We start from the raw sequence: 112,375 nt of genomic DNA, 5'->3' as shown, positions 1-112,375 counted from the left end.
CCGGTCGTCGCTCGCGCTGGGAGTCCTCGGGGCCTCCTGGCTCGCGTTCGGGGTCCTCCTCTGGATGATTCTCGTGGTGGAACCGGTCCCCGTCCCGCTCTGGCTGTTCCTCGTCGGACTCGCCCTCTCGGTCCTCTTCGGGGCCGGACTGCTCGCGTCCCGGCGGTGGCACACAGTCTGGCGATACACGTTCGTGCCCGCGGTTCGCGTCCCGGTGTGGGTCCTGCTCGGCGGCCTCTCGGCCACCGTCGGCGTGGTCGTCGTCTCGCTGCTGCGACCGGTGTCACCCGAGAGCGTCGGCTGGCTGTTCGTCCTCTGTACCGGGGCGAGCTACGCCGTCGTCACCGTGACTCGATGGGACGAGTTCTTCGAGGACGTCTCGTGGCCGTCGTGGGTCCTCACGGCCATCGCAGCGGTGCTCGTGACGATGGTCGTCCTCAGCCTCGTCATCGGGACGAGAACGTTCCTGGCGGCCGTCTTCCTGTTCTCGTTGCTCCTGTTCACGTTCCACGTCACGTTCATCCTCCCGCTGGCGCTCTACCAGTACGTCCGCGGGGAACGGGCGCAGGAACTGTCGACGTACCCGGAGGTGAGCGTCCTGATTCCGGCCTACGACGAGGTCGAGGTCATCGGGGACTGCATCGAGTCGGTCCTCACGTCGACGTACCCGTCGGAGAAACTCGAGGTCGTGGTCGTCGACGACGGGAGTACGGACGGGACGTACGAGGCTGCGGCGGCGTACCGGGACCAGGGGGTGAAAGTGTTCCACCGGGACAACGGTGGCAAACACGCGGCGCTGAACTTCGGGTTGCAGTGTTCCTCGAGTCCGGTCGTCGCCACCATCGACGCCGACAGCCGTCCCGACCCGACCGCGCTGACGAAGATGGTCGAGCAACTCTGGGCGGACCCGACCATCGGTGCCCTCAGCCCGGTCGTGCTCGCCTCGAACGACGACTCGTTCCTCACCGCCCTCCAGCGAATCGAGTACGGCATCTCGAACACGAACCGGCGGGCATACTCGCTGTTCGAGGCCGTCCCGGTCGTCCCGGGGTGTCTCGGCGTCTACCGACGGGAGGCGCTCGAAGACATCTGGGGGTACGACCCGGACACGGTCACCGAGGACTTCGACCTGACCGTGAAACTGCTCAAGAACGGCTGGTCCGTCAGACACGGCCGTGGCGTCGTCCGGACCATCGTCCCGGACGGCTGGCGGCCGCTGTGGCGACAGCGACTGCGCTGGTACTGCGGTGGACTCGAGACCTTCCGGAAGCACCGCGACGTCCTGCTCTCGCCGCAGTACCGGTACCTCCACGCGCTCAGCCTGCCCGCCTACCTCGTCTCGCACCTGTTCGGGCCCGTCGGGAGTTTCGTGATACTCGGGGCGGTGGTGTGGGGACTCCTGTTCAACCCGACGACGTACCTGCTGGCGCTCGTCCTCCTGTTCGCCGTCATGACGGGACTCGTCACGCTGTTCTCCATCGCCCTGGAGGACGAACCCCTGCGAATGCTGGCGTACGCGCCGCTGTTCTTCGTCGGCTACAAGCACTTCATCGACTACACCGTCTGTGCGGGGACCTATCGGGCGTTCTTCCGCGAGAAGCAGTGGTGAGGGCGCTGCAGGCCGACGGTCAGTCGGCTGCCGGACGGAACGTGAGGAGGGCCGTCCCGTCGCCGTGGGGTTCCGTCTCCAGAACGAGTTCGTCGCCGATGCTGACGTCGGCGGCGGTCGCGTCCCTGAGCTGGCCGGTGAGGACGACCCCGTCGTCGAGTTCGACGAGGACCACCGTGTAGGGCGTCTCGCCGTGGAACTTCGGAATCGTCACCGATATCTCGGTGAACGACAGGAGCGCTCCCCGGTCCGAGAGCGCCTCGGGGGTCAACTCGGTCGACCCACACTCCGGGCAGAACTCGCGGGGTGGCAGGGACGGTTCCCCGCAGGTCCCACAGGCGAGGTACTGCTGGTCGCCCGACGCGACCGCGTCCGTGAAGGAGTCGAACCAGGCCGGCACGGTCAGTCACCCCCGAGGATGGTCACCGTCGTGCTCGCGCCGCTGCCACCGACGTTGTGCGCGAGCGCGATGTCGGGGTCGTCGACCTGGTTCGGGTGGCGCCCATCGAGTTGCTTCGTCAGTTCCACGACCTGACCGATGCCGGTCACCCCGACGGGGTGGCCCTTGCCGAGGAGGCCGCCGGACGTGTTCACCGGCGTGTCGCCGTCCACGGCCGTCTCCCCCTCGACCGCACCTCGGGTCCCCTCGCCCTGTTCGTAGAAGTCGAGCGCCTCCAGCGCCAGTATCTCGGCGATGGTGAAGCAGTCGTGGACCTCCGCCACGTCGACGTCGCTGGCCCAGACGTCGGCGTCCTCGTAGGCCTGCTCGGCCGCCCGTTCTGCCGCCGCCGTCCAGGTGATGGAGTCGCGGTCCTGGAGTGCGACGGCGTCGCTCGACTGCCCGGTGCCGAGGACGGTCGCTGCCGTGTCGAGTCCTCGCTCGTCCGCGTACTCGTCGCTCACCAGCAGGACGACGCTCGCCCCGTCGGAGACCGGGCACGCGTCGTAGAGCGTCAGTGGCGTCGCGATCTGCTTCGATTCGAGGACCTCCTCGACGGTGAGTTCCGTCTGGAACTGCGCGACCGGGTTCGCGACCGCGTTGTTGTGGTTCTTGACCGACACTGCTGCCAGGTCCTCGCGCGACGCGCCGAACTCGTGCATGTACCGCCGCGCCATGAGCGCGTAGATGCCGGGGAACGTCAGCCCCTGCTCGTTCTCGAACACGTCGTCGGCCGCGTTGGCGAGGGCGTCGGTCAGGTGCTCGATGTCCGCGATGGACATCTGCTCGACGCCGCCCGCCAGCACCGCGTCCGCCGCCCCTGCCTCGATGGCCAGCACCGCCTGTCGGAACGTCGCACCGCCGGACGCGCAGGCGCTCTCGAGCCGGACCGAGGCGGCCTCTCGACACCCGACGTAGTCGGCGAGGAGCGCGCCCATGTGCCCCTGGTCCTCGATGAGGTCACCCATGAAGTTCCCGACGTAGACCGCGTCGAGTTCGGCCGGTTCGACCGCCGTGGCGTCGAACGCCTTCGCGGCGGCCTCGCTGAACAGTTCCCGCGAGGACGACTCGGGGTACTTGTCGTACCTGGTACTCGCTGCGCTCGCGATGCTCGCTCCCATGTGTGCGATAAAATACCACGACGCCGGGATTAACTCCACCGGTCAGTCCACGGCGCCGTCCCCCTTCACGGAGAGAACCGGGACGTCGCTGAGTCGGACGACGCGTTCGGTGACGCTCCCCACGAGCACGCGGCTGACGCCGCCCCGACCGTGGGTCCCCATGACGATGCAGTCGACGTCGTTCTCGTCGGCGTAGTCGACGATGGCGCGGTGTGGTCTCCCGGACAGTGCCGAGGCCTGCACCGACGAGACGCCTGCCGCCTCGGCCCGTTCGATGACAGATTCGAGCGCCTCCTTCCCGGCCCGTTCGAGCGCCTTCAGGACGCTCCCCGAGGGAGTGTCCTCCCAGACCATCGTCCGGTCGACGACGTTCACCACGTGGAGCGTCGCGTCGGTCTCCAGCGCCAGTTCGATTGCCTCGTCGGCCGCAGCATCGGCCATCTCGCTGCCGTCGGTCGGGACCAGCAGTTCGTCCAGCGACGGGTCGACGACGGTGTCGCTGTGGACCGTCAGCACGGGGATGGGCGACTCCCGAAGCGTCTGTTCGGTGACGCTCCCGAGGACGAACCGGCCGACGCCGCTCCGACCGTGGGTCCCCATGACGATACAGTCGACGTCGTGGTCGTCGGCGTAGGTGAGGATGGCCCGGTGGGCCTCGTTGTCCTCGACGACGGTCGTCGTGGCCTCGACGCCGGCCTCGGCCGCCATCTCGGTTACCGCCGTCGTCGCTGCTTCGGCCTGCTGTTCGAGATAGTCGGTCTCTGCGTCCTCCAGTCCGATCGGGAAGCTGGCGCGCTGGATGATGTGAAGCACGTGCAGGTCCGCGTCGAACCGGCCTGCGAGCGCGACCGCCGCCTCGGCGGCTGCCTCTGCGACCTCACTGCCGTCCGTCGGAACGAGTAATCGTTGGTACATCGTTAGTCCCGTGTCGTACGTTCGTGCTCGAACGACCTATCTCCGACCCCCTGTTCCCACCGGGTGAGAACCCCACGTCCGGTCCCGCCGTCGGTACCGTGGAATCGCGGACACCGGGCACAGGCCCTCCGGCCCACTGCCTACGACCCCGCTTCGACGACGACCACCTCCCGGTCGGCCGTGTCGGCGACCTTCCGCCCGACGCCGGAGAAGTGCTCCTCGTGTTCGCCGTGTTCGCCGACGACGATGACGTCCGCGTCCACCTCGTCGGCGTAGTCGAGGATGACCTCGTGTGGCACCCCGTGCCGGATGTCGCCGTCGACGGCGACGGCGGTGTCCGCTGCCATCTTCGTCACTTCCTCGACGCAGACAGCAGCGTGCTCGTCGGCGAAGATGGTCGCCAGTTCGGCCGAACTGAGCGCAGGGTCGTCGAACCGGCGCTGGTCGACCACGCAGATGACGTGCAGCGTCGCCCCGTCCTCGTCAGCGAGTTCGATGGCATGTCGGGCCGCCTGGCGTGCGTACTCGCTCCCGTCCGTGGCCAACAGGATGTGCTCCATACGCATACTACTCCACGGACCGAATTAACCGTTGGTCCTCCACCACCGAACCGCAACGGTCGCCGGGACGAACCCTCCCGACGAGAGATACTTTTTACTCGACACGGGTCGTCTCTCCAGTGCCCGATGCTCCTCGAAGTCGGTGGCTTCCTGGCCGGACTCGCCGTGCTCCTGTTCGGGGCCGACCGAACCGTCCGGACCGGCGCCGAACTCGCGCTCTACTACGGCGTCTCGAACTTCTTCATCGGCGTCACCGTCATCTCCATCGGGACGTCCATCCCCGAGATGACGACCTCAGTCTACGCCGCCCTCTACGGCGCTGGCGACCTCCTGGTCGGGAACATCGTCGGCTCCGAGACCGCACAGATAACCCTCGCCATCGGCATCGTCGCGCTCATCTCGCCCATCGAGGCGGAGCGCCGGAACGTCGTCATCTACGGCGGGGCCATGCTCCTCGCGATGATAATCATGATTCTCACGCTGGAGGGCGGTATCATCCGTTCCGAGGGCTTCCTCATGATGCTCGCGTACGTCGTGTTCGTCCACGACCTCTACACGAGCGAGGGAGGCGAGGAGATAACCGAGGAGGTCGTCGAGGAGCGCGAGTCCCCGCGGCGTGCCGTCCCGATGATACTCCTCGGCATCGCGCTCGTGGTGGTCGGCGGCCACCTCATGGTGACCAACGGCGTCGCCATCGCCCGCCTCGTCGGCGTGCCCGAGTACCTCGTCGGCCTGTTGACCGGTCTCGGCACCACCGCACCGGAGATCGCCGTCGCCAGCCTCGCCGCCAGGCGGGGCGACCCGGGCATCTCGGTCGGGGCGCTCCTCGGAAGCAACATCACCGACCCGGTGTTCTCGCTCGGGGTGGGCGCACTCTTCGCCGACGTGGTGGTCACCGACCCGTCGTCGGTGTTCACCTCGACTGCCTACATGCTCCTCGTCTCGCTCACCGTGCTGGCGCTCATGTACTGGGGACGCGGCATCGGTCGCAGGGGAGCGGTGGGCTGTCTGCTCCTCTACCTCCCCTCGTTCGTGGTCCTGTGACTCACCCCTTGCTCTCGGTCAGTCGAACGACCTGTTCGTCGGTGAGCGAGACGTCGCTCGCCTGCAGGTCTGCCGTCAACTGGTCGACGGTCCGGGCGCCGACGATGGGGGCGGTGACGTCGTCGCGGTGCAACAACCACGCCAGCGCCACCCGCGCGGGTTCTTCGCCCACCTCGGCGGCGACGTCCTCGAGTTCGTCGAGGACGTCGAAGTTCGCGTCCGTCAGGTAGCGGTCGGCGAACCGCCGTTCCCGCGCCGCCCGCGAGTCGGCGGGCGGTTCGGCGTCGCGCTGGTACTTCCCGGTGAGGAAGCCGCCGGCCAGGGGACTCCAGGGGACGACGCCGATGCCGTACGCCTCGCACATCTCGGCGTAGTTGCCCTCTATCTCGCGGTCGACGAGGTTGTACCGCGGCTGGGCGACGGTGAACGGTTCGTACCCCTCGCGTCGTGCGATCTCGTTCGCCTTCACCACCTTCCAGGCGTTCGGGTCCTCGGTCGAGGTGCCGAGGTAGTTGACGCGCCCGTCGTCGACGAAGCCGTCGAGCGTGCGCATGAACTCCTCGGCGGGCGTGTCGTCGTCCCACCGGTGGACGTAGAGCAAGTCCAGGTAGTCGGTCTCGAGTCGGTCGAGGATGCGAGCCATCTGTCGCCGGAGGTGTTTCCGGTTCAGGCCGCGCCCGTTCGGGTCGCCCTCGCGGGTCGGCCAGTATATCTTCGACGCGATGACGTAGTCCTCCCGGTCCCGGTTCTGCAACCAGTCGCCGATGATGTCCTCGGCGAAGCCGTCGCCGTACGAGTCCGCTGTGTCGATGAACCGCCCGCCGTAGTCGGCGTACGCGTCGAGCAGGTCGTACGCCCGTCCACGCTTGATCTCGACCTCGCCCTCGTCGTCCTCACGACCGAACCGCCACGTGCCGAAGGCGATCTCGCTCACTTTCAGACCTGTCTCTCCGAGTGGGACGGTATCGAGCGCCATGCTACAACTACCCAATCGTCAGTAATAAGCGTGCGTCCGACCCGACCGGGGTCGACACGCCCGGCGCGTGAGAATAGGGAGTCGGTTACAAGGACGTCTCCACCGTCCTCCTAGACATGGCATACGACCTGGACGGCAAGACTGCCATCGTAACGGGAGCGGCCTCCGGTATCGGACGGAAGACGGCGGAGCGGTTCGCGGCCGAGGGGGCGAACGTCGTCGTCGCCGACGTCGTGGCCGAGGGCGCACGCGAGACCGTCGAGCGAATCGAGTCGGCGGGCGGGACGGCGACGTTCGTCCGGACGGACGTCAGCGACCCGTCGGACGTCGAAGCGATGGTGCAGGAGACGGTCGACACGTACGGCGGACTCGACGTCGCCCACAACAACGCGGGCATCGAGGGCGAGGACGACCCCGTCGCCGAGCAGACGGAAGAGAACTGGGACCGGGTCATCGACATCAACCTGAAGGGGGTCTGGCTGTGCATGAAGTACGAACTGGAGGCGATGGTCGACGACGGTGGCGGTGCCATCGTCAACACCTCGTCGATAGCCGGCCTCGCCGCCGCCGGAGGGACGCCCTACGTCGCCAGCAAACACGGCGTCGTCGGCCTGTCGCGCGTGGCCGCGACGGAGTACGCACAGCAGGGGGTTCGCGTCAACGCGGTCTGTCCCGGGGTCATCGACACCCCGATGGTCCAGCGGGCCGCCGAGGAGTCACCGGAGGACATCGACCACTTCGTCGAGATGCAACCGCTCGGTCGGATGGGAACGCCCGAGGAGGTAGCGAACGCCGTGGTCTGGCTCAGTTCCGACGAGGCCTCGTTCGTCACCGGGAACGCCTATCCGGTCGACGGCGGCTTCATGGCACGATAGCGGGTCTCAGGGTTCCTCGCCGGACTCGACGTCGTCCTCCGGTTCCAGGGCGGGCAGGCGCCGGACGACGAGGATGGGCGCGAGCGTGCTCTCTGCGATGCGTTCCGACGGTTCGCCGAAGACGAGTTCGCGGACCGACGGCCGACTCTCGCCGAGGAGGACGAGGTCCGTGTCCACCGACCCGACGTCGATGATGGCCTCGATAGGCGTCTCGCTGACTACCACCTCCCTGTCGATGGTGGCGGCAGGCACGCCCTTCTCGACGAGCAGGTCGGTCGCCTCGTCGAGGAGGTCCGACCCACGTTCGTGCTCCTCCTCCGACGCCGCCGCGTGGAAGAGCGTCACCGTGACGTCCGAGTCGGCCACGAGCGTGGCCGCGAGCGCGGTGATGCGTTCCGTGTTGATGCCCTCGCTGAGTGCGACGAGGATACGGTCGACCGCGGGGGCGGGGTTGAGCAGGAGGATGGCGTCCGCCTGCTCGTCGACCGCGACGCGTTCGAAGGTCTGTGTCGGGTCGCGGGTGAACACGAGGCGGGTCTCGACGGTCCCGCCAGCGTCGCGGAACACCGTCGCCACGTCGTCGAGTTCGGCGCGGGCCTGCTCGCCGAACTGGGTTCGTGCCTGTTCGGGCGCGGTCTGTTCTGGGATGACATGGTAGCCGAGCAGGACCACCGGCAGGGAGGCGAGCACGTCGATGAGCGCCGCCGGTACCTGCTCGCCCTCGAGAATCCGTATCGGGACGAGGACGGTCATGTCGTCGGAGCGTGGGTGTGGGTCGGTCATCGTTACAGGTCCCCCTTTAGTTCGACGTCGGGCGCGTAGAACCGTTGCCACAGGAAGGCGGCGAGCATCACTGCGACGCCGACGGCCTGCGACAGCGGTTGCATGAACACGAGCAGACTGAAACTGGCGACCGCACCGAGTACCGGCAACAGGGGGAAGGCCGGAATCCGGTAGTCCGGGTCGTACCAGTCCGGGTCGCGTCGGCGGAGCACGACGAGCGTGACGCACATCAACCCGTACATCAGGAGGTGGAGGAACGAGGCGACCTCCGCCAGGAGTCCGACCTGGCCGACCGCGACGAGGAACACGATGGGACCGCCGGCGAGCAACAGCGCGACGTGTGGCGTGTTGTACCGTCGGTTCAGCGTCCCCGCCCGGGACGGCACGAGTGCGTCCCGACTGAGCGCGTACAGCGCCCGCGAGGAACTCAGGATGGAGGCGTTCGCGCTGGAGACGGTCGCGAGCAACCCCGCGAGGAGGATGACGACCGCACCGGCGTTCCCGACGAAACTCCGTGCGACTTCGACCAGCGCGGTCTCGCCGAACCTGGCCAGGTTCGAACTCCCGAAGGCGCTGGTCGCGACGAGCACCGTCGCGACGTTGAAGACGGCGACCAGCAGGACCGACCCGACCATGGCGAGGGGCAGGTTCCGACTCGGCCGCTTGATGTCGCCGGCGACCGTCGCGACCTGGGCGAACCCGAGGTAGGCGGTGAACACGAACGCCGTCGTCGTCAGTATCGGCAGGTATCCGTAGGGGACGAACCGTTCGGGCACCGTCTGCCGACCGAAGAACCCGAGCGCGTCGAGGCCGCCGTAGACGAGAAACAGCGTCAGGATGCCGAGCAGGAGGCCGACGATGACGTTCTGTAGCTTCGCGGCGTTCTCCGTCCCGACGATGCTGGCACCGGTCAGCGCCATCCCGACCAGTATCGCCAGGGCGGGTGCGAGGAACCCGCCCCCGAGAGAGAGTCCGACCTCCGCCAGTATCTCGGCGGCGTACTGCCCGAAGCCGACGAGGTAGAACGCCGAAGCGAAGACGAGTCCGAGCCACAGGCTCAGTCCGACGACTGCCCCGTACGGGTTGCCCATCCCCCGGGAGATGAAGTAGTAGCCGCCGCCGCTCTGGGGCATCGCAGTCGCCAGTTCGGACGTCGGCAGTGCGACGAGCAGCGCCACGACGGCGCCGAGTGCGAACGAGACGGCGGCGGCAGGACCGGCACGGCCGGCCGCGAGACCGGGGAAGACGAAGATGCCGGCACCGATCATCGTCCCGACGCCGATGGCGACGCCGCCGGTCAGGTCGATGGTCCGCTCCAGTTCCAGGTTCTCCTCGTAGAACGTCGCCTCGTCCGTCGTCTCGACCACCTCGGACTGTGGTTCTCCGTCAGGCGACGCGCCCCCGGCGGGAGTCGACCCGTCGTTTCGCTTGCTCATTCAGTACGCAGACATGACGACCGCCCCTCCCCTAAACCTTCGCGTCCCGACTGCGTCACGTCCCCCCAGCGTGCGAGACTGTTCGGTTCGATGGCTGGATACAAAGCTATACTTTGCTCACGTACCTAGGTGGTCGTGAGAATGAGCCCCGTGCGACCTCCGAACAGAGCGCCGTCTGAATCTCCCAGCAGGTCCCCGTCATGGTAGACCCGGTCCTCGCCAGTCGGTTGCAGTTCGCCATCACGACCATCGTCCACATCGTCTTCCCGGTGATGAGCATGGGCCTCGCACCCTTCCTCATCTACTTCACCTGGAAGGACATCCGGACCGGCAGGCCGATATACGAGCAGTTGCGCCGGTTCTGGACGAAGATCTTCGCGGTGTCGTTCGTGGTGGGGACGGTGACGGGAATCGTCCTGGAGTTCGAGTTCGGGACGAACTTCGCGGCGTTCTCGACGACGGCGGGTGAGCTTTTCGGTGGACCGCTGGCCATCGAGGGGATGATGGCGTTCATGCTGGAGGCGACGTTCCTCGGTATCTTCGTCTTCGGTCGGAAGCGGGTCGGCGACGCGCTGTACATGGTCTCGGCTCTGGCGGTCGGCGTCGGCACGTGGCTGTCGGCGGTGTGGATTCTCATCGCCAACTCCTGGATGCAGACGCCTCGTGGGTACGAACTCGTCACCGAGAACGGCCAGACCGTCGTCCGACTCGTCGACCCCCTCGCGGCGTACTTCAACCCCCGCTTCATCTGGATGTACGTCCACATGCAGAACGCTGCCATCGAGTCGGTCGCCCTGGTCATGGCCGGCCTCGGTGCGTACTACGTCTTCAGGCACCACGTCTGGGGCTACCAGATTCAGAACGTCGACTTCTGGGAGACGACGCTCAAGTTCGGTCTCGTCGCCCTGCTCGTCACGGCACCGTTGCAGGTGTTCCACGGCGACCTGTACGCACGGCACGTCTTCGAGACCCAGCCCCAGAAGTTCGCCGCCATGGAGGCGGTCTGGGAGACGGACACCTACGTCCCCGAGTACATCATCGCCGTCCCCACGAGCGTCCAGGACCTGCTGGACCCGCGGGCGAAAGACATCTTCGGCATCGGCATCCCCGGCGGCGCCTCGTGGCTCGCCAGCGGCGGTGACCCACAGGCGACGATTCGAGGGCTCGAGGAGTTCGAGGGGCCACAGCCACCCGTCGCACTCGTGTTCTGGTCGTTCCGTCTCATGGTCGCCCTCGGCTTCTGGTTCATCGTCCTGGCCATCTGGGGCGGCTACCGCTGGTGGCGCGGGGAGTTGCTCGAAGACGACCTGCTCCACAAGGCGTTGATGGTGTCGACGCCGCTCGGCGTCGTCGCCGTCGAACTGGGCTGGATCGTGACGGAGGTGGGTCGCCAGCCGTGGGTCATCCAGGGCGTCCTGAAGACGAGCGACGCCGTCTCGACCGGACTCACGAGCGCAGAGGCGACGACGACGCTCGTCGGCTTCGTCCTCGTCTACGTGGCGCTCCTCGCGCTGTACCTCTACGTCGTCGTCAGACTCGTCCGGGAGGGCCCACCCTCCCTGTCGGACCTCGACACCGAGGTTCCCGAGAGCACTGGAACCCCGGCGTCCGAGGTGGGCGTGGATGACTGAACTCCAGCTGGCGAGCGAACCCCTGTTCGGACTCCCGCTCCCGGACATCTGGTTCGGACTGGTGTTCTTCATCCTCGCGATGTTCCTGTTCCTCGACGGGTTCGACTTCGGCGTGGGCGCGCTCTTTGCGACCCGCGAGGACGAACACGAGCGCGAGCAGTTCCTCGCCGCCATCGGGCCGTTCTGGGACGGGAACGAGGTGTGGCTCGTCGTCTTCGGTGGGGCCCTGTTCGCGGCGTTCCCGGCCGTCTACGCCAACCTGTTCAGCCGGCACTACCTGCTGATGTTCGCCATCCTCGCCGCGCTCATCGTGCGTGGGCTAGCGCCGGAGATGTACGAGCAGCGTCACGACGAGCAGTGGCAGCGGTGGTGGGGCCGGGCGTTCGTCGTCGGCAGCATCGCCACCCCCTTCTTCCTCGGGATGTTCGCGGCGAACTGGTTGCTCGGTGCGACGACCATCGTCACGCTCCCCGGCATCGTCGTGGGCCTGGCGCTCGTCGCGTTGACCGTCGTCGACGGCGTCGCCTACCTGCGACTGAAGCTCCGGGGGGACGTCCGGGACGAACTCAAGCCGGCGGGCTACCGGGCCCTCGCGGCCTACGTCCTGCTCGTCGTGGTGACGCTCGTCTACGTCTACGTCGCGGAACCGTCGCTTCGGTCGGCGCTGTTCTCGCCCCTCGTGCTGGCACTCGTTGTGGGAACGGTCGTCCTCGCCGGCGTCTACGCGGTGGCGACGAACCGGGACCGGTACTACCTGGCGTTCGCCGCCGCTGCAGGGCTCGTCTTCGCGCTCGTGGGCGTCGTCGCCGGCCTGATGTACCCGAACATCGACCGTGCGGGCGACCTGACCGTCGAGTCGGCCATCGTCTCGACGCTCCCGCTCAACCTCATGACCATCGGCGCAGCCATCCTCCTCCCGCTGGTGTTCGTCTACTTCATCGTCCTCTACTCCGCGTTCAGCGGCCCCATCGAACCGGGTGAGTCGTACTGATGAGTACGGACGACAGCGGGCCTGCTCGCGACGAGGGGGACGAGGCACCGGAGCGCGAGGAACCGGAGGAGGGCGACGGAGCGCCCTCGCCCGGGGCGGCGACGCCGACGCTCGACGTCCAGTCCCCGCCACGACTCGCGTCGCGGGTGCTGGTCACCTGGCTCGAACTGCTCCTGGTCGGCATCGTCGGCGGGTTGCTGGCGACGACCACCGAGGGTCCGGTCGGCTTCGTCGTCTTCCTCGCGACGTCGCTCGCGTCCCTGAGCGTCGTCTTCTACAACGTCAACGAACTCGTCAAGAACTGGCTCCGGGCGACGAGTGCGTGACCGGGGCGCTCCGGTCACTCCCGGAGCGACGATTCGCCGCTCCACTGCCAGTAGAGCGCGAGGCTGAACACGAGCAGCACCAGGCCGATGCCGAAGTTCCGGACCAGTGCACCCGTGTCCCCGCTCAGGTACACGCGCAGCACGCCGACGCCGACGAGGAGGCCGACGACGAGCAACGCGAGGAGCAACATCAGGGTCTCCGTCTCGAAGCGTCGCTCGTCGCTCACGCCGAACCACCACCCGTCGACGCCGTGTCGGGTGGACCCGTCATGGTCGACACTACGGCCTCCACCGTAACGACGGTACCGGTCGGGACAGGGGCCGTGCCCGCCGGAGCATCGTTGTTCGTATTCCACAATACTTTTGCTGGTGAGAGCCGAACGCCGGGCGAAGTTTCCTCCCAGTCGGCCGACTATCGTGGACCCGGAAAGGCATCGCAAGAACGTTCTCCATGGTCGCTACGACGGCAATTCGAGGTCGGTTCGACGTCGTTCTCGAGAGGAGCGAGTCTTGTTCAATCTTTGCAAAAGCGTTAAGCACCGTCGGAACGAAACGTATGCAATGACAGAGACAGCCCAGGAGGAACCGACGACAGGGACGGAGGCACCAGCGAAGCCCATCCGACTCGACTCGATGGACGACTACGAGGAACTACGTGCGGAGCACGACCTCGTCCTCCTCGAGTTCTTCACGTCGGGCTGTGGAATCTGCGGCTCGATGGTGCCGGTACTCGGCACGGTCGCTCGCACCGCACCGGGCGTCGTGGCGACGGTGAACGCCGGTCTCGTCCCCGACCTCTCGACAGAGTTCGACGTCCGGAGCGTCCCGACGCTCGTCGTCCTGCAGGAGGGCGAGGAGGTCGCCCGACTCGACGACGGCTTCCAGGGCGCAGAGCCACTCGTCGAACTCCTCGAGACGCACGCGAACCCGTAAAGCCGGACTCGTCCCCGGCGGGGCGAAATTTTTTCCGCAAACCCGGTCCCCAGGCCCGGAACGGCCAGTAATCTCCCGCAGTGGTGCGTTTTTGAGTGACCATCCCGTATCGAACGACGTGAACCGATGATGTCCCCGATACGTGGACCCGTCAACCGGTCGCTGCTGGTCGCTGGCGTGACGTTCGTCGTCGTGAGCATCGCCGCCGCTGCGTGGCTGTTCAGCCTCGGCGACGTGGTCACGGCGCTAGGAATGGGCCTGCTCGTCCTCGCCGGACTGTTACTGACGGGTATCGGACTCTCGCCCGAGACGACGAAGCGCTGACCGACGGCGCTGTCCGGTCCCGACCCGCCAGTGAGACGTACCGTTCGACGACCGAACCGGCTCGTTCGTGGACGAACCGTCGGCAGGAGGTCTCGGTCGCGTCAGTCGGACTCGTCGAACTCGACGCTCCCGAGACCACGGAGTGCGGCGAGGAGTCGACCGAGCGCGCGCCGGACGTCCGCGTCGAACAGCGCCGCGACCAGTCCGAAGAAGCCGACCGGCTTCGGGTCGTCGGTGGCCAGGCCGTCGACGGTGGCGTCCAGCGCTTCGGTGACGGTCGGGTCGCCCAGTTTCTCGACGAGCAGGACCATGTTGCCGGCGTTCCGACCGAGTTCGTACATGTCGACGTCGTTCTCGGCGTGGGCGTCCGCGAATCCCGACGCGGCCATCCGGAACTCGCGGATGAGGTCCCGGTTGTCCTGTGCGACGTGTCGGAGTTCGGGCGTGAGGTCACGCGCGAGGTCGTGGGTCGCGTCGAGCAGGTCGAGCAGTTCCGCCAGCGTGTCCGCGTTCTCGCCGAGTCGCTCGACGAGGACGAGCAACTCCTCCCGTTCCAGCGAGAGACGGAGGCGTTCGAGCACCTCGCGGTTCTCACGGATGGTGGCCGTGAGTTCCGGGACGAGGTCGTCGGTGAGGTCCTTCGAGACGGCGAGGACGTCGAGCAGTTCGACGAGCGTGTCGGACTCCTCGCCGACCTTCTGAAGGAGGACGAGGGTCTCCTCGCGCTCGAACGCCACTCGAAGGTCCCGGATGGGCTCTCGGTTCTCGCGGACGGTCTCGCGGAGTTCGGGCGCGAGGTCCTCGGCCAGTTCCTCCGTGACCGCGAGCAACCGAAGGAGTTCGGCGAGTTCCTCGGCGTTGTCGTCGATGGCCCGGGCCAGTTCGTCCGCGTCGTCGACGGTCGCGTCGGCGGTGAGTTCGTCGCTGGCCATGGTCAGGGGAGTGGGTCGTAGCCGCGCAGCCAGGTGTTCCAGTAGACGCTGGGCAGGATGTTGATGTCCATGATCCAGTTCATCCGGCTCTCGACGGGGGCCGAGATGCTGTTCTCGTAGTCGAACTCGGCCATCATCGCCTTGCCCTTCCGCGTGAGCAGCGGACAGGCGGCGTACCCCTCGTACTCGGCGGTCATCCGCCCGCCGGACATGTGGTCGAGGAGGTTGTCGACGACGACGTGTGCCTGCTTCCGGGCGGCGGCGGCCGTCTTGGCGTTCGGCGTGTCACCCGCGTCACCGAGCGCGAAGACGTCCTCGTACTCGGTGTGCTGGAGCGTGTTCTCGTCGACGGTGACGTACTCGCCGTCGTGTTCCTCGTCGCCCTCGGTCAGCGGCGAGTGCTCCGTGAGTGCGGGCTGGCCGTACTGTGGCGGGACGGGCGCGTAGAGGTCGTACTCCTGAGTCCGGCCGTCCTCGGCGTGGATGACCTGCGACTCGTGGTCGACCTCGCTGACGGAGAACTCGTCCACGAACTCGATGTCGCGGTCGGCCCATATCTCTTCGAGTTTCTCGCGGTAGGGCGACACGCCGAAGACGGCGTCGCTGGGCTTGGTCATCACGACGTCGACGTCGTCGCGGATGCCTCGCCGCTGGAAGTAGTCTTCGGCGAGCATCGTCATCTTCAGCGGTGCGCCCCCGCACTTGATGGGCGTGTCGGGGACGGAGACGACGAAGGTCCCGCCGTCGAAGTCCTCGAGGGCGTCCCGGAGCCCCATCGCCGCCTCGAAGTAGTAGTACGGGAAGACCGAGTCGGTCTCCTCCCAGCCCTCCGCCATGCCCGGAGTGGCCTCGGCTGCGAGTCGGTGACCCAGCGAGACGACGAGGTAGTCGTAGGACAGGTCGTCCTCCTCGTCGGCGAGGTGTACGGTCTTCTCGTCCGGGTCTACCCCGGTCACTTCACCCGTTACGAACTCGACGCCGGACTGCATGAGTCCCCGGACGTCACGGAACTGGTCGTCCGCCTCCATGTACCCGAACGGGAGCAGGTAGAACGACGGCTGGTACGCGTGTTCCGTGCTCTTGTCCACGATGGTTATCTCTGCGTCGTTACGGTCGAGACGTCGCCGGAGCATGTTGGCTGACATCGCCCCGCCGACGCCGGCACCGAGCACCACGATGTGGTCCATAGACAGCTGAATTTGGCAGCACCGCTACCTGAACGCAGAGGTACCAGAGACAATGTCGGTAAGTTCGGCGGCTGCGAGTCGTTGCAGAAATTATTGTGGGAACCTGGCGCCATCGCGGTCCCCCGGAACGAATCCTGCCGGTACCTATCGGTGACGGGAGCGGCCCGGTCGTCACGAGAGACCGGTGCTCCCGTTCGACGGTCCGGGCTCACTCCAGGTCCGATTCGCAGGTCTCGACGGGCACGCCGACGAGGTTGCCCCACTCGGTCCAGGAACCGTCGTAGTTCGTCACGTCGGAGTACCCGAGCAGTTCCGAGAGCGCGAACCAGACCAGGGCAGAGCGCTCCCCGATGTTGCAGTAGACGATGACGTCGTCGGTCTCCTCGATGTCGGCCTCGACGAACGGCCGTTCGAGTGCCCGCCGGTGTTCGAACCGGCCACACTCCCGGACGACGCTCGTCCACTCGATGTTCACCGTCCGCGGGATGTGACCGGAGGCGCGCGCCGGGACGTCAGCGTCGCCGCAGTACTCCTCGGGGGACCGCACGTCGACGATGGACACGTCCTCGGAGAGGGCGTCCTGTACGTCCCGGCGGTACGCCCGGACGTGGTCGTTCGGTGGCTGTGACTGGTACTCGACGGGCGTCACGTCCGGCGTCGACTCGGTCGTCGGGAACCCGTTCTCGGTCCAGTAGTACTTGCCACCGTTGAGCAGGCGAACGTCCGGGTGCCGGTAGTACTTCAGCGCCCAGTAGACGAACGCCGCGAACTCGTTGTACCCGTCGCTGTAGAGGACGACCGTGGTGTCGGGGGTGATGCCCCGCTCCCCGAGGAGGGTTTCGAGGCGGTCCGCGTCGGGAATCGTGCGCGTGCCAGCGTCGGTGAAGTCCGTCTTGGGGTCGAGTTCGACGGCACCCGGGATGTGACCCTCGTCGTACTCGCTGGAGACCTCGACGAGTCGCAGTTCGGGGTCGTCCGTCTCGAAGTCCGACAGCTCCCGGTGGAGGTCTTTCGGCCTGACGAGCACCGACGCCGGGTAGCCCGTCTGACCCTTCCCGATGGACCGCTGTTCGATGCTGTAACAGGTCTGTCGACCGTCGTGGAGTGCTGGCGCGGCCTCGACCAGGTCCGCGTCCTCCAGCTTCGTGAGCCCGTACCGTGCCGTCCGGGAGCACAGCAGTGTCTCCTCCGTGAGTTGCTTCAACGTCATCGACCCTTCCCGCGAGAGGACGTTGTAGATGAACTTCGAACTCGGTGGGAGATCCACGAGGGCTTCCTCGACCTCTGAATCTTGCATGGTTATTACAATACTGGCTACGGACCGACGCATCATGACGTTGTTGGTCGTGGATGGCCGATTCTACCGGTTTCGACGCTCGAACCGCCGGTGGAACCCTCCCGGGCCGGGACCGAAGTTTCCGAAATCTTTTCCGGTACTTCAGGGTTCGACGCCGAACCGGCGGATCTAGGCGACATAATTCTCCCTGCTCGAATCGCTTTAAATGTGCAAACAGTACAATACAGCGACGATGGTCGAGTCAATCACCGCAGCCGAGCTGAGAGACATGATCGACGCCGACGAGGACTTCGTCCTCTACGACAGCAGGGACCCGGACTCCTTCGGGGACTGGCACATCGACGGCGCGGAGAACGTCGAGTACAGCGGCGACGACGACGAACTCGTCGGCGACTTCGACGCCGACGAACTGGATGCGGGAACCACCGTCGTCACCATCTGTGCGACGGGGAGCTCCGCGAGCAGTTTCGCCGAGTACCTCGAGCGCGAGGGCCACGCCCACGACGTCAAGACCGTCGAGGGCGGGATGGAGGCCTGGAGCATGGTCTACGACGTCGTCCCCATCGCCACGGAGAACGACGACCTCGTAATCGTGCAGTTGCAACGGCGCTCGAAGGGCTGTCTGGGCTACGTGGTCGGCTCGAAGCGCGCCGGCGAGGCCGCGCTCGTCGACGTCACCCGTGCGACCGACGAGTTCGTCGACGTGGCGACCGAACGCGGGCTGAAGGTCACTCGCATCCTCGACACCCACGTACACGCCGACCACATCTCGGGCGGCCGCCGCCTGGCGGACAGACTCGACGTGCCGTATCACCTCGGCGCACCGGTCGAGACGCGGGACCCGCAGTTCGAGTACGACCCCATCGAACCGAACGACGTGGTCGAACTCGGTGACGTCGAGATAAAGGCCGTCCACACGCCCGGCCACACGACGGGCATGACGTCCTACCTCGTCGACGACGAGGCACTGCTCACCGGCGATACGCTGTTCGTCGAGTCCATCGGCCGGACCGAACTCCAGTTCGCCGACAAGGACGCCCGAGACGGTGCTCGCGTCCAGTACGAGACCCTCCAGAAAGTCATCATGACCGAGCCGAACGACGTGAAGATCCTGCCGGGGCACTTCTCGGTCACGGACGACGGCCAGTACGTCGACGTGACGCCCGGTCAGCCGATGTTCTCCACCGTCGGCTACATCTGGGAGAACAACGAACTCGTCCGCCAGTCCGAGGACGAGTTCGTCGAGCACATGTTCGAGAACCTGCCGTCCAAGCCGCCGAACTACGAGCGCGTCATCGCGACGAACGCCGGCGAGTACGAACCCGAGGACGAGGACGAGGAGACCGAACTCGAACTTGGCCCGAACCGCTGTGCGGCCACCGCCGAGAGCACCGTCGCCGACGACTGAATCCCGACGACCGTCTTTCCTCCTTCGAACCTGTTCCCGGCACCGGCCCCGCCGTTCTCGGAGTGTAGGACCGACGCCGTGCCTCGCCCGACTGAAGACGTTCACGTAGACACGTCGCCGGGTCGATACGTCGAACCCGGTGGAAAGCGGTTCGGTTCGCGTGGGCGGCCGAGAGGTGGACACCGCCGGAAATCGCTCGGAGCTCAGAACAGGAACTGCATGACGAGCGCGCCGACCCCGACCAGCAGTGCTGGTCCTATCGTCTCGTCGACAGTGCAGTCGTGGGTGCCGGCGATGCCTTTGGCGAGGATGTAGACGCTCCACGCGACGATGAGCAGGTGCAACACCATCGAGACGGCGGTGAACTGACTCTGGACGGCTTCGAACTGGCGCGCGAGAACGGCAGGGTCCGACCCGTCGAACGACAGTTGCCGAATCTGGTTGCGTGCGTAGCCGTACTGCAGGGGGATGAAGATGGCGTTCGGGGCGTACGCCCACCCAGCGACGGCGACCGCGTCGCTGAACGCGCCGAACTGGCCGGACCCGCTCAGATAGTGCATGATGGCGGCGACGACCAGCAGCGCGACGATGGCGATGATGACCGACATGAAGACGACCGTCCCCATCACCTGGTTCAGGGCAGCGTCGAGGCCTGCGGGCGGACGCTCGATCTGCGCGACGAGGGTGTTCACGAGCGCGTTCATGAGGAGAACCCCACCGACCACGTACACCGCGAACACGCCCATCGCGGGCATCAGGACGTCTCTACGGCCTTCGAAGTACTCCTTCGGGCGGACGAGCGGCGTGTACGGGACCATACAGGGTGCGTCAAATCGGTGCACAATAAGTCTTCCACGTCGGGCCGGTCGGGGACCGTCGCTATTGTCGAGACAGGCGACAGGTGCTGGCTAGCACGACTCGTCGCGCTGGCCTGTCAACTCCGTGCGCGACCGCCCGTGGAACGCCGCCGACAGTACGTCAGCCACACCGCCGCACCGACGCTCAACGCGATGGGAAGTCCGAACGTCGCCTGGACGCTGAAGTAGCTCACGAGCAGACCACCGATGACGAGTGACTCAAACCCCGAAAAGGGCAAAATAGCCTCCGGGCCGAACGCGAACTCGACGAGCCAGGACCACACGAGCCAGACGTATCCGATGGCAAGGTGTGACACGATGCCGATGGCGACCCCGGCCGCCAGTCCACGACGATAGCTCCAGGATTCCACCGGGAAGAGCCACCGCCAGACAGCGTACGGGACGACGTACGCGTTGGCGACCGTCAGGAGGTACAGGCCCATCACGTCGACGATGTCGACGATGTCGACGACGTAGGCCGCCGGAATCCAGACCAGCAGGAACCAGAGCCCGCTGAACACGACCGCAGTCGTCGCGACGACGGCGGCGGCCGTGGACGGGCGGTCGGCCCGCCGCCCGAACCGAACGAGCAGGTCCTTCGTATCGTGAGCTGACGTGTCAGCCATGTCTAAGTCGAAACCCGCGGTGGAGATAGCCTTTTCTACGACTGGTTGCCCGTCTCGGTCGTTCGTGGGGGCGGAACCTGTCGGCACCGGGGACGGTCGCCAGTACCGGGGTGGACGTTATCCCGTTCGACGGAGAAGTTCCATCCATGGCGTTCACCACGACCTGGCGACGGCTTCGCGACGGTTGCGAATCGGTCGCCCCGGAGGACGTGCTCGTCACGCCGTCGACCGAGCGCGCGTTCACCGTCGACGCGGTCGGGGACGACCGGGTCGTCGTCGAGTTCGTCGAGAGCGGAGACGAACGGACGCTCTGGCGGAACCAGTTCGAGGTCCTGCACGAGCAACTCGAGACGACCCCCGACGGACTGTCCGTCGTGGACCTGCCGGAGGGCGTCGAACCGTACGTGTCCGTCCTGACGCTCTCGCCGCAGTACGTCGTCGACGAATCGGCGAACCAGCTCCGGTACTCCGAGGCTGGCGAGGGGACCGAGAGTCCGTTCCTCCGACCCGGCTGGACGGCACGGACCCGGCCCGAACGGGTCCACGACGACTCGCTCCTGCTCGCGGACATGCTCGAACGGACCGACGTCGACGAACTGGACGCGCTCTCGCCCGACGTGCTCGTCGACCTGTACGTGCTCCTCTCGGACGTCCAGCACGGGGCGAACCGCGTCCGGAAGCAGGTCGGCGACGAGGTCATCGGGCACATCGGACCGGAGGGGTCCCTCAACGGCCAGTTCGGGACCGTCCACCGGACGACGCGGGAACGTCGGCGACTCAGGGACGAGGAGACGGTCTTCGAGGCGCTCGACGAGGCCGGGATTCCCCACGAGTGGGTCGTCGGCGTCGACCCGTCGAAACTCGACGTGGTCCTCGCGGTGACCGACCTGGCGGAACGGGACGTCTACGACGTGACGGAACAGGTCTACGCCCAGAAGACGGCTGTCGAGGAGGGCGCGAAGCAGACCCGGTTGCAGGGCCTGAAGGACCGACTCGCCGCCCTCGAATCGCCCGAGGCCGAGGAACTCCGCGAGGACATCGAGGACCTCGAAGACCGCATCGACACGATGCTCACAGCGTGAGGCCGTCGACGGCGGCCCGGAACGGCCACCGGTCGCTCCTTCGGTCACTCTCGCCGGGTCGAACCGGGAGACGCACCCACGAAGACGTCGTTCCGGGAGCGTGCTGCTGTTCCACCCGAACGAACCGGGTCGGCAGACCTGCCCCCGGAAGGTGCTGGAACGGGCAGTCTTCGGGACTGCGGACTCGTCGTCGGATGGCGAACGAGTCGGGGAAGAAGGGAGCGTCGGAATCGAGAAGACGGTTACGCGGAGGCTTCGAGTTCTGGCCGATTCGCCGCGAGGGCTTCGAGGTAGCTCTCCGCGTCGAGTGCGGCCATGCTACCCGTCCCGGCCGCGGTGATGGCCTGCCGGTACCGGGAGTCGGCGACGTCGCCGGCGGCGAAGACGCCCTCGACGGCCGTCTCGGTCGTCGCGCGGCCCTCGTCGTCCGTGCGGGTCAGGACGTAGCCTTCGTCGTCGCGTTCGACGCCGGTGTCCGCGAGGAACTCCGTGTTGGGGGTGTGGCCGATGCCGTAGAACACGCCGCCGACGTCGACCGTCTCGCGTTCGACGTCGACGCCGGACTCGGCCCTCTCGATGGGATGGCCGTCCGGGTGCGAGACGAGCGTCGCGCCGGTGACGCCCTCCGCCTGCGACCCGTGGATGACCTCGAGTTCCGTGTTCCACCGGAACTCGATGTCATCGTTGTCACGGGCGCGTTCGGCCATGATCCCTGACGCACGGAGTTCGTCGCGCCGGTGGACGATGGTCACGGAGTCAGCGAACTTCGAGAGGAAGAGCGCTTCCTCCATGGCGCTGTCGCCGCCACCGACGACGAGCACGTCGTCGCCGCGGTGGAAGGCACCGTCACAGGTCGCACACGTGGAGAGACCGTACCCCATCAGTTCGTCCTCGTTCTCGGCACCGACCCACCGGGCGCTGGCACCCGTCGCGACGACGAGGGCACGGGTCCGGAGGGTGTCGCCGGTCGAGAGCGAGAGTTCGATGGGCTGGCCGTCGAGGTCGGCCCGTTCGATGCTCGCGTGCTGGAACTCGGCACCGAACTGCTGGGCCTGGTCTTTCCCGCGCTGTACCAGTTCCATGCCGCCGACGCCGTCGGGGAACCCGAGGAAGTTCTCCACGTCGGTCGTCAGCGTCAACTGGCCGCCCGGTTCGTCGCCCTCGAGGACCAGGGGTTCGAGGTCCGCACGTGCGGCGTACACCGCCGCCGAGAGGCCGGCGACGCCCGAACCCGCGACGACGACGTCTCGAATCTCCCTGCTCATCTATTCGAGGTGACTCTCGACGAGCGAGCGGAGTCGTTCCTCGGGCTGGAGACCGACGATCTCCTGGACCTGCTCACCGTCGGCGAACAGGGCCAGCATCGGGACGCCGCGGACGCCGTAGGTCGCGGCGAGTGCCTGGTTGGCGTCGACGTCGATCTTCGCGACCGTGGCGTCGGTCTCGGCGGCGATGCGCTCGACGATGGGGGCCAGCATCTGGCACGGACCACACCAGTCGGCGTAGAAGTCCGCGAGGACGACGTCGTTCGATTCGACGAGGTCGTCGAGTTCGGACTCGCTGCCGACGGCCACTGGCTGGTCTGTGCTCGGTCCGCTGGAATCAGGTGCAGTATCAGTTGTCATCGGCAGGACGTAGGGACCGGCAGTAATTAAGAGTTTTGGATGCACTGTGCAAGACTGTCGTGTCCGGTCCCGTCCGTCTCACCTCGTCACGGTCGACGGTCACGTGCGTGCGAGAACCCACTCCGGGACACCCGGTGGTTCCGGAACGCCGGCCGGTACCCTGGGAGGAGTGGAACGCTGAGAGAAAGAACCGAGAGGTCTCGACGGCCGGAGTCAGCCCTCGATGGGGGCGCTCGCTTCCGTTCGCTCGTACTTGTTCTCGAACTCCTGGATGAGCTGGCCCATCTTGGCGTACCAGTCGTTGAGCATCCGCTGCATGTTGTCCGCTATCTTCGACGGGTCCGTCGGCGAGTACACGTGGTAGTAGCCGCCCTGTTCGTAGTTCACCTGTTCCTTCTGGATGAACCCGGTCTGGAGCAGGCGCTGGATGGACCGGTACGCGGTGGACCGTTCACGGTCGACGACGGCTGCGATCTCGTCGACGGTGAGCGGTTCGGCTGCGTCCACCAGCGCACGGAAGCACTCCTTGTCGAGTTGCTTCAGGCCGTGGAAACACTCGAGGAGGCCCTCGCACTCCATGTCTTGCTGGAGTTGTTCAGACATCGAATCTGGCATCGTTATCACTGTTGGATAGATGCTACGCCGTTAAAAGACTTGTGTAGGGATTATACAATCCCGTGGGACGCTAGTCCGCGACGGTCGACGCGGAACTCGCCTCCTCGCGGAGTGCGGTCACGCTGCTGTAGATGACAGCACCGCTCACGAGCAGCGCGGAACCGACTATCAGCACCAGGCTGACGAGGTTGAGTACCTCCATCCCGTAGGTGTTCCCGATCTGACGGACGGCGACCGCGACGGCGCCACCGAGCAGCATCACACCGAAGTACACCTTGATGTCTTCTTCGTCGACGATGCTGGTCGCGGCAGACCCGACCCGTGCGCCGAGTGCGCTACCCGCCAGGAGCGGGATGACGATGGAGAGGTTGACGCCACCGTCCAGCGCGTACAGGAAGCTCCCGAGACCGCCCGAGAAGACGATCTCGAAGAGGTCCGTCCCGACGGCGATGGGGACCGGCACGCCGATGAGGTAGAACAGCGCGGGCATGCGGATGAATCCGCCACCCACGCCGAGCAGCCCCGAGAGCAGGCCGGTCGCGAACGCCACGGCGAGTATCATCCACAGCGACACCGAGACGCCGCCCCGGAGGCTGATCATGGGCGGAATCCGGTACGACTGGATGGTCTTCGCGATGTCGGGGATGTCGTCGGCGTCGATGTCGGCGTCTTCGTCGACGTCGTGGTCGATGCCGCCACCACCGCCGCCCTTCAGGGCCTCGTAGGTGACGAAGAGGCCGATGCCGCCGAGCAACACGACGTACGTGACGCTGATGATGTTGCCGGCCATGCCGAGTTCTTCGAGGTGGAGGACGATCTCCTTCCCCACCTCGATACCGAGTGTCGTCCCGGCGATCATCAGTAGCCCTAGCTTGTAGTCGACCTGTCCGAGGTCACGATGTTTCAACGTCGCGATGACGGAGGTCCCGAACACGAACGCGAGACCGCTACCGACTGCGACGCGCGTGGGGTAGCCCATTACGAGCAGGGCCGGTGTAACGAGGAACGACCCACCCATCCCGAAGAATCCGAACAGGATCCCGATGAGGAGGCCGAACCCGACGAACAGTACCAGCAGTGCGAGGCTGATTCCTAGTATCTCCATGTCAGTCGTTCTTGATCCGCTCGATCAGTGTTTCTCCGAGTATCTGTTCCGCCGCACCGTACCCGACGTAGAGGATGACGGCCTCCACGAGTACGATACCGATGAGGGCGCCTGCCTCCGCGAGCGGGGGAAGGCTGCCGAGGTCAATCATCGGACTCACCCAGGTTCTTGCGCAGTCGTGTGCATATCATGACTTTCTCTTCAGCCCACCCTAATCGGAGGACGGTAATAACGGTTTTGGATACAGCGCACAATATTACTGCGACGGATTACACGGCTATCCAATGGGAATATCTCTATAACTTATGGGGATATAGCGTGTCCCGAGCGCGCCGCCTGCGCGGTCGGACAGCCGCGAGAATCGCGGGTGCGCGCACCGCACGACTCCCTGGTTCCCCAACACGTGTGTGACGCCTGGCGTGTGGCCGTGAGGCCCACGGTCCCGCGTACGAGCGTCACGCTGGTCGTCCGTGGCAACGAACTGTTCGGGCGGTTGATATTGTGGAGTACAAACAATATAGTATCTGGCGTGAGACGTACGAAAGTATGAGGGCCATCTACGCGACGGACCTGTCGGCGGCGAGCGAGGCGGCTATCGAGAACGAGACGTGCCTCGAGTGCCTCGGCCGAATCGGCGTCGACACCATCCACCTCGTCACCGTCGTCCCGTCGAACGTCCACGTCGGGATGCCGGGCATCGACTTCGACGACCGGCGACGGCGCGACCTGGACCGCTACCGGTCGGTGATGGAGGACGCCGGGTTCTCCGTCGAGACCCACGTCGTCCGTGGGACCCCCCATCGACGCATCAACGGTCTCGCCGAGACCGTCCGGGCGGACCTGACCATCGTCGGGTCCCGTGGAACCAGTCCACTCGAGAATCGCGTCATCGGTTCGACCGCCCGGAACCTGGCCCGGACGACCGTGGTTCCACTGCTCGTCAACCGTATCGAACGCGCGACGGACGCCCCGACCGTCGTCCGGGACCACCTCTTCCGCCGGGTCCTGTACGCGACCGACTTCTCGGAGAACGCCGAGATGGCCTTCGCCGAGTTCACCAGACTCCGGCACGCGACCGAGGAGGCGACGCTCGTCCACGTCCGGTCGCCGAAGGACCCGGGCGCGACCGGCGAGGACGACCCGGAGGACCTCCTCGACGAACTCGCGAGCACGCTCCAGACCTGGGACATCGAGACGCACGTCGAGGTCCGACGCGGCGACCCAGCAGACGAGATACTCGCGGCCGAAGCGGCGGTGGAGCCGACGGCCATCCTGGTCGGGTCACGTGGGCAGAGCAGGCTCAGGCGCCTCCTGCTCGGTAGCGTCTCGGAGGAGGTCGTCACGAGGGCGAACTGCAACGTCTACCTCGTCCCGCCGGCGCGGACGGCCTGACCGGCGCGGTCAGGCCAGTTGCACGACCGCGAGCGTCCCGTAGCCGAGGACGAACGCCAGCACGAACGAGCCGACCCAGGCCCCGACGGTGTAGAGTATCTTCCTGGCGCTGATGGCGCCGCCACCGCCGACCGCGGCACCGCTGCCGATGATCGCGCTGACGACGATCTCGTTGAACGAGACGGGAACGCCCAGCAGGACGGCGACCTGTGCGATGAGGAACGACGGGACGAGCGCCGCGATGGAGCGTCTCGGCCCGAGCGAGGAGTAGTCCTGTGACAGCGACTTTATCATCCGCGGGGCGCCCGTCCAGGACCCGACGAGCATGCCGAGTCCACCGCCCAGGAGGACGACGACCGGCGAGACGGCACCGACCTCGTCGAGCAGGGGCAAGAGCGGACCGACGGCGAGGCCGACCTGGCTGCCACCTGCCGAGAAGGCGACGAGTGACCCGAGTGCGAGCAGTACCCGTCGCAGGGCACCCGTCTCGTCCCGACCGACGTCCCAGCGGACGATGCCCGCGACGAAGAGCGCCACGGCGAGCGAGAGGCCGAGACCGGCGGTCGTCCCGTCGATTCCGAGCGTTCGCTGGCCGAGAGCGACGAGCGACCCCGGTCCACCGTCTGGCCCGAGGAACGTGAACTCGACGTTGGCGAGGACGCCGCCGACGAGTCCCGCGAGGAGCGGAACGCTCGAACGCTCCGGGACGTCGGACCGGGGCAGGAGGCGCGCGATGCCGTACGCGATGCCACCGCCGACGAACGGCGTGAGCGCCCACACGGCGCCGATCTGCTGGTACTTCGGCCAGACGGGAGTCCCGCCGAGCGCCAGGCCCACCCCGATGACGGCACCGGTCACGGTGAACGCGGTCGCGATGGGGTAGCCGGTACGGATACCGACGGCCATGAGGGTGGCACCGATGAGCAACGCGACGATGACGCCCACCGCGGGGAGGCTGACGCCGCCGACGAGGCCACGGCCCACGGCCTCGGAGACGTTCGAACCCTGTGTGACGGCACCCGCGAATCCGAAGAGACCGACGACGAACGCGGCGCGCATGGTCGGGATGGCGTTGGCACCGACGGCCGGTGCGAACGGCGTCGCGCCGCTCGACCCGGCACCGATGACCCACGCCATGAAGAGACTCGCGAAACCGGCGACCAGAAACAGGGCGACAGTTGCCAGCTCCATCTATCGAAGCGGGAGCGCGTGGCGGGAGCGGTCAGTCCGCATCTGCGGGAGTGGGGTCGGTGCTGGCCGTACGACTCCGCCAGTACCCCTGGAGGTACGCACCGGCGAACATGCCGGCCAGCGCCCAGAGGATCGTGACGTTGCCGACGCCGAGGCTGGCGTAGGCCGCACCGGGACAGATGCCCGAGAGTCCCCAGCCGACGCCGAATATCGAGCCGCCGATGAGGACGTTCTTGTCGAAGGACTTCAGTCGGCGTTCGTACCGGTCGCCGGTCAGCGGCGCGCTGTCGCGCAACCGGGGCATCACCGCGAAGGCGATCCCGGAGACGATGGCCGCACCGAACAATACGAACAGCAGTCCGAAGTCCTCGAACTGGAGGAAGTTCAGCACGACCTCCGGACGCGCCATGTGGCTGAATCCGAGTCCGAACCCGAAGATCAGGCCGCCGACGAAAATCAACGGCTTGAACAGGGGATGTCGGCCCCCCATTACGGGCTCACCCCCATCGCCGCGACCAGTTGTGCGGTCGCGATGGCGACGAGCAGGAAGGTGACGACGCCAGTGATGGACGTCTTCGAACCGGACCCGACGCCACAGACGCCGTGTCCGGACGTACAGCCCTTCCCGAGGCGCGTTCCGATGCCGACGAAGAGGCCGCCGACGAGCAGCCGCCACGGCTGGACGTCGGTCGACCAGAGCGTCAGGCCACCGACCTCGTACAGCTGGCCGGTCGTCCCGGGCTCGTAGAGCGACGTCGTGACGACTCCGGACTGGACCGTCGCCGCGAACGTCAGCGCACCGAGGACGATTCCGAGCGTGAACACGACGCGCCAGTCGCGCGACGAGACGTACCGCTGGAACCGTGACTGGTCCGAGACGTACGACAGCGTCGACTCGAGGAACGTACTCGCGCCGGCGGGGATACCTGTCCCGACGTAGATCACGACCGCACCGATGCCGACGAGTAACCCGCCGACAGCGTAGCGACTGATCCCGTTCGGGAACAGTTCGGCCGCCGTCAGCAGCGGTACTATGTCAGTCACGAGTGACACCCTGGTCGTTAGTCACCGGCGAGCGATTCCTGGCTCGCGGCGCAGTTGTTCGGGCCGAGTTCGAGGGTGAACGCTTCCTCGTCGTCGACGACGTTCTGGCCGAGGTTGGTCGCGATGATGCTCTCGTAGTTCGCCGGGCGGGGCGGCATGTCCGAGAGGATGAGGTCGACGAAGTCGTCCTCGTCCATGGTCAGCGCGTCCATCCGCTCGACGAGGTCACCGACGGGGGCGGTGTAGGTGCCGTCGTCGGCGGGGACGGCCGCGTCGCTGAAGTGCGCGCCGCCGATGAGGGTCTCGTCGGGGAGCGTCAGGACGCGTTCCTGGAGCGACTCGTAGAGCATGCGGGCGGCGTCGGGAGCGCCGTCGTCGCCCTCTTCGAGGTCGGGGCGGGCGACGCTCTCGATGAACAGGCCGTCACCGGTGGCGAGCAGGCTGTCGTCGATGAGGTAGGACGTCATGCCCGTCGTGTGGCCGGGCGTGAAGACCGTCTCGATGGTGGCGTCGCCGACCTGGAACTCGTCGCCGTCGGCGGCGAGGGTCACGTCGTCGGCGTAGGTGACGCCACGGTCGACTGCGGCCTCGGGGATGACGCCTTCGACGCCCTCCTCGTCCAGTGCGCGGACGCCCGAGATGTGGTCCGCGTGGATGTGCGTGTCGATGGCGTAGACGAGGTCCACGCCGAGTTCCTCGGCGTCGTCGAGGTACCGCTGGGTGAACGCGCGAAGCGGGTCGACGATGGCGGCCTCGTCACCGTCGTAGACGAGGTAGCCGAGACAACCCGAGGACGGGCGCTGGTACTGGAGCAGGGTGCCGGCGCCGTCGTAGTCGGTGACCTCGACGGCCTCGTAGATGCGTGCCCAGCCGTTCATGCCGTCTTCGAGGTGGTTGACGTCGTACCCGCGCTCTGCGAGCGCGCCCGCGACGTACTCGCTGGCACCGCCCTTCGCACACAGGACGGTGACCTTGCGGTCGTCCGGGATGCGGTCGAGCACGTCGTCCTCGATCTCGTCCTCGAGGAACTCGAAGTAGGGAACGTTGATGGACTCGACGTTCTCGCCGTCGATGTGCCACTCCTCGTAGTCTGATTCCATGCGAGCGTCGAGGATGGTGACGTCCTCGCCCGCGTCGATCTGTCCTTTCAGCGTCTCCGGGTCGACTGTTTCGACTTCGACATCCGGGGTCGGAAAGTCTTCGGCGTTCATGTTGTGCACTCCAACGTACCGGGTGGACCCACATAAGGGTTTGCATAGTAATTCAGCAAATACGCAATACCCTGCGATTGCCGTGTGCAGCGCTTTTCCAGCCGAGACCGACGATTCGGCGCGTCAGAACGGTATCACGCCGCTGTGAGGGGGCCACGGTTGTTTGTAGTCAGTGCAAGAATCAATACGTTTTTACTCTCGGACGCAGTATTGGGTGCTACCTCCAATATAGTGGAACGGAGTAACCGAACCATGAGCTACGACACGCGTACTCACCTACTCCCCTCGAACAGACAATGATACATACAGAACTGGTGGAAGACCCCTCGAGTTGTGCTGCAGAACGAATCGTGACCGCCGTCGCCGAAGCCGAGAACGCAGACCCCGTCGAGATGACCCCGCCGCTGAACGACGTCGTCGACACGGACGCCCTGAACAGACTGGTCGACCCGGAATCGAACGCGGACCCGGACGGCCTCGAACTGCGGTTCACGTATCGCGGACACGACGTCGTCGTCAGCGGTGACGGCGAGGTCGAGGTCCGGTAACACAGCTACGCTGGCTGCGTCCGTTCTGATTTTTTCGAGTAGTCACCACTGAAGGTCGGCCCGGTGCCTTCCGGGGACTGTCGGCAGTCCGTCCGACGACGCGCACGCGATTCGACCTGCGGTTCCGCCTCGAACTACGACACCGCCTCGACCCGGCGACCCCACTCCACGGGCAGTCGTGCGTAGACGTTCGCGTTCGCGACCAGCGCCTCGACGGTCGTGTACTCGTCGACGGCGTGGACGGTGTCCGTGCCGAGGGCGAACTCGACCGTGGGAATCCCGGCGTTCCGGAGTTTCTTCGCGTCCCCGCCGCCGGTCGCGCTGCGACGATACACGTGGTCGCCGACGACGTCCTCGGCGGTCGACGCCACCGCGTCGACGAGCGGGCTGTCGACCGGTTCCGCGGTCCCGACGGTCCAGGAGACGTCGGTCACCGTGATTCCCTCGCACTCGGAGATGCACTCGCGCACCTCCGAGAGCACCTCGGGCGTCTGCACGCCCGCGGTCAGTCTGATGTCGACTCTCGCACGCGCCGTCTGGGGGACGGTGTTTATCGCCTCGCCGCCCTCCAGCGTGCCGAGGTTGATGGACGGGTAGGTGAACAGGTCCCGGGCGGCCGCCGCCCCCATCGTCGGTTCGTAGAAGGCCACCGACTCGTCGACGATGGCCGCCATCGCGTCGTCGAACGAGAGTCGGCGCCGCCCGAAGCGCTCACGAAGTCTCGTCACGGCGTCGTACAGTCGGTCGATGGCGTTCTCGCCCAGGATGGGGCGCGACCCGTGGGCGGCGTCGCCGGTCGCGTCGAGCGTCAGCCAGATGCTCCCCCGGTCCGCGACGGTGACCGAGTGCTGGCCGCGTTCACACGTCGGTTCGCCGATGACGCAGGCGTCGGCGTCCAGGCGGTCGGCCGAGAGCAGTGCCGGCAACCCCGCGTCGCCGCCGACCTCCTCGTCGCTGACGAACGCGAACGCGAGCGTCACCGGCGGTTCCGTGTCGGTCTCGACGTACGCTCGCAGGACGAACAGCATGGCGGCGAGGGGACCCTTCATGTCCGTCGCGCCGCGTCCGTATATCCGGTCACCGTCGCGTTCGCCGAGGGGGTCGTGGGTCCACTCCTCGGCGTCGTACGGGACCGTATCGAGGTGGCCGTTGAACAGCAACGTCTCGTCTCGACGGCCGGGGACCGTCACGAGGAGGTTCGGTTTCGCCGGGTCGACGGCGAACCGCTCCACCTCGAGCGACCCCGACGGGAGGGAGGATTCGACGTAGTCGACCAGTTTGCTGGTCGCACCCGGCGGGTTCGCGGTGTCTATCGCCAGCAGGTCGAGGGTCAGGTCCAGCAGGTCGGCCCGGTGCTCCGAGACGTACTCGGACGGCGTGGCCGCCTGCATGGTCACTCCAGTTTCCCGCCGAGGACCTTCGCCGCCGTCAGGACCGGGTCCCAGACGGGGCTGAACGGGGGTGCGTACGCCAGGTCCGCGTTCTGCAGTTCCTCGACCGTCATGCCCCCGTACAGCGCCATCACGATGGAGTCGATGCGCTTTGCACCCTCACCGCCGACGACGCTCCCGCCCAGCAGGGTGCCTGACCCGCGGTCGGCCAGGAGGGTGACCTGCAACTCGGACCCGCCGGGGTAGTAGTGTGCGCGCGTGTTCGCCGTGATCGTCACCGAGACGGGGTCGAAGCCGGCCTCGCGTGCCGCCTCCTCGTCGACGATGCCGGTCCTCGCGGCCCCGAGGTCGAACGCCTTCACGATGGCCGTCCCGGCGATGTCGCCCGTCGGGGTCGGCGTCCCGGTGACGGTCTGTCCGATGGCTCTGCCGGCCCGGTTGGCCGTCAGCGCGAGGGGGACGTGGTCGGGCTCGCCGGTGACGACGTTGCGCGCCTCGGCGCAGTCCCCGGCCGCGTAGACGTTCTCGTAGTTCGTACGGCCGTACTCGTCGGTCGCGATGGCGCCGGTCGGGCCGAGTTCGATGCCGGCCGACTCGGCGAGGGAGACGTTCGGCGCGACGCCGACGCCGACGATGGCGACGTCGGCCGGAACGGTCTCCTCGTCGAGCTGGACGCCGTCGACCCGTCCGTCACCGGTGAACCCCGAGACGGCCGTGTCGAGGTGTAACTCGACGCCCTGCTCCCGGAGGTGTTCCTCGACGACCTCGGCGACCGGTTCGCCGAACGGCTGGAGGACGTGGGGCAACATCTCGTAGAGGTGGACGGTGAGCCCCCGTTCCGCCATCGCCTCGGCCATCTCGATGCCGACGTAGCCGCCGCCGACGATAGCCGCGGTCTCGAGGTCGTTCTCGGTGACGAACCGCTCGATCGCGTCGGCCTCGTCCATGTTGTGGATGGTGAACACGCCGTCGAGGCCCATCCCGTCGAACGGCGGCCGAATCGCGTGTGCACCGGTGCTGACGAGGAGGTGGTCGTAGGACTGCTCGAACGTCTCGGCGTCGGCCTGGACCGTGACGGTCTCGGCCTCCGGGTCGACGTCGACGACCTCGTGTCCCGTCCGCAGGTCGATGTCCCGTTCCTCGACGAACTCCCTGGGCGTCACGGTCACCAGGTCGTCCAGTCCCGGGACGTCGCCCTTGATGTAGTAGGGCATCCCACAGGCGGCGTAGGAGACCCACTCGCCCTTCTCGAAGACGACGACGTCCAGGTCCGGGTCGTCGCGTTTCGCCTTGCTGGCAGCGCTCATCCCGGCGGCGTCACCACCGACGACGACGAATGTATCGACCATGTGTGAGTATCGGTTCGCCACCCTCTAAAGTATTCCGCGTTTAACCCAATATTACGAACGACTACCCGTTCGATAGCTGGCTATCCATCGGTATGCAGTCGGGTACCTTCTCGAGAAGAATCCTCGATGAGTAACGCCGGGTTACGCCGCCTGCAGTGAGGAAAGCGAGCAATACCATCCGGTCCCACAGGGGTACCAGAGCGTCGACGGGTCCAACGAATCCGCCCACGGCCGACGCTGCGCGCCGCCGGGGACGCAGGTCGGACTCCCACCGGGGACGGACACCGGCGTGTTCGGGCGAGTCCGCCGTCTCGTCGTTCACACCGGGCGAGCACGTCGCCCGACGCGAGCGGTTCGAGAGCAGCCATGCTACCTCGTGGTACGTCGGCCGGCCAGAAGAACGTCCGTACCAGTTGGTGACGGTTACGTCCGTCCATTTACCTGATACTTCGACCCGGCCGGGTGCTGACGTCGACGGAGCGTCAGCGTCGGTCGACTTGCGATGGCCGGCACTGCGGCTAACCGACTCGGTGGTCAAGGTCCGGTGTCACAGCGTGATTCGACCGAACGCGAGCGGACGACCGGCGGCGGGGCGAACCGGCGGGTCGAACCCAGCGAAGCCGACCCTACCCGGCCCGGCGCCGCCGACCAGCGACTCACGGGGGACCGGACGGTGAACGCGTCGAGAGCGACGCCACGGACGGAGGACGCCGACGACGCCGCCGCGGAGGCAGCGGACGTCGCGACACCGATCACGAACTCCACGCTCGACATGCTGGCCGACCGTATCGGCGACTCCGACCACGTGTTGCTCGGCGAGGCGACGCACGGGACGTCGCAGTTCTACCAGTTGCGCGCCCAGCTGTCGGCCAAACTGGTCCAGGACCACGGCTTCTCGTTCGTCGCCGTCGAGGGCGACTGGACGGACTGCTACCAGGTGAACCGCTACGTCACCGGAGAGCGGGACGGCCTCGACGCGGTCCTCGAATCGTTCGACCGCTGGCCACGGTGGATGTGGGCCAACTGGGAGGTGCGCAGGTTCGCGGACTGGCTCCGGGACTACAACGCCGACCGCTACGACCCCATCGGCTTCTACGGGATGGACGTCTACAGCCTGTTCGAGTCCATGGCGGCGGTCGTCGACTACCTCGAGTCGGTCGACCCGGAGGCGGCAGCGCGCGCACGGGATGCGTACCACTGCTTCTCCCCCTACGGCGAGAACGCACGGGAGTACGCCCGTTCGACGCGGTTCACGCCCGACTCCTGTCGGGACGAGGTCCTCCAGATTCTGACCGACCTCAGGGCGCGGGCGACCGACTACGGCGCGGTCGACGGGGAGTCGTTCTTCGCGGCCGAGATAAACGCACTCGTCGCCAAGAACGCTGAAGAGTACTACCGTGCCATGGTCGACGCCGACGTCGAGTCCTGGAACGTCCGGGACGAGCACATGACCGAGACCATCGACCTACTCGCCGAGCACCACGATGGCGGGAAGGCCATCGTGTGGGCGCACAACAGCCACGTCGGCGACGCCCGCGCGACGGACATGGTCGACCACGGTCGCGTGAACCTCGGCCAGCTCCTCCGCGAGCGCCACGACGACGTCTCCATCGTCGGGTTCGGAACCCACCACGGCAGCGTCGTGGCCGGGAGCGAGTGGGGCGCACCCCACGAGTCGATGCGCGTCCCGCCGGCCCGCGAGGGAAGTTACGGCGACGTGTTCCACCGGGCGGACCTCGGTGACTCGCTCCTCTTCGCCGACGACGTGCCGGCGGACGGCCCCCTCGCCGGGCCACGCGGGCAGCGGGCCATCGGCGTCGTGTACCACCCGGACCGTGACTGGGGGAACTACGTCCCGACGACCCTCCCGTCGCGGTACGACGCCTTCCTGCACGTGGACGAGTCGAGTTCCCTGCACCCCCTCGGTGACTCGGACGGGAGCGCAGTGTCGCCGGAGGCGTACCCCTGGGGCCTCTGACTGGCCGAGACGCGCGTCGCCATCCTACGTGTCCAGCACGCCGTTCCCGACTGTATCCGGGCAGGTCACAGCACCCCATTCAGGCCCCAGCACAGTGGCCATCCGGGGTCGCTCCACCCGCCACCCACCTGGAGTTATGCTAACAGTCCACGTACGACCAGGTATGTCGTCGAAACGGCACGTGAAGCGCGTCTGGACCATCGGTTCGTACCCGGACGTCGGACCGAACTTCCTCCCGATGGCTGCCCATCTGGTCGAGGCGACCGACGTCGATTCTAACGAACGCGTCCTCGACGTCGGTTGCGGGACGGGGAACGTCGCCATCACCGCCGCCCGACGCGGCGCGCAGGTGACCGGTCTCGACATCACCCCGGCCATGTTGGAGGACGCACGGGAGAACGCGGCCATCGCTGGCGTCGAAGATATCGAGTGGCAGGAGGGGGACGCGACAGCCCTGCCGTTCGAGGACGGCGCGTTCGACGTCACCCTCTCGTGCGTCGGTCACATGTTCGCGAATCCACCCGACGCCGCAGCAGCGGAGTTGCTTCGTGTAACCAGGTCGGGAGGCCGAATCGCGTTCACGTCGTGGACACCTCGGAGCGTCGTCCCGGCGATGGCGAAGGTACTCAAGGAGTATCTCTCACCCGACCCCGAGGCGCCTGCACCCCCGTTCCTGTGGGGCGATGCGGACGTCGTGCGGGACCGCCTGGACGACGGTACCGCTGCGCTCTCGTTCGAAACGGGGGTCGTCGAGCAGGTCGCCCTCTCGCCGGCACACTACTGGGAGGGGGCACGGACCCAGTCCGGACTGTTCATCGCCGCCCTCGAGAACGTGGACGAGGAAGCGCATCCGGCACTCAGCGACGACATGGTCGAGACGATAGCACGGTACTTCGACGACAGCCAGAACGCTGTCTCGATGGAGTATCGGCTGACGACCGCGACCCTCGAGTGAGTTCGACTCGCGTCGAGAACCGGTGGCGGTTCACTGTTCGCTGACCGGGGCATCGCCAACTGCCCCTCGACACGCTGGACGCGACCCCTCTCAGGTTCCTCGGGGTCCGACGGCGTCAAACGATCGGGTTTGGCGACCAGTCCACTTCGGTTCACCGCACTTCGAGAGCCATCGCGTCGAGATGCGTATCGACCGGTGACGGGACGGAGACCACGGAGACTCCTTCGGCGGAGGATTCTTACGTCCCACCGCCGATACAGTCGGCCAATGAGTTCTCGACAGTTGACCCAGAGTCTGAGCGAGACGCTCGCAGTGTTCGACGGCTCCGGCGAACCGCGGACCACCAGAGAGGTCGCGTCGGGGCTGGACATCGGCCGCCGGAGCACCTACGAGCGCCTCGACCGGCTCGTCGAGAGCGGGTTCATCGAGACCAAGAAGGTCGGGGCCAACGCACGCGTGTGGTGGCGCGATAGCGACCAGACCGGGACGTCGAGGGCCGAGGGGCCACCACCCGACGGCGGCGACACCATGTTCTCCCGACTCGTCCAGAACATCCCCGGGATGGTGTATCGGTGCGATGCGTCCTCGGGATGGCCGATGTCGTTCGTCAGCGACGGCTGTACCGAACTCACGGGCTACGAGCCATCGCGCGTCGAGTCCGACGAGGTCAGCTGGGGACGGGACGTCATCCACCCCGCGGACCAGTCACGCGTCCGGGCCGAGATTCAGGCACAGTTGCGTGACGGGGAGCAGTTCACCGTCCAGTACCGGATTCGGACGGCGACCGACGAGACCCGCTGGGTCTCGGAACAGGGCTGTCGGGTCCCCGGCGTTGAACGGGGCGACGAGGTGCTCGAAGGCGTCGTCGTCGACGTCACGGAACGGGAACGAGCCCAGCAGGACCTCGTCGAACAGGGCCAGCAGTTGCGCTCGCTGGTCGAGGCGACCGACGAGTACGCCATCTTCACCCTCGATACGACGGGACACGTCAGGTCCTGGAATCCGGGTGCCGAGCGCATCACGGGGTACGAACGGGAGACGGTACTCGGCGAACCCGTCTCGACCTTCTACACCGGGGCGGACGTGGACGTCGGGGTACCCGAGGCGGACCTCGCTGCCGCCGCGGACGACGGGTCGACAGTAGGGGAACGGTGGCACGTCCGGCCCGACGGGGAGCGCTTCTGGGCGGACGTCACCATCACGTCGATGCGCGACGACGACGGGACCCCCGAGGGATTCGTCGTGGTCGTCCGGGACATGACCGACCGACGCCAGCGCGAGCGCGAACTCCGGCGCGAACGCGACCTGACCAACCGCCTGTTCGAGACGGCGCCGGTTCGACTCGCCATCTTCGGGCCTGACGGGTCGGTCGAGCGGTTGAACTCGCGCGCCAGACGCGGACTCGGAATCGACGAGGACGACGTCGGTTCGGTCACCGTCGACGACCTGACCTTCTACGATTCGGACGGGAACCGACTCTCCGACGAGGAGTCACCGGTCAGGAAGGTGCTCGCGACCGGCGAACCCGTCGTGGACCAGTTCCTCCAGCACGACGACGCCGACGGGAACCGCCGGTGGGTCGCGGTCACCGCGACGCCGATGTTCGATGACGGGACGCTGGAGCGCGTCGTGGTCGCCTGCAACGACGTCACCGACCTCAAGCGGACCGAGCGACAACTCGAGCGACAGCGCGACGACCTGGAGCACGAACTCTACGAGGTATTCGACCGCGTCGACGACGCGTTCTTCGCGGTCGACGACGAGTGGCGATTCACCCACGTCAACAGGCAGGCGGCGGACGTCCTCGACAGTTCGGTCGGAGAACTCATCGGGCGGCACATCTGGGAGGCGTTCCCCGGGGCCGTCGACACGCGGTTCCAGGCGGAGTACGAACGGGCGAAGGAGGTCCAGGAGTCCGTCTCGTTCGAGGAGTACTTCCCACCGCTCGACACCTGGTTCGACGTCACCGCGTACCCCTCCGAGAGTGGCCTGTCGGTGTACTTCCAGGACGTGACGGACCGGAAGGCACGCGAACGCGAACTCGAACGCTACCGGACCATCGTCGAGACGGTCGACGACGGCATCTACGCGGTCGACGAGGACGCACGGTTCGTCATGGTCAACGAGGGGTTCTGCGAACTGACGGGGTACAGCCGCGAGGAGTTGCTCGGCGCACACGCGACGAAGATTCACGCCGATCACGTGACCGAGAAGGCCGAGTCCCTGTCGAAAGACATCGTGGCCGGCGAACGCGCCGTGGGGAGTATCGAACTCGACGTCGAGACGAAGTCCGGGGACGCCATCCCCTGCGAGTCCCGAATAGCCCCGTTCCGGGTCGGCGACGGCTACGGTCGCTGTGGCGTGGTCCGCGACCTCTCCGACCGCCTCGAACGGGAACGAGAGCTCAGGACCCGCGTCCGTCAGCAGGAGGTGGTCACGGAACTGGGCCAGCGCGCGCTGGAGGACCCCGACCTGGACGAACTGATTGCGGAGGCCGCCGAAGCGGTCGCGGAGACGCTCGACAACCGCTACAGCAAGGTGCTCGAACTCGACGAGGACGGCGAGGAACTCCTGCTCCGGCAGGGGGTCGGCTGGGACGACGGCGTCGTCGGCGAGACGGCCGTCTCGAGCGTCGACGCCGACTCGCAGGCCGCCCACACGCTCTCGACGACCGCCCCCGTCAGGGTCGAGGACCTCGACGCCGAGTCGCGGTTCGACGGGCCCGACCTGCTCACCGACCACGACGTCCGGAGCGGAATCAGCACCATCGTCGGGTCGTACGACGACCCGTGGGGCATCCTCGGGACGCACGACACCGAGCGGAAGTCGTTCACCGACCAGGACGTCAACTTCGTCCAGTCGGTCGCGAACATCCTCGCGGGTGCGATACAGCGCCATCGCCACGAGCAGGAACTGGTGCGCCAGCGCGAGCACCTCGCCGCACTGGACAACCTCAACGCCGTCGTCCGCGACATCACCGAGGCGGTCATCGAGCAGTCCACCCGGGAGGAGATAGAGGAGACCGTCTGTACCCGCCTCGCCGAGTCGGACTCCTACGAGTTCGCGTGGATCGGCGAGATCGAGTCGGGGTCGCAACTGGTGACCCTCCGGACCGAGGCGGGCATCGAGGGGTACCTCGACGACATCGACATCTCCGTCGACCCGGACGACGAACTGGGACGGGGCCCGACCGGACGCGCCTTCCGGACGGGCGAGGTGCAGGTGACCCACGACACGCTGAACGAACCCCGCCACGACCCCTGGCGCGACCGCGTCGACGCGGTCGGGTTCCGCTCGTCGGCAGCCATCCCCATCGTCCACGACGACGCACTCTACGGGGTCCTCAACGTGTACGCCCGCCGGCCCCACGCGTTCGACGGGCAGGAACGCGCCGTCGTCTCCCAGCTCGGCGAGGTCATCGGGCACGCCATCGCCTCCGTCGAGCGCAAGCGCGCCCTCATGAGCGACGAGGTCGTCGAGGTGGCGTTCAGGATCCAGGACTTCTTCGACACCGTCGACGTCCCAGCGACGACGGACGGGACCATCACACTGGACCAGGCGGTCCCGGTCGGTGACGACGAGTTCCTCGTCTACGGCACGGCGACGCCCGACGCCGTCGAGACGGTGGAGCACCTCGCGGAGGCGCTTTCGAACTGGGAACTGGTCGAGTTCCAGACGGACGCCGACACGCCGAGGTTCCAGGTGCGGATGACCGACCCGCCGGTGCTCTCGATGGTCGCCTCCGTCGGTGGATACGTCGACAGGACGGTCATCGACGGCGGCGACTGCTGGGTGACGGTCCACCTCGCACCGACGACCGACGTCCGTCGCGTCGTCGACTCCATCCAGGAGGTCTATCCGTCGGTCGAGATGCTACGACGCCAGCAGGTCAGCCGGACGGGCGACGGCCCCCAGCGCTTCCAGCGATTCCTCACCGGTGAACTCACCGACCGCCAGCGTCACATCCTCGAGGCGGCCTACCACTCCGGGTTCTTCGAGTGGCCGCGCGAGGTCACCGGCGAGGACCTGGCGGCGTCGCTGGACATCTCTGCACCGACGTTGCACCAGCACCTCCGGAAGGCCGAGAAGAAGGTGTTCGAATCGCTGCTGTCGACGTCGACCGACGCCCCGGCACCGGCCGGTAGCGGGTAGCACCGACCGGTTACCGTTCGTTCAGTCGTCGGCCGCCAGCTGCATCCTCGTGAGGTCGTCGGGGACGACGTCGAGTTCCTGGAGCAGGCTCAACGCGTCCCACGTCGCCCACCCCTCGACGATCTGGCCGTCCTCGATGCGGGACGTGATGTGGCCGGGGATGGGACGCCCCGTCGCCGGTTTCCCGCTCGGTTCGATACCCATGTACGTCCCCTCGTGCGTTCCGGCCCCGGTGAAGCCCACGGTGACGAGGTCGTCCTCCGCGAGGACGAACTCGACGTCCATGTGGTAGTCCGGGAACCCCTCGTGGACCTCCCGGACGAACGCCTCGAGGGCGTCCCTGTCGGCGTCTCCACCGCCGACCCGGAACCAGTGGCCGACGTAGTCCTGGCTGTACAGTTCGTCGATCGCGTCGAGGTTCTGTTCGTTCCACATCTCCTCGACGGAGCGAAGCGCGATCTCTTTGTTCTCTTCGATGGTCATACTGGTGTCACCAGGTAGAAAATACCACTCGAGACACCTTCGTTATAGGCCTGTGAGAACCGGACAGAGGCGTCCTACCCGAAGATTCCTGTCAGGTTCGTCTCGGAGCGGTGGTCGGTCCGACGACCCCGTGCTGCGTTCGTCTCGCGCTCACCCGGGCGAGTTCGACGGGTCCGTGCTACGACCCGTCTGCTTCGACCTCCCCCCGGAAGTACCGCCGGGTCGAGGGACGCGTCGCCAGCGCGACCAGCACCGCCCCGAGGCCACCGTAGACGACGTGCAAGGCGCCGACCATCCGGAGCAGCGCGACCTGGACGAGAATCCACGCTACCTGTGCTCCCCCGAGGCCGATGGCGGCGACCCGGGCCCACGGGCGTCGACGGAGGACGCCGAGGACGACGGCGAACGACCCGACTCCGAAGACGCCGAACAGCGTCGCGCCCGGAACGAGGTAGTCGTCGAACGGGGTGTCGTCGAGCCATTCGAGTGGCAACCCGAGCGGGTCGTCGTCGCGATGGAGCATCAACGCCGCTCCGCCGTAGAGGGCGCTGAGACCGAGCGCCACGGCCCCGAGCACGTACAGCCAGACCGCGAGTGGCCGGGACGCACCCATCTCGTCGTTCGCTGGCAGGTGGTCGAGTTCCATGCTAGCAATAGTGTCGGGACCGGGCAATAAGTGGCCACGTCGGCGGGGCCGACGACCCTCGACTCCGTCGCGTCGCTCGACATCGTCGGGTGACCCCGGTCTCGATACGTGGCTCGCGTCGTCCCGGACCGCGCGGCCTCAGACGAACCACGCGACGACCAGGACGACGCCCGTGGCCGCGGCGAGTGCGCCGCTCAGTCTCGCCCAGCGGTACCCGCCGGCAGTCATCCGTTCCAGCACCAGCACGACGGTGATGACCAGCATCCAGACGAGGTTCATCGACCCGACGACGACCATGAGACCCATCAGGACGCCACAGGAACCGACGTCCAGTCGACCGAAGTCCCAGCCGGCGCGCACCGCGCTGGCGATGCCAGGTCGTGACCCCTCCGCGAGGACCGTCGACGGGAAGCGACAGCGCCCGAGGTAGCGACGCTTGACCGGCGAGGCCTGGAACGCTCCGACGAAGAGCAACGCGACGCCGAGGTAGAGCGACCCCCAAGCCGCCGCCAGGATTGCGATGGGAACGACGGCGGCCACAATCAGCGGGACGAGACCGACCAGCACCCACAGCAGGGTGTACGCACCGACGAACGCGACGACGTCGCTGCCGGTCCCCGCCGGGTGCCCGGCGCTGCTGCGGTCGGCGAACCGCTGGAAGACGTCCGCGGTCGAGGGGTACATCATCGCGACCATCATCAGGCCCCACATCCCGAGGTAGTGGACCACGCCGCCCACGCCGTCCGTCAGCGCCACGGCCTCGGCCACCCCGGGTGCGGTGGCGTCCAACGGCATCGCGTGTCCGTGGCTGCCGAGCGACGCCTCGACGGGGTCGTGGAGGAGCAGCGCGAGCCACGCCAGTACGGCGATGGCGTACGCGACCATCGCAACTGTCGGGCGCTCGCTCGGTCGCAGGACGGTCCGTATCTCGGGTCTGTTCATCGACGCGCAGGTCAGTCGCGGTCGGTCCGACGGCGTCGCCACGGGTTGGTCAGCAGGTCGCGCTGGACGTCCGTTCCGACCTCGACGCTGCAGTCCTCGGTGGCGACGGCGACGCACGGCAACACGTACCCGTCGGCGAGGTGGCGGGCTTTCAGCGCGCGTGGCTCACGCTCGTGGACCACGGCACCGGCGAGCAGTCGGCCGGTGCAGGTGCCACAGACGCCGGTCCGACAGCCGAACGGGAGACTCAGGCCGGCCCGTTCGGCCGCCTCGAGCACCGTCTCGTCGTCCGCGGTGACCGACTCCGTCCGTCCGTCCCGCCACACCAGGTCAACGACGACCATCGACGAGGCGGGGACGGCGCCTGGTCATTCCCACACGTCGCTCGTGCAGTCGCCGTCCGGCCAGCGCATCTCGTGGGCGCGAGCGGGACCCTCGGGCATCTCGCCGAAGTCGACGAGGAAGTCCTCGTCGAGCGTCATCGTGCCGCGGCGGGGGTCCACGTCCGCCTTGAGCATCACCGACCCCTTCTCGGCCTCCTCGGGGAAGAACTGGTTGTCCCACGTGGAGTAGAGCGACGTCGTCCAGTAGAGGCGTTCCCCGTCGAGGCTCAACTGCAGCATCTGCGGCCCGGCGACGAGTTCGCGTCCCTGCACCTCCCGGATGTCGCCGAAGTAGCCGCCGATGGAGATGGAGTCGGCGTGGCGCGGGTTCGCGGGGTCCGAGATGTCGTACATCCAGACCTCGCCGTGCAGCCAGTTCGACCCGTACAGGTAGCGGTCGTCCATCGAGATGAGGATGTCCGTCGGGAGCGCCGGCACCGGCATGTCCCAGCCCTCCATCTCACGTCCCTCGAAGTCGATGACCTTCCTCGTGCGCCACTCGCCGTCGCGCTTGTAGAAGTGGAAGATGTTCGACGACAGCGCCGCGTCGACGTACCCGTGGGCGTGTTCCGGGGTGTGGAGGAACCGGACCTCGAGGGGCACCATCCCCTCCTCGCCGAGGTCGACCGTCTGCTCGACGGTCCGTTCCTCCCAGTTCCAGAAGTTGAGTTCGTGCCCGTAGTTGCCGGCCTCGACGTCGTCCATGTCGAACCCCGGCTGGTAGGTCTTCGGGGCGGCCCACTCGGACGATATCATCGCGTTGTGGCGTGGCTGGTACCAGAAGTCGTAGTTGAAGTCGATCTCGCCCGGCGCCTCCCACCGGCCCATCACGTCCAGGTTCTCGTCGAGTTCGAGGAACCCACCCGGGAGGTCGCCGTCGGCGTTCCCGAGCATGGAGATGACGACGGTGCCACCGCCGATGCAGTGGACCGTGTGGGGTGCGGAGAGGTCGTGTTCGTGGACGGCCTCCGGTTCGATGACCTTCTCCAGTTCTGGGTTCTCGCGGTCCGCCGCGTCGATGATGTGGATGCGCGACGAACGGTTCCCGGGAACGACGAGGTAGCGCCGCTCCAGGCCGCCGATGTGACAGGACGACGAACAGGCGTTCCAGCCGAAGTGGTGGAGTTCGTCGCCCCTGTTCGGGAGGTCGACCCGGTTGACGACCTCCCCGTAACTCCGGGACTCGGGGTCCAGGTCGACGATGGCGACGAAGTCGGGGGCGTCGACGTCCTGCCCGACGTGGTTGCCCATCACGTACGCGAGCGTCTCGGGTTCGGACTCCTCGATGGCGGCCTGTGGCGTCATGTACCCCGGGCCGGCGTGCTCGTGGTGTTCGTGTGCCGTCTGTGCAGATTCGTCTCGCTCGGTCGTCTGTGGTTCCGCCATTCGAAAACGGTGGACGTCGACGTCCTTTGTAATGAATCTCCTGTGAGAGACATCCCCGGGATTACCGGACTGGTGTACACTGGCCTCGTGAATCTACGGGAACCGTGAGTGACAATCGCTGGATAACTCGACGTTTCGGCCGACGCCGGCGACGTCCCACTCGCTATCCGGAGCAGGGGGCGTCGCCGACTCGCCGTGATGTCCGACCTTACTGACCCGGGTGGTTCGACGACCCGGGGTCGGATACGGGGGCCTGTGCCGGCCTGGGTGACGCCGACACACGACCGATGGACAGCGGTGGGTTCGAACGTCCGGTAAGCGCACGTGAGTCGGTCACACCGAACGTCGGTTCGCCGTGCAGACCGGGACCGTTCGAACGCCCCGTCCCGTCTCGCGTCCGACGCAGTCGTCCGGCCGCCAGTGGTGTGTTATACGTTAACGTTTATCTCACCGATGCGCGAAGTCACCAGTGTAGAGGGCCCCCGACATGACCCTGGCGACCGTTCCGCGGTACCGCGGTGCCCCGCGGGTAGAGCGGAGCGGACGGGCCGTGGTCCTCGGGGGGAGCGTGGCCGGCCTGCTCGCGGCCCGCGTCCTCGCCGACTGGTTCGAAGACGTCACGGTCGTCGAACGGGACGCGCTCGTCGACGCGCCGGTCGCGCGCCGCAGCGTTCCACAGGGTCGTCACCCCCACGCACTCCACGAAGCGGGGCGTGCGACGCTCGCGGACCTGTTGCCCGGTTACGGCGAGGAACTCGTCAGGGCCGGCGGCGTGGTCACCGACTTCGCCAGCGACGTCCAGTTCTACGCCGAGGGGGACTACCTCGCACACGGGCCGGTCCGGATGGAGACGTACTCCGCGAGTCGACCGCTGTTCGAGCAGGTCGTTCGGCGGCGGGTTCGCTCCCTCGACGGCGTCGCCCTGCGCACCGAGTGCCGGTTCGTCGACTACGTCCTCGACGACGCTGGGACGACGGTGGAGGGCGTGGTCGTTCGCAACGACGACGGTGAGGCGGTCCTCCCCGCAGACCTGGTCGTGGACGCCACCGGTCGGACGAGTCGGACGCCCGCCTGGCTGGCGGACCACGGCTATCCGACGCCGCCGGTCGACGAGGTCCACGTCGACATCACCTACAGCACCACGTTCGTCGAACGACCGGCCGACGACCGTCGGGTGTATCTCGTGCCACCCGAACCGCCCCGGACGCGTGGAGGCATGGCCGCACCCGTCGAGGACGACCGCTGGGTAGTCAGCGTCCACGGCATCCACGGCGACGAACCCCCGACGGACTTCGGGGGCCTCGTCGAGTACGCCCGGAGCCTCCCCGTCGCCGAACTGGCGCAGTTGCTCGACGAGCACCCGCGAGCCTCGGGGACGGTCGAGTCCTACCCGTTCCCGTCGAACAGACGGTATCGCTACGAGGACCTCGACCGGTTCCCCGGGGGCCTCGTCGTGGTCGGCGACGCGGTCGCAAGCTTCAATCCGGTGTACGGACAGGGGATGTCGGTCGCCGCCCTCGAGGCGCTGGTGTTGCACGACGCCCTCGCGACGGGCGGCCGGGAGGACCTCGCGCGCCGCTTCTTCGACGCCGCCGGGGCGGTCGTGGGGGCCGCGTGGCTGCTGGCCGTCGGTGCCGACTTCCGGTTCGCACAGACGACCGGGCCGAGACCGCCCGGGACCGACCTCGTCGGCCGGTACCTCTCGCGGTTAGTCCGAAGGGCCCACACCGACGGCGACCTGACCAGGGCGTTCGTCCAGGTGGTCACGATGGAACGGCCCCCCACCTCGCTCCTCCGCCCGGGGGTCGCCTGGCGCGTCCTGCGACCGACCAGGTGACCGCGGCCGCCGTCCCTACCGGGTCGACGACCGCGGTTCGTCGAGCGGTTCGGAGTCCGCCCGCACCGAGGCGTAGACGCGCTCGGCCCACTCGCGTGCGATGGGCGCATCGGTGTCGACGAACACCTGCATCAGCCCCGTCTCCACGTCGTAGCCGCCGATGCCGACGCGGTCGTCGAAGATGGCGAGTCCGTACGGCAACTCGTCGCGCGTTCGGAGGGTCAGGTGCCCGCGTTCTATCGCCGCCGTCGCCCGGTCCGGATAGGTCTCGACGAGTTTCTCGACGATGTGTGGGAGGTAGATGATCTCGGTCTCCGTCTCGTCGAAGACCTGCTGGTGGAACTCGCCGAGGACGAGGGGTGCCATGTGCGTCGTGTTGAACCCGAGGAAGGTATCCGACTCGCTGACGAGCGAGACGAACCGTTCGACAGGACGGTACGGGTCCGTCGTCTCTGCGACCGTGACCGTCGCGTCGACGAACGGTTCGATCACGAACTCCTGGTGGTCGGCGCAGACGCAGTCCAGGAGAGGGGCCAACCGGTGTGCGGTCTGTACGTTCGCCTCGAATCGCAGCAGTTCCTCGGCGATGGCTTCCCCCCTGCCGGTGAGTCGGAACCGACCGTCCACCTTCTCGGCGAGGCCCTGCTCGTTGAGCCACCGGGTGAACCGATGGCTGGTCGCCCGCGAGACGTCGAGTCGGTCCTCTATCTCGCCGCGGTCGAGGGGTCGTTCGAGCAGCGCTTCGAGGACGGGGCCGTGTCGAACGAGGTCGACGAGGCCGTCGGTCTCCAGTCGGTCGTCGGACGAGTCGAGTCGCTGGCCGATGTAGCGACGGTTCCGTGCGTTCTCCAGCAGCGCCTCCAGCGTCGGCGTGCCGGGCTGTGGGGTCCGTTCGTCTGCGTGGCGTTCGTCTTCGTCGGCACCCATGGTAGCGTCTTGCTAGACAGAGGACCGCACGGGTAGTAGCTCTAGCTGTCGGGACCCGGAACGCGTCTCACGTGCTGAAACGGCGTTCGCGACACGGAACGGAGCCCAGCAGATGAGGCCAACACGACTGCCGTCGTCCAGTATCGTATGGCACGACCCGTCATCGACGACGCGAAGGTCGCACAGTTCGAATCGGGGTTGCACGGAGAACTGCTTCGGCCGGGCGACTCGACCTACGACGAGGCCCGGGCGGTCTGGAACGGCATGATAGACAGACGCCCCGCCCTCGTCGCTCGCTGTCGAGGCGTCGCGGACGTCGTCAGCGCCGTGACCTTCGCTCGCGAGAACGACCTTCCCCTGGCGGTCCGCGGTGGCGGTCACAACGTCGCCGGAACGGCGGTCTGCGACGACGGCCTCGTCGTCGACCTGTCGGAGATGACCGCCGTTCGGGTCGACCCCGTGGAACGCACCGCCTGGGTCCAGGCCGGTGCGACGTGGGCCGACGTCGACCACGAGACGCAGGCGTTCGGCCTCGCGACGCCAGGCGGGGTCGTCTCGGACACGGGCGTGGCCGGGTTGACCCTCGGCGGCGGCATCGGGCACCTCCGTCGGAAGTACGGGCTGAGCTGTGACAACCTGCGCTCGGTCGAACTCGTCACGGCCGACGGGGAGTTCCTGACCGCCAGCGCGGAGTCGAACCCGGACCTGTTCTGGGGCCTCCGCGGCGGCGGCGGGAACTTCGGCGTCGTGACCGCGTTCGAGTTCGACCTCCACGAGGTCGGCCCCGAGGTGGCCACGTGTCTCGTGTTCTATCCAGCCCACCAGATCGACGAGTGTCTGCGGGCGTACCGAGAGTTCGTCGAGTCGGCCCCCGACGAGGTGAGTACGCTCGTTTTCGCGGGCGAACTACCCGACGAAGAACTCTTCACCGAGGACGTGGTACACGACCAGAAGTTCGCGATCATGGGCTGCTACGCCGGCCCGACCGCGGCGGGCGAGGACGTACTCGCCCCGCTTCGGGACCTCGCCGACCCGCTCGCCGACTTCAGCGGGACGATGCCGTACGCTGAGTTCCAGCGCGTCCTCGACGAGGACTACCCCGACGGGATGCGCTACTACTGGAAGTCGCTGTACCTCGACGGACTCTCCGACATCGCCATCGAGCGCGTCGCCTACTGGGCCGACGCTGCCCCGTCGCCCCTGTCGACGGTCGACGTCTGGCACCTCGGTGGCGCGATGGCGGACGTCGACGCCGAGGAGAGCGCGTTCGCCGGTCGCCACGCCCCCTACCTGCTCGGCGTGGAGGCGAACTGGGAGGACCCCGAGACGGACGAGGCCAACGTCCAGTGGGTACGCGACTGTCTCGACGACATGCGACAGTTCTCCGACGGGTCCGTCTACCTGAACTTCCCGGGGTTCCTCGAGGAGAGCGACGAGATGGTGCGGACGACGTTCGGACCTGCCTACGAACGACTGGTCGCCCTGAAGGACGAGTACGACCCGGAGAACCTGTTCCGGCTCAACCAGAACGTCGCGCCGTCCGGGTCAGCCGACTGAGCCGTCGGCGGTCGGCTCACTGAACCGCCAGCGGTCGCCCCCGACCGTCGACTGGGCACGTGACGGGCGTCCGGGAACCTCGGGACGAGAGACCTCGTGGAGGACCCTCGTGACGAAGCCGACCGGTCCGTGCGGACCTGGCCCAGTCGTCACTCACTGGGAGAGAACCCGGCAGGGCCGACCGGCCGGCCAGGTTCGTTCGTCGGCGCGTCTCGGCTCACGACGGCTTCGGTTCGACGTTCTGGTTGAGGCTGAACAGGTTCTCGGGGTCGTACTTCGCCTTCAGTTCTGCGAGTCTGTCGTAGTTCTCACCGTAGGCCAGCGACTCCTCGCCCTCGGCCTCGCTGACGAAGTTCACGTAGACGCCGCCGCTCGCGTGCGGCCGCATCGCCTCGAAGAACTCCCGTGCCCACTCGACGCACTCGTCGTCCATGTCCGGGTCCTCCCAGCGGGTGTGGACGTTCATCACGTACTCGACGTCGCGGTGTGGATACGCCGTGGCGTCGGGGGCGACGCGTGCCATCTCGCCGCCGAGCTGGGCGAAGAATATCTCCGACAGGTCGGTCGGCAGGTCCGACGCGTACTCGAGGGCGACGTCGATCGCGCCGTCGGACAGTTCGGCGAAGTTGTGGGACTTCCAGTAGTTGCGGGCCCCCGGTTCGAGCAACGGGTCGAACATCTGCTGGAAGGTCGCGTACGGGGTCACGCCGATAGCGTCGGCGATGGGGTCGCCGTACTCGCGGAGCGGTTCGAGCACCGCCTCGCCCTCGTCGACAGCACCGGCGTAGAACGCCACGAGGACGAGCACGTCGGTCCCGTGGACCTCGGCCGGCAGGAACGGGAGCGGGGGTGCCTTCCGCAACACTGCCCAGACGACGGCCTCCTCGGGCGTCCCCTCGTTGAACTCGCGGACGAACTGCAGGACGTCGCGGGCGTCGTCGTGGCTGTAGACGATCGGCCCACAGAGGACCTCGGGGCCGACCTCGTGGAGGTCGAACTCGAAGCTGGTCACGACGCCGAAGTTACCGCTCCCGCCCCGGATGCCCCAGAACAGGTCCGGGTTCGACTCCGCACTGGCGTGGACCAGTTCGCCGTCGGCCGTGACCACGTCGGCGGACCTGAGGTTGTCGACGGTCATGCCGTACTTCCTGGTGAGCCAGCCGAAGCCGCCGCCGAGCGTGAGGCCGGCGACGCCCGTCGTGGAGTTGATTCCCAGCGGCGTCGCGAGGCCGAACGCCTGCGTCTCGTGGTCGACGTCCGCCAGCGTCGCGCCGGCCTCGACCGTGGCCGTCTTCGCGTCAGGGTCGACGACGACGGACCGCATCGCCGACAGGTCGACGACGAGGCCGTCGTCGCAGACGGCGTTCCCGGCGATGTGGTGCCCACCGCCACGGACCGCCAGGGGAAGGTCGTTCTCGCGGGCGAAGGTCACGGCCTCGATGACGTCGCTCACCCCCGAACACCGGGCGACGAGGGCGGGGCGTCTGTCTATCATGTCGTTCCAGACGGCCCTGGCCTCGTCGTAGCCGTCGTCGTCGGGTCGTATCAAGTCGCCGCCAAAGGTCGCTTCCAGTTCGGCGACTGTGTCTGTACCTATCTTCGGATGTCTGGTTGCCATGTCTCTATCTCTCCGTGTATTCGTCGGTCGGGTCGAACGGCGTCGTCCTGGTATCTGCTCGCATTGCCCCATCGTGGATACCCGGCTGCCACGGTCCTGACCGTACGTAGCCCGCTGCACGTCGTCTCCACCGTCTTCGTTCGTACGCAGGACTAACGATACCTATGAGCGCCGCACGTACTTTGTTAGGTGTCCGCGTTCGGTGGTAAGACGTCGTCTCGAACGCGGCTCTCGACGGTCCCGACCGTTCCCCGGGCCGTCCGGTAGACCCCTCTGCCGTCCGGTAAGCCTGCCTTTCCTCACTCGACGTCGCCGGAACGGTCGTCCGTGGCGAACTCGTGGTCTATCCCCACGATGGTCGCCTGCCAGTAACTCCCGTCGTCGTCCCACCCGACGTCGGCCTCGACAGGTATCCGGAGGCCGTTGCGGTCCCGGTAGTCCCGGAAGTGCCCGGTCCAGGCTCCGTAGCTGTCGTCCTCCACGCGATAGCGCTCGGCGGTGACGCGCTCGACTTCGTTCCCGTCGTCGAAGTGGAACACGACGGTGGCCGACCGTCCGCGGTCGGTCAGGGTCGCCCGCGCCGACCGGTCGTCGACGGACGTCCACTCGACGCCCTGCGTGGGGAGGAGTGCTGTCGGGAACCAGACGGCCTCGGCGAGGTACCTGACCAGTTCGCCCTCGTCCATCCGGGGGTCGGGACCGGCGCTCGCGACCGGTATCGCTCCCAGTAGCTTCGCCCGGAGCATCCCGTCACCGCGCTGGTAGAGGTCGATGACGCGGGCGGAGAGCATGGGAGCGACGTCGATGGTCGCGTTCCAGACGAACCCCGGCGGTCGCGTCGTGACGTACTGGGTCGCGACGAGGGGTCGCCACGCCGCGTCGGCCCCGCCGAGTCTGAACGCCCCGCGCTGCCGGAGGCGTGCGGAGCGGACGTACTGTTGCCCGTCGTCGAGGACGTGGTCGAAGTACCGGCGTACGGGCCGGGGCAACCCGGCGAGGTCGTCCGGCGTGAATCGACCGCCGACCTGGGCGTCCACGTTCGACCGGAGTGCATCGACGCGTCTCGAGATCTCGTTCTCGAATCGCCTGCGGCTGGCGAGGCCGGCCCCGAGGACGCCGACGCTGACTGCCAGGGCGGCCGTCGTGGAGGGACGGAATCCGGTGTCTTCGTCCGTCGGTCCGGTGTCTTCGTCTGTCATCAGTCTGGGGGGTCGCCTCCCGACCGTTCGGGCACGGAGGGGCGTCGCTCCCGGCGAGTCGCCCGTCTCTCGACCTACGGACGCCCCGACGAAGAAAGTGACTGCGGCCCCCTCGACGCCGAACTCGTGGAGTTCGCGACGGGGGTAGCGCCGGCGGTCAGTTCAGGTCGGCACGCTCGAACACGAGATAGCCGACGACGACCGGAACGACGGTCCAGACGACCAGGACGAGCGCGAAGACCCACCATTCGAGGTAGACCGGCACCGGGCCCCCTAGCTGGGCGGCCGTGCCCGGCAGGGACGGGTTCGTCGCACTCAGGGTCTCCGTCACGAGCGCGCTGTACGCTCCGGACGGGCTGAGGCCCTGGAGCAACAGGAACCAGCCAGGGACTGTCCCGCCGGGGGGCGCACCCTCGACGACGAAGTGTGCCCCCTGCGGAAGCAGGTCCCAGAGCAGTGCGAGCGCGAGGTACGCCGCGACGCCGAGCGTCATCGCCCGCGACCGGGTCGCGGTCGCGGCCGAGATGCCGATGGCGATGCCGACGAAGGCGACGCCCAGCGCGACGGTGAGGACGAGGACGGTGCCGAACGCGACGACCGAGAGCGACCCGTACACGGCCCACGTGAGCGCGGTCGCGAGCAGGAACCCGAGTCCCAGGCCGGTGGCGACGACCCCGCTCCGGCCGAGGAACTTCCCGAGGACGACGGTCCCTCGCGACGGTTCGAGGCCGAGCAGGAGGCGGAGACTCCCCGATTCGCGCTCGCCGGCGATACCGAGGTACGCCGCGACCAGCGCGACGATGGGCACGAGCATGGCGGCGAACTCGCTGGCAGCACCGAGTCCCACGACGGCGTTGGCGTCGAAGCCGGGAATCAACAGCGGGACGACCGACGTCAGCCCGAGCATGACCGTGACGACGGCGACGAGGCCCCAGAGGAGTCTCGACCGGACGGCGTCGTCGAACTCCTTGGCCGCGATGACCTGCCAGCTCATCCGTCGACCACCATCGGGGCCGCGTCGGACTCGTCGGGGTGCGTGTACGACGTGAAGAGGTCCTCGAGCGACGCCTGGTGCGTCTCGATGTCGACGACCGTACTCCCCGTGGCACGGACGCGGTCGATGACGGCGACCTTCGCCGCCGGGTCGGTACAGGTGGCCCGGACGGTGGTCCCGTCGACGACGACGTCGGTCACGCCGTCGAGGTCCGCGGCGGTCACGCCGGTCGGTGGCGCGTCCACGGTCAGCGAGATGGTCGTCCCGGTGCCGACCGCGTCTCGAAGGCCGTCGATGGTGTCGACGGCGACCAGTCGCCCCCGGTTCAGGATGCCGACGCGGTCACAGACCGCCTCGACCTGGCTGAGGACGTGCGAGGAGAAGAAGACCGTCCCACCGTTCTCGGCGTGCTCCGTCGCGAGTTCGCGGACGTCGCGGATGCCGTCGGGGTCGAGACCGCTGGACGGTTCGTCGAGCACGAGGACGTCGGGGTCGCCCACCAGAGCCATCCCGAGGGCGAGACGCTGGCTCATCCCCTTCGAGTACGTCCCGGCGGGCCGTTCGGCCGCGTCGGCGTCGAGCCCGACGCGTCGCAGGATGGCGTCGGGGTCGTCGTCGGCCCCCTTCAGGTCGACGGCGAACTCGACGTGCTTCCGGCCGGATAGTCGGTCGTACAGACTGTACCCGTCGGGCAGGATGCCGACCCGGTCGTGGACCGCCTCGGCCTCTGCCTGGACGTCGTAGCCGAGGACGGTCGCGCTCCCCGCCGTGGGTCGGACGTAGTCCAGCAGCACGTCGATTGTCGTGGACTTGCCGGCCCCGTTCGGCCCGAGGAACCCGAACACCTCCCCCTCCTCGACGGAGAGCGTGAGGTCGTTCACGGCGTAGACGTCGTTCCCGTACCGCTTGGTCAGGCCGGTGGTCTCGATGGCAGTCATCCGCCGCCCACCCCGGGACCGGACCGGCCAGGTCGGTTCATTCGGTCGGTTCGAGTTCCCCCGGCGTCTGCACTGGTGTCGTTCACACCGGATGCTGGCCCCGCACGACGAAATAACTTGTCATCCGTATTATATATTGACAGACGTACTACTCAAATTCTCTTGAGCGTGCCGGAGCGACGGTTCGCCGTAGACGTAGCACCCGATGCATCGCCCGCTAAGTCTACTTTCACGGCGGACAGTAGACTTAGGTGGGTGGGTGCTCGATGCTACGTCAACATGGACGCCGAGGAGTTCGCGGACGGACCGGGGTCGATCGACCCCCACGACGGGTTGCCGTGTTACCGCCCGGCCAGCCTGCCTCCCGACATCGAGTACACGGACGACCTGTTGCGGGTGTACGGCGACGCACAGTACGCGCTCGGGCGACTGGCGACCCTCCACCGCAACCTCGACAACGAGAACCTCCTCATCGCGCCCTTCGTCGTCCGCGAGGCCGCGATGAGTTCCCAGATAGAGGGGACGAACGTCACGGTGTCGGACATCATCCTGCACGACATCGACACGTCGCCGTCGCGGTCGGCCGCGGACTCCCGGGACGTCCGCGAGGCGTACAACTACGTCGACGCCGTCCGGCAGGGCTTCGCACGCCTGGAGGCGGGCGAACCCATCTCGGTCGACCTCGTCCGTGACCTGCACGAGACGCTGCTCCAGGACGCGCGGGGGGTCGACGAGCACCCCGGCAAGTTGCGCGACGTCCCCGTCTACATCGGGTCGCCCGACGGGTCGGCCGAGAGCGCCCGGTTCGTCCCCGCCAACCCCGACACGGTCGACATCCTGCTGGAACAGCTCGTCTCGTACGTCGGGCGCGGGTCGTACCCGCCGCTGGTCGACGTCGCCATCACGCACTACCAGTTCGAGACCATCCACCCGTTCCACGACGGCAACGGTCGCCTCGGCCGACTGCTGATGATGCTCCAGCTGTACGACGCCGGCCTCCTCCCGGAGCCGTACCTGTACCTGAGCGCGTACTTCAATCGTCGTCGCAAGCAGTACCTGGACTACCTGCTCGAGGTGAGCAGGGACGGTGCCTGGAACCAGTGGATAACGTTCGTGCTGAACGCGGTGGCCGAGCAGGCAATCGACGCGTACGACTGCGGCGTGGAACTGCAGTCGCTCCAGACCGAGTACCGGGCGCAGTTCCCGAACCGCCCGGCGGTCAGGGACGTCATCGACTACGTCTTCGAGGAACCGTACCTGACCGCCCCGCGGGCCATCGAGGCGACCGGGCGGTCGCGGCAGGCGGTGTACGACGCCATCGAGGCGCTCCAGTCGGCGGGGATCGTCGAGGAGATATCGGACTCGGAGCGGTACCGGGTGTACGAGGCACCGGCCGTCCTCGGCGTCGTCGGGGAACCGTGACGACCGCGGACGGACCGGTCGGCCGTACCGGCGTCAGGCGACGGACGACGAGGGCGGTCCGTCGGGGAGCGAGACGCGCAACGCCTCGTCCAGTTCGACCCGCATCGTCTCCCCGTCGCACGCGACGGTGACGGCGAACCGCGGCGGGTCCGACTGGACGCGGTCGACCTCCCAGTCGTCGAGGACGGCGTGGACCTGCCAGAACGGGACCGCCGTGGCGTCGACGCCGTGGTCCCAGAAGAACGAGACGACTGCGGGATGGTACAGCAGGCGGACGCCGAGGGGTGCGAACACCTGGTGTCCGCACTGCTCGCACGTCGCCACGCCGTAGTAGTCCAGCGGTTCTGGGCCGTCGTGACGCTTCGGTTCGACGTCCGTCGCGCCGCCGCACGTCGGGCAGGTCCCCCGCACCGCCGTCGCGTACTCCTGGTGGACGCGCTGGTCGCAGGACCGGAGGACCGCCAGTGGCGTCTCCCGCCTCGCCTCGGCGGGGGGCAGGTCGTAGGTGACGACCCGGGTCCCACAGGCGTCGCACTCGACGGTGAGGAACCCGTCCCGGAACGCGGCCACGAGCGTCGTGGCCGGACAGACGGGACACTGGCCGTCGAGTTCGGTCCGTTCGAACGACGGGCGGTCGGTGTAGGTCCCGGCGCGGATGGCCCGGACGACCCGGTCGCCGGCCTGCGTGAGCGAGTACCCGTCGCCCGACTTGCGGACGAACACGCCGTCGAGGTACTCGAGGTGGTACGACAACTGTGACGTGCTCTCGATGTCGAGTCGGTCGTATATCTCCGAGAACGACCGTACCGGTCGGTCCTGGTCGGCCGCGTCGGCGAGGGTCCGCAGTATCGCCACGCGCCACTCGTTGCCCACCGCCGCGAACGCGTCGGCGGGGGAGTCCGGGTCGGCGGTCATTGGCGTGTCCAGGCGTCGCTCGCTTGTCAACCTTCGCGTGTGACGCCCACCGTCCCGGTACCCTCACAGGCCCCACGCGACCGGCAACCAGAGGTACGTCGCAGCGGTCAGAAAGAGGATGCCGAGGAGGTTCAACCAGAAGCCGACGCGGGCCATCTGCGGGATGGAGACGTAGCCACTCCCGAAGACGATGGCGTTCGGGGGCGTCGCCACGGGGAGCATGAACGCGAACGACGTCGACACCGCGACGGTCACCATCAGGACGAGCGACGACCCGCCGAGCGTCGCGCCGAGACTCGCCATCAGCGGGACGAACAGCGACGCCGTCGCGCTGTTGGACGTGACCTCCGTGAGGAAGACGGTGAGCGTCACGACCGCGAGGAGCACCCACGCGAGTCCGACCCCCTCCAGTCCGGTCAGGCCACCCGCGATCCACCGGTCCAGTCCGCTGGACTGGAACGCCCTCGCCAGCGAGAACCCCGCCCCGAACAGGAGCAACACGCCCCAGGGGACGCGTTTCGTCGACTCCCAGTCGAGCAGGAACTCGCCACGGTCGAGGTCGACCGGCACGAGGAAGACGAGGATGGCACCGACGACGGCGACGACGGTGTCGGTGATACCCGGGACGAGGGGTTCGAGCACGAAGGGTCGCAGGAGCCACCCGGAGACGACGACGGCGAGGACGGCGAGCACGCGACGTTCGCCCACCGACATCGGCCCGAGGGCTTCCAACTGCTCCGCGACGACGCCGCGACCGTCGCCCGCCGTCTCGACCGTCGGCCGGAGGAGCGCGACCAGGACGACCCACGTCACGGCGAGGAAGACGACGGCTATCGGGAGGCCGTACAGCATCCACTGCAAGAAGCCGATGTCGATTCCCAGGGACGACCGTGCGACCCCCGCGAGGATGGCGTTCGGTGGCGTCCCGATGAGCGTCGCGACGCCGCCGATGGAGGCCGAGTAGGCGATGCCGAGCATCAACGCAGTCCCGAACCCCGACTGTCGCACCGAACCGGCGTCGAGCGTCTCCAGCGGCGGACTCGGTGTGGCCGGGGGCGCTTCGTCCGGACTCCCGCCGTCCTGCAGGTGTCCGACGACCGCCATCCCGATGGGGACCATCATCATCGCCGTCGCGGTGTTGGAGACCCACATCGAGAGGAACGCCGTGACGAGCATGAACCCGAGCAGTAACCGGCGGGCGTCGTCGCCGACGCGGACCAACACCGTCAGCGCGATGCGGCGGTGGAGGTTCCACCGTTCGATGGCGAGTGCCACCAGGAACCCGCCGAGGAACAGGAAGACCACCGGGTCGGCGTACGGTGCGGTCGTCGACGCGACGTCCGCCACGCCGAGCGTCGGGAACAGGACGACGGGCAGCAGACTCGTGACCGGAATCGGCACCGCCTCGGTCATCCACCAGACCGCGATCCAGAGCGTGCTCGCGAGCACGGCGTTGGCCGCCGGCGAGAGGCCGGGCGGGGACACGAACGACCTGGTCAGGACGAACAGGGCCGGACCGAGGACGAGTCCCACGCGTCGCACCCGACCGTACCGCTTCTCGTCGCTCCCCATCTGCTATCGTATCGAATTGATATGTGTGGCCCAATAAGTGTACAGTCTCTCGCGTGCGGACCGGATCACTCGTGACGCCCCGGCGACGATTTTTGGCCGAGGGATGCGAACGTATCACACGCAACCATGCTGGAAGACAAGATAGCCATCGTCACGGGCGGTTCGACTGGAATCGGCAAGGCAATCGCGGAGAAGTACGTCGAGCACGGCGCGGAGGTCGTCATCGCGAACCGCACGGAGGAGACCGGCAAGGCGACGGCCGAGGAACTCGGCTGTGACTACCACCGGTGTGACATCTCGGACTTCGAGCAGGCCGAGGACCTCGTCGAACGCACCGTCGAGGAGTACGGGCGACTGGACGTCATGGTGAACAACGCCGGCATCGGTCGCGCGGGCACCATCGAGGAGATGACGCTCAGGGACTGGGAGGACGTCATCCAGGTCAACCTCAACGGCGTCATGTACGGGTCGCGGGCGGCGCTCCCGCACCTGAAGCGGTCCGACGGTGCCATCGTCAACGTCGCCTCCATCTACGGCCTCGTCGGCGGCCCCGGCGCCTCGGCGTACTCGGCCGCGAAGGGCGGCGTGGTGAACCTCACCCGCGAGGTGGCCATCGATTACGCCAGCGATGGCGTCCGCGTCAACAGCATCTGTCCGGGGTTCGTCGAGACGCCGATGACCGACGAGTTCCTCGACCAGGAGCAGTTCTACGAGTTCGTGCGCGGACAGACCCCGATGGGCCGGGTCGCCCAGCCGGAGGAGGTAAGCGGCATCGCGATGTTCCTCGCCTCCGACGAGGCCTCGTACATCACGGGCGCGAACGTCCCCGTCGACGGCGGGTGGACGGCACACTAGGCCGACCGGTCGACGACGCCCGACTCGCGCATGTACTCGTCCAGTTTCTCGGCCATCGCGACCGCGAACGACTCGTCGTTGATGTCGGTCTCCTCCTCGACGAGTTCGACCTCCGGGTCGAGGTGCTCCCGGATGGCGTCGAACAGCGCCCCGTCTGCCTCGGGGTCGTGGAACGCCTCGCCCTCCACGTCGAGCATCGAGACGCCGCCGAGGGGGAGAAAGAGTGCAGTCGGTCCCGTCGCGGCGTTGAGTTTCTCGGCGAGTATCTCGCCGAGGTCCGCACACTCCTCGACCGTGGTCCGCATCAGCGTCACCTGCGGATTGTGGACGTGGAACTGCCGCCCCTCGAACTGCTCGGGCACGGAGTCACGGGGACCGAAGTTGACCATGTCGAGCGCCCCCGTCGAGACCACCTGCGGGACGCCCGTCTCGGCGGCCGCGTCGAGGCGTTCGGGGCCGGCACTGAGGACGCCCCCGACGAGTTCGTCGGCCCACTCCGTCGTCGTCAGGTCGAGCACGCCGTCGATGACCCCCTGCCGCACGAGGTCCTCCATGGCCCGGCCGCCGGTCCCGGTCGCGTGGAAGACGATGGTCTCGTAGCCGCGTTCCTCCAGGTACTCCCTGGCACGCTGGGCGCAGGGCGTGGTGACCCCGAACATCGTGATGCCGACCGTGGGGCGCTCCTCGACCGTCACGTCGGGTTCGTTGGCGACCATGCCGACCATCGCCAGCGCCGCGTTCGAGATGACGCGTCGGGAGAGCTGATTGAGCCCCTCGATGTCGGCCACGGAGTAGAGCATCATCACGTCCTTCGCGCCGACGTACGGTTCGGTGTCGCCGGAGGCCATCGTCGACACCATCAGCTTGGGGACGCCGACCGGGAGCGCACGCATCGCCGTCGTGGCGATGGACGTGTTGCCCGACCCGCCGAGTCCGAGCACGCCGTCCAGCCGTCCGTCCTCGTACATCCGGGTGGCTATCGCGGCCGCACCCGCACCCATCGCCTCCATGGCCTCCCCCCTGTCGCCGGAGTCGCGGAGCGCCGCCAGCGTCGTCCCGCCCGCCTCGGCCACCTCGGCGGCCGACGTGTCCGGTTCGAACTCGGGGTCGCCCATCACGCCGGTGTCGACGACGTGGACGTCGATACCCTGCGACTCGATGACGTCGCGGGCGAACGCGAACTCCTCGCCCTTCGTGTCCAGCGTCCCGACGAGAACGACCGCCACGGTCACTTCGCCTCCGGGTCGACGTTCTCGGTCGTCGGGAGTTTCCAGGCCGGGACGATGTCACACTCCGGCAGGTCGCGGAGCACGTCCTCCGGCCCCGGCGGCGCGTACACCGCGAGGAGGACGAGTGGTTCCCACCCCGTGTTGACCGTCCCGTGCTCGACGCCTTCGGGGACGAACACCATGTCGCCGGTCGCGATGTCGCGGGTCTCGTCGGCGACCTCCTGCTCTCCCTCCCCGCGGACGACGTACAGTATCTCGTCGCTGTCGGGGTGAGTGTGACGCTCGTGTCCCTTGCCCGGTTCGAGTTTGACGACGCCCGCACTGAACCGCTCGCCGCCGGTGACGTCGGGGGTACTCATCCACTTCAGGACGCCCCAGTCGAACAGCTGGCTCTCCACGTCGTCGGGTTCGACGAAGTACTCGGACGTGGCCATCAGAACTCGACCTCCTTGAACTCGCGGGCCTGGTCCTCGATGGCCTTCTCGGTCGGCAGTCGCTCGATGCTGGACGCGCCGAAGAAGCCGACGACGCCGTCGGTGTGTTGCAGGACGTACGCCGCGTCGTCCGGCCAGGCGATGGGACCGCCGTGACAGATGACCATGACGTCGTCGTTCACCTCCTTCGCGGCGTCGTGGTGGGCCTGGACGCGTTCGGCGGCCGTCTCCAGGTCCAGTGCGGTCTCGGCCCCGATGTCGCCGGAGGTCGTGAGTCCCATGTGCGAGACGACGACGTCGGCGCCGGCCTCGGCCATCTCGCGTGCCTGGTCCTCGCTGAAGACGTACGGGCACGTGAGCATCCCCTGGTCGGACGCCTCGCGGATCATCTCCACCTCCTGGTCGTACCCCATCCCGGTCTCCTCCAGGTTCTGTCTGAAGCCGCTGTCCTCGTCGATGAGGCCGACCGTGGGGAAGTTCTGTACGCCCGAGAACCCGCGTCGGCGCAGGTCCTCGATGAACACGTCCATCTCCCGGAAGGGGTCTGTCCCGTTGACGCCCGCGAGGACCGGCGTGTCCTCCACGACCGGGAGAACCTCCTGTCCCATGTCGAGGACGATCTCGTTCGCGTCGCCGTAGGGCAGCAACCCGGCCAGCGACCCCCGCCCGTTCATCCGGTAGCGTCCCGAGTTGTAGATGATGAGCAGGTCGACGCCGCCGCGCTCCGCGAACTTCGCCGAGATGCCGGTTCCCGCGCCTGCCCCGACGACGGGTGCTCCCGATTCGACCGTCTCCCTGAGTCGTGCGAGCGACTCGTCGCGTGTGTGCTTCATGCTCGTACCACGTGATAACACATGACAACCTGGGCGAAGAATCTTTCTCAGGTCCACCTGCTCTGGCGTCCGACGGCTACCCGGTCGATGGCCAGGATGCCGACCGCCGACGCTCCACCTCCAGAACAATGATACTCCTGTCTGAATAATTTCAACACAATGCCTTCTGCCGAGGACGTTCGCCTCGCCGTGGTCGTCGCGGACGCGTCGACGCTGGACGAGACGGTTGCACTGGGTATCGAGGAGTTCGGTACCGACCGCCTCGTCGTCACCGTCTTCTGTCCCGACAGACCGCTCGCCGACAGGGTCGGGTCGCTCCTGGACGACCGGGGCCTGGACGCGACCGTCGAGGTCCTCGGCCCGTTCTCCGTCGATACCCTTGCGGACGCCATCGAGACGGCCGCCGCCGAACGGGTCGTGGTGGACCCCCACGTCTCCCGTTCGTCGCTCCGGTCGCACCTGCCCGAGGTCCCGATACACGTGCGCCCCCGGCCCACGTCGCCGCGTCGCTCGCACAGGAGACTGCGACGACGGACCGGGTGGGCACAGCGAGCGACCCTCTTCGCGCTCTCGTTCGGGTTCTACCTGCTCCTCGGGGACCAGACGCCGTTCGACGTCGTCACGGGTGCCATCGCGGCCACCGTCGTCGTCCTGCTCCTGTCCCACGTCACGTTCACGGCCCCGCCGACGCTGCGTCGGTCCCTGCCCCGTGTCGCCCGGGCGGTTCTCTTTCTCCCGTACCTCGTCTGGGAGATACTCCGGGCGAACGTCGCGATGGCGGCCGTCCTCCTCGACCCTCGCCTGCCCATCGACCCCTCCCTCGAGGCGGTCGACGTCGCGGCCGACTCGGACCTCGAACGGGCTATCCTCGCGAACAGCATCACGCTGACGCCCGGGACGCTCACCGTCGACGTCGACGACTCGTCGCTCGTCGTCCACACCCTCACCGAGGCGTCGCGGACGAGTCTCCGCGAGCGCACCCTCGAACGGGCCGTCGGGTTCGTGTTCCGTGGGCGGGAGGCGGACGGATGACCGGCGTCGAGAGCGCCCTCGTCGACGACGCGATGGTGGGGGCCGCCCTCCTGGTCGTCGTCGCCGTGCTGGCCTCGTTCTACCGGGTGGTTCGTGGACCGACGCTCCCGGACCGGGTGGTCGCGGTCAACGGCATCGGCACCGCGACGGTGGTCGTACTCACCCTCCTCTCGGTCGGCCTCGACGAACCGGGGTTCATCGACATCGCCCTGGTCTACGCCCTGCTGAACTTCCTGCTCTCGCTCGGCCTCGCGAAGGTCTCCATCGAACGTGGAGGGGTACTGTGACGCCGACGGAGGCGGCCGTCCTCGTCTGCTGTGCCGGGACGGTGTTCGCGTTCGGACTCGCGACCCTCGGCCTGTTCCGGTTGCCGGACCTCTACTCGCGCGCCCACGCCACGTCGAAGGGCGACACGCTCGGGACGCTCTTCGCCGTCGCGGGGACCGGCCTCGCGGTCGGCCTCGGCGGCGACGCCGTCAAACTCGCCTTCCTGCTGGTGTTCGTGTTCGTGACGACGCCCACCGCGACGCACGCCATCGTCCGCGCCGCCGACGTCGAGGGGTACGACGCGTGGACGTCGGAGGTGGACGACGAGACATGACCGGCGCCGTCGTGGCCGCACTGCTCGTGTTGCTGCTCGTGGCGGCCGTGACGGTGGTCGCGTTCAGCGACCCGCTCGCGACGCTCGTCGCGTTCGGCGTGTACAGCCTCGGGATGGCGATGCTCTGGTCGGTGTTCCGCGCCCCCGACGTGGGGTTGACCGAGGCCGCCGTCGGCGCCGGCGTCACCACCGCCCTGTTCCTCGTCGTCGCCGTCCGGACCGGCCTCCCCCGACCGGGACCGTTCCGGTCCGTCGAGACCGTCCGACCCCGCTCGGTTGCGCTCGTCGCCGGGTTCGTCGTGGCGTTGCTGTGGACCGTCCCCGCGCTCCCGGCGGTCGGCGACCCGTCGGCACCCGGGTTCCAGCGCGTCGCTCCGGCCTACCTGGAGCGCGCCCCGGAGCTGGACGTGTCGAACGTCGTCACGGCCATCCTGGTCGTCTTCCGTGGGTTCGACACCTTCGGCGAGGTGGTCGTCGTCTTCGCCGCGGGCGTCGCCGTCCTCGTCGTGTTCGACCGCGAGGTGGTCCGATGACCGGTGCGGGACCACCCGGCGAGGACCGCCCGGACGCCCATCCCTCGGGGCGACCGCTGGACAGTCCCGTCGTGACGAAGACGGTCCGGTTGACGACGCCGTTCGTCGTGACGTTCGGCCTGTTCACGATGTTCCACGGGACGAGTTCCGTCGGCGGCGGCTTCCAGGGCGGCGTCGTCGTCGCTGCGGGCATCATCACCGTCGCGTTCTCGTTCGGCCTCACCCAGACCAGGCGCTGGCTGAGTGCGCCGACGCTCACCTGGTTGGCCGTCTCCGGGGTCCTCGTCTTCGCCACCGTCGCCACCGTCGCGATTCTGTTCGGTGGCGAGTTCCTCGACCTGTCGGCCTACCCCGTCCCGAAGGCGGTCGTCTACGGCGTCGAACTGGTCGAACTCGGCATCGGCGCGACGGTGGCGACGACCATCCTCGTGATGGTCCTGCAACTGGGCGTGGAGGCCGACCGATGACCGCAGTGTTCGGCGGGCGGGCGGCGTACGTCGTCGCCGTCCTGCTCATGGGACTGGGACTGTACGTCCTGGTGGACGACGAGAGCCTCGTCAAGAAGGTGCTCGGTCTGAACCTGTTCCAGACGGGTATCTTCCTCGTGTTCATCGCTGCCGCCGTCCGGACCGGGGGACAGTCACCCCTCGTCTCGGGACCGGGCGAGGGACCGTACGTCAACCCCCTCCCGCACGTCCTCATCCTGACGGCCATCGTCGTCGGCGTGAGCGTGACGGCCCTCGCGGTCGCCCTCGTCGTCCGCATCTACGACGAACGGGGCACCGTCCGGGCGGACCGACTCCACGACTCGACCGACGGGGTGGACCGGCGTGAGTGACCTCGTGCCGTTCCTGGTGACGATTCCCATCGTGGCCGCGACGGCTCCCCCCGTGCTGGCACGGCGGTTCGACCGGATCGGGTGGCCCGTCGCCGCCGTGGGGTTGCTCGCCCAGACGGTGCTCGCGGCGTGGGTCGCCTGGACGGTGGCGGTCGACGGGCCGATGCAGACCGTCGTGGGGGGCCTGCCGGCGACGCTCGGCATCGAACTCGCGGTCGACCGCCTCTCGGCCGTCTTCGTCCTGCTCGTCGCGGTGGCGGGGCTCTGGGGTCTGGCCTACACGCGCCGGGGTGGTCCCCGGACGGCGACCGGGTACACGCTCTACCTGCTACTGGTCGCGGGGTCGACCGGCATCTGCGTCACGCGGGACGTGTTCAACCTGTACGTCTTCCTCGAGATAAGCGGCCTCAGCGCGTACGCCCTCGTCGCGGTGGGCGACGACGCCGGTGCAGCGCCGGCCGCGCTGAAGTACCTCCTCGTCGGCACCGTCGGCGCGTCGCTGTACCTGCTCGGCGTCGGGTACCTGTACGTCGCGACCGGGACGCTGAACATGGGGGCGCTTTCGTCGCTGCTGGCCACCGTCGGGTACGACGACCGCCTCGTCCTCGCTGCGTTCGGCCTCGTCGTCGTCGGCCTCGGCGTGAAGATCGCGCTCTTCCCAGTCCACACCTGGAAGCCCGACGCCTACCAGACGGCCCCGGCCGGAATCGCGGCCGTCCTCGCCGTCATCGTCTCGACCGTCGCCGCCTACGCGCTGATTCGGCTCCTCGTCTCGGTGTTCACCGTGGACTTCCTCGCGGCGAACCAGCTCGTCGTCGCGGGCCTGCAACTGGCGGCCGTCGTCAGCATCGTCGTCGGCGCTGCGCTCGCCCTCCTCCAGCGGGACGTCCGTCGGATGCTCGCCTACTCCAGCGTCTCCCAGTTGGGCATCGTCGTCGCCGGCGTCGCACTCGGGACGCCCCTCGGCATCGTCGGCGGCGTCGTCCACCTGCTCGGTCACGCCGTGATGAAAGGCGGCGCGTTCGCGGCCGTCGGTGTCGTCGAATCCGCCACGGACGCCCGGACGGTCGACGAGTTCGCCGGCACCGGGGACCACCTGCCGGTCACGAGCGCCGTCCTCGCCACGCTCTCGCTCGGCCTCGTCGGCATCCCACCCCTCGTCGGCTTCTTCGGCAAGTGGTACGTCGTCCTGAGCGCGGTCCGGACCGGTGCCTGGGCCGTCGCGGTCGCCGTCCTCGTCAGCACCGTCCTGTCGCTCACGTACTTCGCACGCCTCGTACAGCGACTGTACCTCGAACCGGGCGACCGACGGGTCGATCCGGGGTCGGTGAGTCCGGGGATGGTGGCGGCCGGCGTCGTCGCCGCGCTCGTCGCGCTCGCACTCGGGTTCGCCTCGGCGGGCCTCGCCGACCTCCTGCTCCCGGCCGTGGAGGGGGGTCGCCCGTGACCACGCCGTCGGTCCTCCCCCTGGCCATCGTGGTCGTTCCACTCGCCGCCGTCGTGCCCATCCTAGCGTCGGGCGCTCGTCCGACCGTCCGGGAGGGCTGGACGTTCGTGGCTGCACTGCTCACGCTCGGCGTGACGTCGCTGGCCACGACCCGCGTCCTCAACGGCGTCGTGTCCGAGACGGTGCTCGGCGAACTCGTCCAGGGGACGCCCTTCGCCTTCCGCGTTGACGCCCTGGGCGCGCTGTTCGCGTTGCTCGCCTCGTTCCTCTGGCTGGTGGCGAGCGTCTACAGTGTCGGGTACATGCGCAGCCTGGACGAGCACGACCAGACGCGGTACTTCGCCGCGTTCGCAGCGAGCATCGGGACGACGATGGGCGTCGCGCTGGCGGCGAACCTGCTGACCCTGTTCGTCTTCTACGAACTGCTGACCGTCGCGACGTACCCGCTGGTCACGCACCACGAGACGGCGGAGGCGCGCCGGAGCGGCCGGAAGTACCTCGCGTACACCCTGACCGGAGGCGTTGCCATCCTCGCCGGCATCGTCCTCGTCTACGTGACAGCGGGGTCGGTCGACTTCGTCGCAGGCGGACTCTCCGGCCTCGAATCGGAACCGGTCGTCGCGACCGTCGCCTACGCGTTGCTGGTGGCCGGCTTCGGCGTGAAGGCAGCCGTGATGCCGTTGCACGGCTGGCTCCCCGACGCGATGGTCGCGCCGACGCCGGTCTCGGGCCTCCTGCACGCCGTTGCGGTCGTCAAGAGCGGCGTCTTCGGACTGGCCCGCGTCGTGCTGTTCGTCTTCGGCGTCGGAACCGTCCGGTCGCTGGGGCTGGGCGACCCCCTGGCGTTCGCGGCGGCGGCGACGATGCTGCTCGGCGGCGTGCTCGCGCTCCGCCAGGACAAACTGAAGCGCGGCCTCGCCTACTCGACGGTCAGCCAGCTCTCGTACATCGTGCTCGGCGTCGCACTGCTGACGCCGACGGCCGTCTTCGGCGCGCTCCTCCACCTGGTCGCCCACGCCTTCATGAAGATAACCCTGTTCTTCTGTGCGGGCGCCATCTACGTCGAGACCGACGTCGAGTACGTCGGCGAGATGGGCGGCATCTGGCGACGACTGCCGGCGACGATGACGGCGTTCGCCGTCGGGAGCGCCGGCCTCGTCGGCTTCCCCGGCATCGCCGGATTCGTCAGCAAGTGGCACCTGGTCCTCGGGGCGCTCGAAGCGGACGCCCTGCCCTACGCCGCAGTGTTCCTCCTCGCCGGCGTACTCAAACTCCTGTTCCTCTGGCCGGTCCTCCTGACGGCGTACTCGGGTGGCGACGCACTGACAGGGTTCAGACCGGTGCGGGACCACGACGACGGGGCGAGAAACGACGAACCCGCCGCGGCCCACGACGGCGGCAGAGAGGCTCCGGACGAGGACGAGCAGTCGACCGGGTGGGACCGCAGAACGCCCCTGACCGAGAGCACGTGGCGGTTGGTCGGGCCGATACTCGTCACGGCGGGCGGTGCCATCGTCCTCGGCGTCGTCCCGGACGCGACGCCGTTCTGGGACCTGGCCCGGACGGTCTCGACGGGGGTGGTCCCCTGATGGTCGACCCGCTCACGCTCCTCCCGCCCGCGGTCGTGCTGGTTCTGGCGGCGGTACTCGTCGCGGTCCTGCCGCGGCGGGCGGGGACACCCTTCGGTATCGGCCTGCCGGTCGTCGTGGCGACGTGGCTGGCGTTCGTCCCCGAGGGCGTCTACCTCCGGACGCGACTGTTCGGGTTCGACGTCGCCCTCCTGCACGTCGACCCGTTCTCGCGCACGGTCGGACTGGTCCTCGCGTTCCTCGCCGGCGCAGGCATCGCGTACGGCTACGGGACCGGTTCGTCGCGTCGCCAGCTATCGCTGTCGCTGCTCTACCTCGGTGCCGGCCTCGGCGCGGTCTTCGCCGGCGACTGGTTGACGCTGGTCGTCGCCTGGGAGGTGCTGGCCGTCGGTGCCACGGCCCTGGTCTGGGTCAGCGGCGACGCGTCGGCACGGCGGGCCGGCCTCCGGTACGCCATCTACCACGAACTGGGCGGCCTCGCACTCCTCGCTGCCGTCCTCGTACACTTCACGGAGGCGGGGACGTTCCTCTTCGACGGCGGCGGCCTGGCTGGCGGCCTCGCCGCGACGCTGGGACTCGTCGGCATCGGCCTGAACGTCGGCTTCGTCAGCCTGCACCCGTGGCTCGTCGACACCTACCCGCGACCGCACGTGGCGACGAGCGTCGTCCTCGCCGCCTGCACCACGAAGGTCGGCGTCTACGCGCTCGCCCGGGCGTTCCCCGACGGCGGAGTCCTCCTGGCGTACCTCGGTGGTGTGATGCTCGTCGTCGGCGTCACGTACGCCATCCTCCAGACGGACGTCCGGCGACTCCTCTCCTACCACATCGTCTCGCAGGTCGGGTTCATGGTCGCCGGCATCGGCATCGCGTCACCGCTCGGGGTCGCCGGCGCGTTCGCCCACCTCGTCAACAACGTCCTGTACAAGAGCCTGCTGTTCGCCGTCGCCGGCGTGCTCGTCGTCCGGACCGGCGAATCGAACCTGAAGCGACTCGGCGGCCTCGCCCGACCGATGCCGGTGACGCTCGCCGCGTTCCTCGTCGCCGCGCTCGCCATCTCGGGCGTGCCGGGGTTCAACGGGTTCGTCAGCAAGGCGATGGTCGTCGACGCCGCCGAGGACGCCGGCCTCGACGTCCTCTGGTGGCTGCTCGTCGTCGGGAGCGTCGGGACCGTCGTCTCGTTCGCCAAGTTCGGCTACTACGCCTTCTTCCACGGCGACCACGGTCACGACGTCGCGGACGCCGGCCGGATGGAGACGCTGGCGTTCGCGGCCCTGGCCATCCCGTGTGTCGTCTTCGGCCTCGTTCCGGCCCTCCAGTTCGCCGTGCTGCCCGGGTCTACCGAGGCGGCCAAGCCCTTCGCCACGAGCCAGTTCGTCAAGGCCGGCGCGATACTCGCGGCGGGCGGCGTCGCGTTCGTCCTCCTCAGGGACGCACTCGGTCGCGTCTCGGGCGTCCCCGACCTCGACTCGGTGTACCATCCCGCCGGGAACCGCCTGCTGTGGGCCGGGACCGTGGCCGTCGGCGAGACGGCGTCACGGCTCGATTCGGCCGTGCGCCGGGCGACGGCGGCGGCGATACGGGTCGCGTCCCACCCGGAACGACTCCGTGAGGAGGGACCGCTAGGCCCCGTCCCCGACGACAGCATCGGGACGGGCATCGCGCTCCTGGTCCTCGCACTCGTCGTCGTGCTCGGCCTGCTGTTCGTCTGAGCCGAGTCCCCGTTTTATTACTCGCGTCGCCGACTCCCTACACATGGCGAAGCCGAACTACGAGGCGTTGGTCTCGTTCCTGCACGACCGCTTCGGCGACTCGCTCCGGTGGGTCGCGGCGTTCGACCACGAAGCGTTCTCGTATCACGTCCACTACATCCGGAAGGGGCTGGAGTCCGAACTCTCCGAACAGGAACTTGACGTCGTCATCCACCGGTCGATGACTGTCTTCAACAAGGACCACGTCGAGGACGTGTACTCCCACCTCGGCGAGGCGCGGTCCCTCGTCGTCGAACACGAGCGTGCGATGGCGATTCACCTCTACCTGGACGACCGGAACGGCGTCGTCGTCAAGGTCGAACGCGGCGAGGAGGTCACGCTCCCCGAGTTCCGGGAGGCGTGTCTGGCGCGACTGGAGGGGTGAACCGGTTGGCAACAGATGGTGGTTCGCACGGACGTACTCGTCGACCTCGCACTGGTCGCCGTCGCCGTCGTCGGCCTATGGTACGGAGCGTTGCAGTTCGTTCGGGGGGCCGGTCGCATCGCGAGGCGACTCCGACTGCCCGGACTCGTCGTCGGCCTCACGGTCGTCGCCTTCGGGACCTCGGCCCCGGAGTTCGCCGTGACCCTCGACGCCGCACTCGCCGCGAAGTCGGACATCTCCGTCGCGAACGTCGTCGGGTCGAACGTCGTGAACCTCGGGTTCATCCTCGGCGGGGTCGCCCTCGTCCGCGAGTTGCCCACCTCGCAGGACCTCGTCAGGCGCGACAGCGTCACGTTGCTCGGGGCGACCGTGCTGGTCTTCGCGCTGCTGTGGGACCTGCGACTCTCACGACTCGAAGGGGGCCTGCTGTTAGCCCTGCTGGCGGCGTACCTCTTCGTGCTCGTCCGGACGGGAAGCGGCAGCCTCCGCCCCGAGGAGCGCGCACCAGTCGCGTTCCAGTGGACCGACGTGGTCCGGCTGGTCGGCGGCCTCGCCATCGTCGTCGCCGGGGCGCACCTGCTCGTCCTCGCGGCGTCGAACCTCGCACGAGACGCGGGCGTCTCGGAGTGGGCCATCGGCGTGACCATCGTCGCCGCCGGCACCTCGATGCCGGAGTTCGCCACCTCGATGGTCGCGGTCCGGCGCGGCCGAACCGGCATCTCCGCGGGCAACCTCGTCGGAAGCTGCGTCTTCAACTTCCTCGGCGTGCTGGGACTCGCGGCGCTCGTCAGACCGCTTCCCGTCGCCAACACGGCCATCGAGAGCATGGCCTGGCTGCTCGGTATCGTGCTCGTCGTGACGGTGCTCTTCTGGTCCCGGAACGTGCTCTCCCGGCTCGAAGGCGGTCTCCTGGTCGGGCTGAACGCCATCAACTGGGTCGTGGACTTCCTCCCCTGACGTCACCGGCCGGAACCGGGTGACACTGTATCCACGGACCGGGCTGGTCACCCGGAGGTAACGACCACGTCCGTGACTTCGGCGTCGAGCACCGGGACCGACGACCGGTCCTCGACGATGGCGACGTACGTCGCAGTCTTGGCGACCGCTGCCAGCGACGCGCCGAGGACGAGCCCGACCCACATCGAGAGGGCGGGGATGCCGCCGAGGACGACCACGTGCTGTTCGAGCAGTGCCGGAAGCTGCTTCGTTCCGACCGCCATGTCGACCGCGACTGCGAACTGCATCACGAACAAGGGGATCGAGAACAGCGTCCCGACCACCGGAACGACGCCGAGGTGCACTGCGGCCACGTCTCCGACGTTCGAGCGGACCATCGACGCGCTCTCGCGGAACATCTCGACCGTTGGGGCCCCGTCGAGGACGGCCGCGGGCGTGACGAAGAACGTCAGCGCGACGTAGGAGGTCCCGACGGTCGCGGCGAACACCGTCCCGAGTCGTTCGGTCCGGCGTTCGAGGAGTGCGACGACGAGGCCCACCGCACCGGTGAGGACGGCGAGGACGACGAGCTGTGGAAGCGCCCTGAACGCGTCGGCCACCCCTGCCCCGATGGAGACCGGTTCGCCGTCGACGAGTCGGGCCGTGCATGCGACCAGACCGGCGTTCGTGAAGAGAACGACCGTCGCGAGGGCCGAGAACAGCAGCAACGTCGACGCGTACAGTCCGAACGTGAACGCGGAGAGCGGGTCCAGTCCGACGGTCTCGATCAGCGCGACACCGACAGCCCTTGTGAGTGGCCGGAAGACCAGGAAGAATCCCAGCCAGACGAGCAACGACCCACCCACCCCGAGCGCCGGAAACCAGCCGAGCCTGGGGTGGTCCCGGAGGAACGCCACGGTCCGAATCGTCGGCTGGATTCCATTGCTCAGTATGGCACCGGCGTTTCTACGCATCCGTCGACCGGTCTCGCCGTTGGGGAATCAATCTAGCGGCCGTTCCGGTCGTCGTCGGCACCCCCGCGGTCTCGACGCATCGTCCGCGGTCGCCGACGAGCGGACCGGCAACGAGCGACCTCCCGTTCGCGACGCCGAGCGAGTGGTCTTCCCGTCCCGATTGCTGTTGAGACGGTCCACACGTCCTCCCCGGTTCGACCTGAGATACGTGTCTGTGGTGTCATCGAACGTGACGTTCGGAGAACGCTTAACATCGATATCGTGCTACAATATACCATGGAACTGTTCGAACAGACGCGTCGCCGGTTCGTCAGACTGGCGAGTGGCGTCACGGCCGTCGGTCTCGCGGGGTGCGTGGGAGGCGACGGCGAGAGTCCGGCCACCGAATCGCCGTCACCGACCGAGGAGGGCGGAGCCCCGGCGGACACCGCCACCACGACGGGCGGGGACGGTGAGATGGACGGGGAGGAAGAGGAGCTACCGGAGGGCGTCTCGGAAGAGGAGTTCGTGAGCGGCCCCGTTCCAGAGGAGTACCGCACTGCGACGTCGCAGGCTGGCGAGCAGCGCGACCCCGACGGGCTGGTGACCAAGGAGGCGGCGAGGTTCCAGGAGGCCTCGGAAGCGGTCGCCGCCGGACTCGCCCCCGAGGGCCAGACCTGCGAGAACTGCGAGGAGTTCATCCCCGACAAGAACGGCGACGGGTTCGGTGCCTGCGTGAAGGTCGAGGGCTACATCGGCGCCGATGACTGGTGCGGTCTCTGGGAGGCCATCGACGAGGACGACGAGTAGAATCACCGACCTGCCACTTCTGCCACACCGCGTTCGGACGCGACCACGCGCCGCCCTGTCCCCGAGAACACGTACGGCGATGGCCGGCCGGGACCGCCGCAGTTTTCCCCGTCGGCGGAAATCGGGAGCCGACGACACGATGGAACACGACGAACGCGAACGAGCGTACGGACGCGACGAGTACTACTGGGGGACCGAACCGAACGACCTCGCCAGACGGACCCTGGAGCACCTGCCGTCGGACGGGTCGGTCACCGTGCTGGACGTCGGGGCCGGCGAGGGGCGCGACGCCGTCTTCTTCGCCGAGCAGGGCCACGACGTGTACGCGATGGACGACTCGCCGGCGGGCCTGGCGAAGGCCCGACGACTGGCCGACGAACGCGGCGTCGAGGTCCGGACCCTGGAGGCCGACGTCAACGACCTGGCGGTCCCGGAACCGGTGGACGTCGTCTACTCCGTCGGGGCCGTCCAGTACCTCCGCCCCGAGAACCGCCGCCGGCAGTTCCGGGCGTTACAGGCCGCGACGACGCCCGGCGGCGTCCACGTCGTCTTCGCGTTCGTCGACCACCCCGACGTGCCGACCCCGCCAGACTGGACCGAGAACGAGCACTTCTACGACCCCGCAGAGCTGGCCGACTACTACTCGACGTGGACGACCCTCGACGCCGAATCCATCGTCTTCGAGGACGACTCCGGCGGCGAACCGCACGAACACGCGGCAGAGGTGCTCTTCGCCCAGAAACCGGAGTGACGCCGACCAGGTCGCTCGCTCGGGCACCGGGCCTACCTGGTGCCGGTCCGACCGAGGGCATCGTCCTCCCGGTGCGACCCTATTCATCTGGAAACAACGCCTATGCGCCGCGCCGTCGAACCGTCGAGGTACGATGGTCGACCAGATCACTGCCGAGGAACTCGCCGACAAACTCGACGCGGGCGAGTCGTTCCTGCTCGTCGATACACGGCCGGAGAACAGTTACGAGGCCTGGCACGTCAGGGGTGCGAAGAACGTCCCGTACGACCCGCGAGAGGGCGTCAGCGACGAGCAACTGGAGACGGTTCGGGAGCTCACGGACGGGGACCAGTTCCTCACCATCTGCGGCAAAGGGCTGACGTCGACGCCGTTCGCGTTCGACATGGAGGAGCACGGGTTCGACGACGTGACCGTCGTCAAGGGAGGGATGGAGGACTGGAGCAAGGTGCACGAGGTCGTGCCCATCGAGACCGGCAGCGACGACCTGGTCCTCCGCCAGATACAGCGACGCGGCAAGGGCTGTCTCGGCTACGTCGTCGGGTCGCGCGAGACCGGCGAGGCCGCCGTCGTGGACGTGACGCGCCAGCGCGAGGTCTACGAGATAGCCGCCGAAGAGGCCGGACTGACCATCGGGACGGCCGTCGACACGCACGTCCACGCCGACCACATCTCGGGGACGCCGGCCCTCGCCGAGACGCTAGGCGTCCCGTACCTGCTCGGTGCGGGGGCGAGCGACCGGGACGTCGAGTACGACTACCGACCCGTCGAGGACGGCGACACCATCAAGGTCGGCAACGTCGAGTTGACCGCCCTCCACGCGCCGGGTCACACCACGGACATGGTGAACTACCTCGTGGACGACCAGTTCCTGCTCTCGGCCGACACGCTGTTCGTCGACTCGGTCGGCCGGACCGAACTCCAGTTCGGGGACGAGGGGGCCGCAGAGGGCGCAGAGCAGTTGTACGACACGCTCCACGACGTGATACTCGAACTGCCGGACGACACGCGGGTTTTGCCGGGGCACGTCTCCGTGACCCCCGACGGCCGGGTCGAGGGCGGGACGCCGGGCGAACCCATCGAGGCGACCCTCGGTGCCCTCCGCGAGCGCCTCGACCTCCTGCAACTCGACAGGGAGACGTTCGTCGACCGACTCGTGGAGAACGCCCCCGAGAAGCCCCCGAACTACGAGACCGTCATCGACATCAACACCGGCCGCACCGCGGTCGAGAGCGACAGCGAGGCGACGGAACTCGAACTCGGTCCGAACAACTGCGCCGCGTGACGGGTCCGCCGGGACGAGAGAGCCGTCCGTTCGTTCTCGGGGTCAGCCCCGCGTGACGATGGTGCCCCACCGTTCTCGAACCGACGAAACCCGTTTTCGGGTAAGCCACGACCCGTGTGGCTCCGGCCATGCCCGCACCCATCACGGAATCGGTATGCATGCTGGAATAGGAAAGCATATGTGGCGCGTCCAAGTCGGTCGAACCACACGATGTACACCGGAGTCATCGAGGAGACCGGGACGGTCCGAGCCGTCGGACGTACTGTGGGCGACCGCGGCCGCAGAACCGCCGCAGACGATGGGTCACACGCCACGGCCCACGACGCCGGACGCTCGTCCACGGCCGGACGTACTTCCACAGGGCGACGCACCTCCACAGACGGCCCCTCGAAACTCGAACGATGATGCAGGCGACGCTCTTCCAGCTGGACGATTACGGACCGTGGACGACGACGCCGGCGCCCCGTGCCGAGATGGACCTCCAGACGCTCCAGTCGCGGGTCTACGCCGACGTCGCCTCCTTCGTCGGGTCGCGCGACGGGTACGCGTTCTACGCCCGGGGCGACAACCTGCTCGCGTTCACCAGCGGCATCGACCGGGGCGCACACGAGACGCTCCAGTCCACCATCCGCAACCGGTACCCGGTCACCCTCAGCGCGGGCATCGGGACCGGGTCGACGCCACGGAGCGCCGTCGAGGACGCGACCGACCGCCTCCAGGCAGCGGGGAGTGCCCAGGACAGCACCCGGACGGAAGCGTGTCGCGGCACGGCGCTGGCGGCTGCCGACCCCTTCCACGTCGCGCACTTCGACGTCGTCGACGCGACGGCGACCTACACCGACGAGACGGGGGCGTACGATTCGTTCCTCGCGATGACGAGTACCTTCGAGGCCGTCTCGCGCACCCTGTACGAGCACCACGGCCTCGCGTTCTTCGTCGGCGGCGACAACGTCCTCGCGCTGTGTCCCCTCCTGGCCGAATCGACGTACGACGGTGTCATCGACGAGGCCCGGGCGAGGGCCGGCGTCGACCTTCGCGTCGGCGTCGGGCAGGGCGTTACGCCGGCGACGGCGGGGATGGACGCGAAACGCGCACTCGAGGTCGGCCGCGAGTCCGACCGGGCGACCGTCTTCGCGGACGGCGCGACGGCACCGCCCGCGGACGCGGCCGACTGACGGGTCCGTCGCCGCGCCTGCCCCGATTCTCAGTCGTCTGGAATCGGCGACCTCGTTTTTTTAACGGTACGTCGTACCACCGTACATGACGCGAACCCAGACGAGGAGACAAGGACCGGACGTGATATCGCTCGCTCGTGGTGCAGTGTGGCTCATCGCCGCCGTCCTCTCGCTGGGCGGACTGTACCTGTTGCTCTCGGACGCCGGCATCCTCACGCACCTGTCGCCGATGATCGTCGGCACGGTGCTCGCGACGCTCGTGCTCGGCGTCGTGATGGCGCTGCTGGCCCGGAAGCGACGGCGGACGCCCCCGGCGCAGTCCTTCCACCGGTAGTCCCTAACCGAGTTCCCTTCTCGCCACGTCGTCGTCAGAGCCGCCGAGAGGAGTTGCCGACGACGAGGAGGCTCGACGCCGCCATCGCGACCGCGGCGACCAGCGGGTTGAGGTAGCCGAGCGCTGCGGCGGGGATGGCGAGCGCGTTGTAGCCGAGCGCCCAGGTCAGGTTCTCCCGGATGCGACGGCGGGCGCCCGTCGTCAGCGAGAAGACCTCCGGCACGCGGTCGAGGTCGGCGCTGGTCACGACGACGTCGGCGGCGTCGGCTGCGAGGGCCGTCCCGGAGTCGAGGGCGATGCCGACGTCGGCGACGGCGAGGGCGGGTGCGTCGTTGCTGCCGTCGCCGACCATCGCGACGGTGCCGTCGGCGGCGAGGCGTTCGACGACGGCGACCTTCCCCTCGGGTGGCACGCCGGCGAACACGTCGGCGACGGCCTCGTGGTCGCGAAAGCGCTCGGCGGCGCGTTCGTCGTCGCCGGTGAGGACGACGACGCGCTTGCCCCGGTCGGCCAGCCTGGAGACCACGGCCGCCCAGCCGTCGCGGGGGTCGTCGCCGACGACGACGAGTCCACGGGCGCGCCCGTCCCAGCCGACGACCACGGGGACGTCGCCGTCGGCCCGGGCGTCGTCGACCCCGTCCCGCACGAAGTCGGGGATGGACCAGCCACGCGCCGCGAACAGGTCCGGGTGGCCGACGACGACCCGGTTGTCGTCGACGTCGGCGCTGACCCCGCGGCCGGGGTGGTTCTCGAAGGCCGTCACGTCGGCGTCCGTCTCGGGTGCGGCGTCGGCGACCGCGTCCGCGATTGGGTGGGTCGCGAGTCGTTCGACCGCGCCGGCACGGGCGAGCACCTCGTCGCCGCCGTCGACGCGGTGGACGCGCATGTCGCCGGTGGTGAGGGTGCCGGTCTTGTCGAACACGACGGTGTCCGTCTCGGTGGCGTCCTCGAAGACGCTCCCGTCGCCCACGACGATACCGCGGTCCAGCGCGGCCGTCACGCCGGAGGCGACGGCGAGTGGCGTCGCGAGGCCGAGCGCACACGGACAGGACACGACGAGCACGGCGAGTCCGGTGAGTAGCGCCGCCGTGACGGACGCCCCCGTGGCGAGCTGGACGCCGACCGCGAGCACGGCGACGAGGACGACCAGCGGGACGAACACGCCGGCGAGTCGGTCCGCGAGGCGCTGGGCGCGCGAGCCACCCGCCTGGACGTCCCAGAGGAGCGTGACCAGGCGGTCGATGGTGCTCGCGCCCCCCTCGTCGACGGCGACGACGAGCGGAGCGTCGGTCACGACGCCGCCGCCCGGCACCGGGTCGCCGGGTTCGACGCGGACGGGGACCGACTCGCCTGTCAGAAGCGACTCGTCGACGGCGGCGGTGCCCTCCACGACGTCGCCGTCGACCGGGATGCGTTCGCCGGGTTTGACCAGCAGTTCGTCGCCGGCGGTCAGGGCCTCCACGGGGACGGTCTCGGTTCCGGTTCCGGTGCGACGGCGCGCGTCGGTCACCCGTTCGCCGGTGAGGTCCGCCAGCGTGCCGGCGGCCCGGCGCTTGACGCGAGCCTCGTAGTAGTTCCCGACGGCGACGGCCATGACGACGACGACGGTGATGTCGAAGTAGACGTCGACCCCGCCGAGGAGCATCGTCGCCGTGCTGTAGAGGTAGGCGTTGACGGCGGCCAGCGACACGAGCAGGTCCATGTTCGGGTGCCCGGCGCGGAGGCTGACGTACGCGCCCCGGAGGATGGGACGGCCGGTGAAGACCAGCACCACCGTGGCGTTCACGAAGACGTTCGCGAGCAGGTAGCCGCCGAACGACCCCGAGAGGTCCGCCAGCAGGAACTGCGCGTCCAGTCCGAGGTACGTGGGATAGAGGATGAGGACGTACCACAGCATCGTCATCATGCCGAAGAAGCCGCCGACGAGCAACCGCAGGAGTTCGCTCCCGTCGTCTCCCTCCTCCTCGTCGAGTCCGTGGCCGCTGTAGCCGGCACGGTCGAACAGGCCCGGCAGGTCCTGCTCGCGCAGGCGCGACGGGTCGTACACGACGCGGGCGAGGTCGTTCGCGTAGTTCGTCTCGACGTCGACCACGCCGGGTTCGTCCCCGGCCTCGTGTTCGAGGAACGCCTCGCACGTCGTGCAGTGCATCCCGTCGACGCGGACGTAGGCCGTCTCGCCGTCGGACAGGGCCCCCTCGTCGGCGTCGGCCTCGCCCTCGTCCTCGTCCTCGTCGACGACCGCCCGGGCGTCGTCAAGGTCGTCGAACTCCCGGGAGACGGCGAGACACCCCCGACAGCAGAACTCGCCCTCGACGTCTCCCGCGGTGACGGGCGGGTCGGGCGTCGGCAGGTCACAGAGGTCACAGGACATGGCGTCAGTACGTCGGCATCGGCATGGGCAGTGGAACGTGCGGGACGTGGATACCGAAGACGGCCAGGCCGTTCGACAGCGGGATGACCCCCAGCACGACGAACGCGACGCCGAGCGCACGGTGCAGGCGGACGCGGTCTGCGGTGTTCACGGCACCGACGACGGTCCCGTAGAGGAACACCGCGGGGAGCGTCCCGAGGCCGAGCGCGGCCAGCGAGAGCGCCCCCTCCGTCGGCGCACCGGTGCCGAAGGCGTAGAGGAACGCCGGGTAGAGGATCGGACACGGCAGCAGGCCGTGGACAGCACCGAGGCCCGCGATGCCGGGCCCCTCGACCCAGCCGTCGACCCTGGCCGTGAGAGCGCCGTAGACGCGCCCGAACGCGCCGTCGAGTCCGGGGACGCGGTGGTCGGGGACGGTCCCGCGGAAGACGTAGACGAGGCCGGTCCCGACGACGAACAGACCGACGACGATGCCGGTCACGGAGCGCACGACGTCCGCGAGGGGCGTGACCGCGGCGGCGTCGAAGAACACCAGCCCGAGCGCGCCGAACAGCGCGCCGACGACCGCGTAACTGGCGGTCCGGCCGAGGTTGAACAGGAGGTGCTGCCGGACGTCGTACCACCGGAGGCGCTTCCTGTCGCCGCCCATGCGGTCGGCGTACATGGTCACGAGCGGACCGCACATCCCGATGCAGTGTGCGCCGCCGAACAGGCCGACCACGAAGAACGCGGCCAGCGACGCGTCGCTCACGCGACCACCCCTGGAGCGTCGCTCCAGTGTACTCGCACTCGCTCGCGATGCTCGCTCATGCGACCACCCCCGGAGCAGAGCCCCGGTATACTCGCACTCGCTCACGACGTTCGCTCACGCGACCACCCCCGCGACTGCCGCGAGGTGCCAGACGCCGGCCGCGACGACGAGCACGCCCGCGACGCGGTTCGCGTGCTCTGCGACGCGGGGGAGCGTGTCGGTCCCGACGTCGTAGCCGGCACCGGCCAGCAGGGTGACGCCGACGAGCGGGAGCGCCATGCCGGTGCCGTACGCACCGACGGAGAGGGCCGCCACACCCGCCGGCTGGGCGAGCGACTGTCCGAGGACGGCGACGAAGACGGGGAGCAGGCACCCGGCCGCGGCGACGGCGTAGCCCGCGCCGAACACGGCGAACCCGGCCACCGAACGGCGGCGCTTCGGGAGCGCCACGTGGACGTCGACGCGACCGGACAGCAGGGCGACGCCGACCACGACGAGGGCCACCCCGACGACCGGTTCCGCGACGGTGAGGGCGTCCAGGGCCTGCCTGCCGAGCGTCGACAGAACGAGCGCCGCGAGTGCGAACACGGCGAGCACCCCCACACCGGCCGCGACGCTCCTGACGAGTGCGCCGGACATCGGGTCCTCGTCGTCGGCGTTGGCCACGTAGTAGCCGACGTAGCCCGGGAGGAGCGGGTAGGCACACGGCGCGAAGGTCGAGGCGGCGCCCGCCGTGAAGGCGGTGACGAGGCTCTCGTTCATGCGACGGCCCGCACCTCCTCGACGACCCGGTCGGCGCTGGTGACGCCCGACTCCGACCACGTGACCCGGCCGTCCGGTGCCACGACGGCGGTGAACGGTATCTCGCGGGCACCCAGTCGGTGGATGAGCGTGCTGTCGTCGTCGAGCGCGACGGTCCACGTGCCGCCCGCGTCGGCGAACCAGTCCGCGACGTCCCGCCGGGTCAGGCGCTCGCCGACGAGTTCGTTCGAGACGGAGACGAACGTCGCGTCGACGTCGAGTCGCTCCCGGGCCGTCGAGAGGGCCGCCACCTGGTCGTCACAGGGGCGACAGGACGTCGCGAACAGGTCCACGACGGTCGGGACGCCGGACCCGGGGACGGTGACCGCGCCGGCGTCGCCGCCGTCCGGGCCGACCGCGTCGACGGTCGCGGGTTCGAGGGTGTCCGGACCGTCGCTGGACAGCGCGAACCGGGCACCCAGTCCGACCGCGACGCCGCCGCCGACGCCCGCGAGGAGCGTCCGGCGGTTCACGCGCCACCCGCCTCCTCGAGCGCCCGGTAGTCGTCGTACAGTCGGTTCCAGTCCGGTGCTTTCGACTGGTAGGCGCGTTCGACGTAGCCGTCGGCGTTGGCCAGGAGGACGAGGGCCGTGTGTGCGAACATGTACATGTCCATCTCCTCCGGGTGGGTGCGCTCGAACGCCACGCCGAACTCGTCGGTGACGACGTCTTCGGCCTGCTCCGGGTCCGCCGGCCTGAGGAAGTACCAGTCCTCGGGTGCGACGTCGTGCTGCTCGCGGTACTCGCGGAGTCGGGCCGCGGTGTCGCGCTCGGGGTCGAACGTCACCTCGAAGAAGGCGACGTTCTCGCGGCGTCCGTCGCGCGAGGCCGCCGTCTGGACGTTGCGCAGCGCCGTCGTCAGCACCGGGCACACCGTGTTGCAGTGACTGAAGACGAACGTCACGAACGCGGCGTGGTCCTGGTCGGCGAGGTCAACCGTCGTGTCGTGGAGGGGTGCGTGGAGACTCGTCGCCGGCAGTTCGTCGCCGTGGACGGGATACGGGAGTGCGTCCGCGTCGTACTCCCGGTCCGGTTCGGACAGGTAGGTGTTCGGCAACCCGCCCGACCCGCCCGCGAGACAGCCAGCCGACGCCGACGCGACCGCCGCCCCGAGAGTGCCGAGGTACGCACGTCGCCGCATCTCAGTGGGCCACCTCGTCCGGGTCGGTCTCGCTCGGGCCGAACATCCGCAGTAGGCCCCACGTAATGAGCAGTACGTTCACCACCGCGAGCGCCGGATACAGGGTTCTACTCGTCGAGTAGGCGAGGATGGCCGGGATTGCGAGGAGCGCGAGGTACGCGACCTGTCGTACGTTCATGTGGGGCCGTACAGACCTCGGTAGCTTTCAGATATCGTCGATTCCCGACCACTGGGAATCGACTTCCAGATATAGGGGGAACTGGGGTAAACGCCCGACCGTGCAATGTTGTGGATAGACTGCAATCGGACGTGGCACGCTCGTGCCAGCGCCGACCAGCGGAGGTGGTGGCAGTGAGCGACGAGGCACCGGTCGTACGGGAGCAGGCGGCCGACGACGTCGTCACGCGCGAACGGGCGGACGACGTCGCCGTCGCCGGTTCGTCGGACGAGGACCTCGACCACGAGGACTTCGACCCGGTCGGCACGCTCGCCCTCATCGCCGTGTACTTCCTGATACTGGTGGGCATGTGGGTGTTCGTGTACTTCGTCGAGTTCCTCGGGAACGGACCGACGGTGGTGGGCTGACGTGCACATCCACAAATACGAGAAACTCTGGCTCGTGGCGTCGTTGCTGCTCATCGTCGGCTTCATCGCGACCGTCACGTACGGGGCCGTCGGCCTGGGCATCCAGATGGTGGACGACATTGGTGGGACGGTCGACCCGCAGAACCTCGACAACCACTCCGAGTTCTCCGACCCCGGCGTGCGAAAGACCGGACCGAACGAGTACGAGGTGTACGTCGTCACCAGGCAGTTCCTCTTCGAACCGGGGACGAACCAGCCGATCCGCGTGCCGAGCAACTCCGAGGTCACGTTCCACATCACGAGTGCGGACGTGATACACGGCTTCGAGGTGGCCGGCACGAACGCGAACACGATGGCCATCCCCGGACAGGTCGCGACCATCACGGTCGAGTTCGACGAGCCCGGTACCTACGGCCTCGTCTGCAACGAGTACTGCGGCGGCGGGCACCACGTGATGGAGGGCAAACTCGTCGTCGTCCCCGAAGACGAGTACACCTACAACGGGAGTGATTCGTCGTGACGTTCGTCGAGGAGTACCCCTTCGAGGCGAAGGTCGTCCGCGTCTGCTTCGCCATCAGCTTCGCCGCGCTGGGCATCGGCGGGTTCATGGGGATGGTACAGGCGCTCCACCGCACCGGCGTCCTCCGGGTCATGGACTCCACCGACTACTACACCGTCCTGACCTCCCACGGCGTGTTGCTCGCGCTGGTCTTCACCGTCTTCTTCCTCGCGGGCATCTTCACGTGGGGGGTCACGCGGAGCCTCGACAGACCGCTCCCGAACCCGGCGGCGACGAAGGCGTGGATCGCGCTCATGACCGTCGGCACGCTGTTCGCCACGGTCGCCATCCTCGGCGGCTTCGTCGACAGCATCCCGTTCAGCGCGGACGTCCTGTTCACGTTCTACGCGCCGCTACAGGCACACCCCATCTTCTACATCGGCCTGTCGATGTTCCTGCTGGGGACGTGGCTCGCCGGCCTCGACTGGATACAGACGTTCCGCGCCTGGCGCGCGGACAACCCGGACGAGCGCGTCCCGCTCCAGACGTTCATGGCCATCGTGACGATGCTGATGTGGTACATCGCCACGCTCGGACTGGCCATCGAGGTGCTCGTGTTCCTGCTGCCGTGGTCGCTCGGTCTCATCCCCGAGGTCGACCCGCTGCTCACGCGCACCCTGTTCTGGTACTTCGGCCACCCCGTGGTGTACTTCTGGCTGATGCCGGCGTACTTCGTGTGGTACACCATCCTGCCGAAGCTCTCGGGCGGCCGCCTGTTCAGCGACCCGCTCGCCCGCGTCGTCTTCCTGCTGTTCCTGGTGCTGTCGACGCCCGTCGGCTTCCACCACCAGTACCTCGACCCCGGCATCCCGACCGGGTTCAAGTTCGTCGCGATGACGAACACGATGTTCCTGTTGCTCCCGAGTCTGTTGACCGCGTTCACCGTGGTCGCCAGCATGGAGTACGGCGCCCGCAAGAACGGCGGGACGGGCTACTTCGGGTGGCTCCGCACGCTCCCGTGGGACGACCCCGCGTTCGCCGGGGCCGCGCTGGCCGGCCTGATGTTCGCCGGCGGCGGGTTCTCCGGCATGGTCAACGCCGGGTTCAACATCAACTACCTCGTGCACAACACGCTCTGGGTGCCCGGTCACTTCCACCTCACCGTCGGGACGGCCTCCGCGCTGACGTTCATGGCCGTCTCGTACTGGCTGTGGCCACAGGTCACGGGCAAGCGCCTCCAGCACCGCCGCCTGGCGACGGCCCAGCCGTACGTCTGGTTCGTCGGCATGACGCTGATGTCGAACGCGATGCACCGCGGTGGCCTCGCCGGTCTCCCGCGTCGCACCGCCGAACCGGAGTGGAACGTCGCACAGGACGTCGTCTTCGACACGCCATTCGGGACCATCCCGGAGATACAGATACAGATCGCCGTCGGCGCGACGGCGCTGTTCGTGGGGCTGGTCATGTTCCTCATCGTGATGACGGGGACCTGGCTGGTCGAGCAGAAGGGCACCATCGAGGTCGACGGCACGATTCCGGCGCCGCTCTCGGGGCCCAGCGACAGTCCGCGACTGCTCGACGACTTCCGCATCTGGGTGGCGCTCGCCGTCGTGTTGGTCGCCATCGCGTACGGCTTCCCGCTGTACAGCCTGGTGGCCGACGGCGCCTTCGCGCCGGGGGTGCCGCCCGCCCCGACATGAAGCGACGGACGGTCGTCCGCCTCCTCGTCGGCCTCGGCGTCGGCATCCCCGTCGCCATCGAGAGCGCGACCCTGTTCGGCCTCGTGTTCGGCGACGGCGATGGCGGGTCGGACGCACCGGAGACGACGGTCGCGTCCCCGGGGTCGACCGTCCTGCCCGAGACGGGACCGACCGAACGCATCGATGCCGTCGAGCGAACCGACGCCGGCGTGCGCGTCGAGGTGTCCGTCGCGAACGACACCCGCGAACCGTACGAACTCCGACTGACCGGCGTCGAGACGGCCGACGGTGGGATAGTGTCGGAGACTGTGTCGACCGGCCGCATCCCCGCCGGCGAGGCCCGGTCAGTCGGCGGCGAGTGGGCCGTCCCTGCGGACACGGACATCGTCGCGCTCCACGTGACGGCCGTGACCTACGGCGCGAACGCGGTCATCACGAACGACCGACGCGCCCCCATCGCGGTGGCCTGAGCAGTCGGTCCGGTCGCCGACAGGTACGACGGCGGAGTTCGGGCCCGGACTGGAACGGATTCCCAGGCCGTGTCGCGTAACCTTCACTTTCCTGCGAAACCCTGACGGAGACGCCGAGTACCGGGTCGTTCCAGAACCGACGACCGGAGCAGAAACGCGAGGTTTCCGCAAGTACGGCGCGAAACGACGGCGATTGGGATATAATAACAATGCACCCGGGGAGTCCATAGACTCCTCAATAGGCGAACCCATCTGTCACGGGGCACCACGGACCCGGTTCGTGGGACCGATTCGCCCCCCAGAGGGCGTCCTATCGACCGTCGACAGGGAGAACACCATGCCACGACAAGAATTTCACGGACAGATCGGACGCACGTACGACGAATCGGAACCGTGGTGGCCAGAACAGACCCGGGCGCCGGAGGACGCACCGAACGTCCTCATGGTCGTCCTCGACGACGTGGGCTTCGGGCAGTTAGGCTGCTACGGCGGACTCGTCGACACACCGAACATCGACCGACTCGCGGAGAACGGCCTCCGGTACAACAACTTCCACACGACCGCGCTGTGCTCGCCGACGCGGAGTTGCCTGTTGACGGGCCGCAACCACCACTCGAACGCCATGGCGGGCATCACCGAGATATCGACCGGTTTCCCGGGCTACAACGGGCACATCCCCCACGAGAACGGGTTCCTCTCCGAGGTGCTCGTCGAGGAGGGCTACAGCACCTACGCGCTGGGCAAGTGGCACCTCACGCCGGCCGAGGCCACGAGCGCCACCGGACCGTACGACCAGTGGCCGCTGAACCGCGGGTTCGAACGCTACTACGGGTTCCTCGGCGGCGATACAGATCAGTACACGCCGGCGCTGGTCCACGACAACCACCAGGTCGAGCCGCCGGCGACGCCCGAGGAGGGCTACCACCTCACCGAGGACCTCGCCCAGCGCACCATCGAGTTCATCGGCGACGCCAAGCAGGTCGACCCCGACAAACCCTTCTTCACCTACTTCTGCCCGGGTGCCTGTCACGCGCCCCACCAGGTGCCCCAGGAGTGGGCCGACAAGTACGAGGGCGAGTTCGACATGGGCTGGGACGAGGCAAGGGAGGTCATCCTCGAACGACAGAAGGAGATGGGCGTCGTCCCCGAGGGTACCGACCTCTCGCCGCAGAACCCGGACGTCGACCGGTGGGACTCGCTCTCGGACGAGGAGCAGGAGCTCTACGCCCGCATGATGGAGGTGTTCGCCGGCTTCCTCGAGCACACCGACGCCCAGATAGGGCGGGTGCTCGACTACCTCGAGGAACTCGGAGAACTGGACAACACCCTGGTCATGGTGGTCTCGGACAACGGCGCCAGCGCCGAGGGCGGCCCCTCGGGCTCGGTCGACGAGAACCGCTTCTTCAACAACGTCCCCGAGGACTTCGAGGAGAACCTCGCAGCGATGGACGAACTCGGCGGCCCCGAGCACTTCAACCACTACCCCTGGGGCTGGACGTGGGCCGGCAACACCCCCTTCCGCCGGTGGAAGCGCGAGAGCTACCGCGGCGGCAACTCGGACCCCCTCGTCGTCTCCTGGCCCGACGGCATCGACGCCGAGGGCGAGGTCCGCGACCAGTTCGTCCACGCCATCGACCTCATGCCCACGGTCCTCGAAGCGACCGGCATCGAGGCGCCCGAGGAGGTGAAGGGGTACTCCCAGTCCCCCATCGAGGGCACCAGCTTCGCCTACAGCTTCGACGAGCCGGACGCGCCCGAACAGCACACCACCCAGTACTTCGAGATGCTGGCCACCCGCGCCATCTACCACGACGGCTGGCGCGCGGTTCACCCGTGGCCGTTCGGCCAACGGATCACGGCCGAGGACCTCTCGGCGACCAGCCTCGAGGAGTCCGGCTGGGAGCTCTACAACCTCGAGGAGGACTTCTCGGAGGCTCACGACGTGGCAGACGAGCACCCGGAGAAGGTGCTCGAACTCGCCCAGCTCTGGTGGACCGAGGCCGGCAAATACGACGTCCTCCCCCTCGACGGGCGCGGCACCCAGCGACTCGCGGAGGTGCGACCCCAGCCCGGCAAGTCGCGCGACCAGTACGTGTACCACCCCGGTGGGCAGTACATCCCCGAGAACGCCGCCGTCCGGGTGTTCAATCGCGACCACAGCATCACTGCGGACCTGGCGGTGCCGATGGGCGGCGCCGAGGGCGCCCTGCTCGCCCACGGTTCCCGCTCCGGTGGCTACACCCTGTACGTCGACGAGAACCGCCTCAAGTACGTCCACAACTACGTCGGCGTCGAGGAGTACGAGGTCGCCGCCGACGAGATGCTCCCGGAGGGTGACGTCTCGGTCCGTATGGAGTTCGAGGCGACCGGCGAAGCCGGCGTCACGAACGGGAAGGGCGTCCCGGCGACCGTCCGCCTGTTCTACGACGACGAGCAGGTCGGCGAGGGCGAGATTCCCGTGACGACTCCGATAACGACCGGCCTCACGGCCGGGCTGAGCTGCGGGAAGGACAGCGTCAACGCCGTCACCGACGTCTACCGCGACCGCACGCCGTTCGCGTTCACCGGTGACATCGCGCGGGTGACCGTCGACGTCAGCGGCGAGCCGTTCGTCCAGCCCGAGGCCGAACTGGACCGTATCATGGCGAGAGAGTAACCGGAGAAACCAATGCCAGAACGAGATTTCCACGGCCACATCGGTCGTACGTACGACGAATCGGAACCGTGGTGGCCCGAACAGACCCGGGCCCCCGAGGACGCCCCGAACGTCCTACTGATAACGCTCGACGACGTCGGCTTCGGACAGCTCGGCTGCTACGGCGGCCTGATCGACACCCCGAACATCGACCGCCTCGCCGACGACGGCCTCCGCTACAACAACTTCCACACGACCGCGCTGTGCTCGCCGACGCGCAGTTGTCTGTTGACGGGCCGGAACCACCACTCCAACGGGATGGCCGCCATCGCCGAGTCATCGACGGGCTTCCCGGGCTACGACGGCCACATCCCCCACGAGAACGGGATGGTCTCGGAAGCGCTCGTCGAGGAGGGCTACAGCACCTACGCACTCGGCAAGTGGCACCTCACGCCAGCCGAGTCGACGAGTGCGGCCGGTCCCTACGACCAGTGGCCGTTACAGCGGGGATTCGAGCGGTTCTACGGCTTCCTTGGCGGCGATACAGACCAGTACACGCCGGCGCTGGTCCACGACAACCACCAGGTCGAACCACCGGCGACGCCCGACGAGGGCTATCACCTCACCGAGGACCTCGCCCAGCGCACCATCGAGTTCATCGGCGACGCCAAGCAGGTCGACCCCGACAAACCCTTCTTCACCTACTTCTGTCCGGGCGCGGCCCACGCGCCCCACCAGGTGCCCCAGGAGTGGATAGAGAAGTACGAGGGCCGGTTCGACATGGGCTGGGACGCGGCCCGCGAGCAGATCCTGGAGCAACAGAAGAAGGCTGGCGTCGTCCCGGAGGACACCGAGCTGTCGCCCCGGAACGAGGACGTCGACCGCTGGGACTCGCTCTCGGACGAGGAGCAGGAGCTCTACGCCCGCATGATGGAGGTGTACGCGGGCTTCCTCGAGCACACCGACGCCCAGATCGGCAAGGTGCTCGACTACCTCGAGGAACTCGGCGAACTGGACAACACCCTCGTGATGGTGGTCTCGGACAACGGCGCCAGCGCCGAGGGCGGCCCGACCGGCTCCGTCAACGAGAACCGCTTCTTCAACAACGTCCCCGAGGACTTCGAGGAGAACCTCGCAGCGATGGACGAACTCGGCGGCCCCGAGCACTTCAACCACTACCCCTGGGGCTGGACGTGGGCCGGCAACACCCCCTTCCGCCGGTGGAAGCGCGAGAGCTACCGCGGCGGCAACTCGGACCCCCTCGTCGTCTCCTGGCCCGACGGCATCGACGCCGAGGGCGAGGTCCGCGACCAGTTCGTCCACGCCATCGACCTCGTGCCGACGATCTACGAAGCGGTGGGCATCGACCCGCCGGACGAGGTGAAAGGCTACTCCCAGTCCCCCATCGAGGGCACCAGCTTCGCCTACAGCTTCGACGAGCCGGACGCGCCCGAACAGCACACCACCCAGTACTTCGAGATGATCGGTACGCGGGCCATCTACCACGACGGCTGGCGCGCCGTCCGCCCGTGGCCGTTCGGCCAGCGCATCACGGCCGAGGACCTCTCGGCGACCAGCCTCGAGGAGTCAGGCTGGGAACTCTACAACCTCGAGGAGGACTTCTCGGAGGCCCACGACGTGGCAGACGAGCACCCGGAGAAGGTGCTCGAACTCGCCCAGCTCTGGTGGACCGAGGCCGGCAAGCACGACGTCCTCCCGCTCGACGGCCGTGGCGTCGAACGACTGGCGGAACCCCGGCCCCAGCCGGGGAAACCCCGCGACCAGTACGTGTACCACCCAGGCGGCCAGCACGTCCCCGAGAACGCCGCCGTGAAGGTACTGAACCGCGACCACAGCATCACCGCGGACCTGACGGTACCGATGGGCGGCGCCGAGGGCGTCCTGCTCGCACACGGGAGCCGGTCGGGCGGGTACAGTCTGTTCGTCGAGGACGACCGGCTGCACTACGTCCACAACTACGTCGGCGTCGAGGAGTACCAGGTGTCGGCGGACGAACCGCTCCCGGAGGGCGATATCTCGGTCCGCATGGAGTTCGAGGCGACCGGCGAGCCCGACGTCGCGAACGGCGAGGGCGTCCCGGCGACGGTCAGCCTCTTCTACGGCGACCAGCAGGTCGGCGAGGGCGACCTCCCGAAGACGGTCCCGATCATGATCGGTATCGTCGCCGGACTGAGCTGTGGCCGGGACGCCGTCAGCGCCGTCAGCGACGTCTACCGCGACCGCAAACCGTTCGAGTTCACCGGCGACATCGCGCGGGTGACCGTCGACGTCAGCGGCGAACCGTTCGTCGACCGCGAGGCCGAACTGGAGCGCATCATGGCGACAGAGTGACAATGAGTTCAGAACACGACACCCCACGGCCGTTTCGGTACGACGCGGAGGTCGACCCGGGTGATATCCGCCACATCCACTACGACGTGGGGGAGACCTACCTCGGCCGCCCGGTCGAGCTGCCGGTCACCATCATCAACGGCGAGCACCCCGGTCCACGCCTGTGCCTGAGCGCGGCGATACACGGCGACGAGGTCAACGGCGTCAAGGTGCTCCAGAAAGTGGCCGACCGGTACAACCCGGCGAACCTCCACGGAACCATCGTCTGCCTGCACGTCGTGAACGTGCCCGGCTACATCGCCCAGCAGCGCTACCTCCCCATCTACGACCAGGACCTCAACCGGTCGTTCCCGGGGACGAGCGGGGGCTCGACCGCCTCGCGGATGGCACGCATCATCTGGGACCGGTTCGTCAGCAAGTGCGACATCGGCCTGGACTTCCACACGTCGACGCGCAACCGGATGACCGTCTTCCACGGCCGCGCCGACATGACGGACGAGGACATCCAGCGACTCGTCGAAGCGGCTGGTATCCCGCTCGTCATCTCGAGCGAGGGCAGTTCGGGCATGCTCCGCCGGGTCGCGACCGAGAAGGGCACGCCCATCGTCACCGTCGAGATGGGCGAGGCGAACCGCTTCCAGCCGATGCTCATCGGCCTCGGACTACAGGCCGTCGAGAACGTGCTCGCGGCCTACGAGATGCACCCGGAGGCGACGCCACGGCGCTCCGAGTTCCAGAAGGTCCTCACCAGCGAGCACCAGAAGAAGTGGATCCGCGCCGACGACGGCGGCCTCGTCGAGATGAAGTGGGGGCCGCTGCCCATCGTCGACGAGGGCGAGACCATCTGCGTCATCTCGGACCACTTCAGGACGGAGGAGCACGTGGTCGAGGCACCGTTCGACGGCTACCTCGCCGGCATCCTGGCGAACCCGCGGGTCCTGCCGGGCCACCCACTCGTCCACCTGGTCGAACTCGACGACGAGGACCGCGAACACGTGCGCAGAACCTACGAGGACGTCGGGTACGCACGACACGGCACCTTCCACTGGATGGGTAAGATGGGCCAGCAGATGGTCGAACCCCTCTTCGAGGACAGACAGGGCGAGGAACCAGACGACGGCTGACGCACCGAACGAAACTATGGCAACCACCACCGAACCCAGGACCGACTCACTCGCCGAGGACGCGTACGGATTCGGCTTCCAGGACCGGACGACCATCGCGTCGCTCGACGACGGCACCTACCACATGTCGGGGGTCGTCCCCGTGGAGGCGTGACCACCGATGGCCGTCATCCTCGAATCGCTCGCGACGCTGTCGGTGCTGGTCTTCGTCGTGAGCAGCATGCTCGCGATGGGGTTGAGCCTGACTATCAGTCAGATACTCGATCCCCTGGGAGACCTCCGCCTGGTCGCGAAGGCATTGGCGGTCAACTTCGTGCTGGTTCCCCTCGTCGCGTATCTCGTCCTGCTGGTCATTCCGCTCTCGGAGGCGCAGTCCATCGGTGTCGTCCTGCTGGCGACGGCCGCCGGTGCGCCCTTCCTGCCGAAACTCGTCGAGTTCGCGAAGGGCGACGTCGCCTTCGGGGTCGGACTCATGGTCCTGCTGATGGTCGTGACGGTCGCGTACGTTCCAGTTGTCCTCCCGTTCCTCCTCCCGGGCGTGCAGGTGGACCCGGTCGAGATCGCGAGTTCGCTGGTCGTCCTGATGCTCATCCCGCTGGCCGTGGGGCTGCTCGTGAAGGCCCGCTACGACGAGACGGCCGCCTGGATTCAGCCGAAGGCCAACCAGGCATCGAGCGTCGCGCTGGTGTTCCTCGTCGTGCTCATGCTTGTGCTGAACGTCCAGACGCTCATCAGCGTCGTCGGCACGGGCGTGCTGGTGGCCTTCGCGGTGCTCATCGCCGTCTCGTTCGGACTGGGATGGGTGCTGGGAGGGCCAGAGCATGGGACCCGGCCGGTGCTCGGCCTGGGGACGGCACAGCGGAACGTCTCGGCGGCGCTGGTGGTCGGCGCGGCGAACTTCGACGACCCCGACGTGGTGGTGATGCTCGTCGTGGGGGCGACGCTGATGGGACTGCTCATCGTCGTCGCCAGCGAACTGGGCAAGCGGACCGGGCGGACCGAACCGGTCGAGGTAGCGGGGGCGACCTATGACGACTGAGCGGGGCGGCACGCTGACACGAACGCGGGCGACCGCAGCACTGGAGGATAACGAAATGACTCGACACGAACCACAGCAGACGACGCACCGAGAACAGACGCATCGAGAACAGCGCGAGGAGACCGACCGATGAGCCCCCGACAACGCCGAGAGCGCCGACAGGCACGACGGCGGGGCGGTCCCGCAGCGACGACGCGGTACCGGATGCGAGAGAAGCTACTCACGATCGGGGACGACTTCGTCATCGAGACGGCCGAAGGCACCCCGGCGTTCAGGGTCGACGGCAAAGCCTTGCGACTGCGGAACACCATCAAGCTACTCGACCGGGCGGGGAAGCCCCTCTACAGCGTCCAGGAGCGCATGCTTCGACTCAGGGAGACGATGGTGATAGAGCGGAACGGGAGGCGAGTCGCGTCCATCCAGAAGGCGTTCGTGACGCCGCTCCGGGACCGCATGACCGTCGACGTCGCCGGCGGTCCACCGTTGCAGATTCGGGGGAACATCCTCGACCACGAGTACACCATCACACGGAACGGCGCACCGGTGGCCACCGTCTCGAAGCGGTGGTTCCGCATCCGGGACACCTACGGCGTCGAGGTACAGCCGGGCGAGGACCACGCGTTCGTCCTCGCCGTCACCGCCGCCATCGACACGATGTGAGCGCGGGGACGACCTCGACCAGTCGGTCGACCCCGGGCGGCCTTCGAGCCGCCGATAAGGTGGGATTATCGCCACGGTGGGAAGGGTCGTGCTCCGTCACCGCTGGGTAACAAAGGACGAACGCGCCGTCGGGGGGAGTAATCCGACCAGCGATGACCGACACAGACACCGAGCCACCGGACGCACCGCCCGACGACGGGATGGTCTGGGTCCCGGGAGGGACCTTCACGATGGGGTCGACGGAGTTCTACCCTGAGGAGGCCCCGACGCGCGATGTCACCGTCGACGGGTTCTGGATGGAGCAGACCCCGGTCACCAGCGCCGAGTTCGCCACGTTCGTCGACGAGACCGGCTACACGACGGTCGCAGAGCGCGACCCGGACCCGGATGACTACCCGGGTGCCGACCCGGACGACCTCGTTCCGGGCTCTGCCGTCTTCCGCTCCCCAGACGGCCCGGTGAATCTCCGCGACCCCAACCAGTGGTGGGACTACGTCGGAGGGGCCGACTGGCGGCACCCCCTCGGCCCCGACAGTTCGATCGAGGACCGCATGGACCACCCCGTCGTTCACGTGACCTACGAGGACGCCCGGGCGTACGCCGAGTGGGCAGGCAAGCGACTGCCGACCGAGGCGCAGTGGGAGCGCGCCGCCCGTGGCGGCCTGGAGGAGAAACGGTTCGTCTGGGGTGACGAACACGTGCCCGACGGGCGATTGCAGGCGAACACCTGGCAGGGGGAGTTCCCGCACGAGAACAAGACGCTGGACGGCTACGAACGCACCTCGCCGGTCGGGGCGTTCCCCGCCAACGGGTTCGACCTCTACGACGTCGCCGGTAACGTCTGGGAGTGGACCAGCGACTGGTTCAGCGCCGACCCGACCGCCGGCGAATCGCCGACGTGCTGTACGCCGACGAACCCACGAGGCGTCTCCGAGGATGCGAGCGTCGACCCGCGCGACCCCTCCCAGATGCCACGCAAGGTCCTGAAAGGTGGGTCCCACCTCTGTGCGCCGAACTACTGCTTCCGGTACCGCCCGGCAGCACGCTACCCCGAACCGATAGACACCTCGACCAGCCACGTCGGGTTCCGGTGCATCGCGTCGCCCCGACCGTGACCGACGCTTCGCCGGTCGTGGCGCCACGGGGATGGTGCCCGACGGTCTGCGTGCCCGGGGAACGCTGACATGTCCTCGTTCGCACCCCTCGCCACCGAGTATTCCCTCGTCACAGGCATCCCGTTTCTGGTCGTCCTCGCCCTCGCCCACCTGTTCAGGGGACGGTGGTGGACCGACGACCAGAAGGCGCTTCGATGGTGGCTGTCAGCAGCGGGCGGGGCGTCCGTCGCGTACGTCTTCGTCCTCCTCCTCCCCGAGGTGAGCGAGGCGGCCCTGACGGTCGGCCAGATCCGCGGCGACGCACTGCTCGCAGAGCAGGAGGTCTACGTCGTCGCGCTCGTCGGCTTCGTCGCCTTCTACGGGATCGAGGTGTTCGTCACCCGGCGCAGGGACAAATCCGTCGAGGACGCGCCGCTGGTCTACTGGTCGCACCTCGCCGTCTTCACCGTCTACAGCGCCATCATCGGCTACCTCCTGTTCCACCAGGAGGCCCAGGATGCCGCGAACCAGTTCTTCTACGTCCTCGCGATGGCCTTTCACTTTCGCGTCACCGACTACGGGCTCTATCGCCATCACGGGCAAGCGTTCGACCGAACCGGGCGCTGGATACTCACGACCGCCACGCTGGTCGGCGGCGTCGCCGGGTTCACGACCGAGTTCGGCGGCCTCCCGCTGGCGATGGCCTACGGGTTCGTCGCCGGAGCCATCGTCTTCAACGTCGTCAAAGAGGAGTTACCCGACGTCGACGAGAGTCGGTTCACCGCGTTCGGAGTCGGCACCCTCGTCTATACGGTCGTCTTACTTTTGGTCTGAGGACCCGCCGTCTCGTCGACGGCGACGACCGACAGGAGCAACCCGTTCGATGACACGAACGCACAGATTTATACCTCCCAGGTGCCGAGTAGCAGTCGATTACCAGCCGATGATCGCTCCGCCCGCAGACCGCCCGGACGCGACGACGAAGATAGACTGCGAGACCACCGGCGGATACAACGTCAAGCCAGGCGTTCACGTCTACGAGTTCTGTCCGTTCTGTGGCCACCCGGTCGTCGAGGGCGACGACCACGAGCTAGTCATCACCGTCCCGTCGTGAGTTCAGGTCGGGTCGTTCACGTACCCATACCGGCACGTTCGTCGAACGTGTCCGCGTTCCGTGTTCGTCGTCTCCAGTAGCGAGCCGGTCGGTACCAGGTTCTACTCGCCGTGCCAGTCTAGTGTAATTCCGCCTCGCGAGAGTCGAAACCGCCGCGTGTGACCGTTGCAGTGGTGCGCACGGGTCGGGCAAGTCCTCGAGAACGGGACCCTGGACGCGAGGCTCGAAGCGAAGGCCGTACGGTACGAAGGCCGTTCGATACGGGGCCAGTTATATAAATTCGATTACTGGATGGCGTACGTTACAGGACGAACGTACGTAGTGCACCGAACGACGAACCGGCCCATCGGTCACGTAGAGTGGGGAAACAGACCGGCGTCGGTGGGAGGGGCACACGTGAGACGACCATCGAAAGCAGCCACGGGCGTCGTGCTGGTGGTCTACCCGCGACGCGGGTGCCGGGAGAGAACTCGACCGTCGACCCGTGAGCTGCGACGGTCCTGTTACCACACGAGCCGGGACGTCCGACTGGTAAGATAACCATGTATAACACTTTCCTGATTATTTTGTTCGATACCGGGCGTCGGTTCGCGCCGTGTACACGGTTCCCTGGGAGAGATGTCGGGGTCCTCGGGTACCCTCGACCGGCAGTAGTCCCCGGCGATGACCACGGTATCGGGGGTCACGAACGGCTCCTCCTTCGGTTTCGTCCGCCGATGCCGACAGTGTGCAACCCGCCGGGATGCTGTTACAACCGTATCTTCGTAACGGGAGATTATCGTTCGAGTTACTCGGACGTCAGCAGCCGTAGACCGGGCACTGCCGTGGCAACGACGTCTCGTGTTCGTCTCGGCTGTCAGGTCGTCCTGTCCGTCTCGCACGTCCCGTCGCACCTCGACTGGCCAGGTGTGTCGTCCGTCCCGCTGGGGAAAACTGGCGCGAGCAGAGCATGCGCGACCGGTCGTCCCAGTTACTCGGATTCCCGTCCGTCGTCGACCCGGCACGCTCTGCGGTTCGAACACCCCGTCGCCCCTCGAACGACCCTCAGAACGCCACCGCGTCGAGGATGCCCTCCTTGACGCTGATGGCCTGCGGGAGGTAGTAGTCCTCCAGCGCGTGCAGCGGCATCGGGGCGTCCATCCCGGAGATGCGCTTGACCGGCGCTTCCTGGTAGAGCAGCGCCTCCTCCTGGATGACGGAGCTGATCTCCGCGCCGACGCCGCCGGTCTTCGGGGCCTCGTGGACCACGGCGGCCCGTCCCGTCTTCTTGAACGACTCGGCGATGGTGTCGACGTCCAGGGGCGAGAGCGTCCTGAGGTCGACGACCTCCACGTCGACGCCGTCCTCGGCGAGTTCCTCCGCGGCGACCATCGTCGGCCGGGTCATCGAACCCCACGTGTAGACGGAGACGTCGGTCCCTTCGCGGCGAACCGCGGCCTCGCCCAGGGGGACCTCGTGCGACCCGGTTGGGACGTCCTGTCGGAACGCCCGGTAGACGAGCTTCGGTTCGAGGAAGACGACCGGGTCCGGGTCGCGGATGGACGCCGCGAGCAGTCCCTTCGCGTCGGCGGGCGTGCTCGGAATCACGACCTTCAGTCCGGGTTCGTGGACGAAGAACGCCTCCCTGGACTCGGAGTGGTGCTCGGGCGCGCGGATGCCGCCACCGTAGGGTGCACGGACGACCATCTGGCAGTTGTGCCTGCCCTGGGTGCGACTCCGGATGCGCGAGGCGTGACTGACGAGCTGGTCGAAGGCGGGGTACATGAAGCCCATGAACTGCATCTCGGGGACGGGCTTCAGCCCGCTCAGCGCCAGGCCGATGGACGCCCCGACGATGCCGGACTCGGCGAGGGGCGTGTCTATCACGCGCTCCTCGCCGAACTCGTCGTAGAGGCCCTCGGTGGCGCGGAAGACGCCACCGTTCTTCCCGACGTCCTCCCCGAGGACGACGACGCCGTCGTCCCGTTCCATCTCCGTGTGGAGGGCGTCGCGGACGCCCTCGACGAGGGTCATCGACTCCGTCTCGACGGTCGCGGTCTGCTGGCTCATCCTACTCGTCACCCCATTCGACGAGGGCGTCGTCGCCGTACTTCTCGCGCAGTTCCTCCAGCTCCGCCAGTTGCGACTGGAGTCGCTCGGGCGGCTCCTCGTACACGTGCTCGACGATCTCCTCCGGGTGGGACTCGGCCTGGCTGGCCTGCGCCAGGGCGTCGCCGATCTTGGTCTCTATCTGCTCCGATATCTCCGCGTCGAGTTCGTCGTCGAGGAGTCCCTCGTGGCGCAGGAACTGCTCCATGCGCGCGAGTGGGTCCCACTCGCGCCACTCCTCGGCGGCGTCCTCGGCGCGGTAGACGCTCGGGTCGTCGGCCGTCGTGTGTGCGCCGTAGCGGTACTGCACGGACTCGATGAGCGTCGGCCGAGACTGCTCCGGACCGGGGTTCTTCGCCTTCAGGATGGCCTCGCGAGTCACCTGGTAGACCGCCAGCGGGTCCATCCCATCTACTCGGACGCCCTCGATGCCGTACCCGTCCGCCTTCTGTGCGATGGTGTCGCTGGCGGTCTGGCGCTCGCGCGGGACCGAGATGGCCCACTGGTTGTTGTTGCAGACGAACACTGCCGGCGCATCGAAGACGCCGGCGAAGTTCAGCCCCTCGTGGAAGTCGCCCTCCGAGGTCGCACCGTCGCCGAAGTGACACAGGCACGCGCGGTCGTCTTCGCCCTGCTTCTGGTAGCCCCACGCCATCCCCATCGCCTGGGGAATCTGCGTCGCGATGGGGATGTACTCCGGCATGACGTTGACGCCCTCGGGGACGGCGTAGCCGTCTCTGTGCCCCTGCAGGGGCGAGAGGAGGGCGCTCAGGTCCACCCCGTGGACGTGCTTCGCGGCGTGGTCCCGGTAGGTCGGGAACAGCCAGTCCTGCTCGTCGAGGGCGTAACTCGTCGCGACCTGGGAGCCCTCCTGGCCCGTCATGGGCGCGTACGTCGCGATGCGGCCCTGGCGCTGGAAGCTGATCGCCCGCTGGTCGTAGCGCCGCGCCAGCTTGATGTCGGCGTACATCGCGAGTAGTTCCTCGTCGGAGAGGTCTGGTACCTCGGCGTCGGGCAGGACGTGGCCCTCCGCGTCGAGGATACGGGCCATGCCGTCGTCCGTCTGTGGTTCGACTGGGTATGAATCCGCGTCGGTGTCGTGTTGGGTACTCATGCTCGTGCTCGTGTTCGAATCCGCCGCTGGTCGGTCGTCCGCGTCGCCCGCTGCTCGTCGCGTCGGACGGGAGGACCACGGAACGTCGCGGTCGCCCCCGGTGCGTGTGCCGTCATCGTTCCCGGACTCGTCGGGGTGCCCCGTCACGCGTGACGTGGCCCGTTCCGTGACGGGACCCCTCCGTTCGGCCGGGGTCCGGCGGTCTCCCGAGTCGAGCGGGAACGGAGTCGGGCTGCCAGGAACCCTGTGAACGAGCGAAACACGCCAAACTCGGCACTCGGTCGGTCGAGTGTCTGGACGACGGCGCGAACTGCTCGGGTTCTGGCAGGTGCCATACAACGGACGATACGAGCAGAAGACATAATTATTGCGTGAGTTGCGTTGGCACGAACCCCCGACGGGAGACGACGTTCGAGACGGGTAGCGACGGAGGCGTCCCGTCGTCGTCTCCATGGCTCGCGAGAGTGACTGGACTCTGTCCGGTCGGGTCACCTGGAGTCGACCGACGTCGGGTCTCGGTTCGAGTATCGACCGCCACGACTCGTTCCCAGTCCGCTGAGGGGTCACACGTCCCGGCTGGCGGGGACAAGGATGAAATATCGGCGCCGCGAGCGTATCGTATGCCAGAGTTACTGGACGGAGAGACGGCCGTCGTGACCGGCGGTGCGAGCGGGAACGGCCGTGCGATCGCGACGAGACTGGCCGAGTACGGGGCGAACGTCGTCGTCGCGGACGTTCGCGAAGAGCCACGGGAAGGTGGCGTCCCGACCCACGAACTGATCCGGGAGCAGACCGGCGTCGACGCCGAGTTCGTCGACTGTGACGTGACCCGGTGGGACGACCTCGTCGCGGCGACTCGTGCGGCCGACGCGCTGGGCGGACTCACCGTCATGGTCAACAACGCAGGCGTCATCAGGAACGGACCCATCACGGAGTTGACCGAAGCGGAGTTCGACCTCGTGATGGACGTGAACGTCAAGGGAACCTTCCTCGGGTCCAAGGCCGCGGCACAGGCGATGCTGGAGGGTGACGGTGGCTCGATAATCAACATCTCGAGTATGGCAGGGCTCGTCGGCGGGAGCGAGAACAGCATCTACTGCGCGTCGAAGGGGGCCGTGCGACTCCTCACGTACTCGCTGGCCGCGGAACTCGGCGCTCGCGACGTCAGGGTCAACGCCATCCACCCGGGACCCATCGAGACGAAGATGATCGAGGACGACATCCCCATCGTCGGGACCGACCGGGCGGAGGACTACCGGCAGTCGATTCCGCTCCAGGAGTTCGGCCAGCCCGAGGACGTCGGGAACGCCGTCGTGTACCTCGCGAGCGAACTCTCCGGGTACGTCACGGGGTCCTCGCTGGTGGTCGACGGCGGGATCTCCAACACCGGCGGCGTCAACTGAGACGGGCGAACGCGTCGCAGGTAGCGCCCGCGAGGGTGGTCATCCGTCCCTGTGCTGGACCGTACTCGTCGCGGCAGGTGACTCCTCACGTCTCCCTGCCGAGTTCGTGGCCGTGGTAGACGGCGTCCGCGATGCGACGGGGGGAGACGCAGTCCCCTATGGCGTGTATCTCCTCGATCTCCGTCTCGGCCCGGAGCGTCTCCTCGTCGGCCCTGAGTTCCCGGTAGAGGTCGTCGTTCGACGTCCGCATCGTCGTGAACACGACGTGGTCGGCGCCGAACGTCGTCTCCGCCCCCGAGTAGACGTTGGCTGCGACGACCGAGTCGTCGTCGACCCGGGAGAGCGCGTGGTCGGGGACGAAGTCCACGCCCGACGAGTAGAGGTCGGAGTATATCGACTTCCGTTCGAAGGTGTGGAGCGTCTCCTGGAACGCGCTCGTCCGAGGCGTGACGAACGTGACGTCGTTGTCGTCGGCGAGCGTCTGGGCCACGCCGGCGCTGACGTTGTAGCCCTCTTCGTCAAAGATGACGACGCGTTCGTCCGAGAGGTCGGCGTCGATCGCCGCCTCGGGGGTCAGGACGTGGTCGCTGTCCCACCCGGGAACTGGCTGGTGGGTCCCCGACGTGATGCCCTTCTCGGACCACTGCCCACCCGTCGCGATGACGACGATCTCGGCACCGTAGGTGCGAACGTCGTCGTAGTCCATCTCTGCACGGCTGCCGGTGTGGACTGCGACGGAGTCGAGCCTGTCGAGTTCCGTCTCCCGCCAGTCGCGGACTCGCTTCCACTCGGCGAGTCCGGGCAGACTCCCCTCGAAGTTCACGCGACCCCCGAGCTCCGACTCCTTCTCGTTGAGGTGGACGATGTGTCCCCGTTCGCCGGCGACACGCGCGAACTCCGTCCCCGCCGGACCACCACCGACGACGAGGATGCCCTTCGGTTCGTCGACCTCGTCGTACTCCTCGGGTCTCCAGCGTTGCTCCTCGCCCACCGTCGGGTTCTGGGTACAGATGAGGGGAATCCCCTGCCTGGACTGTGAGACGCAGATGTTGCATCCGATGCACTCGCGAATCTCACCGACCCGACCGTCGCTGACCTTCTTCGGCCAGTGCGGGTCCGCGATGGACTGGCGAGCCATCCCGATCATGTCGACGGCACCGCGTTCGAGGATGCTGACGGCGTCACCGGGGTCGGTGATGCGACCGGTTCCGCCGACCGGGACGTCGAGTCGCGCCGTCGCCTCCTCGACGAACTCCATCTGGTAGTTCTTCGAGTGCTTGCGACTCGGGCCGATCATGTCGTCGATGGACTGCTTGACGCCGATGTCGACGTCCCAGAAGTCGAGGTCGTCGCCGATGCGTTCGAGTATCTCCAGGCCCTCCCCGTCCTTCGTGAGGCCGCCGTCGACGCGCTCGTCGATGGTGTACCGCGCGCCGATGGCCATGTCGTCGGTGATGCCGTCCTCGACGCTCTCGATGACCTCCTCGAAGAAGCGCATCCGGTTCTCCAGGGACCCACCGTACTCGTCGTCGCGGTCGTTGTAGAACGGGGAGAGGAACTGCGAGATGAGGTAGCCGTGTGCAGCGTGGAGTTCGACGCCGTCGTACCCGGCCCTGCTGGCGCGTTCGGCCGCGTCGCCGAACGCCGTCACTATCTCCTGGATGTCGTCGTGCTCCATCTCCTTCGGCGTGTAGTACCTCCCGCTCGGCGTCTGCGAGGACGACAGTGGGGGGTGGCGCGTGTCGTAGTTCGAAGCCGTGAGTCCACCGTGCCAGAGTTCGACGAATATCTTCGACCCCTGGTCGTGAACCGCGTCGACCAGTTCCCGCTGTGGCGGGATGGTCTCATCGCTGTGGATGAAGCCCGGGTCGACGGGGGTCACGTCCGTCGATTCGTGTATCTGGCTGTACTCCTGGATGATGAGACCGAAGCCGCCCTTCGCCTTCTCGGCCCGGAACGCCGTCTGCTGGTCGCCGAGGCCGTAGGCGTTCCCGTGCGGTGGCTGGTAGACGCGGTTCGGGACCGTGACCGGACCCAGTTCTACCGGCTCGAACAGGCGCTCGTACCCTGTTGGCATATGCCAGTACGTCTCGCCACGCAGAGTAAAGTCCTTCCGGATAGTTTCACGCGATTCGAGACGGGAACGCATCCCGAAAAGTGCGGAGAACGGACCGGGTCCGACGGCGGTTCAGCGTGATTCAAGGTGGGGCCTCCCGCCTCAAGGAGCGAGCGAAGCGAGCGAGTAGGCCGGAGAGGAACCCGTCACGGTACGACACCAGCCATGCTCGATGGCGGGCTGACTCCCCCACCGAACCGGTACCAATATAAAGAACAGAGCATACATCTGAAACACTGATGGAGGTCCGTCGCACCGTCCCCGTCAAGCTTGACGTAGCCGACAGCGACGCCGACCTCCTCCACGAGACCATCTCCGAGTTCCTGTGGGCTGCGAATTACGTCGTAGACTACGCGTGGCAAGGCGAGTACAAAACCACGAATAAAGCCGAACTCCAACGCGAAACCTACGACGACGTGCGGGCAGAGACGCGGCTGCAAGCGAACCTCGTCCAGAACGCTCGCAACAAGGCCGCCGACGCCGTACAGGGTGTCGTCGCTCGGTGGAAGCAAGGCGACTACGCGGGGAAACCGCAAGTCACAGCTCCGACGCTCGTCTACGACAAGCGGTGTGCGACGTTCAACGACGACCACGCGACACTCTCGACCGTTGAAGGACGCATCACCGCCGAGTATGTCCTCCCCGACGAGGGACGAGAGACGCCCCACTCGGAGTATCTGTTCAACGATGGTTACGAAGTGACGGGCGGGGAACTTCACTACCGAGACGGTGAGTTCTACCTTCACGTTCGAACAAAGGCGGACGTAGAGTCCGAGACTGCCGACGACGGCAACGCCGGGCACAGCACAGTCCTCGGCGTTGACCTCGGCATCGAAAACGTCGCCGTCACTTCCACAGGGACGTTCTGGAACGGGTCGGAGTTGAACCACTGGCATCGTGAGTTCGAGAAGCGACGTGGGTCGCTCCACCAGCGTGGCACGCGGGCCGCCCACGAAACCATCCAGTCGGTCGGACGCACCGAGACGGGCCGCTACGACCACTTCTTACACGCCGTCTCGAAGGAACTCGTCGCGGAAGCTGTCGAGAACGACTGTGACGTGATTGCGTTCGAGAACCTGACGGGGATTCGTGAGCGGATGCCGAACGCCAAGAAGTTGCACGCGTGGGCGTTCCGACGGCTATTCGAGTATGTCGAATACAAAGCAGAGGTGGTCGGCGTGTCGGTCGAACAAGTGAGTCCCGCGTACACCTCTCAACGGTGTTCCAAGTGCGGGTTCACCCACGAGGACAACCGTCCGACTGCGGATGGACAGGACGTATTCGGGTGCCTGAAGTGTGACTACTCACCCCATGCGGACTACAACGCGGCGAAGAGCATCGGGCTGAAGCATCTCCGCTCGGCGCAAACGTCGTCGGGCGGAGGCGCATCCGTAAACGTGCGCTTGAATCGCGGGACGTTGAATGTGAATGGCGAGTACGAGCCTGCCGCTGACGGCGGCCAGAACGGGAGTCCACGCGAAAACCCCACCCTCAACGAAGCGAACGGCGAAGCCGTGAGCGAGTAGGGTGGGGTAGTTTACGCGAAGCCCTGAACACCGATGTACCGGTCGACGATTTCGTCGTTGGCCGCGAGTTCCTCGCTGGTCCCGTCCCAGACGATCCGCCCCTCGTCGAGCACGAGAACGCGGTCGGCGACGTCCAGTGCGAGGTCGATGTCGTGCTCGATTATCATCACGGCGAGGTCCTGCTCCGAGGTCAGGCGGTCGAGGAGGTTCGCCACCTTCTCGACGAACTGCACGGCGAGGCCCTGGACCGGTTCGTCGAGCAGGAGCAGGTCCGGGTCGGCCGCGAGCGCCTGTGCGATGGCGACCATCTGCTGTTGCCCGCCGGAGAGGTCTGCCGCCCGGGACCGTTCGTACTCCCGGAGGTCGGGGAACAGGTCGTAGAGGTACTCGAAGTCCGGTTCCACGTCCCGTTCGAGCGTCGGCAGTCTGACGTTCTCGCGGACGGTCAGGTGAGGGAACACCTTCTCGTCGGCGGCGACGAAGGAGACGCCCTTGCGGCCGATCACGTGGGGCGGCTGGCCGTTGATGACCTCGCCGTCGTACGTGATGGTCCCCGACCGGGGTTCGAGGAGGCCGGCGACGAGTTTGTACGTCGTCGTCTTCCCGGTCCCGTTCCGGCCGAGGTACGCGACGACCTCGTCGCTGTCGACGTCGAACGAGATGCCGTCGAGGACGTGGTGGTCGCCGTAGTAGGCGTGCACGTTCTCCAGCTGGAGGAGCGGCACGTCGGTCACGACGACGTCACCCCCCGGAGGTAGGCATCCTGAACGGCCGGGTCCGAGAGCGTCTCCTCCGGCGGACCCGACGCGAGCAACGTCCCGTCGTGCATGACGACGAGTCGGTCGGACACGTCGCGGACGACGTCGAGTTTGTGCTCGATGAGCAGGACCGCGTACTCGTCCGCCAGGTCGCCGACCACGTCGAAGACGAGTTCCTTCTTGTCGACCGCCAGCCCCGCCGTTGGTTCGTCGAGCAGGAGGACGTCCGGTTCCGGAGCGAGTGCGATGGCGATCTCGAGCAGCCGTTTGTACCCCTGCGAGAGGTTCTCGGCGGCCGTCGTCCGGTCCTCTTCGAACCCGACGAGGTCCAGTATCTCGCTCGTTCGCCGGTTGACGTCCGAGTCCGACAGCGCGTCGTCGAACACGTTCGCGTAGGAGACGTCGCTCACGGCCTGCACCGCGAGGCGCACGTTCTCGAACGCCGGGAGTTCCTCGAAGAGATTCGTTATCTGGTAGGTACGCGAGAGTCCGTGGTGGACGCGGGTCTCCGGTCCCTTTCCAGTCACGTCGACGCCGTTCAGTTCGATCCGTCCCGCCGTCGGTCGCATCGCTCCGGCGAGGAGGTCGAACGTCGTCGTCTTGCCCGCCCCGTTCGGCCCGATGACGCTCGTGAACTCGTCGTAGATGTCCACGTTCAGGTCGTCGACCGCCGTCACGGCGGCGAACTCCTTGCGCAAGTCGGTACAGCTGACGATGGGGTCGTTGTCGTGCGTCATTCCTCGTTCCCTCCTGCACTCGCCGCCGTCGATTCCGTCGCCTCCGTGCTGGACTCGTCGTCGAGGAGGACGCCCTCGACGCGCCGAACGCGGGAGAACCCGAGCGCACCCGCGATACCGCTCCTGAACCGGAGCACCGTCAGCATGAACAGGAGCCCCAGCAACAGCGGCCATCGCTCGGGGAGCCGGGCGAGGAGCGCCGGTGCGCCCTCGGGGATGAACCCCGCGAGATACGTCGACAGCGCGTACTGCGTGCCGATGACGAACCCGGCGCCGATGATGGGGCCGACGAGCGTGCCGAGCCCGCCGATGAGTATCATGAACAGTCCGTCGCCGGTGGTCGTCCAGTAGAGCGTGCTCCCGGGTGCGACCTGGGTGAAGTACGCCGCGTAGAGCGACCCCGACAGGGCCGCGAGCGCCCCCGACAACGAGAAGACGGCGAGTTTGAACGCCCGGACGTCGTAGCCGATGGCGCGGGCGCGGTCCTCGTTCTCGCGGATGGCCTGCAGGACGTGTCCGAAGGGCGACCTGACGACGGACCGCGTCAGCAGGTACGTCCCGACGACTGCGACGAGCGCCATGTAGTAGTACCCGATGGGTTCGAACGGGTTGAACTGGTATCCGAGCACGGTCGGTGGGTCGATGATGATGCCGGTGTCGCCCCCGACGTAGTCCCAGCTCTGGAAGAGCGTGTAGAACACCTGTGCGACGCCGAGGGTGATCATCGCGAAGTAGACGCCAGACCGGCGGAACGCCACCGCTCCGACGACGAACGCGAACGCCGCGGTTCCCGCGATGGCCCCGGGAACGGCCAGCACGAACGGCACCCCGAACTTCTCCATGAGTACCGCCGTCACGTACGCCCCCGACCCGAGGAACACGGTGTGGCCGAAGCTGACGTAGCCGGTGTAGCCGACGAGCAGGTTGAAGCTCATCGCGAACACGGAGAATATCATCACCTCGATGGCGATGCTCGTGATGAACGGCAGGCCACCGACGACGTTCGCGACGAGGGGGAACACAGCCACGATGGCGAGTGCCGCCACGCCGGCGTGCTGAGTTCGGACCGTCTCTGCGACGTCGTCGGTCGCATCGAGGACGCTCATACCTCCACCTCCGCCTCACCGAGTATCCCCTGCGGTCGGAGCAGGAGGATACCGATCATCAGCAGGAACGTCACGGTCCCGGCCGGAATCGGCGCGTAGACGGCCGAGAATTGCCAGACGATTCCGATGAGGAGTCCGGCGATGACCGACCCCCAGAAGGAGCCGAGTCCGCCGACGATGACGACGATGAACGCGGGCAGGATGATCGAGGACCCGACGGTCGGGTCGATCGCCCGGTAGATGTACACGACGCCGCCGAGTGCGGCGATGGCCGACCCGAGACCGAACACGGCCGTGAACGCACGCTCTACGTTCAATCCGAGCGTTGCGGTGCGGTCGGTGTTGTACACTCCGGCACGGACGATGAGGCCGTACCGGGTGCGCGAGAGGAACAGTGCCGTCCCCGCGACGACCCCGACGCCGAGCAGGATGGTGAACAACCGGTAGTACGGGAGGCTGATACCAGCGAGCGACACGGCACCGTCGAACGCCGGTGGCCGCGACGGAACGCCCGGTGGCGCGGCCCCCCAGACGTACTTCACCGCCTCCTCGATGACGACGGCGAGACCGAAGGTCAACAGCAGCTGATAGATAGGTTCGGTCTCGTACAGCGGTTTGAAGACGGTCTTCTCAAGGCCCGCTCCGATGGCGGCGACGACGAGCGGTGCGACGACGAGCGCCAGGCCGAAGCCCGCGAGACCGCCACCGGCCAGTTTCATCACCGCCAGCCCGACGTACCCGCCGAGCATGAACAGTGCGCCGTGGGCGAAGTTGAGGACGCCCATCAGGCCGAAGACGAGCGAGAGACCCAGCGCTACCAGTACGAGGATCATCCCGTACGAGACGCCGTTGACGAGCGTCGTCGCGATGTCACCGAGCCCGATCGACAGCGGGGTCATACCGTTCACAGTTCGATGCCCGTACACCCCGTCTCGCCACAGGGGCGAATGCTCGATTCCGCGTCGAACGTCTCGTCCAGGACCGGCTCGACGTCCATGGGGCCGTCGGAACTCTCCTCGAAGTGCCCGAGGTACATCGGGAACTCGGCCTGGTGGTCACATTCGCGGATGTGGTAGTTTCCATCGCCCCTGGCGGTCTTCTCGACGGTCATGCCGTGCCACTCCTCGATGAGCGGGTCGGCGTCGCTGGAGCCAGCGGCCTGCATGCCCTGTGCGATGGCGTAGCCGCTCGCGTGTGCGCCGGCGGTGAAGATGGACGGGACGGTGTCCCAGTGGTTGGAGTACTGTTCGATGATCCAGTCGTTCGTGTCGTTGTCCGGGAAGGTCCAGAAGTACTTCGGAATCCCGCTGAAGCCCATCGCCGCCGTTCCGACCTGTTGCATCCATGGGACCGTCGTGACGCCGGTCGCAGTGACGTTGAAGTCGGCACCGGCGTCGGCGAGGTCACGGCTGAACCGGATGCCGTCGGTTCCCGTCAGCGCGACGACCATCGCGTCCGCCCCGCTCTCCTGTGCGTTCTGGAGGTACGGCGTGAAGTCGGAGGTGCCCGGTGCGGCGTACGATTCACCGGCGGCGGTTCCACCGTTGTCCTCGATGACGGACTTCCACTGGGCGACCGAATCCTTCCCCCACGAGTAGTCGGCGCCGACGAAGTAGAAACTCGACCCGAGGTTGTTCGCGGCGTACGCGCCACCGGCGAGCGCGTCCTGATACGTCGTCTGTGAGAGTCGGAACGTGTACTTGTTACAGTTCTCGCCCGTCAGCGAGGTTGCGGCCGCAGTGTCGATGAACATCGGTTTGCTCGCGTCGGTCGCGACGTCCTGAACTGCTGCCGCGACGGACGAAGAGACGCTCCCCTGGAGGATGTCGACCTGGTCGTTCTGGACCAGCTTCCGGGCCTTCTGGCGGCCCGTGTCGGCCGCCAGTTCGGAGTCCTCCGCGATTATCTCGACGGTGATGCCGCTTCCCTCGACCGTGTTCGAGTCGGCGAGACCCCCGGTGTCTGCGTCAAGAGCCTGTGCGAGTCCGAGCTTCAACCCCCTGATGACGGAGTTGCCCAGGTGGGCGTACGGCCCCGAGGTGTCGGTCACGACGCCGATGGAGAGGCTGTCAGCGCTGCCGCCACCGCCACCACCGAGACAACCCGAGAGCCCAGTCAGGCCGGTCGCGCCGGCCGCCGATGCTAGCTTCAGCAATCGCCGTCTGCCAATGTCAGACATACACTCTACGTCCCATTCATCCATTATAAATGCTCGGTCCCGAGGGGGTTCGACCTGCGCCGTCGGCGCACGACGCGTCGGCCGTCGTCGTGGGCCACGCATGCCCGTCGCGGTGTCGTCTCTGTCCGTGTCGACCGGGGACGTTCCGGACCTACTGCACGTGACACGAACTACGAAACGCAACAGACTAATCTAGAACCGAGTTAACAAGGCACACGATACCCGGCCTGTAGCGCACTGCCGTCGAAGAGGCCCCGGGAGAGCCGACTAGTCCAGTCCCTGCCTGGACAACCAGCCGTGCGGTCCGTCACGGTCTGACTGGGTTCCGACACGACGGCCGACGCGGGCAACCGGGCAGCGGTACTCTCCAGTTCGCCACCGAACGGGACACCTGCCCGACGTCGTCGTGGCGGCTGGAACAGGTCACCGAACTGGAGAGACACCTGTTGGGAAACTGCCCTGTCACCGTCTCGAACGGGCACCACGGGTGTCCAGTCGCAACCCGTTCGACGGCGTCCCGTTGGCCCAGCACCGCCTCACGGACCGGACCCGAACTCGGACCGTCGTTCTGGCCGGGGAAGAAACACCTAACTGGCCGTCCTCGGTACGTCAGTCCACATGGAGAGTGTCAATCCGGCCACCGAGCGCCTCGTCAGCGAGTACGAGTCGCTCTCCGAACGCGAGTTAGACGACGCCATCGACCGTGCAGACGCCGCGTACCAGACGTGGCGCGACCGGCCCATCGAGGAGCGCCAGCGCCTCCTCGCCGACGTCGCGACGGTCCTCCGCGACGGCGTCGACGAGTACGCCGAACTCATCACGCGGGAGATGGGCAAGCCCATCTCGGAGGCCCGGAGCGAGGTCGAGAAGTGCGCGTGGGTCTGCGACTACTACGCCGAGAACGCCGGCGCACACCTCGCGGACGAGCGAATCGGGACCGTCCCCGAGGCGAACACGAAGGTCGTCTACGAACCCCTCGGTGCCGTCCTCGCCGTGATGCCGTGGAACTACCCGTTCTGGCAGGTGTTCCGGTTCGCCGCACCCACGCTGACGGCCGGCAACGTCGGCCTGCTCAAGCACGCCTCGAACGTCCCCGGGTGCGCGGTGGCAATCCAGGAGATATTCGAGGCGGCCGGCTACCCCGACGGCGTGTTCACGACGCTGCTCGTCGGGTCGGGCGACGTCGAACGGGTCGTCGCCGACGACCGGGTCGAGGCGGCCACGCTCACCGGCAGCGAGTACGCCGGCCGGAAGGTGGCCGAGACGGCCGGCTACCACCTGAAGAAGACCGTCCTCGAACTCGGGGGGAGCGGTCCGTTCGTCGTCCTCGACGACGCCGACCTCGACAACGCGGTCGAGACCGCCGTCACGGCGCGCTACATGAACACGGGGCAGTCGTGCATCGCGGCGAAGCGGTTCGTCGTGGTCGACGACGTCCACGACGAGTTCGTCGAGCGCCTCACCAGCGCGGCCGACGCCCTCACCGTCGGCGACCCGATGGACCCGGAGACCGACGTCGGCCCCCTCGCGAAGGGGAAGTTCGTCGACGAACTGCACGAACAGGTCGAGGCGAGCCTCGATTCCGGCGCGACCCTGGAACTCGGCGGCGAGGCGCTCGACCGCCCCGGGCACTACTACGCACCGACCGTCCTCACGGACGTTCCACACACCGCACCGGCGGCCTGCGAGGAGACGTTCGGCCCCGTCGCGGCCGTGTTCTCCGTCGCCGACGAGCGAGAGGCCGTCGAACTCGCGAACGACTCGCGGTTCGGCCTCGGCGCGAGCGTCTGGACGGAGGACCGCGACCGTGGCGAGCGAGTGGGTCGCGAGCTGGAGACGGGGTGCGTCTTCGTCAACGAACTCGTGAAGTCCGACCCGCGCGTCCCCTTCGGCGGCATCAAGGCGTCAGGGTACGGCCGCGAACTCTCGAAGCAGGGCATCCGCGAGTTCGTCAACCGGAAGACGCTGTGGGTGCAGTAGGGTCGACCGACCCGGCCCGGACCGCGTACACCGATAGAACAAAGGCGAACGCGGTGGAAGTCGCGCTAACTGCCGCACGCGCGGTCCTGCTCTCCGCACCGGTATCGAAGCGTCCGTCGGCGCGTCGACCGACGGTGACGGAGCGCGGTCCGTGCGTCGGTCACAGCGGAACTCAAATCCCAATCCACATGACTACCGTAAGCACACAGATCGTTCGGACGCTCGAGGACCTCGACGTCGACTACCTCTTCGGCTACCCGGGTGGCCGGGCCATCGAACTCCTGGAGGCGCTCGCGGACTCGGACATCGAGGTCGTCCGCCCGCGCGACGAGCGCGAGGCGAGCGTGATGGCGGAGATGTACGGTCGCTACCACCAGGAACCGGGCGTCTTCACCGGCCAGGGCCCGTGGGTCGGGAGCATCGGGGCCATCGGCCAGATGGAGGCCCGACTCGGGTCGTCGCCGATGGTCGCCATCACCGAGGCGTCAGAGCGTGGCGACTACTCGACGCTCGCACCCTACCAGCAGGCCCGCGGCGACTACGGCGGGTTCTCCCTGCCGAAGATACTCGACGGAATCACCAAGGAGTGGTGGTTCCCGCGCACGCCGAACGAGACGCTCCGGTCGACGCAACTGGCGTTCAAGCACGCGACGGCCGGTCGGCCCGGTCCGACCGCCGTCATCCTCGACGGCGACGCCGTCACCAGCGAGGTGCCGACCGACGAGGTCCCGCCCGTCTGGTCGCCGGAGCGCCAGACGAGGAACTGGGAGTCGGCGCCGGCCGAGTCGGACGTGGCCGAGGCGGCCGACGCGCTGTCGAACGCAGAGCGTCCGGTCGTCGTCGCGGGCAACGGCGTCCACGTCTCGCAGTGTTACGACGAACTGGAGGCGGTGGCCGAGGCGTACGACGCCGTCGTCGCCACGTCGTACCTCGGGAAGTCGACGTTCCCGGAGACGCACGAACGGGCGGCAGGCGTCATCGGGTCGTTCGGCCACGAGGGTGCGAACCAGGTCGTCTCGGAGGCCGACGTCCTGCTCGTCGTCGGCTGTCGCATGAACCCGATGGACACCAACTGGCAGGCCGCCTCGTTCATCCGGCCCGACGAACAGACCATCGTCCACGCCGATATCGACACCAGGAACGCCGGCTGGGTCTACCCCGCCGACGTCGGCCTCATCGGTGACGCCGGGAACTCGCTCGCGTCGCTCGTCGTCGCGTCGGGCGGACGGAACGGTTGGGCGCTGGACCGCGCCGCGGAGGCCAGGGAGGACTTCCACTCGCCCGAGTGCGACTCGGACTCGACGCCCATCCTGCCCCAGCGGGCCGTCTCGGCCATCGACGCCATCGTCGACGAGGACACCATCGTCACGGCCGACTCCGGCAACAACCGGTTCTGGCTGCTGAACTACCTCCAGACGCCCGCTGTCCGGACGTACTTCGGGAGCGGTGGCGTCGGCGGGATGGGCTGGGCCGGTCCAGCAGGCGTCTCGGCGGCCATCACGACCGACAGGGACGTCGTTGCGGTCGCGGGCGACGGCGGGTTCACGATGACGATGACCTGCGTCGAGACGGCCGTCGAGTACGGCGTCGCCCCGACGTTCGTCGTCCTCAACGACACGAGCCTCGGGATGGTCCGCCAGATGGACGACTCCATCCCGGGCGTCGAGTTCCACGACACCGACTTCGCGACGGTCGCCGAAGGGTTCGGCGCGGACGCGATGCGCGTCGACGACCCCGCGGACCTCGACGACAGACTCGCCGAGGCGAAGGCCGCTGACGTCCCGACGGTGGTCGACGTGCGCATCGACCGCGAACCGGACATGGCAGAGACGCTCCAGTCCTCGTTCTACGCCGAGGTCGGCGGCCTGCACGAGTAGCGACGGCCAACGCAACGTTTTTTGCGCGGTCGCGTGAGTATCGAAGGGATGGCAGCAACAGAGACGGTACTCGTTACTGGTGGCACCGGTTTCATCGGGTCGTACGTGGCCCGGGACCTCGTCGACCACGGCCACGACGTCGTCGCCTACGACCTCTCGACGGACCCGCGAATCCTCGAGAAACTCGGCATCGCCGACGACGTCGATATCCGACGCGGGGACGTGAGCGACCCGACCGACGTCGTGAACGCTGTCGCCGAGACGGGCGCGAGTCGCATCGTCCACCTCGCGGCGCTGTTGACGACCACGGCCGAGGCGAACCCCCGGGCGGCGATGCAGGTCAACGTCGAGGGGACGAACAACGTCTTCGAGGCGGCCCGAACCCTCGACGACCAGGTCGAACGCGTCGCCTGGGCGTCGTCCGCTGCGGTGTACGCGCCGCCTGCGAACTACGACGACGGCGGCGACTGGTGGGTCACCGAGGACGACCTCGTCTACCCCGACACGCTCTACGGCGCGACCAAAGAGTACAACGAACACCAGGCCCGCGTCTACAACGAGGAGTTCGGCGTCGACCACGTCGCCATCCGGCCGACGGTCGCCTACGGCCCCTACCGCGAAACCGGCGGGAGCGCGTTCCTCGCCAACATCGTCGAGAAACCCGCCGTCGGCGAGTCCTTCTCGGTGGAGTACGGCGACCAGGAGATCGACTGGCAACACGTCGAAGACATCGCCCAGGCGTTCCGCCTCGCCGCCTTCACACCAGAGGAGGACCTCTCCCAGCGCGTCTACAACGTCCGCGGCGAACTCGCCACCATCCGCGAAGCCGCCGACACCGTCCAGCGAATCATCCCCGACGCCGACATCGACGTCAGCGACGACGGCGAACTCCCCTGGACCCAGCGCCTGGACATGACCGCCTTTCAGGACGACACCGGCTACCAGGTCCAGTACGACCTCGAATCCGGCTTCCAAGCCTACATCGACGTGCTGCGGGAGGAAGCCGGACTCGAACCGCTCTGAAGCGTAACAGCGCCTTCTCCGTCGCTAGTCCTGGGTCTGGCTGTACTTCGCGACCCACTCTTTCAGGGTGATGCCCATCGCGGACTGGGTGATGGCGTTCGAGGACGCCGAGTTCGCGCTCTTGACGAGTTCGGCCTCCAGGGTTCGCGTCGGGACCTCCCCGAGGAAGTGGGGGATGGCGCGCTGGACCGCCAGCGGTGCGCCGACCTCGTGGGCCAGCGCGTACCCCGAGATGGAGTGGGGTATCTCCTCGCTGGCGTAGTGCTCGCGGTCGGTGCCCGCCAGAACGTCGGCGTCGACGAAGTCGACGTACTCGTAGCACTTGCCGACGTCGTGGAGCAGACAGGCCGCGACGACGACGTCGAGGTCCGGGTCCGCACCGTGGAACTCCCGCTGTATCTCGGCGGACTCGACGGCGATCTTCGTCACACCCCGGACGTGTTCGACGTTGCTGACCTCGTGGATGTTCCAGGCGTAGGGGATGTCCCCGACGTCCCGCCACCCGCCGCGTTCGAGACCCAGCACCCACGCCTCGACGACCTGGTCGCGCAGGTCGTCGTCCTCGATGTGGTCCAGTTCCGGGTACGCCTCCCGGACCTGCGCCGCGTAGTCCGGTCCGGCCATCTCAGTAGCCCTCGACGTCTTCGACCTCGCTCTTCCAGACCTTCTCCTCCCCGATGAACCGGGGTCGCTTCTCGACGGCGAGGAAGTTGTTCACGTCCTCCCTGGCTCTGGCCGCGACCTCCCGGGTCGGGTCGTAGTCCCGCGAGCCCTCGCTGCCGAGAGCTTCGTGGAGGTCGTCCAGCGTCTCGAAGTACAGTTCTGCGACGCCGTCGAACTCGGCGTTCTCCGGGTCCGTCGGATAGACGGTCTGGTAGCGGACGACGCCCTCGATGTCCTTCGCCAGCGGCGAGTGGTTGCTCTCCCAGTACTCGCGGAACTCCTCGTGGCTCATCCCGTCCTTCCGGACGAGGAACGCCGAGTGCTTGTAGAGACCGTCCGTGTCACCGTCGACCTCGTCCTTCCAGACCTTCTCCTCACCGATGAACCGGGGACGCTGGTCCACGGCGAGGAAGTTGTTCACGTCCTCGCGTGCTTTCGCCGCCACCTCCCGGGTCGGGTCGTAGTCCCGCGAGCCCTCGCTGCCGAGGGCCTCGTGGAGGTCCTCCAGCGTCTCGAAGTACAGCTCCGCCAGCCCGTCGAACTCGGCGTTCTCCGGGTCGTTCGGATACACGGTCTGGTAGCGGACGACGCCCTCGATGTCCTTCGCCAGCGGCGAGTGGTTAGTCTGCCAGTAGTCGACGAACTCCTCGTGCGTGAGGTCGTCCTGCCGGACGAGCAACGCTACGTGCTTGTACATCTATCTCACCCATCGTGGGTTCCCCTCATAAATCATCGGAAACTCCCGGTCCGCCATCGCCGGTGGTCGCGTCGCGACCGTCCGGAGAAGGTGGCTTTAAGAGCCCGGTCGTGAATCGATAGAACGTAATGTACGAGCGGAGCTTCATGGAGGGGACGCGGGGTACCCAGGCGGTGGACTGGGAGGAGCGCATCGACGTCAAGCGACTGCGCGAAGAGCGCTACGAGAAGGCGCTCTCGCGCCTCGAAGACTCCGGGCTGGGCTCGATGCTGCTCGTCTC

At 67.6% G+C, this 112,375-nt stretch carries 109 protein-coding genes and 1 pseudogene (1 of these 110 cut by a window edge); 54 read left to right on the top strand and 56 right to left on the bottom strand.

The features are described 5' to 3' along the window. Positions 1–1,609, top strand: the 3' portion of a protein-coding gene (locus ACSC1W_RS17110; RefSeq protein WP_435348859.1) for a glycosyltransferase family 2 protein. The gene continues 29 nt to the left of window position 1, outside the view; only the last 1,609 of its 1,638 coding nucleotides appear in the window; the start codon falls outside the window, past its left edge; the stop codon is at positions 1,607–1,609. 19 nt (positions 1,610–1,628) lie between these two features. Here the strand turns inward: ACSC1W_RS17110 and ACSC1W_RS17105 are convergent, their stop codons facing one another. From ACSC1W_RS17105 to ACSC1W_RS17090, 4 genes are all read right to left on the bottom strand, one after another. Next, positions 1,629–2,009 carry a Zn-ribbon domain-containing OB-fold protein gene (locus ACSC1W_RS17105; protein ID WP_435348858.1) on the bottom strand — a complete coding sequence of 127 codons (381 nt, stop codon included), beginning with the start codon at positions 2,007–2,009 and terminating at the stop codon, positions 1,629–1,631. A gap of 2 nt (positions 2,010–2,011) precedes the next feature. Further along, the gene (locus tag ACSC1W_RS17100) at positions 2,012–3,169 is read right to left on the bottom strand and encodes a thiolase domain-containing protein (RefSeq protein WP_435348857.1); all 1,158 of its coding nucleotides are present in this window, start codon (positions 3,167–3,169) and stop codon (positions 2,012–2,014) included. Between the two features lie 42 nt (positions 3,170–3,211). After that, complete coding sequence (locus ACSC1W_RS17095; RefSeq protein WP_435348856.1) at positions 3,212–4,084, bottom strand: universal stress protein; 873 nt, start codon at positions 4,082–4,084, stop codon at positions 3,212–3,214. Between the two features lie 140 nt (positions 4,085–4,224). Then, entirely contained in the window at positions 4,225–4,644 is a 420-nt protein-coding gene (locus tag ACSC1W_RS17090) for a universal stress protein (RefSeq protein WP_435348855.1), read from the bottom strand. Positions 4,645–4,770: 126 nt separating this feature from the next. On the opposite strand from ACSC1W_RS17090, the gene ACSC1W_RS17085 reads away from it, so the two are divergent. Beyond that, on the top strand, positions 4,771–5,688 hold the full coding sequence (locus ACSC1W_RS17085) for a sodium:calcium antiporter (protein WP_435348854.1): 918 nt from the start codon (positions 4,771–4,773) through the stop codon (positions 5,686–5,688). Position 5,689: 1 nt separating this feature from the next. Here ACSC1W_RS17085 and ACSC1W_RS17080 read toward each other — a convergent pair whose 3' ends face one another. Next, on the bottom strand, positions 5,690–6,664 hold the full coding sequence (locus tag ACSC1W_RS17080; protein ID WP_435348853.1) for an aldo/keto reductase: 975 nt from the start codon (positions 6,662–6,664) through the stop codon (positions 5,690–5,692). A gap of 116 nt (positions 6,665–6,780) precedes the next feature. On the opposite strand from ACSC1W_RS17080, the gene ACSC1W_RS17075 reads away from it, so the two are divergent. Then, positions 6,781–7,539: an SDR family oxidoreductase gene (locus ACSC1W_RS17075; RefSeq protein WP_435348852.1), complete on the top strand. Its 759-nt coding sequence runs from the start codon at positions 6,781–6,783 to the stop codon at positions 7,537–7,539. 6 nt (positions 7,540–7,545) lie between these two features. Here the strand turns inward: ACSC1W_RS17075 and ACSC1W_RS17070 are convergent, their stop codons facing one another. Continuing rightward, on the bottom strand, positions 7,546–8,322 hold the full coding sequence (locus ACSC1W_RS17070) for a universal stress protein (RefSeq protein ID WP_435348851.1): 777 nt from the start codon (positions 8,320–8,322) through the stop codon (positions 7,546–7,548). Between the two features lie 2 nt (positions 8,323–8,324). Beyond that, complete coding sequence (locus ACSC1W_RS17065; RefSeq protein ID WP_435348849.1) at positions 8,325–9,758, bottom strand: APC family permease; 1,434 nt, start codon at positions 9,756–9,758, stop codon at positions 8,325–8,327. A gap of 200 nt (positions 9,759–9,958) precedes the next feature. Here ACSC1W_RS17065 and ACSC1W_RS17060 point away from each other — a divergent pair, with 200 nt between their 5' ends. Genes ACSC1W_RS17060 through ACSC1W_RS17050 form a run of 3 tightly spaced genes read left to right on the top strand, consistent with a single transcriptional unit; the run spans position 9,959 to position 12,706 of the window. Then, positions 9,959–11,389 (top strand): cytochrome ubiquinol oxidase subunit I, encoded by a 1,431-nt coding sequence (locus ACSC1W_RS17060; RefSeq protein ID WP_435348847.1) that lies wholly within the window; start codon positions 9,959–9,961, stop codon positions 11,387–11,389. Continuing rightward, positions 11,382–12,380: a cytochrome d ubiquinol oxidase subunit II gene (locus ACSC1W_RS17055; RefSeq protein ID WP_435348845.1), complete on the top strand. Its 999-nt coding sequence runs from the start codon at positions 11,382–11,384 to the stop codon at positions 12,378–12,380. Before ACSC1W_RS17060 ends, ACSC1W_RS17055 begins: the two co-directional genes overlap by 8 nt. Beyond that, complete coding sequence (locus tag ACSC1W_RS17050) at positions 12,380–12,706, top strand: hypothetical protein (RefSeq protein ID WP_435348843.1); 327 nt, start codon at positions 12,380–12,382, stop codon at positions 12,704–12,706. Before ACSC1W_RS17055 ends, ACSC1W_RS17050 begins: the two co-directional genes overlap by 1 nt. 14 nt (positions 12,707–12,720) lie before the next feature. On the opposite strand, the gene ACSC1W_RS17045 is transcribed toward ACSC1W_RS17050, so the two are convergent. Next, a complete protein-coding gene (locus ACSC1W_RS17045; protein WP_435348841.1) occupies positions 12,721–12,933 on the bottom strand; it encodes a DUF8073 family membrane protein in 213 nt (70 codons plus the stop codon). A 334-nt stretch (positions 12,934–13,267) separates the two neighbouring features. On the opposite strand from ACSC1W_RS17045, the gene ACSC1W_RS17040 reads away from it, so the two are divergent. Further along, positions 13,268–13,639 (top strand): thioredoxin family protein, encoded by a 372-nt coding sequence (locus ACSC1W_RS17040; RefSeq protein WP_435348839.1) that lies wholly within the window; start codon positions 13,268–13,270, stop codon positions 13,637–13,639. Positions 13,640–13,765: 126 nt separating this feature from the next. Further along, on the top strand, positions 13,766–13,963 hold the full coding sequence (locus ACSC1W_RS17035; protein WP_435348838.1) for a hypothetical protein: 198 nt from the start codon (positions 13,766–13,768) through the stop codon (positions 13,961–13,963). 101 nt (positions 13,964–14,064) lie between these two features. Here ACSC1W_RS17035 and ACSC1W_RS17030 read toward each other — a convergent pair whose 3' ends face one another. The 3 genes from ACSC1W_RS17030 to ACSC1W_RS17020 form a co-directional block, all read right to left on the bottom strand. Next, entirely contained in the window at positions 14,065–14,895 is an 831-nt protein-coding gene (locus ACSC1W_RS17030) for a DUF1641 domain-containing protein (protein ID WP_435348836.1), read from the bottom strand. Between the two features lie 2 nt (positions 14,896–14,897). Further along, on the bottom strand, positions 14,898–16,082 hold the full coding sequence (locus tag ACSC1W_RS17025; protein ID WP_435348834.1) for an NAD(P)/FAD-dependent oxidoreductase: 1,185 nt from the start codon (positions 16,080–16,082) through the stop codon (positions 14,898–14,900). A gap of 208 nt (positions 16,083–16,290) precedes the next feature. Further along, complete coding sequence (locus ACSC1W_RS17020; RefSeq protein WP_435348832.1) at positions 16,291–17,379, bottom strand: rhodanese-like domain-containing protein; 1,089 nt, start codon at positions 17,377–17,379, stop codon at positions 16,291–16,293. 232 nt (positions 17,380–17,611) lie between these two features. On the opposite strand from ACSC1W_RS17020, the gene ACSC1W_RS17015 reads away from it, so the two are divergent. Further along, entirely contained in the window at positions 17,612–18,787 is a 1,176-nt protein-coding gene (locus ACSC1W_RS17015; protein WP_435348830.1) for an MBL fold metallo-hydrolase, read from the top strand. A 203-nt stretch (positions 18,788–18,990) separates the two neighbouring features. Here the strand turns inward: ACSC1W_RS17015 and ACSC1W_RS17010 are convergent, their stop codons facing one another. Both ACSC1W_RS17010 and ACSC1W_RS17005 read right to left on the bottom strand, forming a co-directional pair. Further along, complete coding sequence (locus tag ACSC1W_RS17010) at positions 18,991–19,605, bottom strand: YIP1 family protein (protein WP_435348828.1); 615 nt, start codon at positions 19,603–19,605, stop codon at positions 18,991–18,993. A gap of 116 nt (positions 19,606–19,721) precedes the next feature. After that, positions 19,722–20,270 carry a hypothetical protein gene (locus ACSC1W_RS17005; RefSeq protein ID WP_435348826.1) on the bottom strand — a complete coding sequence of 183 codons (549 nt, stop codon included), beginning with the start codon at positions 20,268–20,270 and terminating at the stop codon, positions 19,722–19,724. 146 nt (positions 20,271–20,416) lie between these two features. Between ACSC1W_RS17005 and ACSC1W_RS17000 the strand changes: the two genes are divergently transcribed. Next, positions 20,417–21,352 (top strand): DUF7983 family protein, encoded by a 936-nt coding sequence (locus ACSC1W_RS17000; RefSeq protein WP_435348825.1) that lies wholly within the window; start codon positions 20,417–20,419, stop codon positions 21,350–21,352. A 242-nt stretch (positions 21,353–21,594) separates the two neighbouring features. Here the strand turns inward: ACSC1W_RS17000 and ACSC1W_RS16995 are convergent, their stop codons facing one another. From ACSC1W_RS16995 to ACSC1W_RS16975, 5 genes are all read right to left on the bottom strand, one after another. Next, entirely contained in the window at positions 21,595–22,617 is a 1,023-nt protein-coding gene (locus ACSC1W_RS16995) for an NAD(P)/FAD-dependent oxidoreductase (protein ID WP_435348824.1), read from the bottom strand. Next, positions 22,618–22,977: a thioredoxin gene (gene trxA / locus ACSC1W_RS16990; RefSeq protein ID WP_435348822.1), complete on the bottom strand. Its 360-nt coding sequence runs from the start codon at positions 22,975–22,977 to the stop codon at positions 22,618–22,620. Between the two features lie 213 nt (positions 22,978–23,190). Continuing rightward, positions 23,191–23,592, bottom strand: coding sequence for a helix-turn-helix domain-containing protein (locus ACSC1W_RS16985; protein WP_435348820.1), 402 nt, complete (start codon positions 23,590–23,592; stop codon positions 23,191–23,193). 70 nt (positions 23,593–23,662) lie between these two features. Beyond that, the gene (locus tag ACSC1W_RS16980; RefSeq protein ID WP_435348818.1) at positions 23,663–24,697 is read right to left on the bottom strand and encodes a sulfite exporter TauE/SafE family protein; all 1,035 of its coding nucleotides are present in this window, start codon (positions 24,695–24,697) and stop codon (positions 23,663–23,665) included. A gap of 1 nt (position 24,698) precedes the next feature. Continuing rightward, positions 24,699–24,848 (bottom strand): DUF7512 family protein, encoded by a 150-nt coding sequence (locus ACSC1W_RS16975; protein ID WP_435348817.1) that lies wholly within the window; start codon positions 24,846–24,848, stop codon positions 24,699–24,701. Between the two features lie 395 nt (positions 24,849–25,243). On the opposite strand from ACSC1W_RS16975, the gene ACSC1W_RS16970 reads away from it, so the two are divergent. Beyond that, positions 25,244–26,089, top strand: coding sequence for a universal stress protein (locus tag ACSC1W_RS16970; RefSeq protein ID WP_435348815.1), 846 nt, complete (start codon positions 25,244–25,246; stop codon positions 26,087–26,089). Positions 26,090–26,098: 9 nt separating this feature from the next. On the opposite strand, the gene ACSC1W_RS16965 is transcribed toward ACSC1W_RS16970, so the two are convergent. From ACSC1W_RS16965 to ACSC1W_RS16950, 4 genes are read right to left on the bottom strand one after another with little or no spacing between them, the layout of a single operon-like run. Continuing rightward, a complete protein-coding gene (locus tag ACSC1W_RS16965; protein ID WP_435348814.1) occupies positions 26,099–27,280 on the bottom strand; it encodes an inorganic phosphate transporter in 1,182 nt (393 codons plus the stop codon). Between the two features lie 31 nt (positions 27,281–27,311). Continuing rightward, positions 27,312–27,770, bottom strand: a complete 459-nt coding sequence (locus ACSC1W_RS16960) for a YeeE/YedE family protein (protein WP_435348812.1) — start codon at positions 27,768–27,770, stop codon at positions 27,312–27,314. Further along, positions 27,770–28,333, bottom strand: coding sequence for a YeeE/YedE family protein (locus ACSC1W_RS16955; protein WP_435348811.1), 564 nt, complete (start codon positions 28,331–28,333; stop codon positions 27,770–27,772). Before ACSC1W_RS16955 ends, ACSC1W_RS16960 begins: the two co-directional genes overlap by 1 nt. 8 nt (positions 28,334–28,341) lie before the next feature. Continuing rightward, positions 28,342–29,535, bottom strand: a complete 1,194-nt coding sequence (locus tag ACSC1W_RS16950; protein WP_435348809.1) for an MBL fold metallo-hydrolase — start codon at positions 29,533–29,535, stop codon at positions 28,342–28,344. 296 nt (positions 29,536–29,831) lie between these two features. Between ACSC1W_RS16950 and ACSC1W_RS16945 the strand changes: the two genes are divergently transcribed. Then, positions 29,832–30,083, top strand: a complete 252-nt coding sequence (locus tag ACSC1W_RS16945) for a HalOD1 output domain-containing protein (protein ID WP_435348808.1) — start codon at positions 29,832–29,834, stop codon at positions 30,081–30,083. Positions 30,084–30,217: 134 nt separating this feature from the next. On the opposite strand, the gene ACSC1W_RS16940 is transcribed toward ACSC1W_RS16945, so the two are convergent. Together ACSC1W_RS16940 and ACSC1W_RS16935 are read right to left on the bottom strand one after the other, a co-directional pair. Continuing rightward, positions 30,218–31,474 (bottom strand): M20 family metallopeptidase, encoded by a 1,257-nt coding sequence (locus ACSC1W_RS16940; protein WP_435348807.1) that lies wholly within the window; start codon positions 31,472–31,474, stop codon positions 30,218–30,220. Positions 31,475–31,476: 2 nt separating this feature from the next. Continuing rightward, positions 31,477–32,823, bottom strand: coding sequence for an FAD-dependent oxidoreductase (locus ACSC1W_RS16935; protein ID WP_435348806.1), 1,347 nt, complete (start codon positions 32,821–32,823; stop codon positions 31,477–31,479). Between the two features lie 544 nt (positions 32,824–33,367). Between ACSC1W_RS16935 and ACSC1W_RS16930 the strand changes: the two genes are divergently transcribed. The 3 genes from ACSC1W_RS16930 to ACSC1W_RS16920 all read left to right on the top strand — a co-directional run bounded on the left by ACSC1W_RS16930 (position 33,368) and on the right by ACSC1W_RS16920 (position 39,908). Further along, entirely contained in the window at positions 33,368–34,801 is a 1,434-nt protein-coding gene (locus ACSC1W_RS16930; RefSeq protein WP_435348805.1) for an erythromycin esterase family protein, read from the top strand. Positions 34,802–34,964: 163 nt separating this feature from the next. Next, positions 34,965–35,756, top strand: a complete 792-nt coding sequence (locus ACSC1W_RS16925; RefSeq protein WP_435348804.1) for a class I SAM-dependent methyltransferase — start codon at positions 34,965–34,967, stop codon at positions 35,754–35,756. Positions 35,757–36,023: 267 nt separating this feature from the next. Then, positions 36,024–39,908, top strand: coding sequence for a PAS domain S-box protein (locus ACSC1W_RS16920; RefSeq protein WP_435348803.1), 3,885 nt, complete (start codon positions 36,024–36,026; stop codon positions 39,906–39,908). A gap of 21 nt (positions 39,909–39,929) precedes the next feature. On the opposite strand, the gene ACSC1W_RS16915 is transcribed toward ACSC1W_RS16920, so the two are convergent. The 5 genes from ACSC1W_RS16915 to ACSC1W_RS16895 all read right to left on the bottom strand — a co-directional run bounded on the left by ACSC1W_RS16915 (position 39,930) and on the right by ACSC1W_RS16895 (position 43,748). After that, positions 39,930–40,391 (bottom strand): ester cyclase, encoded by a 462-nt coding sequence (locus ACSC1W_RS16915; protein WP_435348802.1) that lies wholly within the window; start codon positions 40,389–40,391, stop codon positions 39,930–39,932. Between the two features lie 178 nt (positions 40,392–40,569). Beyond that, positions 40,570–41,037, bottom strand: coding sequence for a hypothetical protein (locus ACSC1W_RS16910; RefSeq protein WP_435348801.1), 468 nt, complete (start codon positions 41,035–41,037; stop codon positions 40,570–40,572). 138 nt (positions 41,038–41,175) lie between these two features. Beyond that, positions 41,176–41,979 (bottom strand): DUF2182 domain-containing protein, encoded by an 804-nt coding sequence (locus tag ACSC1W_RS16905; protein WP_435348799.1) that lies wholly within the window; start codon positions 41,977–41,979, stop codon positions 41,176–41,178. Positions 41,980–41,990: 11 nt separating this feature from the next. Beyond that, a complete protein-coding gene (locus ACSC1W_RS16900; protein WP_435348798.1) occupies positions 41,991–42,323 on the bottom strand; it encodes a 2Fe-2S iron-sulfur cluster-binding protein in 333 nt (110 codons plus the stop codon). A gap of 24 nt (positions 42,324–42,347) precedes the next feature. Continuing rightward, a complete protein-coding gene (locus ACSC1W_RS16895; protein ID WP_435348797.1) occupies positions 42,348–43,748 on the bottom strand; it encodes a selenium-binding protein SBP56-related protein in 1,401 nt (466 codons plus the stop codon). 487 nt (positions 43,749–44,235) lie between these two features. On the opposite strand from ACSC1W_RS16895, the gene ACSC1W_RS16890 reads away from it, so the two are divergent. Beyond that, positions 44,236–45,585: an FAD-dependent oxidoreductase gene (locus ACSC1W_RS16890; protein WP_435348795.1), complete on the top strand. Its 1,350-nt coding sequence runs from the start codon at positions 44,236–44,238 to the stop codon at positions 45,583–45,585. Between the two features lie 15 nt (positions 45,586–45,600). On the opposite strand, the gene ACSC1W_RS16885 is transcribed toward ACSC1W_RS16890, so the two are convergent. Next, positions 45,601–46,512, bottom strand: a complete 912-nt coding sequence (locus ACSC1W_RS16885) for a helix-turn-helix transcriptional regulator (RefSeq protein ID WP_435348793.1) — start codon at positions 46,510–46,512, stop codon at positions 45,601–45,603. Positions 46,513–46,659: 147 nt separating this feature from the next. On the opposite strand from ACSC1W_RS16885, the gene ACSC1W_RS16880 reads away from it, so the two are divergent. Next, positions 46,660–48,069: an FAD-binding oxidoreductase gene (locus tag ACSC1W_RS16880; RefSeq protein ID WP_435348792.1), complete on the top strand. Its 1,410-nt coding sequence runs from the start codon at positions 46,660–46,662 to the stop codon at positions 48,067–48,069. Between the two features lie 217 nt (positions 48,070–48,286). Here the strand turns inward: ACSC1W_RS16880 and ACSC1W_RS16875 are convergent, their stop codons facing one another. The 4 genes from ACSC1W_RS16875 to ACSC1W_RS16860 form a co-directional block, all read right to left on the bottom strand. Next, the gene (locus ACSC1W_RS16875) at positions 48,287–49,687 is read right to left on the bottom strand and encodes an FAD-binding oxidoreductase (RefSeq protein ID WP_435348791.1); all 1,401 of its coding nucleotides are present in this window, start codon (positions 49,685–49,687) and stop codon (positions 48,287–48,289) included. Positions 49,688–49,986: 299 nt separating this feature from the next. Beyond that, positions 49,987–50,886 (bottom strand): DUF6544 family protein, encoded by a 900-nt coding sequence (locus ACSC1W_RS16870; protein WP_435348790.1) that lies wholly within the window; start codon positions 50,884–50,886, stop codon positions 49,987–49,989. Positions 50,887–51,043: 157 nt separating this feature from the next. Next, the gene (locus tag ACSC1W_RS16865; protein ID WP_435348789.1) at positions 51,044–51,880 is read right to left on the bottom strand and encodes an ABC transporter permease; all 837 of its coding nucleotides are present in this window, start codon (positions 51,878–51,880) and stop codon (positions 51,044–51,046) included. Then, positions 51,877–52,818 carry an ABC transporter ATP-binding protein gene (locus ACSC1W_RS16860; RefSeq protein ID WP_435348788.1) on the bottom strand — a complete coding sequence of 314 codons (942 nt, stop codon included), beginning with the start codon at positions 52,816–52,818 and terminating at the stop codon, positions 51,877–51,879. The genes ACSC1W_RS16865 and ACSC1W_RS16860 overlap by 4 nt, the downstream gene beginning before the upstream one ends. Before the next feature lie 279 nt (positions 52,819–53,097). On the opposite strand from ACSC1W_RS16860, the gene ACSC1W_RS16855 reads away from it, so the two are divergent. Continuing rightward, positions 53,098–54,240, top strand: coding sequence for a Fic family protein (locus ACSC1W_RS16855; protein WP_435348786.1), 1,143 nt, complete (start codon positions 53,098–53,100; stop codon positions 54,238–54,240). A 33-nt stretch (positions 54,241–54,273) separates the two neighbouring features. Here ACSC1W_RS16855 and ACSC1W_RS16850 read toward each other — a convergent pair whose 3' ends face one another. Further along, a complete protein-coding gene (locus ACSC1W_RS16850; protein ID WP_435348785.1) occupies positions 54,274–55,155 on the bottom strand; it encodes an ArsR/SmtB family transcription factor in 882 nt (293 codons plus the stop codon). A gap of 63 nt (positions 55,156–55,218) precedes the next feature. Next, entirely contained in the window at positions 55,219–56,727 is a 1,509-nt protein-coding gene (locus tag ACSC1W_RS16845) for an SLC13 family permease (RefSeq protein WP_435348784.1), read from the bottom strand. A gap of 126 nt (positions 56,728–56,853) precedes the next feature. Between ACSC1W_RS16845 and budC the strand changes: the two genes are divergently transcribed. Then, the gene (gene budC / locus ACSC1W_RS16840) at positions 56,854–57,582 is read left to right on the top strand and encodes a meso-2,3-butanediol dehydrogenase (RefSeq protein WP_435348783.1); all 729 of its coding nucleotides are present in this window, start codon (positions 56,854–56,856) and stop codon (positions 57,580–57,582) included. Here the strand turns inward: budC and ACSC1W_RS16835 are convergent. From ACSC1W_RS16835 to ACSC1W_RS16825, 3 genes are read right to left on the bottom strand one after another with little or no spacing between them, the layout of a single operon-like run. Next, a complete protein-coding gene (locus ACSC1W_RS16835) occupies positions 57,579–58,808 on the bottom strand; it encodes a Tm-1-like ATP-binding domain-containing protein (protein ID WP_435348782.1) in 1,230 nt (409 codons plus the stop codon). The genes budC and ACSC1W_RS16835 overlap by 4 nt on opposite strands. Positions 58,809–58,810: 2 nt before the next feature. Then, the gene (locus ACSC1W_RS16830; protein ID WP_435348781.1) at positions 58,811–59,245 is read right to left on the bottom strand and encodes a cupin domain-containing protein; all 435 of its coding nucleotides are present in this window, start codon (positions 59,243–59,245) and stop codon (positions 58,811–58,813) included. Continuing rightward, positions 59,245–60,078 (bottom strand): phosphoenolpyruvate hydrolase family protein, encoded by an 834-nt coding sequence (locus ACSC1W_RS16825; RefSeq protein WP_435348779.1) that lies wholly within the window; start codon positions 60,076–60,078, stop codon positions 59,245–59,247. The genes ACSC1W_RS16830 and ACSC1W_RS16825 overlap by 1 nt, the downstream gene beginning before the upstream one ends. 159 nt (positions 60,079–60,237) lie before the next feature. On the opposite strand from ACSC1W_RS16825, the gene ACSC1W_RS16820 reads away from it, so the two are divergent. From ACSC1W_RS16820 to ACSC1W_RS16770, 11 genes are read left to right on the top strand one after another with little or no spacing between them, the layout of a single operon-like run. Then, complete coding sequence (locus ACSC1W_RS16820; protein ID WP_435348777.1) at positions 60,238–61,110, top strand: Na+/H+ antiporter subunit E; 873 nt, start codon at positions 60,238–60,240, stop codon at positions 61,108–61,110. Further along, complete coding sequence (locus ACSC1W_RS16815) at positions 61,107–61,397, top strand: monovalent cation/H+ antiporter complex subunit F (RefSeq protein ID WP_435348776.1); 291 nt, start codon at positions 61,107–61,109, stop codon at positions 61,395–61,397. The genes ACSC1W_RS16820 and ACSC1W_RS16815 overlap by 4 nt, the downstream gene beginning before the upstream one ends. Further along, positions 61,394–61,711: a monovalent cation/H(+) antiporter subunit G gene (gene mnhG / locus ACSC1W_RS16810; RefSeq protein ID WP_435348774.1), complete on the top strand. Its 318-nt coding sequence runs from the start codon at positions 61,394–61,396 to the stop codon at positions 61,709–61,711. The genes ACSC1W_RS16815 and mnhG overlap by 4 nt, the downstream gene beginning before the upstream one ends. Then, entirely contained in the window at positions 61,708–62,244 is a 537-nt protein-coding gene (locus tag ACSC1W_RS16805) for a DUF4040 domain-containing protein (protein WP_435348772.1), read from the top strand. Before mnhG ends, ACSC1W_RS16805 begins: the two co-directional genes overlap by 4 nt. Beyond that, entirely contained in the window at positions 62,241–62,711 is a 471-nt protein-coding gene (locus ACSC1W_RS16800) for an MnhB domain-containing protein (RefSeq protein WP_435348770.1), read from the top strand. The genes ACSC1W_RS16805 and ACSC1W_RS16800 overlap by 4 nt, the downstream gene beginning before the upstream one ends. Then, on the top strand, positions 62,708–63,082 hold the full coding sequence (locus ACSC1W_RS16795; protein ID WP_435348768.1) for a cation:proton antiporter subunit C: 375 nt from the start codon (positions 62,708–62,710) through the stop codon (positions 63,080–63,082). Before ACSC1W_RS16800 ends, ACSC1W_RS16795 begins: the two co-directional genes overlap by 4 nt. Continuing rightward, positions 63,075–64,529, top strand: coding sequence for a complex I subunit 5 family protein (locus tag ACSC1W_RS16790; protein ID WP_435348766.1), 1,455 nt, complete (start codon positions 63,075–63,077; stop codon positions 64,527–64,529). Before ACSC1W_RS16795 ends, ACSC1W_RS16790 begins: the two co-directional genes overlap by 8 nt. Then, a complete protein-coding gene (locus ACSC1W_RS16785) occupies positions 64,526–66,118 on the top strand; it encodes a complex I subunit 5 family protein (protein WP_435348764.1) in 1,593 nt (530 codons plus the stop codon). Before ACSC1W_RS16790 ends, ACSC1W_RS16785 begins: the two co-directional genes overlap by 4 nt. Next, entirely contained in the window at positions 66,118–67,827 is a 1,710-nt protein-coding gene (locus tag ACSC1W_RS16780) for a Na(+)/H(+) antiporter subunit D (protein WP_435348762.1), read from the top strand. The genes ACSC1W_RS16785 and ACSC1W_RS16780 overlap by 1 nt, the downstream gene beginning before the upstream one ends. A gap of 43 nt (positions 67,828–67,870) precedes the next feature. Next, complete coding sequence (locus ACSC1W_RS16775) at positions 67,871–68,251, top strand: DUF7522 family protein (protein ID WP_435348760.1); 381 nt, start codon at positions 67,871–67,873, stop codon at positions 68,249–68,251. Between the two features lie 15 nt (positions 68,252–68,266). Next, positions 68,267–69,208 (top strand): calcium/sodium antiporter, encoded by a 942-nt coding sequence (locus tag ACSC1W_RS16770; RefSeq protein WP_435348758.1) that lies wholly within the window; start codon positions 68,267–68,269, stop codon positions 69,206–69,208. Between the two features lie 47 nt (positions 69,209–69,255). On the opposite strand, the gene ACSC1W_RS16765 is transcribed toward ACSC1W_RS16770, so the two are convergent. Beyond that, a complete protein-coding gene (locus ACSC1W_RS16765) occupies positions 69,256–70,161 on the bottom strand; it encodes a DUF6159 family protein (protein ID WP_435348757.1) in 906 nt (301 codons plus the stop codon). Between the two features lie 276 nt (positions 70,162–70,437). Here ACSC1W_RS16765 and ACSC1W_RS16760 point away from each other — a divergent pair, with 276 nt between their 5' ends. The 5 genes from ACSC1W_RS16760 to ACSC1W_RS16740 all read left to right on the top strand — a co-directional run bounded on the left by ACSC1W_RS16760 (position 70,438) and on the right by ACSC1W_RS16740 (position 74,492). Continuing rightward, positions 70,438–70,950, top strand: a complete 513-nt coding sequence (locus ACSC1W_RS16760; protein ID WP_435348756.1) for a high-potential iron-sulfur protein — start codon at positions 70,438–70,440, stop codon at positions 70,948–70,950. A 139-nt stretch (positions 70,951–71,089) separates the two neighbouring features. Then, on the top strand, positions 71,090–71,701 hold the full coding sequence (locus ACSC1W_RS16755) for an SAM-dependent methyltransferase (RefSeq protein ID WP_435348754.1): 612 nt from the start codon (positions 71,090–71,092) through the stop codon (positions 71,699–71,701). A gap of 133 nt (positions 71,702–71,834) precedes the next feature. Next, positions 71,835–72,983: an MBL fold metallo-hydrolase gene (locus ACSC1W_RS16750; RefSeq protein ID WP_435348752.1), complete on the top strand. Its 1,149-nt coding sequence runs from the start codon at positions 71,835–71,837 to the stop codon at positions 72,981–72,983. Positions 72,984–73,384: 401 nt separating this feature from the next. Next, entirely contained in the window at positions 73,385–74,158 is a 774-nt protein-coding gene (locus tag ACSC1W_RS16745) for a GTP cyclohydrolase IIa (protein WP_435348750.1), read from the top strand. Between the two features lie 85 nt (positions 74,159–74,243). Beyond that, complete coding sequence (locus ACSC1W_RS16740; RefSeq protein WP_435348748.1) at positions 74,244–74,492, top strand: hypothetical protein; 249 nt, start codon at positions 74,244–74,246, stop codon at positions 74,490–74,492. Positions 74,493–74,526: 34 nt separating this feature from the next. Here ACSC1W_RS16740 and ACSC1W_RS16735 read toward each other — a convergent pair whose 3' ends face one another. From ACSC1W_RS16735 to ACSC1W_RS16710, 6 genes are all read right to left on the bottom strand, one after another. Next, positions 74,527–76,863: a heavy metal translocating P-type ATPase gene (locus tag ACSC1W_RS16735; protein WP_435348747.1), complete on the bottom strand. Its 2,337-nt coding sequence runs from the start codon at positions 76,861–76,863 to the stop codon at positions 74,527–74,529. Positions 76,864–76,867: 4 nt separating this feature from the next. Beyond that, entirely contained in the window at positions 76,868–77,614 is a 747-nt protein-coding gene (locus ACSC1W_RS16730; protein ID WP_435348745.1) for a sulfite exporter TauE/SafE family protein, read from the bottom strand. A gap of 114 nt (positions 77,615–77,728) precedes the next feature. Continuing rightward, positions 77,729–78,376 carry a cytochrome C biogenesis protein gene (locus tag ACSC1W_RS16725; RefSeq protein WP_435348743.1) on the bottom strand — a complete coding sequence of 216 codons (648 nt, stop codon included), beginning with the start codon at positions 78,374–78,376 and terminating at the stop codon, positions 77,729–77,731. Next, complete coding sequence (locus tag ACSC1W_RS16720) at positions 78,373–78,888, bottom strand: TlpA family protein disulfide reductase (protein WP_435348741.1); 516 nt, start codon at positions 78,886–78,888, stop codon at positions 78,373–78,375. Before ACSC1W_RS16720 ends, ACSC1W_RS16725 begins: the two co-directional genes overlap by 4 nt. Then, positions 78,885–79,556, bottom strand: coding sequence for an SCO family protein (locus ACSC1W_RS16715; RefSeq protein WP_435348739.1), 672 nt, complete (start codon positions 79,554–79,556; stop codon positions 78,885–78,887). The genes ACSC1W_RS16720 and ACSC1W_RS16715 overlap by 4 nt, the downstream gene beginning before the upstream one ends. Before the next feature lies 1 nt (position 79,557). After that, positions 79,558–79,734 carry a DUF8131 family protein gene (locus tag ACSC1W_RS16710; RefSeq protein ID WP_435348737.1) on the bottom strand — a complete coding sequence of 59 codons (177 nt, stop codon included), beginning with the start codon at positions 79,732–79,734 and terminating at the stop codon, positions 79,558–79,560. A gap of 173 nt (positions 79,735–79,907) precedes the next feature. Between ACSC1W_RS16710 and ACSC1W_RS16705 the strand changes: the two genes are divergently transcribed. From ACSC1W_RS16705 to ACSC1W_RS16645, 13 genes are all read left to right on the top strand, one after another. Continuing rightward, the gene (locus ACSC1W_RS16705) at positions 79,908–80,141 is read left to right on the top strand and encodes a hypothetical protein (protein ID WP_435348736.1); all 234 of its coding nucleotides are present in this window, start codon (positions 79,908–79,910) and stop codon (positions 80,139–80,141) included. Between the two features lies 1 nt (position 80,142). Then, positions 80,143–80,661, top strand: coding sequence for a cytochrome c oxidase subunit II (locus tag ACSC1W_RS16700; protein WP_435348734.1), 519 nt, complete (start codon positions 80,143–80,145; stop codon positions 80,659–80,661). Next, positions 80,658–82,340: a b(o/a)3-type cytochrome-c oxidase subunit 1 gene (locus ACSC1W_RS16695; protein ID WP_435348733.1), complete on the top strand. Its 1,683-nt coding sequence runs from the start codon at positions 80,658–80,660 to the stop codon at positions 82,338–82,340. Before ACSC1W_RS16700 ends, ACSC1W_RS16695 begins: the two co-directional genes overlap by 4 nt. Continuing rightward, the gene (locus ACSC1W_RS16690; RefSeq protein ID WP_435348732.1) at positions 82,337–82,810 is read left to right on the top strand and encodes a hypothetical protein; all 474 of its coding nucleotides are present in this window, start codon (positions 82,337–82,339) and stop codon (positions 82,808–82,810) included. The genes ACSC1W_RS16695 and ACSC1W_RS16690 overlap by 4 nt, the downstream gene beginning before the upstream one ends. Positions 82,811–83,147: 337 nt before the next feature. Then, entirely contained in the window at positions 83,148–85,466 is a 2,319-nt protein-coding gene (locus ACSC1W_RS16685; protein WP_435348731.1) for an arylsulfatase, read from the top strand. A 12-nt stretch (positions 85,467–85,478) separates the two neighbouring features. After that, positions 85,479–87,797, top strand: coding sequence for an arylsulfatase (locus ACSC1W_RS16680; RefSeq protein WP_435348730.1), 2,319 nt, complete (start codon positions 85,479–85,481; stop codon positions 87,795–87,797). 2 nt (positions 87,798–87,799) lie between these two features. Further along, positions 87,800–88,921 carry a succinylglutamate desuccinylase/aspartoacylase family protein gene (locus tag ACSC1W_RS16675; RefSeq protein WP_435348729.1) on the top strand — a complete coding sequence of 374 codons (1,122 nt, stop codon included), beginning with the start codon at positions 87,800–87,802 and terminating at the stop codon, positions 88,919–88,921. Between the two features lie 16 nt (positions 88,922–88,937). Continuing rightward, on the top strand, positions 88,938–89,075 hold the full coding sequence (locus tag ACSC1W_RS16670) for a hypothetical protein (protein WP_435348728.1): 138 nt from the start codon (positions 88,938–88,940) through the stop codon (positions 89,073–89,075). A 6-nt stretch (positions 89,076–89,081) separates the two neighbouring features. After that, positions 89,082–89,960 (top strand): bile acid:sodium symporter family protein, encoded by an 879-nt coding sequence (locus tag ACSC1W_RS16665; RefSeq protein ID WP_435348727.1) that lies wholly within the window; start codon positions 89,082–89,084, stop codon positions 89,958–89,960. A gap of 129 nt (positions 89,961–90,089) precedes the next feature. Then, entirely contained in the window at positions 90,090–90,620 is a 531-nt protein-coding gene (locus tag ACSC1W_RS16660) for an LURP-one-related/scramblase family protein (RefSeq protein WP_435348726.1), read from the top strand. Positions 90,621–90,772: 152 nt separating this feature from the next. Continuing rightward, complete coding sequence (locus ACSC1W_RS16655) at positions 90,773–91,735, top strand: formylglycine-generating enzyme family protein (protein WP_435348725.1); 963 nt, start codon at positions 90,773–90,775, stop codon at positions 91,733–91,735. A 69-nt stretch (positions 91,736–91,804) separates the two neighbouring features. Next, a complete protein-coding gene (locus tag ACSC1W_RS16650) occupies positions 91,805–92,548 on the top strand; it encodes a hypothetical protein (RefSeq protein ID WP_435348724.1) in 744 nt (247 codons plus the stop codon). Between the two features lie 109 nt (positions 92,549–92,657). Further along, positions 92,658–92,828, top strand: coding sequence for a hypothetical protein (locus tag ACSC1W_RS16645; protein WP_435348723.1), 171 nt, complete (start codon positions 92,658–92,660; stop codon positions 92,826–92,828). Positions 92,829–93,872: 1,044 nt separating this feature from the next. Here ACSC1W_RS16645 and ACSC1W_RS16640 read toward each other — a convergent pair. Together ACSC1W_RS16640 and pdhA are read right to left on the bottom strand one after the other, a co-directional pair. Continuing rightward, positions 93,873–94,877 (bottom strand): alpha-ketoacid dehydrogenase subunit beta, encoded by a 1,005-nt coding sequence (locus ACSC1W_RS16640; protein WP_435348721.1) that lies wholly within the window; start codon positions 94,875–94,877, stop codon positions 93,873–93,875. Between the two features lies 1 nt (position 94,878). Beyond that, a complete protein-coding gene (pdhA, locus tag ACSC1W_RS16635) occupies positions 94,879–96,030 on the bottom strand; it encodes a pyruvate dehydrogenase (acetyl-transferring) E1 component subunit alpha (RefSeq protein WP_435348720.1) in 1,152 nt (383 codons plus the stop codon). A gap of 620 nt (positions 96,031–96,650) precedes the next feature. Here pdhA and ACSC1W_RS16630 point away from each other — a divergent pair. After that, entirely contained in the window at positions 96,651–97,433 is a 783-nt protein-coding gene (locus ACSC1W_RS16630; RefSeq protein WP_435348719.1) for an SDR family oxidoreductase, read from the top strand. Between the two features lie 85 nt (positions 97,434–97,518). Here the strand turns inward: ACSC1W_RS16630 and ACSC1W_RS16625 are convergent, their stop codons facing one another. Then, positions 97,519–99,510, bottom strand: coding sequence for an oxidoreductase (locus ACSC1W_RS16625; protein ID WP_435348718.1), 1,992 nt, complete (start codon positions 99,508–99,510; stop codon positions 97,519–97,521). A 278-nt stretch (positions 99,511–99,788) separates the two neighbouring features. Here ACSC1W_RS16625 and ACSC1W_RS16620 point away from each other — a divergent pair, with 278 nt between their 5' ends. Further along, the gene (locus ACSC1W_RS16620) at positions 99,789–101,075 is read left to right on the top strand and encodes an RNA-guided endonuclease InsQ/TnpB family protein (protein ID WP_435348717.1); all 1,287 of its coding nucleotides are present in this window, start codon (positions 99,789–99,791) and stop codon (positions 101,073–101,075) included. Positions 101,076–101,086: 11 nt separating this feature from the next. Here the strand turns inward: ACSC1W_RS16620 and ACSC1W_RS16615 are convergent, their stop codons facing one another. Genes ACSC1W_RS16615 through ACSC1W_RS16595 form a run of 5 tightly spaced genes read right to left on the bottom strand, consistent with a single transcriptional unit; the run spans position 101,087 to position 105,855 of the window. Continuing rightward, the gene (locus ACSC1W_RS16615) at positions 101,087–101,809 is read right to left on the bottom strand and encodes an ABC transporter ATP-binding protein (RefSeq protein ID WP_435348716.1); all 723 of its coding nucleotides are present in this window, start codon (positions 101,807–101,809) and stop codon (positions 101,087–101,089) included. Next, the gene (locus ACSC1W_RS16610; protein WP_435348715.1) at positions 101,806–102,570 is read right to left on the bottom strand and encodes an ABC transporter ATP-binding protein; all 765 of its coding nucleotides are present in this window, start codon (positions 102,568–102,570) and stop codon (positions 101,806–101,808) included. The genes ACSC1W_RS16615 and ACSC1W_RS16610 overlap by 4 nt, the downstream gene beginning before the upstream one ends. Next, the gene (locus ACSC1W_RS16605) at positions 102,567–103,676 is read right to left on the bottom strand and encodes a branched-chain amino acid ABC transporter permease (RefSeq protein ID WP_435348714.1); all 1,110 of its coding nucleotides are present in this window, start codon (positions 103,674–103,676) and stop codon (positions 102,567–102,569) included. Before ACSC1W_RS16605 ends, ACSC1W_RS16610 begins: the two co-directional genes overlap by 4 nt. Continuing rightward, positions 103,673–104,575 carry a branched-chain amino acid ABC transporter permease gene (locus tag ACSC1W_RS16600; RefSeq protein ID WP_435348713.1) on the bottom strand — a complete coding sequence of 301 codons (903 nt, stop codon included), beginning with the start codon at positions 104,573–104,575 and terminating at the stop codon, positions 103,673–103,675. The genes ACSC1W_RS16605 and ACSC1W_RS16600 overlap by 4 nt, the downstream gene beginning before the upstream one ends. A gap of 5 nt (positions 104,576–104,580) precedes the next feature. Then, positions 104,581–105,855, bottom strand: coding sequence for a substrate-binding domain-containing protein (locus ACSC1W_RS16595; RefSeq protein WP_435348712.1), 1,275 nt, complete (start codon positions 105,853–105,855; stop codon positions 104,581–104,583). Between the two features lie 618 nt (positions 105,856–106,473). Here ACSC1W_RS16595 and ACSC1W_RS16590 point away from each other — a divergent pair. From ACSC1W_RS16590 to ACSC1W_RS16580, 3 genes are all read left to right on the top strand, one after another. After that, a complete protein-coding gene (locus tag ACSC1W_RS16590; RefSeq protein WP_435348711.1) occupies positions 106,474–107,835 on the top strand; it encodes an NAD-dependent succinate-semialdehyde dehydrogenase in 1,362 nt (453 codons plus the stop codon). 188 nt (positions 107,836–108,023) lie between these two features. Next, complete coding sequence (locus tag ACSC1W_RS16585) at positions 108,024–109,712, top strand: thiamine pyrophosphate-binding protein (RefSeq protein ID WP_435348710.1); 1,689 nt, start codon at positions 108,024–108,026, stop codon at positions 109,710–109,712. Positions 109,713–109,760: 48 nt separating this feature from the next. Beyond that, entirely contained in the window at positions 109,761–110,735 is a 975-nt protein-coding gene (locus ACSC1W_RS16580) for an NAD-dependent epimerase/dehydratase family protein (protein WP_435348708.1), read from the top strand. Between the two features lie 24 nt (positions 110,736–110,759). On the opposite strand, the gene ACSC1W_RS16575 is transcribed toward ACSC1W_RS16580, so the two are convergent. Together ACSC1W_RS16575 and ACSC1W_RS16570 are read right to left on the bottom strand one after the other, a co-directional pair. Beyond that, the gene (locus tag ACSC1W_RS16575) at positions 110,760–111,359 is read right to left on the bottom strand and encodes an HD domain-containing protein (protein ID WP_435348707.1); all 600 of its coding nucleotides are present in this window, start codon (positions 111,357–111,359) and stop codon (positions 110,760–110,762) included. A 1-nt stretch (position 111,360) separates the two neighbouring features. Further along, complete coding sequence (locus ACSC1W_RS16570; RefSeq protein ID WP_435348705.1) at positions 111,361–112,095, bottom strand: EthD domain-containing protein; 735 nt, start codon at positions 112,093–112,095, stop codon at positions 111,361–111,363. A 128-nt stretch (positions 112,096–112,223) separates the two neighbouring features. Here ACSC1W_RS16570 and ACSC1W_RS16565 point away from each other — a divergent pair. Further along, positions 112,224–112,375: pseudogene (locus ACSC1W_RS16565) on the top strand (aminopeptidase P family protein); the annotation flags it as partial.

Origin of the sequence: Haloarchaeobius marinus (assembly GCF_051207415.1) — an archaeon.
Lineage (GTDB): Archaea > Halobacteriota > Halobacteria > Halobacteriales > Natrialbaceae > Haloarchaeobius.
The sequence above is the reverse complement of the archived record's forward strand: the minus strand, read 5'-3'. Positions and strand labels throughout refer to the sequence as shown.

Bases quoted from the DNA above. Each gene is read 5' to 3' on its own strand.
- ACSC1W_RS17100 (WP_435348857.1), bottom strand. From the start codon at position 3,169: ATGGGAGCGAGCATCGCGAGCGCAGCGAGTACCAGGTACGACAAGTAC.
- ACSC1W_RS17095 (WP_435348856.1), bottom strand. From the start codon at position 4,084: ATGTACCAACGATTACTCGTTCCGACGGACGGCAGTGAGGTCGCAGAG.
- ACSC1W_RS17090 (WP_435348855.1), bottom strand. From the start codon at position 4,644: ATGGAGCACATCCTGTTGGCCACGGACGGGAGCGAGTACGCACGCCAG.
- ACSC1W_RS17085 (WP_435348854.1), top strand. From the start codon at position 4,771: ATGCTCCTCGAAGTCGGTGGCTTCCTGGCCGGACTCGCCGTGCTCCTG.
- ACSC1W_RS17080 (WP_435348853.1), bottom strand. From the start codon at position 6,664: ATGGCGCTCGATACCGTCCCACTCGGAGAGACAGGTCTGAAAGTGAGC.
- ACSC1W_RS17075 (WP_435348852.1), top strand. From the start codon at position 6,781: ATGGCATACGACCTGGACGGCAAGACTGCCATCGTAACGGGAGCGGCC.
- ACSC1W_RS17070 (WP_435348851.1), bottom strand. From the start codon at position 8,322: ATGACCGACCCACACCCACGCTCCGACGACATGACCGTCCTCGTCCCG.
- ACSC1W_RS17065 (WP_435348849.1), bottom strand. From the start codon at position 9,758: ATGAGCAAGCGAAACGACGGGTCGACTCCCGCCGGGGGCGCGTCGCCT.
- ACSC1W_RS17060 (WP_435348847.1), top strand. From the start codon at position 9,959: ATGGTAGACCCGGTCCTCGCCAGTCGGTTGCAGTTCGCCATCACGACC.
- ACSC1W_RS17055 (WP_435348845.1), top strand. From the start codon at position 11,382: ATGACTGAACTCCAGCTGGCGAGCGAACCCCTGTTCGGACTCCCGCTC.
- ACSC1W_RS17050 (WP_435348843.1), top strand. From the start codon at position 12,380: ATGAGTACGGACGACAGCGGGCCTGCTCGCGACGAGGGGGACGAGGCA.
- ACSC1W_RS17040 (WP_435348839.1), top strand. From the start codon at position 13,268: ATGACAGAGACAGCCCAGGAGGAACCGACGACAGGGACGGAGGCACCA.
- ACSC1W_RS17035 (WP_435348838.1), top strand. From the start codon at position 13,766: ATGATGTCCCCGATACGTGGACCCGTCAACCGGTCGCTGCTGGTCGCT.
- ACSC1W_RS17030 (WP_435348836.1), bottom strand. From the start codon at position 14,895: ATGGCCAGCGACGAACTCACCGCCGACGCGACCGTCGACGACGCGGAC.
- ACSC1W_RS17025 (WP_435348834.1), bottom strand. From the start codon at position 16,082: ATGGACCACATCGTGGTGCTCGGTGCCGGCGTCGGCGGGGCGATGTCA.
- ACSC1W_RS17020 (WP_435348832.1), bottom strand. From the start codon at position 17,379: ATGCAAGATTCAGAGGTCGAGGAAGCCCTCGTGGATCTCCCACCGAGT.
- ACSC1W_RS17015 (WP_435348830.1), top strand. From the start codon at position 17,612: ATGGTCGAGTCAATCACCGCAGCCGAGCTGAGAGACATGATCGACGCC.
- ACSC1W_RS17010 (WP_435348828.1), bottom strand. From the start codon at position 19,605: ATGGTCCCGTACACGCCGCTCGTCCGCCCGAAGGAGTACTTCGAAGGC.
- ACSC1W_RS17005 (WP_435348826.1), bottom strand. From the start codon at position 20,270: ATGGCTGACACGTCAGCTCACGATACGAAGGACCTGCTCGTTCGGTTC.
- ACSC1W_RS17000 (WP_435348825.1), top strand. From the start codon at position 20,417: ATGGCGTTCACCACGACCTGGCGACGGCTTCGCGACGGTTGCGAATCG.
- ACSC1W_RS16995 (WP_435348824.1), bottom strand. From the start codon at position 22,617: ATGAGCAGGGAGATTCGAGACGTCGTCGTCGCGGGTTCGGGCGTCGCC.
- trxA (WP_435348822.1), bottom strand. From the start codon at position 22,977: ATGACAACTGATACTGCACCTGATTCCAGCGGACCGAGCACAGACCAG.
- ACSC1W_RS16985 (WP_435348820.1), bottom strand. From the start codon at position 23,592: ATGCCAGATTCGATGTCTGAACAACTCCAGCAAGACATGGAGTGCGAG.
- ACSC1W_RS16980 (WP_435348818.1), bottom strand. From the start codon at position 24,697: ATGGAGATACTAGGAATCAGCCTCGCACTGCTGGTACTGTTCGTCGGG.
- ACSC1W_RS16975 (WP_435348817.1), bottom strand. From the start codon at position 24,848: ATGATTGACCTCGGCAGCCTTCCCCCGCTCGCGGAGGCAGGCGCCCTC.
- ACSC1W_RS16970 (WP_435348815.1), top strand. From the start codon at position 25,244: ATGAGGGCCATCTACGCGACGGACCTGTCGGCGGCGAGCGAGGCGGCT.
- ACSC1W_RS16965 (WP_435348814.1), bottom strand. From the start codon at position 27,280: ATGGAGCTGGCAACTGTCGCCCTGTTTCTGGTCGCCGGTTTCGCGAGT.
- ACSC1W_RS16960 (WP_435348812.1), bottom strand. From the start codon at position 27,770: ATGGGGGGCCGACATCCCCTGTTCAAGCCGTTGATTTTCGTCGGCGGC.
- ACSC1W_RS16950 (WP_435348809.1), bottom strand. From the start codon at position 29,535: ATGAACGCCGAAGACTTTCCGACCCCGGATGTCGAAGTCGAAACAGTC.
- ACSC1W_RS16945 (WP_435348808.1), top strand. From the start codon at position 29,832: ATGATACATACAGAACTGGTGGAAGACCCCTCGAGTTGTGCTGCAGAA.
- ACSC1W_RS16940 (WP_435348807.1), bottom strand. From the start codon at position 31,474: ATGCAGGCGGCCACGCCGTCCGAGTACGTCTCGGAGCACCGGGCCGAC.
- ACSC1W_RS16935 (WP_435348806.1), bottom strand. From the start codon at position 32,823: ATGGTCGATACATTCGTCGTCGTCGGTGGTGACGCCGCCGGGATGAGC.
- ACSC1W_RS16925 (WP_435348804.1), top strand. From the start codon at position 34,965: ATGTCGTCGAAACGGCACGTGAAGCGCGTCTGGACCATCGGTTCGTAC.
- ACSC1W_RS16920 (WP_435348803.1), top strand. From the start codon at position 36,024: ATGAGTTCTCGACAGTTGACCCAGAGTCTGAGCGAGACGCTCGCAGTG.
- ACSC1W_RS16915 (WP_435348802.1), bottom strand. From the start codon at position 40,391: ATGACCATCGAAGAGAACAAAGAGATCGCGCTTCGCTCCGTCGAGGAG.
- ACSC1W_RS16910 (WP_435348801.1), bottom strand. From the start codon at position 41,037: ATGGAACTCGACCACCTGCCAGCGAACGACGAGATGGGTGCGTCCCGG.
- ACSC1W_RS16905 (WP_435348799.1), bottom strand. From the start codon at position 41,979: ATGAACAGACCCGAGATACGGACCGTCCTGCGACCGAGCGAGCGCCCG.
- ACSC1W_RS16900 (WP_435348798.1), bottom strand. From the start codon at position 42,323: ATGGTCGTCGTTGACCTGGTGTGGCGGGACGGACGGACGGAGTCGGTC.
- ACSC1W_RS16895 (WP_435348797.1), bottom strand. From the start codon at position 43,748: ATGGCGGAACCACAGACGACCGAGCGAGACGAATCTGCACAGACGGCA.
- ACSC1W_RS16890 (WP_435348795.1), top strand. From the start codon at position 44,236: ATGACCCTGGCGACCGTTCCGCGGTACCGCGGTGCCCCGCGGGTAGAG.
- ACSC1W_RS16885 (WP_435348793.1), bottom strand. From the start codon at position 46,512: ATGGGTGCCGACGAAGACGAACGCCACGCAGACGAACGGACCCCACAG.
- ACSC1W_RS16880 (WP_435348792.1), top strand. From the start codon at position 46,660: ATGGCACGACCCGTCATCGACGACGCGAAGGTCGCACAGTTCGAATCG.
- ACSC1W_RS16875 (WP_435348791.1), bottom strand. From the start codon at position 49,687: ATGGCAACCAGACATCCGAAGATAGGTACAGACACAGTCGCCGAACTG.
- ACSC1W_RS16870 (WP_435348790.1), bottom strand. From the start codon at position 50,886: ATGACAGACGAAGACACCGGACCGACGGACGAAGACACCGGATTCCGT.
- ACSC1W_RS16865 (WP_435348789.1), bottom strand. From the start codon at position 51,880: ATGAGCTGGCAGGTCATCGCGGCCAAGGAGTTCGACGACGCCGTCCGG.
- ACSC1W_RS16860 (WP_435348788.1), bottom strand. From the start codon at position 52,818: ATGACTGCCATCGAGACCACCGGCCTGACCAAGCGGTACGGGAACGAC.
- ACSC1W_RS16855 (WP_435348786.1), top strand. From the start codon at position 53,098: ATGGACGCCGAGGAGTTCGCGGACGGACCGGGGTCGATCGACCCCCAC.
- ACSC1W_RS16850 (WP_435348785.1), bottom strand. From the start codon at position 55,155: ATGACCGCCGACCCGGACTCCCCCGCCGACGCGTTCGCGGCGGTGGGC.
- ACSC1W_RS16845 (WP_435348784.1), bottom strand. From the start codon at position 56,727: ATGGGGAGCGACGAGAAGCGGTACGGTCGGGTGCGACGCGTGGGACTC.
- budC (WP_435348783.1), top strand. From the start codon at position 56,854: ATGCTGGAAGACAAGATAGCCATCGTCACGGGCGGTTCGACTGGAATC.
- ACSC1W_RS16830 (WP_435348781.1), bottom strand. From the start codon at position 59,245: ATGGCCACGTCCGAGTACTTCGTCGAACCCGACGACGTGGAGAGCCAG.
- ACSC1W_RS16825 (WP_435348779.1), bottom strand. From the start codon at position 60,078: ATGAAGCACACACGCGACGAGTCGCTCGCACGACTCAGGGAGACGGTC.
- ACSC1W_RS16820 (WP_435348777.1), top strand. From the start codon at position 60,238: ATGCCTTCTGCCGAGGACGTTCGCCTCGCCGTGGTCGTCGCGGACGCG.
- ACSC1W_RS16815 (WP_435348776.1), top strand. From the start codon at position 61,107: ATGACCGGCGTCGAGAGCGCCCTCGTCGACGACGCGATGGTGGGGGCC.
- ACSC1W_RS16805 (WP_435348772.1), top strand. From the start codon at position 61,708: ATGACCGGCGCCGTCGTGGCCGCACTGCTCGTGTTGCTGCTCGTGGCG.
- ACSC1W_RS16800 (WP_435348770.1), top strand. From the start codon at position 62,241: ATGACCGGTGCGGGACCACCCGGCGAGGACCGCCCGGACGCCCATCCC.
- ACSC1W_RS16795 (WP_435348768.1), top strand. From the start codon at position 62,708: ATGACCGCAGTGTTCGGCGGGCGGGCGGCGTACGTCGTCGCCGTCCTG.
- ACSC1W_RS16780 (WP_435348762.1), top strand. From the start codon at position 66,118: ATGGTCGACCCGCTCACGCTCCTCCCGCCCGCGGTCGTGCTGGTTCTG.
- ACSC1W_RS16775 (WP_435348760.1), top strand. From the start codon at position 67,871: ATGGCGAAGCCGAACTACGAGGCGTTGGTCTCGTTCCTGCACGACCGC.
- ACSC1W_RS16770 (WP_435348758.1), top strand. From the start codon at position 68,267: ATGGTGGTTCGCACGGACGTACTCGTCGACCTCGCACTGGTCGCCGTC.
- ACSC1W_RS16765 (WP_435348757.1), bottom strand. From the start codon at position 70,161: ATGCGTAGAAACGCCGGTGCCATACTGAGCAATGGAATCCAGCCGACG.
- ACSC1W_RS16760 (WP_435348756.1), top strand. From the start codon at position 70,438: ATGGAACTGTTCGAACAGACGCGTCGCCGGTTCGTCAGACTGGCGAGT.
- ACSC1W_RS16755 (WP_435348754.1), top strand. From the start codon at position 71,090: ATGGAACACGACGAACGCGAACGAGCGTACGGACGCGACGAGTACTAC.
- ACSC1W_RS16750 (WP_435348752.1), top strand. From the start codon at position 71,835: ATGGTCGACCAGATCACTGCCGAGGAACTCGCCGACAAACTCGACGCG.
- ACSC1W_RS16745 (WP_435348750.1), top strand. From the start codon at position 73,385: ATGATGCAGGCGACGCTCTTCCAGCTGGACGATTACGGACCGTGGACG.
- ACSC1W_RS16740 (WP_435348748.1), top strand. From the start codon at position 74,244: ATGACGCGAACCCAGACGAGGAGACAAGGACCGGACGTGATATCGCTC.
- ACSC1W_RS16735 (WP_435348747.1), bottom strand. From the start codon at position 76,863: ATGTCCTGTGACCTCTGTGACCTGCCGACGCCCGACCCGCCCGTCACC.
- ACSC1W_RS16725 (WP_435348743.1), bottom strand. From the start codon at position 78,376: ATGAACGAGAGCCTCGTCACCGCCTTCACGGCGGGCGCCGCCTCGACC.
- ACSC1W_RS16715 (WP_435348739.1), bottom strand. From the start codon at position 79,556: ATGCGGCGACGTGCGTACCTCGGCACTCTCGGGGCGGCGGTCGCGTCG.
- ACSC1W_RS16710 (WP_435348737.1), bottom strand. From the start codon at position 79,734: ATGAACGTACGACAGGTCGCGTACCTCGCGCTCCTCGCAATCCCGGCC.
- ACSC1W_RS16690 (WP_435348732.1), top strand. From the start codon at position 82,337: ATGAAGCGACGGACGGTCGTCCGCCTCCTCGTCGGCCTCGGCGTCGGC.
- ACSC1W_RS16685 (WP_435348731.1), top strand. From the start codon at position 83,148: ATGCCACGACAAGAATTTCACGGACAGATCGGACGCACGTACGACGAA.
- ACSC1W_RS16680 (WP_435348730.1), top strand. From the start codon at position 85,479: ATGCCAGAACGAGATTTCCACGGCCACATCGGTCGTACGTACGACGAA.
- ACSC1W_RS16675 (WP_435348729.1), top strand. From the start codon at position 87,800: ATGAGTTCAGAACACGACACCCCACGGCCGTTTCGGTACGACGCGGAG.
- ACSC1W_RS16670 (WP_435348728.1), top strand. From the start codon at position 88,938: ATGGCAACCACCACCGAACCCAGGACCGACTCACTCGCCGAGGACGCG.
- ACSC1W_RS16665 (WP_435348727.1), top strand. From the start codon at position 89,082: ATGGCCGTCATCCTCGAATCGCTCGCGACGCTGTCGGTGCTGGTCTTC.
- ACSC1W_RS16660 (WP_435348726.1), top strand. From the start codon at position 90,090: ATGAGCCCCCGACAACGCCGAGAGCGCCGACAGGCACGACGGCGGGGC.
- ACSC1W_RS16655 (WP_435348725.1), top strand. From the start codon at position 90,773: ATGACCGACACAGACACCGAGCCACCGGACGCACCGCCCGACGACGGG.
- ACSC1W_RS16650 (WP_435348724.1), top strand. From the start codon at position 91,805: ATGTCCTCGTTCGCACCCCTCGCCACCGAGTATTCCCTCGTCACAGGC.
- ACSC1W_RS16645 (WP_435348723.1), top strand. From the start codon at position 92,658: ATGATCGCTCCGCCCGCAGACCGCCCGGACGCGACGACGAAGATAGAC.
- ACSC1W_RS16640 (WP_435348721.1), bottom strand. From the start codon at position 94,877: ATGAGCCAGCAGACCGCGACCGTCGAGACGGAGTCGATGACCCTCGTC.
- pdhA (WP_435348720.1), bottom strand. From the start codon at position 96,030: ATGAGTACCCAACACGACACCGACGCGGATTCATACCCAGTCGAACCA.
- ACSC1W_RS16630 (WP_435348719.1), top strand. From the start codon at position 96,651: ATGCCAGAGTTACTGGACGGAGAGACGGCCGTCGTGACCGGCGGTGCG.
- ACSC1W_RS16625 (WP_435348718.1), bottom strand. From the start codon at position 99,510: ATGCCAACAGGGTACGAGCGCCTGTTCGAGCCGGTAGAACTGGGTCCG.
- ACSC1W_RS16620 (WP_435348717.1), top strand. From the start codon at position 99,789: ATGGAGGTCCGTCGCACCGTCCCCGTCAAGCTTGACGTAGCCGACAGC.
- ACSC1W_RS16610 (WP_435348715.1), bottom strand. From the start codon at position 102,570: ATGACGCACGACAACGACCCCATCGTCAGCTGTACCGACTTGCGCAAG.
- ACSC1W_RS16605 (WP_435348714.1), bottom strand. From the start codon at position 103,676: ATGAGCGTCCTCGATGCGACCGACGACGTCGCAGAGACGGTCCGAACT.
- ACSC1W_RS16600 (WP_435348713.1), bottom strand. From the start codon at position 104,575: ATGACCCCGCTGTCGATCGGGCTCGGTGACATCGCGACGACGCTCGTC.
- ACSC1W_RS16595 (WP_435348712.1), bottom strand. From the start codon at position 105,855: ATGTCTGACATTGGCAGACGGCGATTGCTGAAGCTAGCATCGGCGGCC.
- ACSC1W_RS16590 (WP_435348711.1), top strand. From the start codon at position 106,474: ATGGAGAGTGTCAATCCGGCCACCGAGCGCCTCGTCAGCGAGTACGAG.
- ACSC1W_RS16585 (WP_435348710.1), top strand. From the start codon at position 108,024: ATGACTACCGTAAGCACACAGATCGTTCGGACGCTCGAGGACCTCGAC.
- ACSC1W_RS16580 (WP_435348708.1), top strand. From the start codon at position 109,761: ATGGCAGCAACAGAGACGGTACTCGTTACTGGTGGCACCGGTTTCATC.
- ACSC1W_RS16575 (WP_435348707.1), bottom strand. From the start codon at position 111,359: ATGGCCGGACCGGACTACGCGGCGCAGGTCCGGGAGGCGTACCCGGAA.
- ACSC1W_RS16570 (WP_435348705.1), bottom strand. From the start codon at position 112,095: ATGTACAAGCACGTAGCGTTGCTCGTCCGGCAGGACGACCTCACGCAC.